Raw genomic sequence first — 113,901 nt, 5'->3', positions numbered from 1 at the left:
CATGGCCCGGCCGGCCCTCGCCCGCCGTTCCTGCCTGCGGATCAGCTTCTGGACCTCCTTCGACGAGACCTGACCCCGCAGCGCGGCCATAGCGGCCACACTCCGGGCAGCGGCCTCCGCCGTGACGGGCACGGCCGCGGCCACAGCCTGCTCAAGCCTGGGCCTGGAGTACTCCGCCGCCTGCCGGGCGGCCTTGCGCGTGCGGACGGCGGCCTCGTGGGCGGCCTGGTCGACCTTCGGCGGCACATGCGTCCGGGCCTGCTCCAGATACGGCTGCACATGGGCGCCGTACTGGACGCGTGCCTGCCCGGCGGCCTGCGTCACCTTGGGCGCTAGCCGTACGCGTGCCTCGTGTGCGTAGTGCGCGGCCCTGTCCTTGGCCGTGTCGGCGTAGGGCGCCACCACTTCCGCGGCGTGCAGCACGCTGTCCTTCGCCGAACCAGTCGCGGCGCGCACGCTGTCGATGCGGGTCACGGGTTCCTCCTCCTCGGTGGCGTACGGTATTTCGACTTTCCACCCTTTTACGGATCATGCCTCCCGGAGCACCGCCAGGCATGCGCGGGCAGGCATCCGGGTCACGGGAGCCGGCTCCGGGCCGTCTCCGGGCCGTCTCCGGTCGAAAACCGATCAAGAGTGGACCGAGCGCTGATCGAGAGCCGATCACATGCAATAGCGGATGAATACGGTTCAACAGGAGCTTGTCGTCGACAATGCCACGGATCGCCGCCGCACGCCCCCGCCCCGGGACTACTCGACAGGTTTTCTGCATGCGATCGGCCCGGTTTACCTCCGGTGAACCGAGGTCGGGCGACGCGGAGCCCCGTCCATGCGAGGATCAGGGAGTCACAGAAAGACAACGGAAGGCAGATCGTGGCTGAGCAGCTCTACGCCACCCTGAAGACCAACCACGGCGACATCGAAGTCCGGCTTCTGCCGAACCACGCCCCCAAGACGGTCAAGAACTTCGTCGAGCTCGCCCAGGGCGAGCGGGAGTGGACCCACCCGGAGACGGGACAGAAGTCCACGGACAGGCTCTACGACGGCACGGTCTTCCACCGGGTGATCAGTGGCTTCATGATCCAGGGCGGTGACCCGCTGGGCAACGGCACCGGCGGTCCCGGCTACCAGTTCGAGGACGAGTTCCACCCGGACCTGCGCTTCGACAAGCCCTACCTGCTGGCGATGGCCAACGCCGGCCCGGGCACCAACGGCTCGCAGTTCTTCATCACCGTCTCCCCGACGGCGTGGCTGAACCGCAAGCACACCATCTTCGGCGAGGTCACCGACGCGGCCAGCCAGAAGGTCGTGGACACCATCGCCTCGGCCCAGACGAACCCGCGCACCGACCGCCCGGTCAACGACGTGGTCATCGAGTCGGTCGTCATCGAGACCCGCTGAGACCGGCTGGGACCCGCCGAGTGCTGAAGCCCTCGCAGGGAACCATTCGCCCCGCTCGTCCGTAAAGATGAGCGGGGCGGGCTTTTCTCATCACGACCGAGGGGATCTCATGGACGACCAGGCTGCGGGCAGTCCGCAGGACGCCCACAGCGTCCCCATGTGCTACCGCCACCCGGACCGCGAGACCGGCATCCGCTGCACCCGCTGCGAACGCCCGATCTGCCCCGAGTGCATGGTCAACGCCTCCGTCGGCTTCCAGTGCCCCGAGTGCGTCCGCACCGGCGCCGGTACCGGTCACGCGCCCACGGCCGCCATGCCCCGGACGATCGCCGGCGGCGCCATCAGCGCCGATCCCCGCCTGCTGACCAAGATCCTCATCGGGATCAACCTGGCCGTGTTCATCGCCATCCGGGCCCATGAGTCGCTCGCGATCGACCTCGCCCTGGTCGGCGCCTGGCCGCCCGCGCCCTTCACGCCCACACAGGGCGTGGCGGGAGGCGAGTGGTACCGCATGGTGACGTCGATGTTCACGCACCAGGAGGTCTGGCACATCGCGTTCAACATGCTCAGCCTGTGGTGGCTCGGCGGCCCGCTCGAAGCGGCCCTCGGCCGTGTGCGCTATCTCGCGCTCTACTTCGTCTCCGGACTCGCGGGCAGCACCCTGGCCTATCTGCTGGCCTCCCCGAACACGGCGACGCTGGGCGCCTCCGGCGCGATCTTCGGCCTGTTCGGCGCCACGGCCGTGCTGATGCGCCGGCGCAATTACGACATGCGGCCCATCGTCGCGCTGCTGGTGATCAACCTGATCTTCACCTTCAGCCCGGGCTTCAACATCTCCTGGCAGGCCCACATCGGCGGCCTCGTCGCCGGTGTCGTCGTCGGGTACGCCATGGTCCACGCCCCGCGCGAGCGACGTGCCCTGATCCAGTACGGCACATGTGCGCTGGTCCTCGCCGTGATCGTCCTGTTGACCCTGTTGAGGACGGCCCAGCTCAGCTGAGCGCGAGCGTTGTCCACAGCGGGTGGCGGATCTTGTGCATAGTGTGCGGGAACACCTGTGCCCCCTGTCACTGACCGGCGTTTCCGCAGGTCAGGCAGGGGGCGAACAAGCTTTCGAGTTCCGGTACTTCCGTCATACCGGCGTCAACACTCAACGAGTTATCCACAGATCGTCGTTTCTTTTCCACCTGTGGAAAACCGCTGTGGATAACTCAGTGAACAAGCCTGGGCAAAGCTGCGTTCACCTTCCGGTGGCCGCTACTTCCACTGGGTCGACACACCGAATCCGGCGGCGATGAAGCCGAAGCCCACCACGATGTTCCAGTTGCCCAGCGAGTCGATGGGCAGCGACCCGTCGGTGACGTAGAAGACCACGATCCAGGCCAGGCCGATGAGGAACATGGCCAACATGACGGGCGCGACCCAGGCACGGCTGTTCAGCTTGATCGCGGTCGCCTTGTTCGCGGGCGGCGGCGTGTAGTCGGCCTTCTTGCGGATACGTGACTTCGGCACGAGGGTCTCTCCTGTCGATGCGCTGCGTGGCCGCGCAGGTAACTGGGTCGGTCTCGGGGCAGCGTAAGGGGACTCTGAGTGCTCCCCCGGGCGTCCGTTAGCGTAGTGCTTCCGTGGCGCCGAAGGAGATAAGGGTACGTTGAGCAATTCTGCCGACTCCCCCGGGACGGGATCCAGCCCTGAGCGCGCGCGTCGTTTCCGGCCCGTGCGGATCCTCACGGCGGCCGTCTTCGCGCTCGCGGGACTCATCTTCTTCACCAGCTTCAACACCGCCAAGGGCACCAATATCCGCACGGACACCTCGCTGCTGAAGCTGTCCGATCTCATCCAGGAGCGCAGCCGCGAGAACGGCGAGCTGGACGAGACCAACGGGACCCTCCGCAAGGAGATAGAGGCGCTCGCCGACCGGGACGACGGCAGCACCAAGGCGGAGGACGACAAGCTCGCCGACCTGGAGAAGCGCGCCGGCACGCAGAAGCTCAAGGGCGAGTCGCTCACGGTCACGCTCAACGACGCCCCGCCGGACGCCACCGCCAAGCTGCCCGGCTATCCCGAGCCGCAGCCCGACTACCTGGTCATCCACCAGCAGGACCTCCAGGCCGTGGTGAACGCGCTGTGGCAGGGCGGGGCCAAGGGCATCAAGGTCATGGACCAGCGGCTGATCTCCACCAGCGCGGTGCGCTGCGTGGGCAACACCCTGATCCTCCAGGGCCGCGTCTACTCGCCGCCGTACAAGATCACGGCGGTCGGTGACCCGGACAAGCTCCAGAAGGCGCTCGCGGCCTCCCCGGCGATCCAGAACTACATGGTCTACGTCAACGTCTACGGGCTCGGCTGGAAAGTCGAGGAGAACGGGCCGGTGACTCTTCCCGGCTACTCGGGCACAGTGGATCTGCACTACGCGAAGCCTGTGGAGTAGCAGCCTGGCCGGGGGAGCCGCCGGTGCGTGTGATCGTCAGGACCGTCAGCGAACTGTGCATCACCGTCGGCAGCGTGATCGTGCTGTTCGTCGTCTACGTGCTGTTCTGGACCGGCGTGCAGGCCGACGGCGTCATGGACGACCAGATCGAGCTGCTCCAGGAGCAGTGGGCGAAGTCGAGCGCGCCTCCCGCGGCGGCCGGCTCCTCCGCCGGGAGCACCGCGAGCCCTCCGAAACCCGCGCCTTACGCCAAGGGCAAGCCTTTCGCGATCATGTACATCCCGCGTCTTGGTTTCACGTGGAACAAGCCGGTGCTCGAAGGGACGGCCACCGGCACCCTGAAGAAGGGCCTGGGCCACTACGCGGAGACCGCCCGACTCGGTCAGAAGGGGAACTTCGCGGTCGCCGGCCACCGCCGCACCTACGGCGACCCCTTCAAGGACTTTCCCCAGCTGAGGCGAGGCGACGCCGTGGTGCTGACCGACGGCACGACCTGGTTCACGTATCGGATCGACAAAGGCCCGTACAAAACAGTGCCCTCCGACATCGAGGTGATCGACCCTGTCCCACGTACATCCGGGTACACGCGTTCGGGCCGCTATCTGACGCTGACCACGTGCGAACCGGAATGGGGACACAGTCATCGGCTGATCGTCTGGGCGCACCTGGACTCCACTCAGCCTGTGGAGGCCGGGAAACCTGAGGCGTTGCGCCGTTAGTCTGGTGGCTGTACGGCGTGGGTCTGGTGCCGTGGTACGACGGAAGGGACGGCATGTACGGCTGGATCTGGCGGCATCTGCCGGGGAACACGTGGGTGAGGGCGCTGATCTCACTCGCCCTGGTCGTGGCCGTGGTCTACGTCCTCTTCCAGTACGTCTTCCCGTGGGCGGAGCCGCTGCTGCCCTTCAACGATGTGACGGTGGACAACCAGTGAGCGCGCGCATTCTCGTCGTGGACAACTACGACAGCTTCGTCTTCAACCTGGTCCAGTACCTGTACCAGCTGGGCGCCGAGTGCGAGGTCCTGCGCAACGACGAGGTGTCGACGGCGCACGCCCAGGACGGCTTCGACGGTGTCCTGCTCTCCCCGGGTCCGGGCACCCCGGAGGAGGCGGGCGTCTGTGTCGACATGGTCCGGCACTGCGCCGCCACGGGCGTCCCGGTCTTCGGTGTCTGCCTCGGCATGCAGTCGATGCAGGTGGCGTACGGCGGGGTCGTGGACCGCGCGCCCGAGCTGCTGCACGGCAAGACCTCGCCGGTCGAGCACACCGGCCGGGGTGTCTTCGCCGGCCTGCCCTCGCCCTTCACGGCGACGCGCTACCACTCGCTGGCCGCCGAGCCCGCGACGGTCCCGGCCGAGCTTGAGGTGACGGCCCGGACGCACGACGGGATCGTCATGGGTCTGAGGCACCGCGAACTTCCGGTCGAGGGCGTGCAGTTCCACCCCGAGTCGGTGCTGACCGAGCACGGGCACCTGATGCTGGCCAACTGGCTGGTGGAGTGCGGGGACCAGGGCGCGGTGGCGAGGTCGGCCGGGCTCGCCCCGGTGGTGGGCAGGGCCACGGCGTGACGGCGCTGCGCCCCGAGCGCGAGTCCGACACCTCGTACGGGCAGCAGTCGTACGGGGTGCAGGGTGCGTTCGAGGACTGGTCGGGCGGAGGGGCGTACGGTGCCTCTCCGCGGCCGGAACCGCAGCCGCAGCCGCAGTCCCCGCTGTACATGTCAGAGCCGGAGCCACAGCCGTACCCGGCGTCGTACGAGCCCGTCCCGGACGAGCCGTATCTGCCTCCGGCCGACGAGGAGACGGTGGCGCTGCGGATACCGGATCCGCCGCCCGCGGCCGGTGACCCCGTGTCCGGCTCTCCGGGCTCTTCCGCGCCACGGCACGACGGACCCGCCCACGGCGGCCGCGCGGCCCGCAGAAAGGCCGCCAAGCGCCGTCACGGGCGCCATGGCGGTGCTTCGGAGGCCCGCTCGGCTCAGGAATCGGGCCAGGACTCGGCTGGGGGCTCGGCGCGGGACGAGCGGCGGGCGCCGTTGTCGCGGGTCGAGGCGCGACGGCAGGCGCGGGCGCGCAAGCCGGGTCCGGCGGTGATGGCCAGCCGGGCGATCGGCGAGGTGTTCATCACCACCGGTGTGCTGATGCTGCTGTTCGTCACGTACCAGCTGTGGTGGACGAACGTGCGGGCGCACGCGCAGGCCGGCAAGGAGGCCAGCAGCCTCCAGGACGACTGGGCGAACGGCAAGCGCAACCCGGGGGTCTTCGAGCCGGGTCAGGGCTTCGCCATCCTGCACATCCCGAAGCTGGACGTGGTGGTGCCGATCGCCGAGGGCACGAGCAGCAAGGGTGTTCTGGACCGGGGCATGGTCGGCCATTACGCCGAAGGCGCGCTCAAGACGGCGATGCCCGGTGACAAGACCGGGAACTTCGGGCTCGCGGGCCACCGCAACACCCACGGAGAACCGTTCCGGTACATCAACAGGCTCACTCCGGGCGATCCGATCGTCGTGGAGACGCAGGACAAGTACTACGTCTACAAGATGGCGTCGATCCTGCCGGTCACGTCGCCCAGCAACACGAGCGTTCTGAATCCCGTACCCCCGGGGTCGGGATTCACCGAGCCCGGCCGCTACATCACGCTGACCACGTGCACGCCGGAGTTCACCAGCAAGTACCGGATGATCGTCTGGGGCAAGATGGTCGAGGAACGGCCGCGCAGCAAGGGCAAGCCGGATGCGCTCGTCAGTTAAGGGCAGATGACCAGTGGCAGCGACCACCGACACCGAGCACGAACACACCGGCGCGGCGGCGTCCCGGCCCTCCGCGGCCCGGCGCCGTCCCGGCCCGATCGCCATGGCGGTGAGCGTCTTCGGGGAACTCCTCATCACCGCGGGCCTGGTCCTGGGCCTGTTCGTCGCCTACTCGCTCTGGTGGACGAACGTGGTCGCCGACCGTGCGGCCGGGAAGCAGGCGGACAAGGTTCGTGACGACTGGGCTCACGGCGGGGGCGGCCCGGGTGCGCTGGACACCAAGAACGGCATCGGGTTCCTGCACGTGCCGGCGATGAAGAACGGCGAGGTCCTGGTCGAGAAGGGCACGTCGAACAAGATCCTCAACGACGGTGTCGCCGGGTACTACACCGATCCCGTCAAGGCGGTCCTGCCGATGTCGGGCAAGACCGGCAACTTCTCCCTCGCCGCCCACCGGGACGGTCACGGCGCCAAGTTCCACAACATCGACAAGATCAAGAAGGGCGACCCGATCGTCTTCGAGACGAAGGACAAGTGGTACGTCTACAAGGTCTACGACATCCTTCCCGAGACCTCGAAGTTCAACGTCAAGGTCCTCTCACAGGTCCCGAAGGAGTCCGGCAAGAAGAAGCCGGGCCACTACATCACGCTGACGACCTGCACGCCGGTGTACACGAGCACGTACCGGTACATCGTGTGGGGTGAGCTGGAGCGGGTGGAGAAGGTGAACGCGGACCGGACGCCGCCGAAGGAGCTGCGCTCCTAGCGCAAGGCCTTCGGCCACAAGGCAAGGCCCCGGCGCCCTGTGGAGGGCGCCGGGGCCTTGCCGTCACTCGGGGACCCGGGGGTCAGTCCTCTTCGCGGCCGGTGACTCCGCCGAAGATGCCGCCGTTGCCGCCGCCGCCGTTGTTGTTGCCGCCGTTGTTGCCGAAGCCGACGGTCTGGAGAGTGATCGTCGTCCCCGCCGGGTCGTCGACCTCCTGGTTACCCTGCGGGTCCTGGCCGGAGACGATGGCGGTGTCGCTCTGGTCGCTGCCGCCCGCGAACTGGATGTTCGTGAAGCCGGCCGCCGCAAGGATCTGCTTGGCCTGGCCGACGTTCTGGCCGACGACCTGGGGCACGCGCGTCTTCTGCTGTTCCTTCTTCTTGCCGATCTGGATGTTGACCGACGAGTTCTTGTCGACCGACGTGCCGGCCTGCGGCGTGGTCTGGATGACCTTGCCGACCTGGTTGTCGTCGTCGGTCTCCACCTCGGTGCAGTTGCCGACCAGGTTGCTGGCCGTCATCTGCGCCTTGGCCTGGTCACAGCTCTGGCCGAGGACGTCCGGGACGGTGGACTTCTCCGCCTCCTTGGCGACGGTGAGGGTGATCGTGGAACCCTTCTCCTGGTCCGTGTCGCCCTTGGGGTCCTGCTCGATGACCACACCGGGGGTGCGGTCGGACTCCTCCGTCTTCTGGTCGACCTCGAAGCCCTTGTCCTCGAGCTCGGCCTTGGCCTTCTCGTAGGTCAGGCCGGTCACGTCCGGGACCGTCACCTTCGGCGCCCCGGTCGACACGACCAGGGAGATGGTGTCGCCCTTCTTGACGTCCGTTCCGGCCGTCGGGTCCTGCGAGCAGATGTTGCCCTTGGTCTGGTTCTCGCAGGGCTTCTTGGAGAAGGTCAGTTCCAGATCGGCGTTGTTGGCCAGCTTCCGGGCGTTCTGCTGGGTCTCACCGACGAAGTTGGGCGCGGGGAGCGTGTCGTCGCTCGCACCTCCGCTGCTGCTGAACGCCCATCGCCCGATCAGGATCGCTCCGACCAGCACCAGGACGCCCGCCACCACGAGCAGGATCGTCGAGGTGTTGGACTTGCGCTGCTGTTGGCGGCGCCGGTCGGGGCGGTCGTCGTAGCCGTAGCCGCCGTCGTCCGGGCTCATCGGGGGCAGCATCGACGTGGCGCCCGCGCCGGAGTCCGCGCGCAGGGCCGTCGTCGGCTGGTCGTCCGGGTAGCCGCCGTAGCCCACGGAGCCCATCGCGGCCGTGGCCCCGACCGGCTGGCCGTCGAGGCACGCCTCGATGTCGGCGCGCATCTCGTCGGCGGACTGGTAGCGGTAGTCCGGGTCCTTGACCAGGGCCTTCAGGACGATCGCGTCCATCTCGGGCGTGATCTCGGGGTCGAAGACCGACGGGGCCTGCGCCTCTTCACGTACGTGCTGGTACGCGACGGCGACCGGGGAGTCGCCGACGAAGGGGGGCCGCACGGTGAGGAGTTCGTAGAGCAGACAGCCGGTGGAGTAGAGGTCCGACCTCGCGTCGACCTGCTCGCCCTTCGCCTGCTCCGGCGAGAGGTACTGGGCCGTGCCGATGACCGCCGCGGTCTGCGTCATGGTCATGCCGGAGTCGCCCATGGCGCGGGCGATGCCGAAGTCCATCACCTTGACCTGGCCGTTGCGCGTCAGCATGACGTTCGCGGGCTTGATGTCGCGGTGGACGATCCCGTTGCGGTGGGCGTACTCCAGGCCCTGGAGGATGCCGATGGTCATCTCCATGGCACGCTCCGGCAGCAGCTTGCGGCCGGAGTGGAGCAGCTCGCGGAGCGTCGAGCCGTCTACGTACTCCATGACGATGTACGGGATCGAGACCCCGTCGATGTAGTCCTCGCCCGTGTCGTAGACCGCGACGATCGCGGGATGGTTGAGCGAGGCGGCCGACTGGGCCTCCCGGCGGAACCGGGCCTGGAAGGAAGGGTCACGCGCGAGATCCGCGCGCAGCGTCTTCACCGCCACGGTGCGGCCGAGGCGGGTGTCATGCGCGAGGTAGACCTCCGCCATGCCACCACGCCCGAGCACCTGGCCCAGTTCGTACCGGCCGCCGAGGCGACGCGGCTCTTCCATAGCTACCTACCAGCCCTCTCCGTCGGTCCCGACCGGAAGCTTGTACGGTCGAGGCTGCCGTCCGGGCCTACCGTACCCGGCTCGCTTTGTGTGACCTGGCCAAGCCCGTCAGCCGATACAGGACCGGTATCGCAACGTGCACCGATGTGAAGCAGACGTGAGCGGGGTCACTTCTCGCTGTCGATGACCGCCTCCATCACGTTCCTCGCGATCGGCGCCGCGAGGCCGCCACCGGAGATGTCGTCACGGACGGCCTTGTCGTCCTCGATCACGACCGCCACGGCGACCGGCGAGCTGCCGTCGTCGCCCTTGGCGTACGAGATGAACCAGGCGTAGGGGTTCTCGCTGTTGTCGACACCGTGCTGGGCGGTACCGGTCTTGCCGCCCACCTTGACGCCGGGGATCTTGGCGTTCGAGCCCGTGCCCTTCTCGACCACGGTCTCCATCATCGACTGGAGGATCTGGGCGTTCTCGGCCGACATCGGCTTGCTCATCTCCTCCGGCTCCGTCTTCTCGATGGTGTCGACGTTCGGGGCCTGGAGTTCGTCGACCATGTACGGCTTCATCAGGGTGCCGTTGTTGGCGACGGCCGAGGCGACCATGGCCATCTGCAGCGGGGTGGCCGCGGTGTTGAACTGGCCGATGGAGGACAGCGCGGTCTGCGAGGGATTCATGTCGTCGGAGAACACCGACGCGCTGGAGCGGACCGGCGTGAACTGCTCCTCAGTGAAGCCGAACTTCTTGGCCGCCTCCAGCATCTTCTCGTTGCCCAGGTCGGCGCCGATCTTGCCGAACACGGTGTTGCAGGAGTACTGGAGCGCCACCCGCAGCGTCGCGTTCTTGCAGGGGATGTTGCCCTCGTTCTTCAGCTGGGTCGTGGTGCCCGGCATGGTCCACGGCAGCGGCGTCTTGGTCTGCTGGTCCGCTTCCGTGTACAGCCCGTCCTCCAGGGCGGCGGCCGCGGTGAGGACCTTGAAGGTGGAACCGGGCGGATACGTCTCGCGCAGGGCCCGGTTGAGCATCGGGTCGTCCGGGTTGTTCTTCTTGTCCAGCTTCTTCCAGGCCTCGGCGTCCTTGGAACTGTTGCCGGCGATCGACGACGGGTCGTACGACGGGTAGGACGCCAGCGCCAGGATCTTGCCGGTGGACGGCTCCAGCGCCACCACCGCGCCCTTGCCGCCCTGCTTCTCCAGGCCGTTGTAGGCGGCCTTCTGCGCGGCGGCGTTGAGCGTCGTGACGACGTTGCCGCCCTCCTTCTTCTTGCCCGTCAGCATGTCGAGCGTGTTGCGGAAGAAGAGCCGGTCGTCATTGCCGGTGAGGATGCCGTCCTCGAGGTTCTCCAGCTGGTTGGCGCCGAAGGCCTGCGAGACGAAGCCGGTGACGGGCGCCCACATGGGCCCGTCCTTGTAGGTGCGCTTGTACTTGTAGTCGCCCGACGTGGTCGTCGCGTGCCCGGTGATGGGGTTGCCGCCGACGATGATGTCGCCGCGCGGCGAGGCGTACCGCTCGATCGAGACGCGGCGGTTCTTCGTATCGGTCCTGAGCTCGTCGGCCTTGACGTACTGGATCCAGTTGTCGCGGATCAGCAGGGCCAGAACGAGCAGGCCGCAGAAGATCGCGATCCGGCGGAGGGGCTTGTTCATGACGGGCGGACCACCTGAGTCATCTCGGCGTCGGGGTCGCCGGCGGGAGCGGGAGCCGGGCGGCGGGCGGTGTCGCTGATGCGCAGCAGGATGCCGATCAAAGCCCAGTTGGCGATCACGGAGGAACCGCCGTAGGCCACGAACGGCAGCGTCATACCGGTCAGCGGGATGAGGCCCATCACACCGCCGGCCACGACGAAGACCTGGAGGCCGAAGGCGCCGGACAGGCCGACGGCCAGCAGCTTGCCGAACGGGTCGCGAGCCGCGAGCGCCGTACGTACGCCCCGCTCGATGATCAGGCCGTAGAGCAGCAGGATCGCCATGACACCGGCGAGGCCCAGCTCCTCGCCGAAGGTGGCGAGGATGAAGTCGGAGTTGGCGGCGAAGCCGATCAGGTCGGAGTTGCCCTGCCCGAGGCCGGTGCCGAGGGTGCCGCCGGAGCCGAAGGCCCACAGGGCCTGCATGGCCTGCTCGGAGTGGACGACACCGTCCTGGACGCCGGCGCGGGAGAGTTCGAACTCGCGCATCGGGTCGAGCCAGGCCTGCACACGCGTCTGGATGTGCGGTTCGAAGCTCGCCACGCCGACGGCACCGACCGCGGACATCAGCAGACCGAAGACGATCCAGCTGGTCCGCTCGGTGGCGACGTACAGCATGATGACGAACATCCCGAAGAACAGCAGCGACGTTCCGAGGTCTGTCTCGAAGACCAGGACGAGGATCGAGATCACCCAGACGACGAGGATCGGACCAAGGTCGCGACCGCGCGGCAGGTACAGGCCCATGAAGCGGCGGCTGGCCAGGGCCAGGGCGTCTCTCTTGACCATGAGGTAGCCGGCGAAGAAGACCGCGAGGGCGATCTTCGCGAACTCGCCGGGCTGGAGCGTACCGAGCCCGGGGATCTTGATCCAGATCTTGGCGCCGTAGACGTCCGCCCCAAGTCCGGGCACGAGCGGCAGGACCAACAGGAACAATGCGCCGGCCATGGAGATGTAGGTGTAGCGCTGCAGGACGCGGTGGTCCTTGAGGAAGATCAGCACGGCCACCAGCAGGGCGACGCCCATCGCGGAGTACAGCAGCTGACGGGGAGCCGCCTCGACGAACGTTTTACTCGCCTGGAGCTTCTTCGACTGGTCCAGCCGCCAGATGACGACCAGCCCGATCCCGTTCAGCAGCGTCGCCAGCGGCAGCATCAGCGGGTCCGCGTACGGCGCGAACTTCCGCACGACGAGATGGCCGACGCCCGCGAGCAGGCCGAGTCCGAGGCCGTAGCTCAACAGGCCCGGCGGCACCGAGTCGTTGAGGGCCAGGCCGACGTTGGCATAGGCGAACACCGGGATGACGACGGCGAACACCAGCAGTGCCAGCTCGGTGTTGCGTCTGCTCGGTGCGCCGATCGCGCCGATGGTCGACGTGTGGTGCGTCGGCGAGTGCGATGTGTTCGTACCGCTCATCGTGTAACAGGGCCTCTCACGGCTTGCCTACTGCTTACCGCACAGCGAGACGACCTTCTGCTCTTCCTCCGAGAGGCTGGGGCCGGGGCTGGGAGTAGGTGCGGTCGTGGACGGGTTCGGGGACTTCTCAGGCGTCGACGGCGAGCCCGACGGGTTCGACGGGTTCGGCGTCGGTGTGGCCTTGGACGTGAAGGAGGCTGGAGTGGTTCCCGTGGTGCCCCCGGCCTCGCCCTCGCCGGTCTTGGCGTTGTTCTGGCTCTCGGCTTCGCGCCGCTGCGCCTCCTTCTTGCACGCGGAGGCCTGCACCGACAGTTCCTGGATCTTCGCCTGGGCGTTCTTCAGCCCGCCCTCGGCGATGGTCGCCTTGACCAGCTTCTGCTGGTAGGGCGGCAGGTACTTGAGTTCGATCTCGGGGTGGTCCTTCTCGACCTTCGAGAGCGACACCCACGCCAGGTCCTGGCTGATGCCCCGGTACAGCGCGACGTGCTCGTCCTCGGCGCCGACGTAGTACTGCGTCTGTGTCCAGCGCCAGCCGCCGTACAGACCGCCGCCGATGACGGCCAGCGCGAGGACGCCGTAGAGGGATCTCTTCAGCCAGCGGCCCTTCCTGCGGGGCTTGGTGAAGTCGCCGTCGTCGTAGTCGAAGCCGGCCGCCGGGATGTAGCCGGTGGTGTCGCCGGAGCCGGGCGGGCCGAACTCGCCGCCCCCGCCGCCCTGGCCGTGCCCGTGGCGGCCGAGCCCGGAGGCGCGGCCCGCGGGGGTCTGCATGATGCCGTTGTCGTGCAGCTGGTGCTGGTTCTCGGCGACGGCGCCGACCACGACCGGGGTGTCGGACAGCTGCCCGGCGAGGGTGTCGCCGGTGTCCAGGTCGAGGACGTCGGCGACGATGACGGTGATGTTGTCCGGGCCGCCGCCGCGCAGCGCCAGCTCGATCAGGTTCTGGACGGTCTCCTGGGGGCCCTGATAGCTGGCGAGGGTGTCCTCCAGGGTCTGGTGGGACACCACGCCGGACAGGCCGTCGGAGCAGATCAGGTAGCGGTCGCCGGCGCGGACCTCGCGGATGGACAGGTCCGGCTCGACGTGGTCGCCGCTGCCGAGCGCGCGCATGAGGAGCGAGCGCTGCGGGTGGGTGGTGGCCTCTTCCTCGGTGATGCGGCCCTCGTCGACCAGGCGCTGCACCCAGGTGTGGTCCTGCGTGATCTGCGTCAGTACGCCGTCGCGGAGGAGGTACGCGCGCGAGTCGCCGACGTGCACCAGGCCGAGGCGCTGGCCGGTCCAGAGCAGGGCGGTGAGGGTGGTCCCCATGCCCTCCAGCTGGGGGTCCTCCTCGACCATCGAGCGCAGCTGGTCGTTGGCGCGCTGCACCGCCGTGCCGAGCGAGGTGAGGATGTCGGAGCCGGGGACGTCGTCGTCGAGCGCGACGATCGTGGAGATGGCCTCGGAGGAGGCGACCTCGCCCGCCGCGGCGCCGCCCATGCCGTCGGCGATGGCGAGCAGGCGCGGGCCGGCGTATCCGGAGTCCTCGTTGCCCTCCCGGATCATCCCCTTGTGCGATCCGGCGGCGAAGCGCAGTGACAGACTCATGCGCACCTCGCCTGTCGGCTCCGGGTACAGCCGGTCGTGTCGAGCCACACTGCCCACCCTCCGGTCGGGAGCGCGCCGGGGCCCGGGGTGGGGCCCGCCACTGCGTGCTCGCTCCGCTCGCGCCTATCCATGATGTAGCACTACTTCCGCAGCTCGATGACGGTCTTGCCGATGCGGATCGGCGCGCCCAGCGCAATCGGTGTGGGAGTCGTCAGCCGGTTCCGGTCCAGGTACGTGCCGTTGGTGGAGCCGAGGTCCTCGACGATCCACTGGCCGTCGCGGTCCGGGTAGATCCTGGCATGGCGGCTGGAGGCGTAGTCGTCGTCCAGCACGATCGTCGAGTCGTGCGCCCGGCCCAGGGTGATGGTCTGGCCCTGGAGCGCGACCGTGGTACCGGTGAGGGTGCCCTCGGTCACGACCAGCTTGGTGGGGGCGTTACGGCCGCGGCGGCCGCCGCCGGACTGCTGGCGCTGCTGCGGCGGGGCCTGGCGGGCGGCCTGCTGCTGCCGGCCGGCCTCCCGTCGCGATCCGCGCTGGGTGACGCGCGTACCGAACAGGTCGCTCCGGATGACCTGCACGGCCACGATCACGAACAGCCACAGTACGGCCAGGAAACCCAGCCGCATGACCGTGAGGGTCAGCTCTGACATTGCCCCCGCTTCACCCTTCGGCTTGCCGGTAAATGATGGTGGTACTGCCCACGACGATCCGCGAGCCGTCGCGGAGCGTAGCGCGGGTGGTGTGCTGCCCGTCCACCACGATGCCGTTGGTGGATCCGAGATCCTGGATCGTCGAGGGCGTTCCGGTCCGGATCTCGCAGTGCCGGCGGGAGACGCCGGGGTCGTCGATCCGCACGTCGGCGTCGGTGCTGCGGCCCAGCACCAGCGTCGGGCGGGAGATCTGATGGCGCGTGCCGTTGATCTCGATCCAGTGGCGGGTGCGTCCGCCGGCCGCCGGGGCGGCCGGGGGCCGCTGGCCGCCCGCGGGCTGCGGGTAGCCGTACCCGCCGGGGCGGCCGCCGGGCGGCGGCGCGGCCGGCATGGGCGGGGCGCCCGCGGGCGCGGCGGCCGGCGGATAGCCGTAGCCGCCGGGACGTCCGGCGGGCGGGGCGGCGGGCGCGGCGCCCGACGGGGCCTGCTGGCTGCTGGAGGAGGCGAGCGTACGGCTGCGCACCCGGTACAGACCGGTGTCCAGGTCGTCGGCCTTCTCCAGGTGCACCTTGATCGGGCCCATGAAGGTGTAGCGCTGCTGCTTGGCGTAGTCACGCACCATGCCGGCGAGCTCGTCACCGAGCTGGCCGGAGTAGGGGCTGAGCCGCTCGAAGTCCGGCGTGCTCAGCTCCACGATGAAGTCGTTGGGCACGACCGTCCGGTCGCGGTTCCAGATGGTGGCGTTGTTGTCGCACTCGCGCTGGAGCGCGCCGGCGATCTCCACGGGCTGGACCTCGGACTTGAACACCTTGGCGAAGGTGCCGTTGACCAGACCTTCGAGACGCTGCTCGAACTTCTTCAGGACTCCCATGGGGCACCTCCTCCGTCGCTGCCGTCCTGTGTACTGCCCTGCGGGCCGCTTGCCTGGTACTGCTTACTGATCGTATCCACGCGCCGCTCGATCGGCTGGTTCCCCCTGTCAGCACGGCCGACGGGTGTCGACGCATGACGAAGTTCCCTGTGGAGCTCCCCTTCGAACTCCTCCGGTGCTACGGCTGCCGCACAACCGCTCTCTCGTACTCCTGACAAGGATCGTAGAGGCGGCTGAAGACCAGTGTCCCGCACCCGGCTGTGGACCCCTACCGCCTCCTGGGGAGACGGGGGGTACCGGTACGAGGTTGATACGTGAAGCGCCACGCGTTGATACGTGGCCGGGGCACCGAAGGTTCGGAGGCGGGTCTGCCTGCGGAAGAACGGATGTGAATCCACCCCGTCCCGCGTGCTAATGTTCTGGGTGTCGGAAGGCGCCAGGCCCCCCAGGGGCAGGAGCCCACGACACACCCAATGCGCGGGTGGCGGAATAGGCAGACGCGCTGGATTCAGGTTCCAGTGCCCGCAAGGGCGTGGGGGTTCAACTCCCCCCTCGCGCACCCCCTGAGAGGGCGGCATCGTTCAGATGCCGCCCTTTCTCGTGTCCGCGGATGTGACGGTTGTCTCGCGGCGCCCGTGGGTTGCACGCGTGTGAGGAAGCTCTCAGGCCTGGTTGGCCCGGGCGTCCCCCAGCGACCGGCCGGGGGCGAAGCGTTCGCGTACGGCGGGGGCGTCGAGGAGGCGGGCCGGGTAGCCGGGGCCGGTGCGGGCGGACATGTCCTGGTGGCGCAGCGGCTCGCCGCAGGAGGAGCAGACGACCCGGGCCTCGGTGTCGTGGTCGCACGGCGTGTGGTGCAGGACGACCGGGGCGCCCTCGTCGCCGGCCAGCCAGCGGTCGCCCCAGGCGTTGATCGCGGCGAGTACGCCGAAGAAGTCGCGGCCCTTGTCCGTCAGCAGGTACTCGTGGCGGACCGGGTCGCTCTGGTAGGCCTGCCGCCGCAGCAGGCCCTCGGACTCCAGGCGCCGCAGCCGGTCGGTGAGGGTGTTGCGGGCGATGCCGAGCGAGCCGATGAAGCCGTCGAAGCGGGATTCGCCGTAGAAGACCTCGCGCAGCACCAGCAGGCTCCAGGCGTCGCCCAGGATGTCGGCGGTGCGGGCGATGGAGCAGGGCCAGGTGTCGAACGAGGTCCGTTTCACGGCTGCCAGGTTATCGGTTTCATCATGAGATGGACCGGCCTCGGCGTCCCTGTGCCCGTCACTCCCGTACGCCCGCCAGTTCCGCCGGGCGGCGGCGCAGGGCCAGGGCGGCCGGGGCGAGTGCCGAGGCCGTGGCGAGGAGGGCGCAGACGGCTGTGGTCGTGCCGAGGGCCTGCCACGGGAGCTCGATCGCGGCCGGGGCCGACAGCAGGGCGAGGGCGCTCGCCATGCCGGCCAGGTTGACGGCGGCGACCAGGAGGCCGAGGAGGGCGCCGGCCGCCACGACCGTCAGGGCCTCGGCGCCGGTCAGCCGCAGGACCTGCCACCGGGTGGCTCCGGCCAGCCGCAGTACGGCCAGGTCGCGGGCCCGGTCGGACGTCGCCATGACCATGGTGTTGGCCACGGAGATGCCCGTGTAGAGGAGGGCGATGCCGAGGACCAGCAGGAGGCCGAGGCGGGTGGTGCGTTTGGTCTCGGGGTGGGTGGCCCGGATCCATTCCGCCCGGGTGAGGACCTGGCCGTTCCCGGCGCCGAGTGCCTGGTGGAGGGCTGTGGCGACGGTTTCCGGGTCCGCGTCGGCGGTCAGGGCCACGTCGATCCGGTCGACCGTGGCGCCGGGGGCGTTGCGCGGGGTGACGTAGACCCCGTTGTCGCCGGTGCCGGTGGTCATCACCGCGGCGATCCGCAGGGTGCGCGGTGTTCCGTCGCCGAGCCAGACCCGGACCCGGTCGCCCACCCGGTGCCGCTGCCACTCCTCGTTGACGATGATCGAGTCGTCGTCGAGGTCGCTCACCGCGCCGGCGGCCAGCGGGAGGCGGGTGGTGGCCGCGAGCGGGCCGGGGGTGGCGGCACGGGCCTCGGAGCGGATGAGGGCGACGTCGTCGTCCAGGACGTGGACGGCCGTCGACGACGTCGGCGACATCTCGGTGCCCCGGACGGCGCGCAGCCGGCGCAGGGCGGACTCGTCGAAGCCGGTGCCGGCGGGCGGGGTCACGACGAAGGCGGCGGTGGTGCGCTCGCTCGTCTCGGCGGTCTTCGCCCGGTTCAGGGTCGCGGTCGCGCCGAGCAGGGAACCCGCGAGGGCGACGGTGACCAGGACGGGCGCCGCGAGCGCGGCGGTGCGGCGCATCCCGGCGGCGGCGTTCTCGCGGACCAGCATGGCGCAGGCACCCGGCAGCCGCGTCAGCAGCCGGGTCAGGGGGCGCAGCACCAGCGGGGAGAGCAGGGCGGCCGCGGTGATCAGCAGCATCGGGCGGCTGATGTAGGACTTGCGGTGCAGCAGGTCGGCCGGGTCTCCGGCCAGGGACAGGCCCAGGGTCACCGCGGCCGTCAGCAGCAGGGCCGTGCCGTACAGCAGGCGGCCCCGGGTGATCGTCCTGCCCTCTGCCGCGGCCTCGCGCAGTGCCTCGGTCGGGCCGGTGCGGCCGGCCCGCCAGGACGCCGCGGTCGCTCCGCACAGTGCGACGAGCAGGCCGGTCCAGAAGGCCGCGTGGTACGGCCAGGTGTGGTCGCCGATGGTGAACCAGGCCGGGGCGAGGCCGTTGCCGACGACCCAGGCCGCGAGGCGGGGCGCTGCGTGGGAGCCGAGGGCGCAGCCGGTGGCCGAGGCGAGGGCGCCGACGGCGAGGGCCTCGGTGAGGACGCTCCGGCGGATCTGGCCCGGGGTGGCACCGGCGGTGCGCAGCAGGGCGAACTCCCGGCGCCGCTGGGCGACCGCGAAGGCGAACGTCGACGCCACGACGAAGACCGACACGAAGGCGGTGACGCCGCCGGCGGTGCCGAACAGGGAGTTCATCGCCGTGAGGGCCTCGCCGTCCCGGCCGGGGTCGGCGTCGGCGAGCCGACGGGCGTTCCCAGTGAGGACCTGGGCGCCGTCGCCCACGGCCTCGCGTACGACTGCGGGTTCGGCCTCGACTGCCAACTGTGTGACCGAGGGGCACAGTTGCGCCGCGCGGGCGTCGGTGAAGAACACGGCGTTCTCGAAGCCGCGCGAGGTGAGTGTGCCGACGACGCGTACCGGCCCCCGGTCGGTGTGGAGCTGCCGGCCCGGGCGCGTCCAGTCGCCGGTGACGGCGACCTCGTCGGCGGCACGTGGGGCCCTTCCGGCGGCGAGGTCGTAGGGGGCGAACGCGGCGGTGGACCAGGGGTGGCCGACGAGGTCCGTGGGGGCGTGAGCGGCTTTCGTGGCGCGGACGGCGAAGGACCTGTCCGCCACGACCGGGCCCAGCTTCCGCAACTGGGCGACGGTCGTCGCGGGGAGGGGGCGCGGGTGGGCGAGCCGGGACTCGCGGTTGCCGATCGGGGTCGGTACGCGCAGCGTGTCCTGGCCCTTGACGACCACGGGCGCCGCCGCGAAGCGTTCGGGGGCGCGCTCCGGAGCGGTGGCCGACGAGGCCAGGGCCAGGCCCGTCACGGTGAGCAGCGCCACGCCCAGCGACAGCGCGACGAAGCTGCCGGTGAAGGTGGCCCAGCGGGTGCGCAGGGTGCGCAGGGCGATGCTCAGCACGGCACGGCCTCCAGTCGGGTCATGCGCGCGGCGACGGTGTCGGCGCTCGGAGCGGTCAACTCCCCGTGGACGCGCCCGTCCACGAGGAACAGCACGCGGTCGGCGTGGGCGGCGGCCACCGGGTCGTGCGTGACCATGACGACCGTCTGGCCCTCGCGGTCGACCATGCCGCGCAGCAGCCCGAGCACCTCGCGGCCGGTCCGGGTGTCCAGGGCGCCGGTCGGTTCGTCGGCGAACAGTACGTCGGGGCGGGTGATCAACGCGCGGGCCAGGGCGACGCGTTGCTGCTGTCCGCCGGAGAGCCGGGACGGTCTGTGCCGGGCTCGTTCGGCGAGGCCGACCTGCTGGAGCGCCTGGCGCACCCGGGCCCTCGGGACGCGCCGGCCGGCCAGCCGCAGGGGCAGGGCGACGTTCTGCTCGGCGGTCAGCGAGGGCAGCAGGTTGAACGCCTGGAAGACGAATCCGACGCGCTCGCGGCGCAGCAGGGTCAGCCGACGCTCGCTCAGCCCGGCCAGTTCGGTGCCGGCGAGGATGACCGAGCCGGAGGTGGGCCGGTCCAGGCCGGCGGCACACTGGAGCAGGGTCGACTTGCCGGAGCCCGAGGGGCCCATGACGGCGGTGAAGGACCCGGCGGGGAACGCCAGGGTGACGTCGTCGAGTGCGGTCACGGGTCCGTATGCCCTGGTGACGGAGTCCAGCCGGATGGCGTCGTGTGTCATGGGTTCCCCCTGGTGTCGGTGTCGCTTCCACGAAACCGGGTGGGGGCGGGCCGGCGCAGTGCGGCGGGGCCTAGACCTGGGGTAGGGCCAGGCATACCCTCCGGCCTCCGCCTGAGCACATGGCCGCGGCCCCGGCCCGCTTCTACGGTGATCCCCATGCATCCTCGGAACGTGTGGCAGGCCATGTCGAGCCCCGGCTATCTGCTGCGGGCGTGGCCGTGGCGGTCGGCCGGATACCTGCTCACCGGCGCGGTGACCGGTGCCGTCGTGCTCGTGGGGATCGTGGTCTCGGTGGCGGCCGGCGGAGTGCTCGCCCTCGCGCTGGTGGGGCTGCCCCTGCTGCTGGGGACGGCCCTGGCGGGCATTCCGGTGGCGGCTCTCGAGCGGTTCCGGCTGCGGCTGGTCGACGCGGAGCGGGCGTCCGACCCGCACGAGACGCCCGGGGAGCCCGGGCTGCGGGCCTGGCTGTCGACCCGGTTGCGGGAGCGGGCCACCTGGCGGGAGCTGGGCCACGCCCTGCTGTTCGCGGGGCTGTTGTGGCCGGTCGACGCTCTCGCCTTCAGCGTCTTCCTGCTGGGGCCGCTCTCCGTGGTGGCGACTCCGCTGCTCATGGCCGTCCTCGGAGAGGCGAAGGTACTCAAGGTGTGGCTGGTCACCACCTGGCCGGCCGCCGTCGGGTTCGCCGTCCTCGGACTGCTCCTGCTCGCCGTGGGCGCCTACCTGCTGGGCGTCGCCGCCGGTGCGCGGGCCGGGCTGGCGCGGCTGCTGATCGCCCCGCGCGAGGCCGACCTGGGGGCCAGGGTGGTCGAACTGGCGCGTTCCCGGGTGCGGTTGGTGGACGCCTTCGAGGCGGAACGGCGGCGGATCGAGCGCGATCTGCACGACGGGGCGCAACAGCGGCTCGTCGCCCTGACGATGACGCTCGGCCTGGCCCGGCTGGACGCCCCGCCGGGCCCGCTGGCCGAGCAGCTCGCCAAGGCCCACGAGCAGGCGGGCACGGCCCTCGCGGAACTGCGCGAGCTCATCCACGGCATCCACCCCAAGGTCCTCGCCGACTACGGCCTCGAAGCGGCCGTCGCCGACGCCGCCGACCGCTCGGCCGTGCCTGTGGACATCGATCTGGAGCTGCCCGGGCGGTTCTCCCAGGCCGTCGAGGCCGCCGCGTACTTCGTGGTGTGCGAGGCGCTCGCCAACGTGGGCAGGCACAGCGGGGCGAGCCGGGCGGAGGTGAGCGGCGGGCACCGCGACGGTCGGCTGGTCCTGCAGATCCGCGACGACGGGCGCGGTGGTGCGCGGGCAGGGCAGGGCAGCGGGCTGACCGGACTCGCCGACCGGGTGTCGGTGCTCGATGGCAGACTCTCCCTGTCCAGTCCGCCCGGCGGACCGACCCTGCTGCGTGTGGAGATCCCTTGTGGCCCTGCGAGTTGAGCGACCGCTGCGGGTGGTACTGGCCGAGGACAGCGTGCTGCTGCGGGACGGGCTCGTCGGGCTGCTCGGCCGCTGCGGACACGAGGTCGTCGCGGCCGTGGGGGACGCCGAGGCACTGATCGCGGCCGTCGGGGAGCACGCCCCCGACGTGGTCGTGACGGACGTGCGGATGCCGCCCGGCTTCCAGGACGAGGGCCTGCACGCGGCGGTACGGCTGCGCGGGGAGCGGCCCACGTTGCCCGTTCTGGTCCTCAGCCAGTACGTGCAGCGCCGGTACGCCGCCGAGCTGCTGGACTCCGGTGACGGCACGGGCGTCGGCTATCTGCTCAAGGACCGGGTCGGCCAGGTCGAGGAGTTCGTCGAGGCGCTCGGAGAGGTGGCCGACGGCGGCACGGTCGTCGACCCCGAGGTCGTACGGCAGTTGCTGCGCCGCCGCCGCGATCCGCTGGAGCGGCTCACGCCGCGTGAGCGGGAGGTGCTGGCGCTGATCGCGGAGGGCAGGTCCAACAGCGCGATCGCCCGCGAACTGGTCGTCTCCGAGGCGGCCGTGGGCAAGCACGTCTCCGGCATCCTCACCAAGCTGGACCTGCCACCGGCGGTCGAGACCCATCGCCGGGTGCTGGCCGTGCTGGCGTATTTGCGGGCGTAGGCGGGTGGGCGACGGGCCACTCGCCTGGCGGGGGCGGCCGGGCGGGGACCTTCGGTTTGTCGGGTCCGGGGGTGGCGGGGAGGGCGGGGGGTGGGTCCTCGGCCGTCTCTTGTGCGGGGCTGTGGGGGTGACCGCGAGGGCCTCCTCGGCTCCCTCCCGCCTGGATCTGGCGGGGATGGCCGGGCGACGGCCCTGGCCGGTCTTGTGCGGGGCTGGCGGGGACGGCGGGGTGAAGGGCCCCCGGCCCGGCCCCTGTCCGGGCCTCGCGGGGATGGCCGGGCGGAGACCTTCGGCGGTGTCGTGCCGGCCTGGCGGGGATGGTTGGGCGACGGCCCTCGGTCGGTCCCGTGCTGGGCTGGCGGGGCGAAGCGGCCTCTCGGTCCGGCCCTTGCCCGGGCCTGGCGGCGATGGCCGGGCGACGGTCCTCGGTCGGTCCCGTGCCGGGCTGGCGGGGACGGTGGGGCGAAGCGCCCTCTGGGCCCGGTCCCTTGCCCGGGCCTGGCGGGGATGGCCGGGCGAAGTCTTTCGGCGGTGTCGTGCCGGCCTGGCGGCGATGGTCGGGCGACGGTCCTCGGTCGGTCCCGTGCTGGGCTGGCGGGATGGCGGGGCGAAGCGCCCTCTGGGCCCGGCCCCTTGCCGGGCCTGGCGGGGATGGCTGGGCGGAGGTCCTCGCTCGGTCTCGTTCCGGCCTGGCGAGCACGGCCAGGTGGAGGCCATCTCTGCCCGGCCCGCCCGGGCCTGGTGGGCACGGCTGGGCGAATGCCCCCGGCTCAACGGCGCGTTGTGCAAAAACCAGCGAGTTGGTTTCATTGCGTCGCCATCAGAGCCCTCCACGGGAGCCAGGGGTGACCAAACAGGACCGGGCCGTCCGGACCCGTCTCGCGCTGATCCGGTCGGCGGCCGAGCAGTTCGAGGCACGGGGATACGTCCGGGCCAGTCTTGCCGACATCAGCGCGGGCGCGGGCGTCAGTTCCGGCGCGCTGCACTTCCACTTCGAGAACAAGGCCGCCGTGGCCGAAGCAGTCGAGCACGCGGCCGCCCACGCCCTGCGCCAGGTCGCGGCCCGGGGCCGCGGCGGCGACGCGTGCGCCCTCCAGCGCCTCGTGGACGTCACGCACCACGTCGCCCGGCTGCTGTGCGCCGACGTCGTGGTGCGCGCGGGGCTGCGGCTCAACGCCGAGGCGGTCGCCGGGAGAGTGCGTGACCTGCGCCGGGAGTGGCGGGAGTGCGTGCACGAGCTGCTGGCCGAAGCGGAGCGCAGGGGCGAACTCGTCGCCGGGATGCCGCCCCACCGCTCCAGCGCCGTCGTCCTCGCCGCCACGACCGGCATCGAGGTGCTGGCCCGGGAGGACCCCGGCTGGCTCACCCGCCCCTCGCTGACCGACCTGTGGCACCTGCTCCTGCCGTGCGTGGCCGCACCGCAGCTGGCCGGCGCGCTAGACCCGGCCGGGACCGAGCCGGTCCATGCGGAGGCGGACGTCGGCAGCCAGGCGGACGGGGCGTTGAATGCGCCGGGCCGGGCGGGGCTCGCGCTGCGATAGCGGGCCGTTCCGGCTAGCGGGGCGTCCCAGCTAGCGGCGCATCCCGGCTGACGCCCGGTCGGCCTTCCCATGGCCGACAGTGCGTGAAGTGGTGGCCAAAACAAACCGGATGCCAAGTTTTTTCGCCACTCTGATCGCACGATGGTTTCCCAGCCTCTGGACCAAGGAGCGATGAGTCATGGCACAGCAGGCCTGCCCCTTCCTGTCGATCGACCCGTCCGGCCAGGACCTCTACGGCGAGATTGCCCGGATCCGGGCCCAGGGACCGGCCGTGGAGGTGGAGCTCCCGGGCGGCGTACGGGCATGGTGGATCAACGGCCTGGAGCTGAACAAACGGCTCCTGGCCGGCCCCGAGACGAGCAAGGACGCCTTCCAGCACTGGCCGGCCTGGATCAACGGGGACATCTCCCGTACCTGGCCGCTCGCGATCTGGGTGTCGGTGCGCAACATGGTCACGGCCTACGGCACCGACCACAGCCGGCTGCGCAAACCGATGGCCGCCGCCTTCACCAAACGCCGTGTCGACGCGCTGCTGCCGCGCGTCCAGGAGATCGTCCACCGGGCGCTGGACGACCTGGAGCGGATCCCGGAGGGCGAAGTCGTCGACCTGCGCGCGTCGTTCGCGGCGCCGATACCGCACGAGGTGGTGTGCGAACTCTTCGGCGTACCGCCGGGTGAGGACGGTCCGCGCGGGGCCCTCTACCGCATCATCAACCGCTTCTTCGACACGGCGATCACCCTGGAGGACGCCCAGGCCAACGGGGTCGAGCTGTACGGCACGCTGACCGCGTTCCTCCAGTACAAGCGCGAGCACCCGGCCGACGATCTGACGACGGCACTCATGGCGGCGCACGACGACGGCAGCCTCAGCGAACAGGAGCTGATGGACAACCTGATCCTGCTGCTCACCGCGGGCTTCGAGACGACCGTCAACCTCATCGACAACACCGTGCACAGCCTGCTCGCCCACCCCGACCAGCTCGAACTCGTCCGCACCGGGCAGGTGACCTGGGAGGACGCCATCGAGGAATCGCTGCGCTTCGAGGCGCCCGGTGCCATGTCGGGACTGCGCTACGCCGTCGAGGACATCGAGATCGAGCCAGGTCTGACGATCCCGAAGGGCGATCCGGTCGTGGTGTCGTTCGCCGGTGCCGGACGCGATCCCGAGCGGCACGGCCCGGACGCCGAACGGTTCGACGTCACCCGGTCCACCAGCCGCGACCACGTCTCCTTCGGCCACGGCGTGCACCACTGCCTGGGCCGCCCCCTGGCCATGGCCGAGGCGACGGTGGCCCTGACGTCCCTGTTCGACCGGTTCCCGCGGCTGGCCCTGGCCGATCCGTCCCGGCCGCCGCAGCGGCTGCGGTCCATCATCTCCACGGGGCACCAGGAGTTGCCCGTGCTGCTGCACGGCCGCGATCCCGGTCCGCAGCCGGGTCCGCGTCCGGAGGAGGCGGAGGCGATCAGGAAGCTGTCCGGCCTTGGAGGAACGAGCGGTACCAGGGTGCCGCGCGCCTGAAGCCGGCCGCGAACCCCTCGCCGGGCGAGCAGTCGAGGTCCTTCCAGAAGGCGTCGTCCACGAACCAGTGGTCGACCGTGAGCATGCCGAGATGGTGGAGGGCGAGCGGCTTCCCTGCGGCCCGGTCCAGGGCGGTGGCGACGTCCACCGCCGCACCGCCGCCGGGCTCCTCCCGCAGGGTGCGCACGGCCCCGAGCAGGTCCGGGACGCTCACCGGCTCGGGGTGGCCGACGTGGTGCACACCGCCGTCGTGCGCCGGGGACAGGGCCGCGGCCGCCACCGCACGGCCCAGGGTGTCGACGTCGATCATCGACTGGAGCGCGTCGCAGCCGGTGAGGGTCGTCGCCGACAACTCGTCCAGCAGCCACAGCAGTCCGGGGACGACCCACCGGTCGCCCTCGCCGTAGACGAGGTGCGGGCGCAGCACCAGGCCGCCGGCGTCGAGGACGTGCCGTTCGGCGGCGGCCCGGGTGCGGCTGGTGGCCGACGCGGGCGCGATCGGCACCTCCCCGGGGCGCACTCCGCGGAATGGGCCCCGGCCGTACACGGCGGCCGTGCTCACGTACACGATCCGGCGCACCCCGGCGCGCACGGCCTCCTCGACCAGGGCTCGCGTGCCCAGGTCGTTGACGGCCTCGACGGTGTCGGCGTCGCCGCCGATCCGCGTGGCGCAGTGCACCAGGACGTCGGTGCCCTCGCAGGTGCCGCGCAGGGAGGGCGGGTCGCAGAGGTCGCCGTGGACGAACGCGCCGGGGCCGGCTTCCGGGTGGCCGCGGCGTGTCAAGTGCCGTACTCGGACACCGGGTTGCCGGTGTGCTGCGGCTGCGACCCGGCTGCCGACGAAGCCGCTCGCGCCCGTGATCAGAAGGTCGACCGTCACGACGGTGACCGTACCCGGGCCGGTTGCGCACAGGTCAGCGTGGCGCTGAAGACGGACTCGCCGTCCTGCCGCCCCGAGACCCGTACGGTCGTCTCCCCCGGGTCCTGCGGGGCCTGCGGGTCCTCGTCGAGGATCTCCGTCTCGATCCAGCACGGGCTGTGCAGCTCGGCGTACCGGGAGAAGGCCGCCGTCATCGAGCGGGGCAGGAAGGGGTGCCGGCCGGACGCGGCGGTCGCTGCCTGGCGGGCCGCCTCGAACAGGACCATGCCGGGCACATGGTCGTTGGGCCGGGGGAAGAGCACCGGATGGCCGGTGTCCACGCGCAGCCGCCAGACGCCCGGGCGGTCGGCGGGGGCGAGGACGACGTCCTCGGCGCGGGAGCGGCCGGCGAGTGCCGGTGATATGCCCGGCAGCAGCGGCACCGGGGTGCCCACTTCGGCCAACTGCCTGGCCCGCAGACGGCGGTAGGCGAGCGGCGAGGTGCAGCCGGTGCTGCCGGTGCCGCGGGCGACGAAGCGTCCCGCGCGGCGGAACTCCATCGTGGTCCGCATGCTGTGCAGGCCGCGACCGCGACGGCGTATCTCTGAGCACACGACGTCGACGTCGACCGGTTCCGCCGCGTCCGACAGCAGGAGCGCGGACGGGTCGGTGTGGACCGTCAGGTCCCACATGACGAAGTGGGTGTCGGCGGGGGCGCCGAACTCGGCGTGAGCGAGCACCATCGAGGCCTGCCGCAACGTTTCGCCTACGACCATCGGGTCCTGGTGGCGGTCGTCCACGGGTCCGAAGAAGGCGTGGACGGCCGGCCAGTGAGCGGTGAAGCGGAAGCGGGTGTCGGAGATTCGGCGCCACCGGACGGGGAAGACGTCTGCTTCGGCGGTGCGGTGGGCGAGTTCCTTGGTGACCGGCACGGCCGAGGTGACCGGGGTGACCAAGGGGGCTTCGAGGGCTTCGGGGGGTTCTGTGGGGTCGGTGGCGGCGGCTTGTGGCGCGTTCTCGACGGCCACAGCGGTTCTGTTTGCCGGACGGCCCCGCTGTCCGGTCTGATCGTCCGTGGGTGCGCTTAAAGGTTCTGACTGCGGCATGAGAACCCCCAGGATCGGCTGCCTGGCTGAGAGTCGGCGTTTGACTAAGATACGGACGAGCCGGTTTTTTTCAAAGGGTTGGCCAAACCGCTGGGACAGGCTCCCGCGCCCCCGCTGCACAGCGATTTCACAGGGATCGACGGAGATCAGGAGGCACCCGATGGCGCGACAGGAGCGCGCGATCCGCACCCGGCGGACCATCCTTGAAGCGGCCGCGGCCGTCTTCGACGAACGCGGCTACACCTCGGCGACCATCGGGGAGATCCTGGACCGGGCGGGCGTCACCAAGGGCGCGCTGTACTTCCACTTCGGTTCCAAGGAGGAGCTGGCGGTGGGGGTGTTCGAGGAGCAGCTCGCGATCACGCTCCCGCCGCAGTCCAGCAAGCTCCAGGAACTCGTCGACTCCGGGCTGGTGCTGGCCCGCCGGCTGCGGTCCGAACCGCTGGTTCGCGCCAGTGTGGGGCTCGCCCTCGACCAGGGCGCCATGGACCTCGACCGCACCCCGGCGTTCCGGATGTGGATCGACCAGAACGTGGAGATGCTGGCCGAGGCGAAGACGCAGGGCGAACTGCTGCCGCATGTCGACGTGGCGGAGACGGCGGAGCTGCTGGTCGGCAGCTTCTCGGGGGTGCAGCTGCTGTCCCAGCTGCGCTGCCAGCGCCAGGATCTGGAGCGCCGCATCGTCGTGATGTTCGAACACTTCCTGCCGGGCATCGCCGTCCCCGCGGTGCTGGCCCAGCTCGACATCTCCGCGGAGCGGGCCGAGCGGGTGCTGGCCCAGGGACAGGTGGAGGTGCCCGTGCAGGGGCCGGTGAAGGTGCAGGTACAGGAGGGGGCTGTGCCGACGCAGGTCTCGACGGGGGCCTAGGAGACGGAGACCTGGGAGACGGGGGCCTGGGAGGCGGGGGCCTGGGTGTCGGGGTCCTGGGAGGCGGTCTGGTCCGCACGGGTTGTCCACAGCTGTGGAGTTGTCCACAGGGTCTGACGCGTTTCGGCCGTCGGCTGTACGGTCGGCACGAGTTGATGTTCGTGCGCGTACGGGGGAGGCGGTCGGTGTGACCAGGGACGGTGCTGGGGCCGAGGGCGGGGCGGCGCACGGGGTGGCCCGTCGGCTGCCCCGGGTGCGCGGTTTCGCCGAGTGGCCCGTCGAGGGCTCGCCCAAGGACGAGGGCAAGGCCCTGCGCGAGCGGGTCCCGCGCAGCGCGCATGCCACGCTCGATCCTGACGGGCCCCGGCCCGACGTGGTGAGCGCGGTCGAGGAGTCGGGCCGCGGCCGGCTCCCCGAGCTGACGCCGATCCGGGTGGGCCGCATGGCCGCCACCCCGTTCGCGTTCCTGCGCGGCGCCGCGGGCCTCATGGCCCACGACCTGGCGCGCACCCCCATGACCCGGATCCGGGCCCAGATCTGCGGCGACGCCCACGCGGCCAACTTCGGCCTGTACGGCGACGCGCGCGGCGGCCTGGTCATCGATCTGAACGACTTCGACGAGACGGTGCCCGGCCCCTGGGAGTGGGACGTGAAGCGCCTCGCGGCGTCCCTGGTGCTCGCGGGCCGGGAGGCCGGAGCGGACGAGGACCGGTGCCGCAAGGCGGCCCGTGACGCGGTGGGTGCCTACCGCCGCACCATGCGGCTGCTGGCGAGGCTCCCGGTGCTGGACGCGTGGAACGCCATCGCGGACGAGGAGCTCGTCTCCCACACGGACGCCCATGACCTGCTCGGCACCCTGGAGCGGGTCTCCGAGAAGGCCCGCCAGAACACCAGCGGCCGCTTCGCCGCCAAGTCGACGGAGGCCACGGAGGACGGCGGGCGCCGTTTCGTCGACGCCCCGCCGGTGCTGCGGCGCGTCCCGGACGAGGAGGCGGCGGCGGTGGCGGCGTCCCTGGAGGAGTACGTCGGCACGCTGCCGGAGGACCGTCTGCCGCTCCTGGCCCGGCACGCGGTGCACGACGTGGCGTTCCGTGTCGTCGGCACCGGCAGTGTCGGCACCCGGTCCTACGTGGTGCTGCTCCTGGACCACCGGGGCGAGCCGCTGGTGCTCCAGGTGAAGGAGGCCCGGGCGTCGGCGCTGGTGCCGCATCTGGTGACGGCAGGTTTCGACGTGCCGGCGGCCGGCCACGAGGGACGGCGGGTCGTGCTGGGGCAGAAGCGGATGCAGGTCGTGAGCGACATCCTGCTGGGCTGGACGACGGTCGACGGGCGCCCCTTCCAGGTCCGCCAGTTCCGCAACCGCAAGGGCAGTGTCGATCCGGCCGCCCTGGCCGCCGACCAGATAGACGACTACGGCCGGATGACCGGCGCCCTCCTGGCCCGCGCCCACGCCCACAGCGCCGACCCCCGCCTCATCGCCGGCTACTGCGGCAAGAGCGAGGAGCTGGACGAGGCGATGGCCGCGTTCGCCGTCGCCTGTGCGGACCGTACGGAGGCGGACCACGCGGACCTGGTGGCGGCGGTACGGGCGGGAAAGGTCGCAGCGGAGATGGGGGTGTGACCGCCGAGGACCCTCGGTCGGGTGACGGTCCGCGGCGCGGGAGCGGTCGGGCCGTGGCCTACGCTGGTCGGGTGACGACCCCGGAAGCTGAGCAGGGTGGTGGCGGCGCCGGTGAGGAACGGGTGACGCCCGAAGGTGACGCGGCGCGTGCCGAGGGCGGCGCGGCTCGCCCCGAGGACGGCGCGGCGCGGACCGCAGGAGAGGCGGCGCGGCCCGAGGCGCGGCTGGAGCGGGCCGTGCGGGCCGCCGAGCAGGCGCTGATCGAGTACGAGATCGCGGTGGAGACCTTCCGCGTCGAGGTCGAGAACTTCTCCCGGCTGCACGAACAGAAGCTCGGTCCGCTGTACGCCCGGCTGGAGGAGCTGGACGCCCGGATCCTCGAGGCCAGGGCCGCCCGCAGCGGCGACGCGGAGGACCGGCGCCGTGCGGAGGAGGCAAGGGCCCGGCTCGCGCCGATCCCCGGCGTCGAGGAGCTGCTGCACGGCTGGATGGACGACAGCGGCCTGTTCCCGGAGGCCGTGGCGATGCTCACGGACCAGGCGGTCCGGCCCCCGCAGCGGGTCCGCCCCAGCGAGGAGGCCCGCAAGCTCTACCGCGAGCTGGCCCGCAAGGCCCACCCGGACCTGGCGCAGGAGGAGAAGGAGCGCGAGCGGCGCGAGGAGTTCATCACCCGGGTGAACGCCGCCTACGCCCGGGGCGACGAGGCGGAGCTGCGCGAGCTCGCCCAGGAGTGGGCCAAGGGGCCCGAGCTGAAGCGGGTCCCGAGCCGCGCCGAGGAGCTCTACGCCCGCCTCGAATGGCTCGCCCAGCGCAAGGAGCTGCTCGCCCTGCTCGCCAAGGAGCTGGAGGAGAGCGCCATAGGCCACATGCTCCAGCTGGCCCCGGACGACCCGGACGGCCTCCTGGACGAGATCGGGCAGCAGCTGGTCACCCAGGTCACCGAGCGGGAGCGGGAGCTGGCCGCGCTGCTCGCCGACGGCTGAGCCGCGTTCCGGTCGGGCCGGGCGCCGGTTCGGGTAGCGTCGGAGGCATGAGTTTCGGAGCTGGTGTGCCCACGGTCGAGGTCGCGGACCTCAAGGACGGCGACTTCCTGCTGGACGTCCGGGAGGACGACGAGTGGAAGGCCGGTCACGCCGAAGGGGCGCTGCACATCCCCATCAGCGACTTCGTCGCCCGCTACGGCGAGCTGACCGAGGCCGCCCCGCAGGACGGCCGGGTCCATGTGATCTGCCGCTCCGGCGGGCGTTCCGCCCAGGTCACGATGTACCTGGCCCAGCAGGGCATCGACGCCGTGAACGTCGACGGCGGCATGCAGGTGTGGGAGGCGGCGGGCCGTCCCGTCGTGACGGACGACGGGCAGCCCGGGTTCGTCCTGTAGCACCCGCTTCGTCCTGGAGTGCCCGGTCGCCGGTGGGTTCAGGCCAGCGGGTGGGCCGCCAGCAGGTCGCCCAAGGCCTCCTCGTGTGCCGCCGCCGGGCCGAGCGACAGCTCCAGGTGCTTGGCCCAGGCGTGGTACCGGTGCAGGGGGTAGTCGACGTCGGCGCCGAACCCGCCGTGCAGATGCTGCGCGCTCTGCACGACCCGGCGTACGCCCTCCGCCGCCCAGATCTTGGCGACGGCGACGTCACCGGCGGCGGGCAGCGCGCCCGGGGCGCCAGAGGAGATCCGCCACGCGGCCTGCCACAGCGTGGCCTCCATCGCGCGCAGGTCGATGTAGCGGTCGGCGGCCTGCACGGCGACCGCTTGGAAGGTGGCGATCGGGAAGCCGAACTGCTCCCGCTCGCTCGTGTACTGCCCGGTCATCCGCAGCACGCGCTCCCCGAGCCCGAGCGCCAGCGCACACGTCCCGGTGGCCAGCAGGTCCCGCAGCCACTCCCACGCCCCGTCGGCGTCGATCACGTCCCGGGCGGCGAGCCGCGCAGACTCCAGCCGCAGCTCGCCGAGCCGCTCACCGCTCGTGGAGAACTGTTCGGCGAGGACGGCCCCGTCCTGGTCACGGGGCACCAGGGCGAGCACGGTCCGGCCCGTTTCCGTGTGGGCGGGGACGACCGTGACGTCCGCGTCGTACGCCCACGGCACCGCCGTCTGCACTCCGTCCAGCACCCACACCTCACCGTCCTGCCGTGCGGTGACGGCGAGCTCCGCCGGGTCGTGGCCGGTGCGGCCGTGCGCGGCGACGGTCAGCACGAGCTCGCCCCGGCCCGCCCGGGCCGGCAGGGCGGCCTTCGCCTCCTCGCTGCCGTAGGTCTGGACGGCGGCGGCTGCCGCGCTGTTCTCCAGCAGCGGCACCCTGGCCAGCACGCGCGCCGACTCCCGCAGCACCAGGCACAGCGCGATCGCGTCCAGGCCGGACCCGCCGTAGCGCGCGTCCAGCAGCAGGCTCAGCAGGTCGGCCTCGGCGAGGCGGGCCCACAGGCCGCGGTCGAAGGTGTCGGCGACGGCGCCCGGGGTGAGGGCCGGGCTGGGCACGGCGTCCGGCGCGACCCCGGCGAACACGCCCTTCGCCGCCTCGGCCGCCGCCTGCTGCTCCTCGGTGAAGGTGAAGTCCACGGTGCCTGTCCTTCCGGCCGGTCCCGTTGAGCTGACGTGAGCTGACGGGGCGCAAGGTAGAACAAGTTCTAGAAGAAGGGAATGGGTGTGCGGGCGGGCGTCGTAGGGTGTCACCCCTCTGGGCGACCTGGCCGGGCGCCCTGTGGATAACCTGCGTGGGTCACCTGTGGGCCAGGGGATCGCCGCTCCTCGGGCGGCACGAGCGCCGTACGGTCGGCTTCAGATCGACTTCCGGGTCGGCGTCGGACCGGCTTCCGTGGTGTGGTGACGGCCACGGCCGGAACCGGCCGAAGAGGCTGTGCCCGGGTGGGCGGCCTGAGTACGGTGCCCGTGCCGACGTCGCGCAGCGGTGCGCGGGCGGTGCGACGCCCTCGCGACCGGGCGGACGACAACGACGGACCGGGATCGTGGAACGGGGCTGAATGGACGCGTACGACGGAGGCTCGAACGCCCGGCACGGGCCGGACGGGCCGGAGGGGCCGGCCGCGCCGGGTGTCCCTGCCGAGTCGGGCGCGCCCACCCCGTCCGTCGGGCTTGCCGAACCGCACCCGCCCGCCCGGCCGGACCCGCCCGCCGGACCCCGCGCCGGTATCGCCGCGCTCTCCCTGCGCTACCAGATCGGTGTCGCGCTGGCGCTCGCGGTCGTCGCGGTCGGGGTCTGTGTGCACCTCGGGATGACGTTCCTGCACGTCGCGCCCCCGAACACCGTCACCAGGGAGCACGGCAGGGCCGTGGACGACTGGATCTATCCGGAGTTCGAGCAGAACTGGAAGCTCTTCGCGCCGAACCCGCTCCAGCAGAACATCTCGATACAGGTCCGTGCCGAGGTCCGGGACGGGGAAGGCGGGAAGCTGACCACCGGCTGGTACGACCTGTCCGCCGAGGACGGCCGGGCCATCGACGGCAACCTGCTGCCCAGCCACACCCAGCAGAACGAGCTGCGCCGCGCCTGGGACTTCTTCCTCGCGACGCACGACGGCGAGAACCGCCCGGTGGGCCTGCGCGGCTCGCTTTCCGAGTCGTATCTGCGCCGGATCGTGGTGCTGCGCCTCGACCGCGACGACGCCGTGCGGGCCACCACCGGGGGCGCCGGCGTGATCGAGCGGGTCCAGGTCCGCTCCCGCACCAGCAACGTGCCACCGCCGAAGTGGAGCCGGGAGAAGGTCTCCACGACGCCGGCCTACCGCGAACTGCCGTGGTGGCCGGTGCCGGCGGACGAGGCCGGGGGTGGCGTGCGGTGAACCGCTTCTCCCTGGCCGTCTCGCGCGGTATCGCCCGGGTCACCGAGGCCGCCCTCGGCCCGTACCAGACGGCCGTGATCCGCATCGGCTTCAGCGCGACCTGGCTGCTCTTCCTGCTGCGCGAGTTCCCCCACCGCCACGAGCTCTACGGCCCCGACGGGCCCTGGAGCTGGGGTCTCGCCGAGCAGCTGATCGGGACCAACAAGGCCTTCACCGCTCTCATGTGGTCGGACGGCGGGATCTGGTTCGAGAGCGTCTACCTGCTCGCGATCCTCGCCAGCGCCCTGCTGATGCTGGGCTGGCGCACCCGCACCATGTCGGTGCTGTTCATGGTCGGCGTGCTGTCGCTGCAGAACCGCAGCGTCTTCATGGGCGACGGCGGCGACAACGTGCTGCACCTGATGTCGATCTACCTGGTGTTCACGCGCTGTGCCCAGGTGTGGTCGCTGGACGCCCGGCGGGCCGTGCGCGCCGGGGCGGCACAAGCGCGGGGCGAGCGGGTCACGGACCGGACCGGCCCGGCCCTGTGGGGCGTGCTCGGGCTCGTGCTGATCGGGGCGACCCTGGCCGGCCGGCTGGAGGGCGACCGGCTGATACCGGCACTGCTGTGGACCGTGTGGACGGCGCAGGCCCTGTGGTGGCTGACGGGGCGTCGCGCGAAGCCCGGTGAGCCGCGAATCATGCTCGATGTCGTGGCCAACATCGTGCACAACGGCGCCCTGCTCGTGATCATGGCCGAGGCGTGCCTGATCTACGCGACGGCCGGCTGGTACAAGATCCAGGGCTCCCGCTGGCAGGACGGCACCGCCGTCTACTACCCGCTCCACCTGGAGTACTTCTCGCCCTGGCCCGGGCTCGCCGACCTGCTGTCCGCCAGCGGCACGATGGTGATGCTCGTGACCTACGGGACGGTCCTCGTGCAGGTCGCCTTCCCGTTCACGCTGTTCAACCGGCGGGTGAAGAACGTCCTGCTGGCGCTCATGATCACCGAGCACGCCGTGATCGCGGTCGTCCTCGGACTGCCGTTCTTCTCGCTGGCGATGATCGCTGCCGACGCGGTGTTCCTGCCGACGGCCTTCCTGCGCCGCCTGGGCGGCCGGGCGGCACGCGCCCGTGACCGGCTGCTGCGGCGCGGCGGGCCCTCGCAGGCCCCCGACCAGCACACCCACGAGCGCCCCGAGGCCACGCACGTAGGCTTCGGGACATGACCGACCCCGTCACCGTCTGGCGCCGGCTCGCCGGCAGCACCGTCCTGCTCGACGGCTTCCACGCCCTCAAGCACGCCGTGCGGTTCGGTGCCGAGGTGCCGGTCGCCGTCACCGCCGACCGGGCGGCCACGCTCGCCCTCGCCGACGAGCTGGCCCCGGACGTACGGGACGCGCTGGCCGGGCTGCTGACGGAGGTGCCGCACCAGACGTACGCGTCGTTCGTCCCGCGCCCGCACCCCACCGCCGTGGCTGCCCTCGCCGTACGGCCGTCCCGCGCCTCCCACCTCGAAAAGCTGGCGGCCACGCCCCGCACGGCCCCCGTCGTGGTCCTCGACAACCCGCGCAACCTGGGCAACGCGGGGGCGGTGATCCGCCTGGCCGCCGGCTTCGGGGCGACGGGCGTGGTGACGACGGGGACGGTCGATCCCTGGCATCCCACGGTCGTACGCGGCGGAGCCGGGCTGCACTTCGCGACGGCGGTGGAGCGGCTGGAGGTGTCCGACCTGCCGCCCGGCCCGCTGTTCGCACTCGACCCGGCGGGCGACGACATCCGGGGCGTCAAGCTCCCGGACGACGCCGTCCTCGCCTTCGGATCGGAACGCACCGGCCTGTCGCCGGAACTGCGCGGCCGTGCCGACCACCTGCTGTCCCTGCCTATGCGTCCCCAGGTCAGCAGCTACAACCTGGCGACCAGCGTGGCCATGACCCTGTACCACTGGAGCTGTGGAGCGGCTTAGGCCTCCCGCCGCACCTCGACCACCCTGAACCGGTTGGCGACGAACGCCCCGTCGCACAGCGCCGCACTCGCCGCCGGGTTGCCCCCCGACCCGTGGAAGTCGGAGAACGCGGCCGTCTGGTTGACGTACACGCCACCCGTGAGGTTCAGCGACAGCTGCGCCGCCTCCTCCAGGCACACCTCGCGCACGTCCTGCTCGACCTCCGGGTCGGTCGTGTACGCCCCGACGGTCATCGCACCCTTCTCACGCACGGTCCGCCGCAGCAGCTCCGCCGCGTCCGCCGCCGAGTCGACCGCCACGGCGAAGGAGACCGGTCCGAAGCACTCGCTCATGTACGCGGCCTCCGCGTCCGGCTTGGCCCCGTCCAGCTTCACGATCACCGGCGTACGGACGACCGCACCGGGGAAGTCCGGGTTGGTGATCTCCCGCGAGGCCAGGGCGACTTCGCCGAGCCCCGCCGCGGCCTCCAGCCGGGCCTTCACGTCCGGGTTGACGATCGCGCCCAGCAGCGCGTTGGCCCGGGCGTCGTCGCCCAGCAGGCCGTCCACCGCCCTGGCGAGATCCGCGACGACCTCGTCGTACGACTTGGGGCCCTGGTCCGTGGCGATGCCCTCCCGGGGGACGAGCAGGTTCTGCGGGGTGGTGCACATCTGGCCGCTGTAGAGGGACAGCGAGAACGCCAGGTTGGAGAGCATGCCCTTGTAGTCGGACGTGGAGTGGACGACGACCGTGTTGACGCCGGCCTTCTCCGTGTAGACCTGGGCCTGGCGGGCGTTGGCCTCCAGCCAGTCGCCGAACGTGGTCGAGCCCGTGTAGTCGATGATCCGGATCTCCGGACGCGTCGCCAGGGTCTTGGCGATGCCCTCGCCGGGGCGCTCCGCGGCCAGCGCCACCAGGTTCGGGTCGAAGCCGGTCTCCGCGAGCACCTCGCGCGCGACCTGCACCGTGAGCGCGAGGGGCAGCACCGCGCGCGGGTGGGGTTTGACCAGGACCGCGTTGCCGGTGGCGAGGGAGGCGAACAGGCCCGGGTAGCCGTTCCACGTCGGGAAGGTGTTGCAGCCGATCACCAGGCCGATGCCGCGCGGGACGGGCGTGAACTGCTTGGTCATGGCCAGCGGGTCGCGCTTGCCCTGGGGCTTGGTCCACTCGGCGTTGTCGGGCGTGCGCACCTGCTCCACGTAGGCGTAGGCCACCGCCTCCAGGCCGCGGTCCTGCGCGTGCGGCCCGCCGGCCTGGAACGCCATCATGAAGGCCTGGCCGGAGGTGTGCATGACCGCGTGCGCGAACTCGTGCGTCCGGTCGCTGATGCGCTTGAGGATCTCCAGGCAGACCACCGCACGCTGCTCGGCGCCCGCGTCCCGCCAGGCCCGCTGCCCGGCCTTCATGGCGGGCAGCAGCACGTCGAGGTCCGCGTGCGGGTACGTCACGCCCAGGTCGATGCCGTAGGGGGACGTCTCGCCGCCCACCCAGTCGTCCGTGCCCGGCTGGCCGAGGTCGAGGCGGCTGCCGAGCAGGGCGTCGAAGGCGGCCTTGCCCGCGGCCGCGTCCAGGCTGCCGTTCTCCCCGTAGGCCTTGGGGTGCTCGGGGTGGGGGGACCAGTACGCGCGCGTGCGGATCGCTTCCAGCGCCTGGTCGAGGGTGGACCGGTGCCGGGCGATCAGCTCGTGCGCCGAGAGTGCGGCGGTCATGGGTGACCAACTCCTCGTCTCAAGAACTCCTCGTCGAGTTCATGACCTGGGCAGAAACCTGGGCAGGAACACTCGGACAGAGCTAGAGTAACCGAACGATCGGTCGGTTCAAGGGGGTCCGCCGCATCTGTGGAAAACCCCGTGCGGGAGGATCGCGCACATGACAGCACTCGACCTCAGCAGCCCCGTGGCCGTCGTCGGCACTGGCACCATGGGCCAGGGAATCGCCCAGGTCGCGCTGGTCGCGGGCCATCCCGTACGGCTGTACGACACCATCCCCGGGCGCGCACGGGAAGCGGCCGACGCGATCGGTGCCCGACTGGACCGGCTCGTCGAGAAGGACCGGCTCACCGGCGCCGACCGGGACGCCGCCCGCACCCGGCTGCTGCCCGCCGAGGACCTCTCCGAGCTGGCGGACTGCGCCCTGGTCGTCGAGGCGGTCCTGGAGCGGCTGGACGTCAAACAGGACCTGTTCCGCGGGCTGGAGGGCATCGTCGCCGACGACTGCCTGCTCGCCACCAACACCTCGTCCCTGTCCGTCACCGCCATCGGCGGCGCCCTGCGCATCCCCGGCCGCTTCGTCGGCCTGCACTTCTTCAACCCCGCACCGCTGCTGCCGCTGGTCGAGGTCGTCTCCGGGTTCGCCACCGACGTCACGTACGCCACGCGCGCGTACGAGACCGCCCGCGCCTGGGGCAAGACGCCGGTCGCCTGCGCCGACACGCCCGGTTTCATCGTCAACCGCATCGCCCGGCCCTTCTACGCCGAGGCCTTCGCTGTCTACGAGGCGCAGGGCGCCGACCCGGCCACCATCGACGCCGTGCTGCGCGAGTCGGGCGGCTTCAGGATGGGCGCGTTCGAGCTGACCGACCTGATCGGCCAGGACGTCAACGAGTCCGTCACGCGGTCGGTCTGGGAGTCCTTCTTCCAGGACGTGCGCTTCACGCCGTCCCTCGCCCAGCGCCGCCTGGTCGAGTCCGGCCGGCTGGGCCGCAAGACCGGCCACGGCTGGTACGACCACCGCGACGGCGCCGAGCGCCCCGAGCCGGACACCGCGGAGCGGCGGCAGCCGCCCGCGTACGTCGTCGCCGAGGGCGACCTGGGCCCGGCCGGTGACCTGCTCGCGCTGATCCGCGAGGCGGGCATCCCGGTCCGCGACGAGGACGAGGACAACGGCACCCGCATGGTGCTGCCGAGCGGCGGCCAGCTCGCCCTCGCCGACGGCCAGACCTCCGTGGAGTTCCGGGACGTCGTCTACTTCGACCTCGCCCTGGACTACCGCAAGGCCACCCGGATCGCCCTGTCCGCCTCCCAGGACACCTCCCCGCAGACCCTCGCCGAGGCCATCGGCCTGTTCCAGGCGCTCGGCAAGAAGGTCAGCGTCATCGGCGACGTCCCCGGCATGATCGTCGCCCGTACGGTCGCGCGGATCATCGACCTGGCGCACGACGCGGTCGCCAAGGGCGTGGCCACCGAGGAGGACATCGACACCGCGATGCGTCTCGGTGTCAACTACCCCCTGGGTCCCTTCGAGTGGAGCCGCCGGCTCGGCCGCTACTGGGCCTACGCGCTCCTGGACGACCTGCACCTGCGCGACCCCTCGGGGCGCTACACGCCGTCCCTCGCGCTGTACCGCCACGCCCACGCCTCCGACAAGCGGGAGGGCAACGCCTCATGACCACCGCCAAGCGCGACACGTACACCCCGGACACTCTGCTGTCCGTCGCCGTCCGGGTGTTCAACGAGCGCGGCTACGACGGCACCTCCATGGAGCACCTCTCCAAGGCGGCCGGCATCTCCAAGTCGTCGATCTACCACCACGTCACCGGTAAGGAAGAGCTGCTGCGCCGTGCCGTGAGCCGGGCTCTGGACGGCCTCTTCGGGATCCTCGGCGAGGAGCACGCGCGCGTGGGGAACGCCGCCGAGCGTCTGGAGTACGTCGTCCGGCGCATGGTCGAGGTGCTCATAGCCGAACTGCCCTACGTGACTCTGCTGCTGCGCGTGCGCGGCAACACGGACACCGAGCGGTGGGCCCTGGAGCGCCGCCGCGACTTCGACCACCGGGTGGCCGACCTGCTCAAGGCCGCCGCCGCGGACGGGGACGTGCGCGGCGACATAGAGGTGCGGCTGGTGACCCGGCTGGTCTTCGGCATGATCAACTCGATCGTCGAGTGGTACAAGCCGGGCGGGCGGGGCATGAGCGAGCGCGAGGTGGCCGACGCGGTGGTGCAGCTGGCGTTCGGCGGACTGCGCAAGAGCGCCTGAGCTCAGCTCTGGGGCTCCAGGTCCTCCTCCTCGAACACCAGCAGCGTGCGCGTGCTGAGCACCTGCGGGATCGCCTGGAGCCGGGTCAGCACCAGCTCGCGCAGCGCCCGGTTGTCGGACACGTGCACCAGCAGCAGTACGTCGAAATCCCCGCCCACCAGGGCGATGTGCGAGGCGCCGGGCAGCTGTCTGAGCTCCTCGCGCACCGTGCGCCAGGAGTTCTGCACGATCTTCAGGGTGATGTAGGCGGATGTCCCCTGGCCTGCCCGTTCATGGTTGACGCGGGCGCCGAAGCCGCGGATGACACCGTCCTCGACGAGCCGGTTGATGCGGGCATAGGCGTTGGCGCGCGAGACGTGGACCCGCTCGGCGACCGACCGTATCGAGGCGCGGCCGTCCGCCTGGAGCATGCGCAGGATGTCCTGGTCGATGGCGTCCAGCGGACGCGCCGGCGGCAGCAGGCCGCTGTCCTCCTGGCTTTCGGCCATTTGTTCAGATGCCACCTGCGCCCGCCTCCCTGCAGTGGACGTACTGCGTCCATCACAGGCTGTGGAGAACCGTTTGTCCACAGCCTGAGGCCACCCGTAGCCAAATTGTGCCGACGACCGAACAATCGGTAGGTGAGGCGCATCACAGCCGACGCGCCTGCACGAAGCCGCTCCCACGAGGAGGTGCCGTCATGACGGTCATGGAGCAGCGGGGCGCGTACCGGCCGACCCCGCCGCCCGCCTGGCAGCCGCGCATGGACCCCGCGCCGCTGCTGCCCGACGCCGAGCCGTACCGCGTCCTCGGCACCGAGGCGGCCGCGAAGGCCGACCCGGAGCTGCTGCGGACGCTGTACGCGCAGCTCGTCAAGGGCCGCCGCTACAACGCGCAGGCCACCGCGCTCACCAAGCAGGGCCGCCTCGCCGTCTACCCCTCCACCACCGGCCAGGAGGCCTGCGAGATCGCCGCCGCGCTCGTGCTGGAGGAGCAGGACTGGCTCTTCCCCAGCTACCGCGACACGCTCGCCGTCGTGGCCCGCGGTGTGGACCCAGTCGAGGCGCTCACGCTGCTGCGCGGCGACTGGCACACCGGCTACGACCCCTACGAGCACCGGGTCGCCCCCCTGTGCACCCCGCTCGCCACCCAGCTGCCGCACGCCGTGGGCCTCGCGCACGCCGCCCGCCTCAAGGGCGACGACGTGGTCGCGCTGGCCATGGTCGGCGACGGCGGCACCAGCGAGGGCGACTTCCACGAGGCGCTGAACTTCGCCGCCGTCTGGCAGGCCCCGGTGGTCTTCCTGGTGCAGAACAACGGCTTCGCGATCTCCGTCCCGCTCGCCAAGCAGACCGCGGCCCCCTCGCTGGCCCACAAGGCCGTCGGCTACGGCATGCCCGGCCGCCTGGTCGACGGCAACGACGCCGCCGCCGTGCACGAGGTGCTGAGCGACGCCGTACGGCACGCGCGCGCGGGCGGCGGACCCACCCTCGTCGAGGCGATCACCTACCGCGTCGACGCCCACACCAACGCCGACGACGCGACCCGCTACCGCGGCGACGCCGAGGTCGAGACCTGGCGCGAGCACGACCCGATCCAGCTGCTGGAGCGGGAGCTGACCGGGCGCGGCCTGCTCGACGAGGCCGGAAAGCAGGCCGCACGGGACGCCGCCGAGGCGATGGCCGCCGACCTGCGCGCGCACATGAACCAGGACCCGGCGCTCGACCCCATGGACCTGTTCGCCCACGTCTACGCCGAGCCCACCCCCCAACTGCGCGAACAGCAGGACCAGCTGCGGGCCGAGCTGGAGGCCGAGAGCGAGTCGGAGGGGACGCACCGATGACCACCGTCGCCGTCAAGCCGTCCACCATGGCGCAGGCCCTCACGCGCGCGCTGCGCGACGCCATGGCCGCCGACCCCGCCGTGCACGTCATGGGCGAGGACGTCGGCACCCTCGGCGGCGTCTTCCGCGTCACCGACGGACTCGCCAAGGAGTTCGGCGAGGACCGCTGCACGGACACCCCGCTCGCGGAGGCGGGGATCCTGGGCACGGCGGTGGGCATGGCCATGTACGGCCTGCGCCCGGTCGTGGAGATGCAGTTCGACGCGTTCGCCTACCCGGCGTTCGAGCAGCTCATCTCGCACGTGTCCCGCATGCGCAACCGCACCCGCGGCAGGATGCCGCTCCCGATCACCATCCGCGTCCCCTACGGCGGCGGCATCGGCGGCGTCGAGCACCACAGCGACTCCTCCGAGGCGTACTACATGGCGACTCCGGGGCTCCATGTCGTCACGCCGGCCACCGTCGCCGACGCCTACGGTCTGCTGCGCGCCGCGATCGCCTCCGACGACCCGGTCGTCTTCCTGGAGCCCAAGCGGCTGTACTGGTCGAAGGACTCCTGGAACCCGGAGGAGCCCACGCCCGTTGAACCGATCGGCCGCGCGGTGGTGCGGCGCTCGGGCCGGAGCGCCACGCTCATCACGTACGGGCCGTCCCTGCCCGTCTGCATGGAGGCGGCGGAGGCGGCCCGGGCCGAGGGCTGGGACCTCGAAGTCGTCGACCTGCGCTCCCTGGTGCCGTTCGACGACGAGACGGTGTGCGCCTCGGTGCGGCGGACGGGACGCGCGGTCGTCGTCCACGAGTCGGGCTCCTTCGGCGGCCCGGGCGGGGAGATCGCGGCCAGGGTCACGGAGCGCTGCTTCCACCACCTGGAGGCGCCGGTGCTGCGCGTGGCCGGGTTCGACGTCCCGTATCCGCCGCCGATGCTGGAGCGTCACCACCTGCCCGGAGTGGACCGGATCCTGGACGCCGTGGGGCGTCTGCAGTGGGAGGCCGAGAGCTGATGGCACAGGTGCTCGAGTTCAAGCTGCCCGACCTGGGCGAAGGGCTCACCGAGGCGGAGATCGTGCGCTGGCTGGTCGAGGTCGGCGACGTCGTCGCGATCGACCAGCCGGTCGTCGAGGTCGAGACGGCCAAGGCGATGGTCGAGGTGCCCTGCCCCTACGGCGGTGTGGTCACGGCCCGCTTCGGCGAGGAGGGCACGGAACTGCCCGTCGGAGCGCCGCTGATCACGGTCGCGGTGGGGGAGCGGCCGGCATCCGGGGAAGGGGACGCCGCCGGTGCCGAGGGTTCCGGGAACGTCCTGGTCGGATACGGCACGTCCGAGGCGCCCGCGCGGCGGCGCAGGGTGCTGCGGGAGAGGCCGGTGTCCGGCGCGTCCGCGGCCGGCTCCCGGGCCGTGACCGGGCAGGGCCCCCCGGCGGCGGTGAACGGGCAGGCGGGTGCCCCCGAGACCGAGGACGGTCCCGTCCCCGTGATCTCGCCCCTGGTCCGCAGGCTGGCCCGGCAGAACGGCCTTGACCTGCGGGAGCTGACCGGGTCCGGCCCCGACGGGCTGATCCTGCGGGCGGACGTGGAGTACGCGCTGCGTGCCGCTGCCCGAGCGGGTGCGGCGGCGCAGCCGCACGCCCCCGTGCCGCAGGCGACGGGCACGGCGACCGCACCGCAGCCCTCCGCACCGCAGCCCACCGCACCGCAGCCCTTCGCACCGCAGCCCACCGTGACAGCGGCCCACGGCGAGATCCGCACCCCGCTCAAGGGCATCCGGGGCGCCGTCGCCGACAAGCTGGCCCGCAGCCGCCGCGAGATCCCGGACGCGACCTGCTGGGTGGACGCCGACGCCACGGAGCTCATGCGGGCGCGCACGGCCATGAACGCGGCCGGCGGTCCCAAGATCTCCCTCCTGGCCCTGCTGGCCCGGATCTGCACGGCGGCCCTCGCCCGCTTCCCCGAGCTCAACTCCACGGTGGACGCGGAGGCCAGGGAGGTCGTCCGGTTCGACCATGTGCACCTGGGCTTCGCCGCGCAGACCGACCGGGGCCTCGTCGTCCCGGTCGTCCGGGACGCGCACGCGCGCGACGCCGAGTCGCTGACCGCGGAGTTCGCCCGGCTGACCGAGGCGGGCCGGACCGGGACGCTGACGCCCGCGGAACTCACCGGCGGGACCTTCACGTTGAACAACTACGGGGTCTTCGGCGTCGACGGCTCCACACCGATCATCAACCACCCCGAGGCGGCCATGCTCGGTGTCGGCCGCATCATCCCCAAGCCGTGGGTGCACGAGGGCGAGCTGGCGGTGCGGCAGGTCGTACAGCTGTCGCTCACCTTCGACCACCGGGTGTGCGACGGCGGCACGGCGGGAGGCTTCCTGCGCTACGTGGCGGACTGCGTGGAACAGCCGGCGGTGCTGCTGCGGACGCTGTGATTCCTGTTCCGCCGGCGAGCTGGTGCCCCTGATCTTGTCGGTTCCCCCGCGTTCCTTGTGATCGCGGGGGCACGCATACTCGGGGTGTGACCGCCTCTCAGCCCCCCGGTGAATCCGGCGCCGGCACCGGCCCCGCGCGCGGGCCGGCCCCCGCCGCGTACGACGCCGTCGTGCTCGCCGGGGGTGCCGCCCGGCGCCTCGGCGGCGCGGACAAACCCGGTGTGCGCGTGGGCGGCCGGGCCCTGCTCGACCGTGTGCTCGCCGCGTGCGCGGGAGCCCACGGCACCGTCGTCGTCGCCGCGCCCCGGCCGACGGCCCGGCCCGTGACCTGGGCCCAGGAAGACCCGCCCGGCGGCGGACCGCTCGCCGCGCTCGCCGCCGGGCTCCGGCACACCACGGCGGAACACGTCGTGGCGCTCTCCGCCGATCTGCCGTTCCTTGAGGAGCACACGGTCGACCGGCTCCTCAGCACCCTCCGGGCGGGCACCGCCGACGGCGCCCTGCTGACCGACCCCGAGGGCCGTGACCAGCCACTCGTGGCCGCGTACGACGCGTCCCGGCTGCGCGAGGTGCTCGCGCTGCTCACCGACCGGCACGACGGTCTCGCCGGTCTGCCGCTGCGGCGGCTGATCGCCGAGCTGGACCTCACCCGCATCTCCGACCCCGTCGCGTCCTTCGACTGCGACACCTGGGACGACATCGCCACCGCAAGGGCTCGTATCAGGGAGCATGGGCACGTGTTGGATGAATGGATTTCCGCAGTCAAGGACGACCTGGGGATCGACCTCGACGTCGACACCCGCCTTCTGCTCGACCTCGCCCGCGACGCCGCCCACGGTGTGGACCGGCCGGCAGCGCCGCTGACCACCTTCCTCGTCGGCTACGCGGCCGCCTGGGCGGGCGGCGGCCCCGAGGCGGTCGCCGAGGCCGCCCGCAAGGCCGCGGCCCTCGCCGCCCGCTGGGCGGAGGAGAGCGCCTCCGAGGCCCAGCCCTCCGGCACCCGCCCCGGGGCCACTCCCCCGGGCGGTGACGTCGCCCCCGACGCGACGCCCGACACCCGCCCGGACGCGGGATGACCCCGCACGGCACACGCGCCGGTGAGGACGCCGAGGACCTCGACGTGGAGGAGGTGCTCGCCCTCGTGAACAACAGCAACGACCTGCCCGGCCCCGCCGAACGGGGTGAGACGGACAGCCGCCGCGCCTCCGGCCGGCCGGACACCTCTCCCCGGCCCGGCACCCGCCACCACGCCACCCCCTGGCCGGAGGCCCGGGCCATCGCCGAACGCGCCGCCCGGAACACCGCCCGGGCCGCCCGCCGCAGGCCCGTCTCCGTGCCTCTCGAAGCCGCCCTCGGCCTCACCCTGGCAACCCCCCTGGACGCCCTCACCGACCTCCCCTCCTTCGACACCTCCGCGATGGACGGCTGGGCGGTCGCCGGACCCGCCCCCTGGGACGTACGCGACGACGGCGTCCTGGCCGGGCACTCCGATCACGAGCCCCTGACCGACGGCGAGGCCGTCCGGATCGCCACCGGCGCCCGCATCCCCCCGGACACGACCGCCGTTCTGCGCAGCGAGCACGGCCGCACCGACGACAAGGGCCGCCTCCACGCGACCAGGGACGTCGTCCCCGGCCAGGACATCCGCCCGCGCGGCCAGGAATGCCGCAGCGGCGACCAGTTGCTCCCCGTCGGCACGCTCGTCACCCCGGCCGTACTCGGGCTCGCCGCAGCCGCCGGGTACGACACCGTCGCCGCCGTTCCCCGGCCTCGTGCCGAAGTCCTCGTCCTCGGCGACGAGTTGCTCACCGAGGGACGGCCGCACGACGGTCTGATCCGGGACGCGCTCGGCCCCATGCTGCCGCCGTGGCTGCGGGCGCTCGGCGCCGAGGTCACCGCCGTACGGCGTATCCGTGATGACGCCGACGCGCTGCACCGGGCGATCACCACGTCCGACGCCGATGTCGTCGTCACCACCGGTGGCACCGCCGCCGGCCCGGTCGACCACGTCCACCCCACGCTGGGCCGCATCGGTGCCGAACTCCTCGTGGACGGCGTCAAGGTGCGCCCCGGCCACCCCATGCTGCTGGCGCGCATCACGGAGACCCAGCACCTCGTCGGCCTGCCGGGCAACCCGCTCGCCGCCGTCTCCGGGCTGCTGACGCTCGCCGAGCCGTTGCTGCGGACCCTCGCGGCCCGCCCGGCCCCGGAGCCGTACACGCTGCCGCTCAGGGACGCCGTGCACGGGCACCCGCACGACACCCGGCTCGTCCCCGTCGTCCTGCGGGGCGACCAGGCCGTGCCGCTGCACTACAACGGACCGGCCATGCTGCGCGGCATCGCGGCGGCCGACGCGCTGGCCGTCGTCACCCCGGGCGGTGCCCGTGCGGAGCAGGAGGCGGAACTGCTCGACCTGCCCTGGGCGTCCGGAGGAATCGGGGTGTGTTTCACGTGAAACTTCCGGGCCAGGACGCGATTGCCCGCCAAGCGGACGAGCACCTGGTGACCCATCGGGTGAAACTCCCGAAGAAAGTGGTGGAGCACCCGATCGGCCAGGTCGCCAAGCGGCTCTCCATGGCACTGGTGGTCCTCGTCGTGACCGCGCTGATCGTCTACGCCGACCGCGACGGCTACAACGACAACGCGGGCGGGGGCATGACTCTCCTCGACGCGTTCTACTACGCGACCGTCACCCTCTCCACCACCGGCTACGGCGACATCACCCCCGCCAGTGACACCGCCAGGCTCACGAACATCCTCGTCGTCACGCCGCTGCGCGTGCTGTTCCTGATCATCCTGGTCGGCACCACCCTCGAAGCCCTCACCGAACGCACCCGGGAGGAGTGGCGACTGACCCGCTGGAGGTCCACCTTGCGCGATCACACCGTCGTCATCGGATTTGGCACGAAAGGCAGGTCGGCGATCCGGACCGTCTGTGCGACCGGCCTGAAGAAGGAGCAGGTCGTCGTGGTCGACCCCAGCTCCAAGGTGATCGACGCCGCGACCGCCGAGGGCTACGCGGGCATCGTCGGGGACGCGACGCGCAGCGAGGTGCTGAAGTGGGCCGAGGTGCACAAGGCGCGCCAGATCATCATCGCGACGCAGCGCGACGACACGGCGGTCCTGGTGGCGCTGACGGCCCGGCAGCTCAACCGCGGGGCGAACATCGTGGCCGCCGTGCGGGAGGAGGAGAACGCGCCGCTGCTCAAGCAGTCCGGCGCCGACGCGGTCATCACCAGTGCCAGCGCCGCCGGCCGGCTGCTGGGCCTCTCGGTGCTCAGCCCCTCCGCGGGCATGGTGATGGAGGACCTCATCCAGCAGGGCAGCGGCCTCGACATCGTCGAACGGCCGGTGGTCAAGGCTGAGGTGGGCAAGACCCCGCGGGAGATCACCGACCTGGTGGTGAGCGTCATACGCGGTCACCGGGTGCTCGGCTACGACGATCCGGCTGTCGGGACGCTCGAGCTGACCGACCGGCTCATCACGATCGTGCGGGCGACGCCCGGCTCACAGATAGCGCCCGACGTCCGGCCGCTGCCGCCGATGCCCCGCAACTGACCGGCAGGACGACAGACCGGCCGCCACGCACTCACCCCGTGCGCGACGGCCGGCCACGGCCCCACGGCCTACTTCCGGTTGTACAGCCGCATCGTGATCGGCCCGAAGACCAGCACGAACAGGCCTGCCCAGCCCAGCGACCAGGCGACCTCGGCGGTCGGCCAGTCACCGCCCATCAGGCCGCGCACCGCCGACGCCAGATGGGTGATGGGGCTGTTGTTGACGAAGGCCTGGAGCCAGCCCGGCATGGTCTTCGGGTCGACGAAGACGTTGGACAGGAAGGTGAGCGGGAAGATCACCATCATGCTGACGCCCATCACCGACTTCTCGGTGCGCAGCATCAGCCCGAACATGGTCCAGATCCACGAGAAGGCGAACGAGAAGACCACCAGCAGGGCGATCCCGGCGAGCACACCGCCGATCCCGCCGTCCGGCCGGTAGCCGAGGATGATGCCGACGGTGAGCATCACGGCGGACGCGATCGTGTACCGCAGGGCGTCGCCGAGCAGGTAGCCGACCATCGTCGAGGGCCGCCAGATCGGCAGACTGCGGAACCGGTCGAAGACGCCCTTCTCGATGTCGGTGTTGACCGAGACGCCCGTGTACATCGTGATCATCACGACCGACATCACGAGGATGCCCGGCAGCAGGAACTGGATGTACTCCTTCGGCGAGCCGGCCAGCGCCCCGCCGAACAGGTACGTGTACATCAGCACCATCATGATCGGGAACGCCGTGACGTCGAAGAGCTGCTCCGGCACGTGCTTGATCTTGAGGATCGCCCGCCAGCCGAAGGTCATCGAGGTCGACCAGGCGCTGGGCCGGGGCGGACGCTCCTTGGAGATGAGCAGCGCGGCGAGGGATTCGGCGCTGACCGGAGCGAGTTCCGCGCTCTCGGTGGTCGTCGCGGTGCTCATGCCGCCACCTCGTCCTTCGGGTCGTCGGAGTGGTCGGTGGAGTCGTGCGTGTCGTGCCCGGTGAGGGCGAGGAACACCTCGTCCAGGCTGGGCTGGCCCAGTGAGAAGTTGTCGACGGTGATCCCGGCGTGGGCCAGTTCGCTCAGCGCGCGGGATGCCTGCTGGGCGGCGTTGTCGTCGCTCACCGCCGCACCGAGACGGGCGGTCAGGGCCACCGGATCGTGCTCCGGCTGCACCTGCGCGTCGAGGGCCCGGCGCAGCAGGTCCGCCGCCAGGTCCCGTTGGTCCGGGTCTCTCAGCCGTAGATGGACGGATCCGGCACCGACGGACGACTTCAGCTCGCCCTTGGTGCCCTCGGCGATCACCCGGCCGCGGTCGATGACGGCGATCCGGGACGCCAGCTGGTCGGCCTCGTCCAGATACTGCGTGGTCAGCAGCACGGTGGTGCCCTGGGCGACGACGGCCCGCACGATGTCCCAGACCTGGTTGCGGCTGCGCGGGTCGAGGCCGGTCGTCGGCTCGTCGAGGAACAGCAGGTCGGGGGTGTTGAGGATGGACGCGGCGATGTCGATGCGGCGCCGCATGCCGCCCGAGTAGTGCTTGACCTGCTTCCCGGCCGCCTCCGTGAGCCCGAAGGCCTCCAGGAGCTGGGCGGCGCGGTCCCGGGCGGCCTTCTTGTGGTGGCCGAGCAGCCGGCCCAGCAGGACTAGGTTCTCGGTGCCGGTGAGGTCCTCGTCCACTGACGCGTACTGGCCGGTGAGGCTCACCCGGCCGCGTACCTCGTCGGCCTCGCGGACGATGTCGTGGCCGAAGACATGGGCCTCGCCGCCGTCCGGCCGGAGCAGCGTGGCGAGCATCTTCACGGTGGTGGTCTTGCCGGCGCCGTTCGGGCCGAGGACGCCGTAGACCGTGCCCGCGGGCACGGTCAGGTCCACTCCGTCGACCGCCCTCGTTTCGCCGAAGGTTTTCACCAGGCCCGCGGTCTCGATCGCCAGGCCGGACGTCTGCGTGCTCATGTGTCGGTTCCTTCCGAGTACGTGGGCCACGCATGGGGAGACCTTCACCGTCGCGAAAACTCATCGGTCCGGCAAAGGGATTTCGGTCGAGGAGTACCGTCCCCTTCATGCATGCGATCACGATTCCCGAACCTGGTGGGCCCGAGGCGCTGGTCTGGGACGAGGTCCCGGATCCCGTGCCCGGCGAGGGCGAGGTCCTGGTCGAGGTGGCGGCCGGCGCCGTCAACCGGGCCGACATCCTGCAACGGCAGGGCTTCTACGACCCGCCGCCCGGCGCGTCCCCCTACCCCGGCCTGGAGTGCTCCGGGCGGATCGCCGAGATCGGCCCCGGTGTCTCCGGCTGGAACGTCGGCGACGAGGTGTGCGCGCTGCTCTCCGGCGGCGGTTACGCCGAGAAGGTGGTGGTCCCGGCCGGACAGCTGCTGCCCGTGCCCGAGGGCATCGGCCTGACGCAGGCCGCGGCCCTGCCCGAGGTGACCTGCACGGTCTGGTCGAACGTCTTCATGATCGCCCATCTGCGCCCGGGCGAGACGCTGCTCGTGCACGGCGGCTCCAGCGGCATCGGCACGATGGCGATCCAGCTGGCCAAGGCCGTCGGCGCGCGGGTGGCGGTCACGGCCGGCACGAAGGAGAAGCTCGACCGGTGCGCCGAGCTGGGCGCCGACATCCTGGTCAACTACCGCGAGCAGGACTTCGTCGAGGAGGTCCGGAAGGCCACGGACGGCGCCGGTGCCGACGTCATCCTCGACAACATGGGCGCCAAGTACCTGGAGCGCAACGTCAAGGCCCTCGCCGTCAACGGCCGGCTCGCGATCATCGGCATGCAGGGCGGCATCAAGGGCGAGCTGAACATCGGCGCCCTGCTCGCCAAGCGCGCCGCCATCAGCGCCACGTCGCTGCGCGCCCGGCCGCTGGAGGAGAAGGCGGCCATCGTCGCGGCCGTGCGGGAACACGTCTGGCCCCTGTTCGCAGGCGGCCATCTGCGCCCGGTCGTCGACCGTGAGCTCCCGATGCCGGAGGCGGCCGCCGCCCACCGGGTCGTGGAGGACAGCGGCCACATCGGCAAGGTGCTGCTGATCACCCCGCAGGGCGCCTGAGTCCTAGACCCGCCGCAGCCGCAGGGCGAAGAAGGCGAGCCCGAGGCCGAGGCCGATCAGCATCAGGCCGCTGCCCAGCGGCAGGATGCGCAGGACCGGCCCGACGGGGCGGTCGGCGCGAGCGGCGGCGGCCTCCCGTACGGGCTGCTCCGTCGGTGCGGAGGGCTCGGGGACGGCTTCCCGGGGCTCCTCGGGGACTTCGGTGGCCTCACCGCCCCGCTCCCGCTCAGGGTCCTCCGGCCGTCCCGGCCGCTCCCGCCCCTCACCGGCCCGGCTCCCGGCCCGCGAGGGCTTGCCCGGGGCGGACGGGGCGGACGGGGCGGAGGGGGCGGCGAGCCCACCTCCACCGGGGTCGTACGGCCGGACGGACTGGACAGCTCCGTACGAGGCGCCGGCCCCGTACGGTGAGACGACCGCACCCGCCCCCAGGGCGACCACCAGTCCCGTCGCCCGCAGTGCGCGTTGCCATGGAGTCACGGTGGTGACCCCCTCCCGCCGTGCCCGGTAGGGCAAGATCGGCAAGTTCGGTCGGATCAAGGCAATCAGCCTCACACCGCCCCACTCGTCCGGCACTCCGGGTTCGGCCGACAGGCGGAATCGCGGCCGGCTGCCGCACCTGAGCCGCGAGCCGGATTCACCCGTTGGTGAGCAACCCGAGGCCCGGCCCACACGTCTCCTCCAACACGGTGGATCAGCCTCCTGCGGGGGCACCACGAAGGTGAGGTGCAGGCGTGCGAGAGAATGGCGGCATGGAGATGCCGAGGAACGAAAGGTCGCCGGAGAACCCGCAGATCCTGGTCGTGGGCCAGGACGGCATGGCGCTCAGCGGCGGCGGTGGGGACGAGGACTCCCGCGAGACTCCGGTCACGGAGCAGGTGGAACAGCCCGCGAAGGTCATGCGGATCGGCAGCATGATCAAGCAGCTTCTGGAGGAGGTGCGCGCGGCTCCCCTCGACGAGGCCAGCCGGGTCCGGCTCAAGGAGATCCACTCCAGCTCCGTGAAGGAGCTGGAGGACGGTCTGGCCCCCGAGCTGGTCGAGGAGCTGGAGCGGCTCTCCCTGCCCTTCACGGACGAGGCGACCCCGAGCGACGCGGAGCTGCGCATCGCGCAGGCCCAGCTGGTCGGCTGGCTGGAGGGGCTCTTCCACGGGATCCAGACCACGCTGTTCGCCCAGCAGATGGCGGCCCGCGCCCAGCTGGAGCAGATGCGCCGCGCCCTCCCGCCGGGCGTCGGCCATGACGGCCTCGACGAGCAGCCCCCGGGCGGCCGTTCGGCCGGCCGTACCGGCGGGCCGTACCTGTAACGCGTCCGCGTACCGGCCATGCGCAAGGGCCCGGCAGCCTCGGCTGCGGGTCAGGACACCTAGGGCCCGGCAGCCTCGGCTGCCGGGCCCTTGCGCAAAGCGCGTCAGGCCGGCGGGTTGCCCGTGGAGACGCCGAGCTCGATCTCGGGCATGTTCTCCGGGTCCACGTCGGTGCCGGCGGACGGGAACTGGTTCATGACCGTGCCGTCGCCGTAGGTGTTCTCGTCCAGGCTGTTGATCTTCTTCTCCCAGCCGGCCGCCTGGAGGCAGGCCTTGACCGAGGTGATGTCCTTGAACTTGAAGTCGGGCATCCGGATCTTGTCGGGGTCGTTGTACGACTCCTGCGGCTCCGTGCACTCCTCGGTGTCGATCGTCTTCGAGGTGTCCGGCCCGCGGTAGCCCGGCTTCTTGGAGGCCGAGGCCGACGCACTCGCGCCGCTGCCCCCGCCGCCCTGGTCGTCCTCGCCGCCGTTGTTCATCAGCAGGGCCGCGATCAGGCCGCCGACCGCGACGAGGGACACCACGATCGAGCCGATGATCACCGGCTTGTTGCTCTTGCCGCCGCCCCCGACCTGCGCGGTCTGCGGCGTGAGGTTGTACGGCGGCGGGGTCGACGGGCCCGGCTGCGGGGAGTAGGCGGCGGGCGACGGCGTCTGGTAGCCGCCCTGCTGCGGGTAGCCGTACGCCGGGGACGGCGCCGCCGGGGCGGGCGTGCCGTACGGGTTCGGGGGCGGGGTCGGCTGGTACGGCGTCTGCACCTGGCCCGACGGCGCGGGGGTCGCCTGGTCGACCGGCGGGAACACGGCCGAGCCGACGCCCGCGCCGCTCGGGGTCTGCGTGCCCGGGACGATGCTCGGCGGGGCGGCCTGGAAGGACGACCCCACGCGCAGGCACTCGTCGCGCATGGCCTCGGCACTCGGGAAGCGCTCGTTCGGGTTCTTCTTCAACGCGCGGGCGATCAGCGCGTCCACGGCCGGGGGCAGCGCTCGGTTGACCGAGGACGGAACCGGCGGTTCCTCCTGCACGTGCGCATACGCGATCGCCAGCGGCGAGTCCGCTTCGAACGGCAGCCGCCCGGTGACCAGTTGGAACAGCATGATGCCGACCGAGTACAGGTCGGAACGGGCGTCCACACCGCGGCCGAGGGCCTGTTCCGGCGAGAGGTACTGCGGGGTGCCGACGACCATGCCGGTCTGTGTCATCGACGTCACACCGGACTGCATGGCGCGGGCGATGCCGAAGTCCATGACCTTGACCACGCCGCGCTTGGTCATCATCACGTTGCCCGGCTTGATGTCCCGGTGGACCAGCCCCATCTCGTGGCTGATCTCCAGGGCCGCGAGCACGTCCGCGGTGATCTTCAGCGCCTTGTCGGCGGGCATCGCGCCCTGCTGCCGCACGTCCTCGTCGAGCACCGAGCCCAGCGGGCGGCCCTCGACGTACTCCATGACGATGTACGGCGTCGTCATGCCGTCGAGGGTGTCCTCGCCGGTGTCGAAGACCGAGACGATGTTGGTGTGCGTGAGCTTGGCCACGGACTGGGCCTCGCGGCGGAACCGCTCGCGGAAGGCCTGTTCCCGGCCGAGATCGGTGTGAAGTGTCTTGATCGCGACCTGCCGGTCGAGCACGCTGTCGTACGCGAGGTGCACCGAGGCCATGCCGCCCTGGCCGAGAAGATCACGCAGCTGATAGCGGCCATTGGCGAGCGCCCGCCCCGTGTACTGGCCCTGTGCGCCGTCCTGGCTCATGTCCCGTTTCCCCCGTAGCCCTTGAGGCGCCGCCGACTGTCGCTGATCCGATGCTGATCCGCGCGATCCGCGTTGATCCAAACCGCCATTCCCGGCCAAGTCTGCCCCAGGGCACTGACACGTCAAGCTCGGTGCCCGTTCCGTGACCGTACGCGAAAGAAGCGTCGCGGAAGCGTTACAGGGGACGTACCGCCGGTCCACGGAATTTGCACGACAGTACGGAGTGAAGGTTTCATGGCGCGTCCGTCCCGTGCCGGTCCTGGCCCCCCGTCTCGGACCGGAGGCTTGCGCGGAGGCTGTAGCGTGGCCGACGGAGACCGTAACAACACCGCGCGCACCGCGGGCAGAAACGACGGCGAGGACTGATGGCACAGCAGCAGCGCGCTCAGGGCCCGTCCGAACCCGAGGCGACTGGCGGCGGCATGTCGGACGCGCCGGAGTCCTGGGGTAACGGCGGGCTGGTCGGGGACGGCCGGTACCGGCTGACCCGCAGACTCGGCCGGGGCGGTATGGCCGAGGTGTTCGCCGCCGAGGACGTCCGCCTCGGGCGCACCGTCGCTGTCAAGCTGCTCCGTTCCGACCTCGCCGAGGACCCGGTGTCCAAGGCGCGCTTCACGCGCGAGGCCCAGTCGGTCGCCGGCCTCAACCACCACGCGATCGTCGCCGTGTACGACTCCGGCGAGGACGTCGTCGGCGGCCAGTCCGTGCCCTACATCGTCATGGAGCTGGTCGAGGGCCGCACGATCCGCGACCTGCTGCTGAACGCCGAGGCGCCGGGCCCCGAGCAGGCCCTGATCATCGTCTCGGGCGTCCTGGAGGCGCTCGCCTATTCGCACCAGCACGGCATCGTGCACCGCGACATCAAGCCCGCCAACGTCATCATCACGCACAACGGCGCCGTGAAGGTGATGGACTTCGGCATCGCCCGCGCCCTGCACGGCGCGCAGTCCACGATGACGCAGACCGGCATGGTCATGGGCACCCCCCAGTACCTGTCGCCCGAGCAGGCGCTCGGCAAGGCCGTCGACCACCGCTCCGACCTGTACGCCACGGGCTGCCTGCTCTACGAACTGCTCTCGCTGCGCCCGCCGTTCACCGGCGAGACCCCGCTGTCGGTGGTCTACCAGCACGTCCAGGACATCCCGACGCCGCCTTCCGAGGCCTCCGACGCCTGCCCGCCCGAGCTCGACGGCCTCGTCATGCGCTCCCTCGCCAAGGAGCCGGACGACCGCTTCCAGACGGCCGAGGAGATGCGCGGGCTGGTCCAGTACGCGCTCCAGATGCTCTACGACCAGGGCGGCCACACCGGCACCTGGAACACCGGCCCGGTCGACATGCACGAGGGCCGGCACACCCCCTCGGGCGGCTTCGCCAGTACGGCCGTGATGGGCCACCCCGGGGACGCCTCCGGCACCGCGCAGATCCCGTCGCCGATCCTGCCCGCCGGCTACGGCGGCGGGGACGACGGCGGCTTCGAGGGGCACGGCAACAAGGGCGGCGGCCGCGGCAAGCTGTGGGTCCTCGCCGTGCTCGCGGTGATCGCCGTCGCCGTGGGCGTCGCGCTGGCACTGAAGACGACGGGTGACGGCACGGACAGCCCCGGCGTCAAGGAGTCGCCGAGCACCTCGCAGACGACCGAGAAGAAGACGCCCAGCGAGACGCCGAGCGACGAGCCGACCGACGAGCCGACCGACACGTCCACGGACGACGGCTCCGGCACGGGCTCCGGCGGCGGCCAGTGGACGCCGTCGTACACCCCGTCCTACACGCCGTCGCCGAGCGCACCCGAGACGCCCACCGGCCAGCCGACGGGCCAGCCGACCACCGAGGCGCCGACCGACGAGCCCACGGACCCGGAGCCCTCGGACCCGGCGACGCCGCCGGACGACACGGGCGGCACCGACGCGGGCGGCGCGACCGGTGTCGTCGGAGGAGCGGGCGAGGGCGGCTGACCCGGGACCGGCTCCCTGACCGGACCGCCGGGACGAAAACGGATGATCCACGCGCGCGTGGGACCCGGAAACGGGCTCCACGCGCGCGTGCCGTTTCGGCGCGCCGGAAAGTGGACTCTTCCCGTGACGTGGGTCACCGGGTTAACGTGCGGTTGCTCCGGCCTCCTGCAAGGCTGTGACCAGGGCCCCTTCCACACCTTCCCGATTTACTTGGATATCCAAGCAAAATCGCAGGTCAGATGGGGTTTCACAGAGATGTGATGCACTGGGTAACGTGCCCTTTGCAGGGCGCTCGCCGGGGCACCTGTCACGCCTGTTCCCGGCCGAGTGGCACCCACCCCGTGCCTCGGTGGTCGGAACAGGTGAGCCGCTCCCCCGAGCTCAAAAGAGCAGGGGGGACCCCCAGGCCTACCGGCAACCCCGTGGCCCGGACCGACGGAGGAGCACACGTGACCGTGGAGAGCACTGCCGCGCGCACACCGCGACGCAGCGCCGGAAGCAAGGCCGGCACCACCGGCACCAAGCGCACCACCCGCACGACCGCCAAGAAGGACGCCGGCACCGAGCCCCAGCTCGTGCAGCTGCTGACGCCCGAGGGCAAGCGGGTCAAGAACGCCGAGTACGACAAGTACGTCGCCGGTGTCACCCCGGAAGAGCTCCGCGGCCTGTACCGCGACATGGTGCTCACCCGCCGCTTCGACGCCGAGGCGACCTCCCTGCAGCGCCAGGGCGAGCTGGGCCTGTGGGCCTCGCTGCTCGGCCAGGAGGCCGCCCAGATCGGCTCCGGCCGGGCCCTGCGCGACGACGACTACGTCTTCCCCACCTACCGCGAGCACGGCGTCGCCTGGTGCCGCGGCGTGGACCCGACCAACCTGCTCGGCATGTTCCGCGGCGTGAACAACGGCGGCTGGGACCCGAACGGCAACAACTTCCAGCTCTACACGATCGTCATCGGCTCCCAGACGCTGCACGCCACCGGCTACGCCATGGGCGTCGCCAAGGACGGCGCGGACAGCGCGGTGATCGCCTACTTCGGCGACGGCGCCTCCAGCCAGGGCGACGTGGCCGAATCGTTCACCTTCTCCGCGGTCTACAACGCCCCCGTCGTGTTCTTCTGCCAGAACAACCAGTGGGCCATCTCCGAGCCGACCGAGAAGCAGTCCCGCGTGCCGATCTACCAGCGCGCGCAGGGCTTCGGCTTCCCGGGCGTCCGCGTGGACGGCAACGACGTGCTCGGCTGCCTCGCGGTCACCCGGTGGGCCCTGGAGCGGGCCCGCGCCGGCGAGGGCCCGACCCTCGTCGAGGCGTTCACCTACCGCATGGGCGCCCACACCACCTCCGACGACCCGACCCGGTACCGGGGCGACGAGGAGCGCCAGGCCTGGGAGGCCAAGGACCCGATCCTGCGCCTGCGCCGCTATCTGGAGGCGTCAAACCACGCGGACGAGGGATTCTTCGCGGAACTGGAGGCCGAGTCCGAGGCGTTGGGCAAACGAGTGCGCGAGGCGGTCCGCGCCATGCCGGACCCGGACCACTTCGCCATCTTCGAGAACGTCTACGCGGACGGACACGCGCTCGTCGACGAGGAGCGCGCCCAGTTCGCCGCGTACCAGGCGTCGTTCGCCGACGAGGGGGGTAACTGAGATGGCCGACAAGATGGCTCTGGCCAAGGCGATCAACGAGTCGCTGCGCCGCGCCCTGGACTCCGACCCCAAGGTCCTGATCATGGGCGAGGACGTCGGCAAGCTCGGCGGCGTGTTCCGTGTGACGGACGGCCTCCAGAAGGACTTCGGCGAGAGCCGCGTCATCGACACCCCGCTGGCCGAGTCGGGCATCGTCGGCACGGCGATCGGCCTGGCCCTGCGCGGCTACCGCCCGGTCGTGGAGATCCAGTTCGACGGCTTCGTCTTCCCGGCCTACGACCAGATCGTCACGCAGCTCGCCAAGATGCACGCCCGCTCGCTGGGCAAGGTCAAGCTCCCCGTCGTCGTGCGCATCCCCTACGGCGGCGGCATCGGCGCGGTGGAGCACCACTCGGAGTCCCCCGAGTCGCTGTTCGCGCACGTGGCGGGCCTGAAGGTGGTCAGCCCCTCGAACGCGTCGGACGCGTACTGGATGATGCAGCAGGCCATCCAGAGCGACGACCCGGTGATCTTCTTCGAGCCCAAGCGCCGCTACTGGGACAAGGGCGAGGTCAACCCGGAGGCGATTCCCGGCCCGCTGCACAAGGCCCAGGTGGTCCGCGCGGGCACCGACCTCACCCTCGCCGCCTACGGCCCGATGGTGAAGCTCTGCCAGGAGGTCGCCGACGCGGCCGCCGAGGAGGGCAGGAACCTGGAGGTGCTCGACCTGCGCTCGGTCTCCCCGATCGACTTCGACTCGATCCAGGCGTCGGTGGAGAAGACACGCCGCCTCGTCGTCGTCCACGAGGCACCGGTGTTCTTCGGCTCCGGCGCGGAGATCGCCGCGCGGATCACGGAGCGCTGCTTCTACCACCTGGAGGCCCCGGTGCTCCGGGTCGGCGGCTACCACGCGCCGTACCCGCCGGCCCGCCTGGAGGAGGAGTACCTGCCGAACCTGGACCGGGTGCTGGATGCCGTCGACCGCTCGCTGGCGTACTGAGGAGAGGGTCGTGACGACGATGACGGAAGCGTCCGTACGCGAGTTCAAGATGCCCGACGTGGGCGAGGGACTCACCGAGGCGGAGATCCTCAAGTGGTTCGTCCAGCCCGGCGACACGGTCACGGACGGCCAGGTGGTGTGCGAGGTCGAGACGGCGAAGGCGGCCGTCGAGCTGCCCATCCCGTACGACGGCGTGGTGCGGGAGCTGCACTTCCCGGAGGGCACCACGGTCGACGTGGGCACGGCGATCATCGCGGTGGACGTGAGCGGCGGGGCCGCCCCCGCCGCCGAGGAGCCCGCGCCCGTCGCCGAGCAGCCCGCGGCGCCCCGGCCCGCCGAGGAGCCGAAGGCGCAGGGCTCCGGCCGCCAGCCGGTCCTGGTGGGCTACGGGGTGGCGGCATCGTCCACCCGCCGTCGCCCGCGCAAGGGCCCGGAGGTCCCCGTCCAGCAGGCCTCGACAGCGATCCAGACGGAGCTGAACGGCCACGGGGCGGCGCCCCCGGCCGCCCCCGCCGGCCGGGAGCGCCCCCTCGCCAAGCCCCCGGTCCGCAAGCTGGCCAAGGACCTCGGCGTCGATCTGACGACCGTCGTCCCGACCGGCCCGGACGGCATCATCACCCGCGAGGACGTGCACGCGGCGGTGACGGGGCCGCAGACAGCGCAGCCGGAGGCCGCCCCCGTGGCCGCCGCCCCGGTGCCCGCGCCGGCAGCGGTGTCGTACGACACCGCCCGTGAGACCCGTATCCCGGTCAAGGGCGTCCGCAAGGCGACGGCGGCGGCGATGGTCGGCTCGGCGTTCACCGCGCCGCATGTCACGGAGTTCGTGACCGTCGACGTGACGCGCACGATGAAGCTGGTCGAGGAGCTGAAGCAGGACAAGGAGTTCGCGGGCCTGCGCGTGAACCCCCTCCTGCTGATCGCCAAGGCGCTGCTCGTCGCGATCAAGCGCAACCCTGACATCAACGCGTCGTGGGACGAGGCCGCCCAGGAGATCGTGGTCAAGCACTATGTGAACCTGGGCATCGCGGCGGCGACCCCGCGCGGCCTGATCGTGCCGAACATCAAGGACGCCCACGCCAAGACGCTGCCGCAGCTGGCCGAGTCGCTGGGCGAGCTGGTGTCGACGGCCAGGGACGGCAAGACGTCCCCGGCGGCCATGCAGGGCGGCACGGTGACGATCACCAACGTCGGCGTCTTCGGCGTCGACACGGGCACGCCGATCCTCAACCCCGGCGAGTCCGCGATCCTCGCGGTCGGTGCGATCAAGCTCCAGCCGTGGGTCCACAAGGGCAAGGTGAAGCCCCGTCAGGTCACCACCCTGGCCCTGTCGTTCGACCACCGCCTGGTCGACGGGGAGCTGGGCTCGAAGGTCCTGGCGGACGTGGCGGCGATCCTGGAACAGCCGAAGCGCCTGATCACCTGGGCGTGAGCCGGCCGCGGCGGCCCTCTGCCCTCGGGCGGGGGGCCGCCGGCGTCCGCCCGCCGGGTGAACCAGCGGTACGCCGAAGAGCACAAGAAGCTCCGCAGACCCGCCCAAGTACCCCACAGTAAGCGGTTTAGCCGGACATACGATCACTCTTCATGCGCGACCCCATGGTGCTCAGGGCCCAGCGATTCGTGAACTCCGTCTACGGCAGCCGTATCGGCACGACCGTGGAGGAAACCGGCGAGACCGACTGGGCGACCCTGTACGCACTGACCCGTGCCCTCCAGTACGAGCTGGGCATCACGGCACTGTCCGACAACTTCGGCCCCACCACCCTTTCGACGCTGACCGCCAAGTACCCCGAGCTGAACGCGGACACCGTCCCGTCCCCCGACTTCTGCCGCATCATCCAGTCGGGCCTGTACTGCAAGGGCTACGACGGCGGCGACCTGGACGGCACGTACGGCGAGCGGGTCCAGGCCGCGGTCACGAAGCTCAAGACCGACATGGGCCTCGAACAGGCCTTCCCCGGCGCTGATCTGACGCCCAAGGTGTTCAAGGCGCTGCTGACGATGGACTCGTACGTCCTCGGCACCTCCGGCGCCCGGCAGGTCCGCGAGGTGCAGCAGTGGCTCAACGGGCGCTACCTGAACCGGCAGGACTTCTTCGTCGTCGCCTGCGACGGGCGTGTGTCCCGGGACCTGGCCCGGGCGCTGGTCCTCGGCACGCAGTACGAGCTCGGCATGGCCGACGGCACCGCCAACGGGAACTTCGGCCCCGGCACCCAGTCGGCCCTGAAGGCGCACCCCGTGCGGCAGGGCGACAAGGGCGTCTACGTCCAGTTGTTCTCCGCCGGGATGGTCGTGAACCGGCGGCCCGTCGCCCTCACCGACACCTTCGACTCCTACCTCGCCGCGGCCGTGCGGTCCTTCCAGAGCTTCGTCGCTCTCCCGGCCACGGGCGAGGGCGACTTCGCGACCTTCGCCTCCCTCCTGGCGTCCTACGGCGACCAGTCGCGCCAGGGCAAGGCCTGCGACACCATCGCCAAGGTCACCCCGGCGCGCGCGGCGACGCTCAAGGCCGCCGGGATCACGTACGTCGGCCGCTATCTCACCAACCCGAGCGCCACGTCCCTGCCGGAGAAGGCCATCCAGCCGGGCGAGCTGCAGGTCTTCGCCCAGCAGGGCCTGCGCTGCTTCCCGATCTACCAGACCGTCAACAACGACGCCTCGGACTTCGACTACGTCGCCGGGCGGACGGCTGGGTACGCGGCGGTCAACGCCGCCCTGGACCACGGCTTCAAGAAGGGGACCCGGATCTTCTTCGCCGTCGACTTCGACGCGATCGACGCCGAGATCACCGCGAGCGTCCTGCCCCACTTCAAGGGCATCAAGGAGGCGATGGCGGACTCCGGCCACCCGTACGAGATCGGGGTCTACGGCTCCCGCAACGTTTGCGCGCAGGTCGGCGCGGCCGGTTACTCGACGGCCAGCTTCGTGGCCGACATGTCACCGGGCTTCGACGGCAACGCCGGGCGCCCGCTGCCGGAGGACTGGGCCTACGACCAGTTCGTCATCCGCACCCTCGGCTCGGGCGACGCGCAGCTGGAGGTCGACGTCGACGTCGCCTCGGGGCGTGACACCGGGCAGGGCTCGTTCAACCGGCCGCGGCCCGCCGTCCCGGACGTCGCCCTCGACGAAGGCCAGGTGCCGGCGCTGCGGGCCGACCTCGCGCGCTACATGCGGTCGATCGGACGCCCGGACCTGGGCGGTGTCGGCAGCGACGCGAGGCTCTACACCAACGCCCAGGCGGTCGAGGCGATCCAGGACCAGGACGGGCTGATCACCGAGCTGTCGCACACGTACACGATGCGCAAGGCGCTGATCCAGACGGCCGTCTACTGGGCCATGCGCGACTACAGCCTCGCCGACCAGGCCACGGACCAGCAGGTGGCCGACCACCACCTGACGGGCTCCGGGCAGGTCAGGGACTCGCACACCGGCATCGGGCAGATCAGCGGCTTTGACGCCATCCAGGCCTGGAACCACTGCATCGGCTGGGGCTACACCACGGGCGACCGCCGCGACCCGGCCAAGGACGCCGACCTCTGGTCCGTGTGGCAGCAGCTGAGCAAGGACAACACGTTCAGCGTGCGCACGGCGGCCCTGGTCCACCTGTGGGGCGTCCGCGGCAGGCCGGGCGGTCAGCTGCCGCCCGGCGACCGGGTCACCACGCCGCGGTCCATGCGCCTGGACCTCGCCGAGTTCGAGATCACCGAGCTGCTGCGCCGCTACCGGGCCTGGGACCCCGACGTGGAGGCGCAGACGCACCAGAGCCTGGCCGTCTACCAGATCTTCGAGAAGTACAACAGCATCGCCCGCAACGCGTGAAGCGTCGCCGCGACGCGTGAATCGCTGGAATGAGAGCCCGTTGAACCTCAACCTCCCCCACATCCCCCGTCTCACCCGCAGACGGTCCGGACCGGCCGCCGCACATCGCCGCGGTCTGTCCCGCCGCGCCCTGCTCGGCCGCATCGCCGCCGTCGGCGGTGCCGTGGGCGTCGCCGCCCTGCCCGTCTCGCACTTCCTCTCCCAGGCGTACGCCGACGCGAACAACCCCATCCCGGGCCGCGTACGGGACGCCCTGCGCAGCGCGCAGGACCGGACCCGGCGCGTGCTGGCCGGTTCGCGCTCCCACAACGGCTGGGAGATGGAGAACGTCGCGGACGACGGCGGCACCGTCTACACCCGCCCCGTTCCCGGCACCCCGCTCAAGGGAATCGCCGTCCGCATGGGCGACGTGGAGACCGTCCTCGTCCATCTGGTGCGCCGGTTCCACTACGAGGTCGACGGCCTGCGCCGGGGCGACGTCGCCGGCTGGCACGACCCGTCCGGCGTCGGCAAGGGGCGGCCGGAGTCCAACCTGGCGTCCGGTACGGCGGTGCGGATCCGGCCGGGCTTCTACCCGCGCGGTGCCCGGGGCGGCTTCTTCCCGCAGCAGGAGGTCGTGATCCGCGACATCCTCGCCGAGCTCGACGGCGTCGTCCGCTGGGGCGGCGACGACCCCACGCCTGACGAGTCCCTGTTCTCCATCGACGTACGGCCCGGTGACAAGCGGCTGGCCGAGGTCGCGGCACGGATCCGCGGCTGGCAGCTGGAGCCGGGGGCCGGTGCGGGTGCCCCGGTGAACGTGCTGGTCGGCGGCCGGCGCAAGGCGGCCCGGGCGCTGGAGCGCCGGCAGCGCACGGCTGTGTGACGAACGAAAGGGGGGCTCACCGCCGTCGGCGGTGAGCCCCCCTTCGTGGTGCCCGTCCTGCTTGCGTTACTTCGCGAAGCCGTAGTTCATCAGCTTCGTGGCGTCCGACTTCCGCGCGTCCTTGTCGGTCGAGGCGAGGACCGTGCCGATGACCGTCTTGCCGTTGCGGGTGGCGGCGAAGACCAGGCAGAACCCGGCCTCCGGGCCGGAGCCGGTCTTCACACCGATCGCGCCGCTGTAGCTGCTCAGCAGCGGGTTGGTGTTCTCCCACGGGGCCATCGTCCGTGTGCCGCCGGACTTCGTGGTCGTCTTCGCCGTGTACTTCTTCGTCTTGACGACCGTGCGGAACATGGAGTTCTTCATCGCGCTGCTGGCGAGCTTCGTCAGGTCGCGCGGTGTCGAGTAGTTGGCGCCGTTGCCGATGCCGTCGAACGAGTCGAAGTGGGTGTTCTTCAGACCCAGGTCCTTGGCGGTGGTGTTCATCTTGCCGATGAACGACTTCACGCGTGCCGCCCGCGTCGAGCCCGAGCCGAACTTGTCGGCGAGCGCGTACGCGGCGTCGCAGCCGGACGGCAGCATCAGCCCGTACAGCAGCTGGCGGACGGTGACCTTGTCGCCGACGATCAGCTTGGCGTTCGACGCCCAGTTGTTGTCGACGATGTAGTCGCTGTACGCCTTCTGGACCGTGACCTTGCTGTCCAGGTTGAGCTTCGGCTGCTTCAGCACCACCAGGGCGGTCATGATCTTGGTGGTCGAGCCGGTGGAGCGGCGGGTGTCGGCCGCCTTGGTGTAGAGCGACTTGCCGGTCGCGTTGTTCATCACGTAGCCGCCCTTGGCGGCGATCGAGGGCGCCGTGGCGGCCTGCGCCGGCGCAACGGTGAGGGCTCCGGTCGCGAGCATGGCGCCGGTGGTCACGGCGACGGCCGCAGCTCTGCGGAGACGGGTGCCCTTAATGCCGGTTATCAAGTGAAGTACCCCGATTACGTTGAATGCCCCAGGTGTGCGGCCGACTTGAGGACGAGGGGAAAGGGGCCGCACGTGTCTCACTCGTAACTAGCACATCTGGTTGTGCCGTTGCCGACCGGGACCCGCCCTTTGCCACAGACGTGTGACATTCGGGTCCGCATACTGGACGGATGCATCCATGTGTACCTGTTGTATCTATGCTGTCGGCATGACCCTGGCCGTGAAGCAACCTCCCGCCGCCGACCGCGTCTACACCCACGTCAAACAGGGCGTCCTGGAGCGCCGTTACGAGGGCGGGACCCTGCTCACCGAGGGCGAGCTCGCCGAGGCCGTGGGCGTCTCGCGCACGCCGGTGCGCGAGGCGCTGCTCCGGCTGGAGGCCGAGGGGCTGATCCGGCTCTACCCGAAGAAGGGCGCCCTCGTCCTGCCGGTCTCCGCGCAGGAGATCGCCGACGTCGTCGAGACGCGGCTGCTCGTCGAGGAGCACGCGGCGCGCAAGGCCGTGCCCGCGCCCGCCGGGCTCATCGAGCGCCTGGAGGAGCTGCTGGCCCGGCAGAAGAAGCAGGCCGCCGCCGGAGACCTCGCCGGTGCCGCCGTCACCGACCGCTGCTTCCACGCCGAGATCGTCCGCAGCGGCGGCAACGAGATCCTCTCCCGGCTCTACGACCAGCTGCGCGACCGCCAGCTGCGGATGGGCGTCGCCGTCATGCACTCCCACCCCGACCGGATCGCCAAGACCCTCGCCGAGCACGAGGAGATCCTCGACGCGCTGCGCGCCGGGGACGCCGAGGCGGCCGTCGGGCTGGTCCACCGGCACGTCAGCTGGTTCTCGCACCTGGCCCGGGGGGAGGTCCGATGAGCTCCACCACGCTGCCGGACGATCCGCCGGGCGGCCGGCGGGCCCTGGCCGTCTGGGGCATCGGCGTCTCGGTCTACTTCGTCGCGGTCATCTTCCGCACGTCCCTGGGCGTCGCCGGCCTCGACGCGGCCGACCGCTTCCACGTCAACGCCTCCGCGCTCTCCACGTTCTCGATCCTCCAGCTGCTGGTCTACGCGGGCATGCAGATACCCGTCGGCCTGCTCGTCGACCGGCTCGGCACCAAGAAGGTGCTCGCGCTCGGGGCGGTGCTGTTCACGGCCGGGCAGCTGGGCTTCGCGTTCTCCCCCACGTACGGCATGGCGCTCGCCTCCCGGGCGCTGCTCGGCTGCGGTGACGCGCTGACGTTCATCAGCGTGCTGCGGCTGGGCACCCGGTGGTTCCCGGCCCGGCGCGGGCCGCTCGTCGCCCAGTTCGCGGGCCTGGTGGGCATGGCGGGCAACCTCGTCTCCACGCTCGTCCTGGCCCGGCTGCTGCACGGCATCGGCTGGACGCCGGCCTTCGCGGGCAGCGCGGTCGCCGGGGCCGTGGTGTTCGTCCTGGTGCTGCTGTTCCTGAAGGACCACCCGGAGGGCCACGAGCCGGAGCCGCTCCCGCACCAGGGCGCGGCCTACGTACGGCGGCAGATCGCCGCCGCCTGGCGGGAGCCGGGGACGCGGCTCGGACTGTGGGTGCACTTCACGACCCAGTTCCCGGCGATGGTGTTCCTGCTGCTGTGGGGCCTGCCGTTCCTCGTCGAGGCACAGGGACTGAGCCGGGCCACGGCCGGCGAGCTCCTCACCCTGGTCGTGCTGTCGAACATGGTCGTCGGCCTGGTCTACGGACAGATCGTCGCCCGGCACCACGGGGCGCGGCTGCCCCTCGCGCTCGGCACGGTCGGGACGACGGCGGCCCTGTGGGCGGCGACGCTGGCCTACCCCGGCCCGCACGCCCCGATGTGGCTGCTGATCGTGCTGTGCTCGGTGCTCGGGGCGTGCGGGCCCGCGTCGATGATCGGCTTCGACTTCGCCCGCCCGGCGAACCCGCCCGAGCGGCAGGGCACCGCCTCGGGCATCACCAACATGGGCGGCTTCGTGGCCTCCATGACCACGCTGTTCGCGGTCGGGGTGCTGCTGGACGCCACCGGCGACGACTACTCCGTAGCCTTCTCGGCGGTGTTCGTCCTCCAGGCGCTCGGGGTCACACAGATCCTGCGGCTGCGCGGGCAGGCGGCCCGGCGCGAGCGGGAACGGCTGGTGGCGAGCCGGGTGGAGACGGTGCACGTGCCGGTGTAGGTCAACGGGCCGCCACCGGTACCAGGGTGAGGTACGCGAGCCCGAGGACGCCGCGGTAGGTGAGCCAGGCGGCTCGGTGGCGGTCGGCGCGCTCCCGGGTCTCGGCGGCCAGGGGGTGTCCGGGGTGCCGGGCGAGCCACACCTCGGTGTCCGCGAGGTACGCCGACTCGAACTCCTCCCATTCGTCGAGGCTCGCGGTCTCCGTCCACTCCGGCCGGAACCCCGCGTCGATGGCCAGGCCGACGAGGGTCGCGAGGTCGGGGTGGTCGGTGGCTTTCGCGTCCGGCCACATGCGGGGCAGTTCGGCCGGGGTCGGGGGGCGTTGCCAGAAGCCCTCGCCCAGGAGGACGCGGCCTTCGTCGGACACGAGCCTGCGCAGTTCGCCGAGGGCTTGCGGCAGTTGGCTGCCGAGGGCCTGGCTCGCGCCTACGCACAGGACGAGGTCGGCAGGGCCGTGGGTGGTGCCGGTGGCGGATTCCTCGATGAAGCGGACCCGGGGCGCGATTCCGCGTTCCGCGGCGGCCTTCCGGCCACGAGCCAGGTCGTCGGCGTTGATGTCGATGCCGGTGCCGGTTGCCTCCGGCAGGGCCGTGAGGATGCGCAGCATGAGCTCGCCCCAGCCGCAGCCGATGTCCAGCACCGTGGCGGGGGTGTGGCGGGTGAGGCGTTGTACGAGGGCGTCCGCCCGGGTCTCGGACAGCGGGCCGTGGAAGGTCAGTCGGGTGTGGCGGGGTGGGGTCATGCCGGGGACGCTACGGCGGGGGGTGGGGCGGCGGCACGGGGTTTTCCGGTGCTGCGTGCTGATGCCGGGGCCGGGTGGGTGCGCAGCCCGGCGGAGCGGGGTGCCGCTGCGCCCACCCGTGCCGCCCTAGCGGCACGATTGCCCGCAGCTAAGGGCTGCCTACTTCGTCACCGTGAAGTTCCTCAGGATCGCCGCCGTCAGGTCCGGGTCGCCTTCCAGCTTCAGCCTGTCGGTCACCGACTCGGGTGTCACGCGGCCGCAGGCGAGGCGGACGTACGTCTCCCAGTCGAGGGTGAGGGTGGCGGCGGGGCCGAGGGCGGGGGCCGTTTCGAGGGTGCCGCGGCCCTGGATGTCGACGCGGATCGTGCGCAGGAACTCGACGGGGCCGTGGACGTCGAAGACGACGGCCGAGCTGCGCGGTGCCTGCGCGTCCTCGGCGACCACCCGCGGGAGTTCGCCGAGCAGCACGTCACGGGCGACCTGCGCGCCGGGGGAGTCGAGGTTGCCGGGCCGGCCGAGGGCCGTGCGCAGGTCCTGCTCGTGCACCCACACGTCGAAGGCGTGCCGGCGCATGGACTCCTCGAGGGTCAGCTCCGTGCCGAGCGGGCCGCGCACCTTCGTGCCCGGGTCGCGCGACTCGTTGCGCAGCTGGCGGTTGCGGCGGATGATCACGTACTCCAGCTCGGAGGTCATCTCCGGCGCCGTGTGGTGACGGCGGACGTCGACCTGCATCTCCATGTAGCGCTGGTGGTCGTTCGTCACGTGGAAGAGGTCGCGCGGCAGCGTGTGGATGGGGCGCGGGTCGCCGAGCATCTCGCAGTCCAGGCCGATGACATGGGAGACCACGTCCCGCACCGACCACCCGGGGCACGGCGTCCGCCGGTTCCACTCGGCCTCCGCGAGCGGCTGGAGCAGCTCGGATATCGCTTCGATGGAGTGGGTCCAGGCGTCGGCGTAGGGCTGGAGGGTGGGATGCAGACTCACGGAACGGGACCCCTCGGCGGTCGGTGCACGGGCAGGTGGTGGCGGTTGCCAGTGGGAGGTGGCGGCTGTCGGCGGGTGTCTTGGCAGCTAAGTTACGCTGCTGTGAGGCACCCCGGCAGTGCTTTCGTGTGACGATCGTAGGCCCGTGGGGAACCCCATGTGGACGGGTCGAATGCCAGGACGGTGGTAGTGTGCGCGCCTCTGTGATCCAGATCGCCGTAGATGAGGGCGAATCGGTCGAATCGCGCCGTCGGCGGGTGGCCTCGATGGTCCGGGACCAGGCCGGGGCCGATCTCGTCGTCCTGCCGGAGCTGTGGACCACGGGTGCTTTCGCCTACGAGGAGTTCGGGCGGGAGGCCGAGCCGCTCGAAGGGCCGACCTACGAGGCGATGGCGAAGGCCGCGAGCGACGCCGGTGTGTGGCTGCACGCGGGCTCGATCCCGGAGCGGGATCCCGACGGGCCGCTCTACAACACCTCCCTCGTCTTCTCCCCCTCCGGCGACCTCGCCGCCGCCTACCGCAAGATCCACCGCTTCGGCTTCGACAAGGGTGAGGCCGTGCTGATGGGCGCGGGGGCCGAGCTGGTGACGGTCCGTCTGCCCTCGACCGTCCTGGGTCTCGGCACCTGTTACGACCTCCGTTTCCCCGAACTCTTCCGCGGTCTCGTCGACGCCGGTGCCGAGACGCTCGTGGTCCCGGCGGGCTGGCCGGAGCGCCGCCGCTCCCACTGGACGCTGCTCGCTCAGGCGCGGGCGGTCGAGAACCAGTCGTTCGTCGTCGCGTGTGGAACGGCCGGGACGCACGCCGGAGTTCCCCAGGCCGGTCACTCGATCGTGGTCGACCCGTGGGGCGAGGTGCTGGCCCAGGCGGGCGCCGAGGAGGAGGTCCTGGCGGTGGAGTTCGACCCGGGCAAGGTCGCGACGACGCGGGAGCAGTTCCCGGCGCTGAAGGACCGGGTGCTGGGGCTCCAGCCTCCCCGCAGGCCCTGAGGACGAGGCCTCCCCGCGGGTCCTGAGGACGAGCCTCCTCGCGGCCCCTGAGGACTGCCCCCTCAGCCCTCCCGCTCCTTCTCCGCCAGGTGGATCACACACACCGCCACCGCGATCAGCAGCGCCGGATCCGCGTCCTCGCGGACGACGTCCACGCCGTAGGTGTCCCGTACGGTCAGCCACCGCCGGGAGATCACCGCCAGCAGCTCCCCGTCGTACTCGACGGCGAACTCGCGGTCGAGGATCTTGCCGCTGACGTCCAGCTCGCTGCCGTCGGCCAGGGACACCCGGTAGTGGTTGCGCAGCAGGGACAGCCGTTTCCGGCGGATCGTCGCCAGCGGCTCGCCGCCCCGCTGGAGCACCATCGTGTCGCGCAGGGCGAGCATCTTCTGGTGGATGTCGACGAGGACGCGCCCCTGGGTGTCCTTCAGCTCCCAGGTGTCCCGCAGCCGCAGTGCCTTGCCGTCGACGAGGAACACCTTGGTGCCGCGGTCGTCCTCGATCCAGTAGTCGTCGCCGAAGCCGAGGAGCCGGTCGTACACGAGGAATCTCATGACACCAGGGCTTCCCCGGCGCCCGCTCCGAAACGCCGTCGATAGGCCGACGGGCTGAGCCCGGTCACCCGCCGCAGCCGGTTGCGCAGGTTGGCGGCCGTGCCGAGCCCGCTGCGGGCCGCCACGACGTCCAGGCGTTCCTCGCCCCGTTCGATCAGCCGGCAGGCCAGCGCCACGCGCTCCCCGGTCAGCCACGCGAGCGGTGTCGTCCCGAGCTGGGCGCGGAAGCGCCGGTGGAGGGTGGCCGGGCTGACACGCGCGCGTGCGGCCAGGTGCGCCACGGTCAGTGGCTCGCCGAGCCGTTCCTGCGCCCATTCCAGCAGAGGCGCCAGGGACTCGTCCCGTACGTCCGGGACCGGCCGCTCGACGAACTGCCGCTGCCCGCCGTCCCGGTGCGCGGCGAACACCAGCCGCCGGGAGACGTGGTTGGCGATCTCGGCGCCGTGGTCCCGGCGCCAGACGTACAGCCCGAGATCGAGCGCGGCCGCGCTGCCGGCGGCGGTGAGGAGGTCGCCCTCGTCCACGAACAGCACGTCCGGCTCCAACAGCACCTTCGGGTGCAGCCGGCGCAAGGAGTCCGCCCAGCGCCAGTGCGTCGCCGCCCGCCGCCCGTCCAGCAGTCCGGCCTCGGCGAGCGCGAAGGTGCCGGTGCAGAAGCTCATGATCCGGGCGCCACGCGCGTGTGCGCGCCGGATGGCGTCGAGGACGGCAGGGGCGCGCGGTACGACGTTGTCCGGCCGGCCGGGCACGACCAGCGTGTCCGCCCGGTCCACGGCGTCCAGGCCCCGGACGCCGGTGAGCGTGAAGAAGCCGTGGTTCATCCGGATCTCCGGCGCGGGCGCGCACAGCGTCACCTCGTACAACGGCCCCGGCAGCCCCAGCTCGGGCCGTGGCAGTCCGAACAGTTCGGTGGCGACTCCGACCTCGAAGGGGTTGGTGCCCTCGTCGACGATCACGGTGACCCGGTGCGGGAGGTGCGAGGATCCTTGCGGCATGTGCGATTCCTAGCACTCGTGCGCGACCCACGGCACCCCGCAGGATCGCCTCATGACCCAGGAACCCGTCTCCCTCGCCCACGCCCTGGCCTCCTTCTCCGAGCAGTGGAGCCCGCGCATCGTCACCGCCGTCAACGACTACGACGTCCGCGTCGCGAAGGTCGAGGGCGAGCACGTCTGGCACGTCCACGACCACACCGACGAGTTCTTCCTCGTCGTCGACGGCGAACTGCACATCGGCCTGCGGGAGCCGGCCGGGGAGCGCACGGTCGTGCTCCCCAGGGGCAGCGTCTTCACCGTCCCGCGCGGCACCGAGCACAAGCCGTACGCCCCCGTTCCGACGGCGATCCTCATGTTCGAACCGACCGGCACCCTCACGGTCGGCGACCGCCACGACGACGTGCCCGGGCACGTGGACGCCACGACCGGCCATGCGCTGGACCGGCTGTCTGTGCCGGATGACACCCTGGACGCATGAACCACTCCGCACCCCGACGGGCCCGCGTCCGCGCCCCCGAGCTGACCGGCAAGGGCGGCTGGCTGAACACGGGCGGGCAGCAGTACACCCTCGCCGACCTGCGAGGACGCATCGTCATCCTCGACTTCTGGACGTTCTGCTGCATCAACTGCCTGCACGTCCTGGACGAGCTGCGCGAGCTGGAGGAGAAGCACCGGGACACGGTCGTGGTCATCGGGGTGCACTCGCCGAAGTTCGTGCACGAGGCGGAGCACCGGGCGGTGGTGGACGCCGTCGAGCGGTACGGGGTGGAGCACCCGGTGCTCGACGACCCGGAGCTGGCCACGTGGAAGCAGTACGCCGTGCGGGCCTGGCCGACGCTCGTCGTGATCGACCCCGAGGGGTACGTCGTCGCCCAGCACGCCGGTGAGGGGCATGTGCACGCCATCGAGCGTCTGGTGGCGGAGCTGGAGGCCGAGCACGAGGCCAAGGGGACGCTGCGGCGAGGGGACGGGCCGTACGTGCCGCCGGAGCCGGAGCCGACGGTGCTGCGGTTCCCGGGCAAGGCGCTGCTGCTGCCGTCCGGGAACTTCCTGGTGAGCGATACGACCCGGCATCAGCTGGTGGAACTCGCCGAGGACGGCGAGAGCGTGGTGCGGAGGATCGGCCAGGGAAGTCGCGGGCTGACCGATGGCGATCCGGACCGGGCGCGTTTCCAGGAACCGCAGGGCCTGGCCCTGCTGTCCGACGGTTCGGTCGTGGTCGCGGACACGGTCAACCACGCCCTCAGGCGCTTCGATCCGGAGACGGGCAGGACCACCACCCTGGCCGGCACAGGATGGCAGTGGATGCAAGGGGAGGCCACCTCAGGGCCGGGACGCGAGGTGAAGCTCTCCTCTCCCTGGGACGTCGCCCTCTGGCAGGGCAAGGTCTGGATCGCCATGGCCGGCGTCCACCAGCTGTGGGCGTACGACCCGGCCGACGGCACGGTCGCGGTCGCGGCCGGGACCACCAACGAGGGACTCGTCGACGGCCCGGGGGCCGAGGCCTGGTTCGCGCAGCCCTCCGGACTCGCCGCCACCGCCGACCGCCTCTGGCTCGCCGACTCCGAGACGTCCGCCCTGCGCTGGGTGGAGCCCGACGGCTCCGTCCACACCGCCGTCGGCACCGGCCTGTTCGACTTCGGCCACCGCGACGGCTCCGCCGAACAGGCCCTGCTCCAGCACCCGCTGGGCGTCACCGCGCTGCCGGACGGGTCGGTCGCCGTCGCCGACACCTACAACCACGCCCTGCGGCGCTACGATCCGGCGACCGGTGAGGTCACCACCCTGGCCACGGACCTGCGCGAGCCCAGCGACGCGGTGCTCGTCGGCGACGACATCGTGGTCGTGGAGTCGGCCCGCCACCGGCTGACCAGGCTGCGGCTGCCGGAAGAGGCGGTGAAGGTGCCCGAGGTCGCCCACCGCACCCAGCGGGAGGCCACCGAAGTCGCCCCGGGGCGGCTCCGGCTGGACGTGATCTTCCAGGCCCCGGCGGGCCAGAAGCTCGACACGCGGTACGGCCCCTCCACGCGCCTGCTGGTCTCCTCCACCCCGCCGGAGCTGCTGCGCAGCGGCGAGGGCGCGGGGAGTGACCTCTCCCGCGCCCTCGAACTCGACCCCTCCGTGCCGGAGGGTGTGCTGCATGTCTCCGCAATGGCAGCCTCCTGCGACGACGACCCCGGCAACGAGTACCCGGCCTGTCACGTCCACCAGCAGGACTGGGGCGTGCCGGTCCGTCTCACCGAGTCGGGGACGGACCGGCTGCCCCTGGTCCTTGCCGGGATGGACACCTGATCCGGGCGGGGCTCACACCCCGTACCCGTCGCTGTAGCCGTCGCGCGTGTGGTGTCGTCCGTCGTCCACGACCGGCGTCGTGGGGGGCACCACCACACGCCGCCGCCTGGCGATGCTGCTGAACGTCGTGACGCCGATCAGTCCGACGATCATCAGGATGATGCCGACCAGGTCGAGGTTGACCCCCTGCATGTCCCAGTCGGTCGCGAACGTGAGGATGGCTCCCACGGCGATGAGGATGATGCATCCGCCGAGGCCCATGTGTGTCGCCTCCCTGTACGGTCCGGTCGTTCCGGTCCGCACACCGGGTACCCCCGAGGGGAACACCCATGCGGTGACGGCCCGTTCTACCTCTCGAGGAACGCCGTCAGCGCGTTGGCGAGGAGGAACGGGTCGTCGGCGCCGCACAGTTCGCGTGCGCTGTGCATCGACAGGATGGCCACGCCGATGTCGACGGTCCGGATGCCGTGCCGCGCGGCGGTGATCGGGCCGATCGTGGTGCCGCAGGGCATGGAGTTGTTGGAGACGAACGACTGGAAGGGCACGTCCGCCGCCTCGCAGGCCGCCGTGAACTCCGCGCGGCCCGAACCGTCCGTGGCGTAGCGGTTGTTGACGTTGACCTTGAGGATCGGGCCGCCGTTGACGCGCGGGTGGTGCGTCGGGTCGTGCCGTTCCGCGTAGTTGGGGTGGACGGCGTGGCCCGTGTCGGAGGAGAGGCACACCGTACCGGCGAAGGCGCGGGCCCGGTCCTCGTAGGAGCCGCCGCGCGCGAACACCGAGCGTTCCAGCACGTTGCCGAGCAGCGGTCCGTCCGCGCCGGTGTCCGACTGGGAGCCGTTCTCCTCGTGGTCGAAGGCGGCCAGCACCGGGATGGAGGCCGGCTTGGACGCGCCGGAGGTCACGGCCGCGAGGGCCGCCGTGCCGGCGTGCACCGACAGCAGGTTGTCCATGCGCGGGCCGGCCAGCAGTTCGCGGTCGCGGCCCAGGTAGGCGGGCGGTTCCACGGAGTGCGTCATCAGGTCCCAGCCGGTGACCTCGCCCGCCGGGATGCCGGCCGTCTCCTCCAGGAAGGCGATCAGGTCGCCGTCCCGGACGTCGTTGCCCAGGCCCCAGACCGGCTGCATGTGCCGCTGCTTGTCGAGCTTGAGGCCGTCAGCCGTCACCGAGCGGTCCAGGTGGATGGCGAGCTGCGGGACGCGCAGCAGCGGCCGGTCGACGTTGACGAGGCGGGTCGAGCCGTCGCGCAGGGTGAGCCGGCCCGCGAGGCCCAGGTCGCGGTCCAGCCAGGAGTTGAGCAGCGGTCCGCCGTAGATCTCCACGGCCACCTGGCGCCAGCCGTGCGCCCCGCTGTCGGGGAGCGGCTTGACGCGCAGGTTGGGGGAGTCGGTGTGGGCGCCGACGATCCGGAACGGCGTGTGGGGTGCGGCGCCCTCGGGCACGTACCAGGCGACGATCGCGCCGCCGCGCAGCACGTACTTGCCGCCGCTCGTCCCGTCCCAGGCGTCCGTCTCGGCGACCTGCCTGAAGCCCGCCTTCTCCAGCCGTTCGGCAGCTGTGGCCACGGCGTGGTACGGCGAGGGGCTCGCCGCCAGGAAGGTCATGAGATCGTCGGTGTGGCCGCGGTCGAAGCGGGCTGGTTCGCTCATGGGTTCACCTTAACGACGGACGAGGGCCCGTTCCCCTGGAAGGGAACAGGCCCTCGGACGAAGGACGTGAGGATCAGAACGCGGCCTCGTCCAGTTCCATCAGGTCCAGCTCGACGCCCTCGGCGACCTTGCGGGCCAGGGTGACGCCCGGCAGGACGTTGGCGGCGAAGAACTTGGCCGCGGCGATCCTGCCGGTGTAGAAGGCCTTGTCCTTGGCGGAGGCGGTCTCCAGCTTCTCGGCGGCGATCGCGGCGCCCTTGAGCAGCAGGTAGCCGACGACGACGTCACCGGAGGCCATCAGCAGGCGGGTGGTGTTGAGCCCGACCTTGTAGATGTTCTTGACGTCCTGCTCGGTGGCCGCGAGGTCGGTGAGCATCAGGCCGACGATGGCCTCCAGCTCGACCGCGGCCTTGGCGAGGTGCTCGCGGGCACCGGCCAGCTCCTCGCCGCCCGTGCCGAGGGCCAGGAACTTCTTGATGTCCTCGGCGAGGGAGTTCAGCGCGGCGCCCTGGTTGCGGACGATCTTCCGGAAGAAGAAGTCCTGGCCCTGGATCGCCGTGGTGCCCTCGTAGAGGGTGTCGATCTTGGAGTCCCGGATGTACTGCTCGATCGGGTACTCCTGCAGGAAGCCGGAGCCGCCGAAGGTCTGCAGCGACTGGGCGAGCTGCTCGTAGCCCTTCTCCGAGCCGTAGCCCTTGACGATCGGCAGGAGCAGGTCGTTCAGCGCGTGCTCGGTGGCGGCGTCCTCGCCGGCGGCCTCCTTGATCTGGATGGCGTCCTGGATCGAGGCGGTGTACATCACCAGGGCGCGCATGCCCTCCGCGTACGCCTTCTGCGTCATCAGCGAGCGGCGCACGTCCGGGTGGTGGGTGATGGTGACCTTGGGCGCGGTCTTGTCCATGAAGTTCGCGAGGTCCGGGCCCTGCACGCGCTCCTTGGCGTACTCCAGCGCGTTCAGGTAGCCCGTGGACAGCGTGGAGATCGCCTTCGTGCCGACCATCATGCGGGCGAACTCGATGATGCGGAACATCTGGCGGATGCCGTCGTGCTTGTCGCCGATCAGCCAGCCCTTGGCGGGGTGCTTGTCGCCGAAGGTCATCTCGCAGGTGTTGGAGGCCTTCAGGCCCATCTTGTGCTCGACGTTGGTGGCGTAGACGCCGTTGCGCTCGCCCAGCTCGCCGGTCTCGAAGTCGAAGAGGTACTTCGGGACGAGGAAGAGGGACAGGCCCTTGGTGCCGGGGCCGGCGCCCTCGGGGCGGGCCAGCACGTAGTGGAGGATGTTCTCCGACATGTCGTGCTCACCGGACGTGATGAACCGCTTCACGCCCTCGATGTGCCAGGAGCCGTCCTCCTGCTGCACGGCCTTGGTGCGGCCGGCGCCCACGTCGGAGCCCGCGTCGGGCTCGGTGAGCACCATCGTGGAGCCCCACTGCTTCTCCGTGGCGACCTTGGCTATGTGCTTCTGGACCTCGTTGCCCTCCTCGAAGAGGATGCCGGCGAAGGCCGGGCCCGAGGAGTACATCCACACGGCCGGGTTGGCGCCCAGGATGAGCTCGGCGTACGCCCAGATCAGGGAGCGGGGCGAGGTGGTGCCGCCGATCTCCTCGGGCAGGCCGAGGCGCCAGTACTCGGAGTCCATGAAGGCCTGGTAGCTCTTCTTGAAGGAGGCCGGGACCGGCGCGGTGTTGGTCTCCGGGTCGAAGACCGGCGGGTTGCGGTCGGCGTCGATGAAGGACTCGGCCAGCTCGTTCTCCGAGAGGCGCGTCAGCTCCTCCAGGATGCTCTTCGCGGTCTCGACGTCCATCTCCTCGAACGGGCCGGTGCCGTACACCTTGTCGCGCCCGAGTACTTCGAAGAGGTTGAACTCGATGTCGCGGAGATTCGACTTGTAGTGCCCCATGGCGACGGCTCCCGGCTCCCTAGAGAGATCGGCGAGGCACTGGATCCTCGCGCTAGTTCACGTACCAACAAGTAGCTACGATGATGCTACCCGCCAGTAATAAGACGCAACCCCTTCCGGTCATCTGTGACAGGTCACACCGGAACGGTCAAGGTCGCGGTGTAGCCGTCCCTCGTGCCGCCCGCCATCGCCGCCAGCTGCCGGTCGTGGCCGTCGCTGAAGATGCCGTCGTCCTCCAGGGAGAGGCCGCTCAGGTTCCGCACGCTGTCGCCGTAGCCGGGCGTGGCGTACACCGCGTCGCAGACGTCCTTCGGGAAGGCGAGCTGCGAGGTGTTCGTGATCGACGTGGCCGCGGTGGCGTCGGCGAGGCTGCCGTAGACCTCGAAGTGGACGTGCGGCCAGCGGCCCTGGTAGCAGCCGGGGAAGATGCTGGTGAACGTGACCTGGCCCTTCTCGTCCGTCTCCTGGACGCCGCGCAGGTAGTTCTCCTCGGTCACGCCCTCGGAGTAGAGGGAGTAGGCGCCCTCCCGGTCGCAGTGCCACACGTACACCGCGGCGCCCTGCTTCGGTGTGCCGCACCCGGAGGCCGCGTCCACCACCGTCAGGGTGATCTTCAGGGGGACGCCCTCGGCGGTGCCGCCCGCGGAGTCGCCGAAGCTGCGCGTGATGTCGCTGCGGACGACGCCGCTCTCCTTCAGGACGTTCACGCCGTTCGAGCCGTCGCCGGGGAAGGGCCCGGCCGTCTCCTCGGGGATCTCCGCGCATTCGGCGGCCGAAGGGGAGGAGGCTGACGGGGAGGAGGGGGACGCCGTGGTCGTGTCCTGTGCCGTGCAGCCCACCAGCGGGACCAGGCTCGCGCCCGCCATCAGCCGGATCATCCGTCGGCGGGCGAGGACGGGGAGATCGTGGGAGAGGCCCCTGTCGTGCTCGTGCGGGCCTTCGTCATGGGGTCCGTTCATGGTCCGACGCTACGAGCGGTGGGCGCGGCGATCCACAGAGCAGGCGCTGTCAAGTCGCTGTCGGTTTGGCGGGCCTGCCGTACCGGCCCGATCGCCCGGCCGCGCTCGGTACTCTTGCGCTCATGTACGGCTACGACCAGACAGCGGGCCCGCAAGGGCAGTACGCCCCTCCGCAGCAGCCGATGTCCGGCGGGTACGGACAGCAGCCGCCGCTGTACCCCGAGCCGTCCCCGCCCTCCCTGACGGACGCGGTGCGCGCGTTCACGACCGGGCAGATGACCGCCGAGGACTTCCAGCAGGTCTTCGCGACGTCCAAGGTCTACTGCCCGCGCGGCGACAACCCCGGCTTCCTCGCCCTGCACAACACCCAGCAGCCGGTGATCCCGATGTTCAGCACCCTCAAGGAGCTGCGCCGGTACGCGGGCAAGGAGTCCAAGTACTTCGTGATCACCGGTGCCGAGGTCCTGGACCTGCTGCCGACCGGCTACGGCTTCGTGCTGGACATGGAGGGCGAGCACCGCATGGTGTTCGACGCGAAGGCCGTCGAGCAGATGGTCGAGTTCGCGATGCGCCGGATGTATGGCTAGACGCCATTGCCTCGCAGACGGCCAGAACCTGTGCCCTCACTTCGGCAGGCGTAGTGCCAGGCCGTCCAGGACGACCTCCAGGCCGTAGGCGAATTTCGTGTCGCGCAGGGCGACGGGGTCGGTGGTGGCTTCCTCGACCTCCGCGTGCGGAATGGCCAGGTGCGTGTGGTCGGCCGCGGCCCGCTGGGCCGCGGGCATGAGGCGGGCGATGAAGTCGGCCTCGGTCTCGCCGGACCGGGCGACCGTGGTGAGCCAGGCGGCCTCCGCGTTGCTCATGCCCATGACGTACGAGAAGACGGTCTCGATCGCACGGCTCGGCTCGGGGAACCCGGCGGCCGTGAACAGGGCCGCGAGGCGTTCCGAGAAGCTCATGTAGTTGGGCCCGAGGTAGGCGAGGCCGGCCTGGCCCAGGACCAGGGTCAGCCAGGGGTGCCGTAGCGCCGTCGTACGGAAGGACCCCGCCGCCTCGGTCACCGCCGCGCGCCAGTCGGGGCTGTCGGCCGGCGGGACGTGGATCTCGGCGGCGACCTCGTCCACCGCGAGTTCCATCAGTTCGTCCTTCGTGGCGACGTGCCGGTACAGCGAGGTCGCGCCGGCGTTCAGACGGGCGCCGAGCTTGCGCATGCTGAGCGCCTCGATGCCGTCCGCGTCGAGCATCGCGACCGCCTCGCGCACGATCGCCGCGCGGCTGAGCGCGGGCTGGTCGGCGCGGCGCTGCTCACGGGCCCAGACGGACGGGATCGGGGCCGCCTTCTTCGTGCTCCTGGTCATCGGTGTCCTCCCTGGTGGCCGTACAGCCGCCATCATGCGAACAGCGTGCGCAATCAGCGTACAGAACTTGGTGGTTGCGCACACCGTTCCGCTGTGCGTACAGTGTGCGCATCGAAGGAACGGTGTACGCGGGAGGGGAACTGAAATGGACGCTCGTCATCCACGCCGCTGGTGGATCCTGATCGTGCTGTGCCTCAGCACGCTGGTGCTGGTCGTCGACAACATGGCGCTCACGGTCGCGGTGCCCTCGCTGACCGAGGACATCGGGGCGAGCGCCCAGGACATGCAGTGGATCCTCGACTCCTACACGCTGGTCTTCGCCGGGCTGCTGCTCACCTCGGGGAGCCTGGGGGACCGGTTCGGACGCCGGAAGGTGATGCTGATCGGCCTGCTGCTGTTCGGGGCGGCCTCGCTGGGGGCGGTGTTCTGCTCCAGCCCGGGTGAGCTGATCGCGATACGGATCGCGATGGGCGTGGGCGGGGCGCTGATCATGCCGTCGACCCTGTCGATCCTGATCACCGTCTTCGACGAGGACGAGCGGCCCAAGGCGATGGCCGCGTGGGGTTCGGTGTCGATGCTGGGGCTGGTCGGCAGCCCGGTCCTCGGCGGTGTGCTGATCGACCACTTCGCCTGGCAGGCGATCTTCCTGATCAACGTGCCGATCGTCGCCCTGGCGCTGCTGGCGGGTGTGCTGCTGATGCCGGAGTCGAAGGCGCCCTGGCAGAAGCCGGACCCGCTGGGCGCGGTGCTGTCGGCGGTGGGGATGACGGCCCTGGTGTGGTGGATCATCGAGATTCCGCAGCACGGCGCGTTCGGCGGCCGTTCCCTCCTGGTCCTGGCCGTCGCGGTGGTCGCCCTGGCCGGCTTCGTGGTCTGGGAGAACGTCACCCGCTCGCCGATGGTGCCGCTGGTCCTCTTCAAGCACCGCAACTTCAGCGGGGGTTCGCTCTCCCTGGCGCTCGTCCAGATCGGCAACGCCGGTCTGCTGCTGGTCCTGACCCAGTACCTGCAGTTCGTGCTCGGCTGGTCGGCGGTCAAGGCGGGCCTGGCCTTCCTGCCGCTGGCCGTGGCCGCTCTGGCGGGCAACGCGGCCGGGGCGCAGCTCGCCGTGAAGGCGGGCAACCGGTTCGTCATCCTCGGCGGCATGCTGCTGATGGCCGCCTCCTTCGGGCTGCTGACCACGCTCAGCGCGGACAGCGGCTTCACGGTCCCGGCGGTGGCGCTGGGAATCCTGGGCCTCGGTGCCGGTCTGGCGATGCCGGCCGCGGTCGCCGCCCTGATGAGCACCATCCCGGAGGAGAAGGCCGGCGTCGGCTCGGCCCTCAACGACACCATCCAGCAGTCCGGCACCGCCCTCGGCATCGCCATCCTCGGCTCGCTGCTCTCCGGCGGCTACGCCGACGAGATGCCGGCCGGCGCTCCCGAGCAGGCCAGGGAGTCCATCGGCGGGGCCCTGGCGGTCGCGGGGGGTGACACGGGCCTGGTGCGGGCGGCCCGGGAGGCCTTCACGGCCTCGATGTCGACGACCTTCACGATCAGCGCCATCGGTGTCCTGGCCGCGGCGGTCGTGGCCACGGTGGTGATGCGGGACCGCAAGGCCGAGCCCGCCGGAGCCGGGAGCGAGGAGCCCGAGCTGGTCGCCTGACGCGGACCGGGAGAAGGCCGGCACCCCCTCGGGGGGAGCCGGCCTTTCGTCATGTCCCTGTCCCGTGGTTCGCTGCGCCGTCGCCCGGGAATGCCCACCTGGTTTTCTCCGTTGGGGGTGGCAGAAAGTTCAACGCTCAACTAAACTGGGCGTACACGAGGAGGAACCGACATGCCTGCTGTGACCGTCGAGAACCCGTTGACGCTGCCCCGCGTGACCGCGCCGACCGATGCCGTGGCACGTCCCGTGCTCGCTGTCACGACCGCCCCGAGCGGTTTCGAGGGTGAGGGCTTCCCGGTGCGCCGGGCGTTCGCGGGGATCAACTACCGCCATCTCGACCCGTTCATCATGATGGACCAGATGGGCGAGGTGGAGTACGCGCCGGGCGAGCCCAAGGGCACGCCGTGGCACCCGCACCGCGGCTTCGAGACCGTCACGTACATCATCGACGGGATCTTCGACCACCAGGACTCCAACGGCGGTGGCGGCACCATCACCAACGGGGACACCCAGTGGATGACCGCGGGCTCGGGCCTGCTGCACATCGAGGCGCCACCGGAGCACCTGGTCATGTCCGGCGGGCTCTTCCACGGCCTCCAGCTGTGGGTGAACCTCCCGGCCAGGGACAAGATGATGGCCCCGCGCTACCAGGACATCCGCGGCGGCTCGGTCCAGCTGCTCAGCACCCCCGACGGCGGCGCGCTGCTGCGGGTCATCGCCGGTGAGCTGGACGGGCACCAGGGCCCCGGCATCACCCACACGCCGATCACGATGATCCACGCGACGCTGGCGCCGGGCGCGGAGCTCAACCTGCCGTGGCGCGAGGACTTCAACGGCCTGGCGTACGTCCTGGCCGGGCGCGGCAGCGTCGGCACCGAGCGGCGCCCGGTCCACACGGGCCAGACCGCCGTCTTCGGCGCGGGTTCCTCGCTGACCGTCCGCGCGGACGAGAAGCAGGACTCCCACACGCCGGACCTGGAGGTCGTCCTGCTCGGCGGACAGCCGATCCGCGAGCCGATGGCCCACTACGGCCCGTTCGTGATGAACACCAAGGAAGAACTCATGCAGGCCTTCGAGGACTTCCAGAAGGGCCGGCTGGGGACGGTCCCGGCGGTGCACGGCATGACCGCGAGCGGACCGCAGGACTGACGCCGGCGTCGGCACCGGCAACGAGATAGCCCCGTCCACGGCGTGGACGGGGCTGTCCGTGTCAGCCACCGGGGCGGATGTTGGCGTTGAGCCGGAAGAAGTTGTCGGGGTCGTACTCGTTCTTGAGGGCGACCAGCCGGCCGTGGTTGTCGCCGTAGGCGGCCCGGACCCGGTCCTCGCCCTCCTCGCCCAGGTTGTTCACATACTCGGCCCCGATGGAGAAGCGGCGCATCGTGTCCCACCACTGCCGTGCCCATTCCCTGTGCACTTCGCGTTCCTGCGGATCCGTCCACACCGACGCGGCGAAGTTGTCGTACTGCGCGTTCCGGTGGTGGAAGGCCGTTTCCGCGGGCGGGATGCGGCTTGCGGCGCCGCCGTACTGCTGGAAGACGATGAGGGACCTGGGCGAGGGAGCACGGGCGAAGTGGTCCACGGTGGCCTCGATCGCGTCCTGTGGGATCTCCTCGAGGAAGTGAGACTTCCAGTAGTAGTTCAGGCCGATCGGGAAGAAAGGGTCACCGGCGGCCTGCAGCCGCGTGTACGCGACCGGCCCCACCTGGTCGGCGAGGGGCGGGCCGAAACGCCGGAGCGGCTCCAGCACACGCTCGCCCTGCTCCATCGGCCCGGCGTAGCAGACGGAGATGGCGAATACCGGGTCACCGTCGGGGGAGGTCAGGAAAAAGGCGTCAGCGGTCAGCTCGTCCGGTGCCGAACGTGAGTACTCGTAGTAGAAACCGAGGGCTTCCCGGGCCCGCGCCAGGGGATGGACGACGACGCCTCCGAGTACCTCCGGACCCACCGGGTGGAGTCTGAACTCGAGGGAGGTCGCGACCCCGAAGTTCGCGCCGGCCCCCCGCATGCCCCAGAAGAGATCGGGGTTCTCCGTGGCGCCGGCGGTCCGCAGGCGGCCATCGGCGGTGACGACGTCGACGGACAGCAGGTTGTCGCAGGCGAGGCCGTGGGTCCGGGCGAGCCGGCCCACGCCGCCGCCGAGCGTGAGGCCGGCGACGCCGGTGTGGGTGACGACGCCCGTGGTCGTGGCCAGGCCCGACACCTGGGTGGCCCCGTCCAGTTCGCCGAGCGTGGCGCCGCCTTCCACTCGGGCTGTTCGGCTGCCGGCGTCGACCGCGACGCGGCGCATCCGTGAGAGATCGATCATCAGGCCGCCCACGCACACCGCCTTGCCCGCGATGTTGTGGCCGCCGCCCCGCACGGAGACAAGCAGGTCGTGGTCACGTGCGAAGGCCACGGCTGTTGCGACGTCGCTGCTCCCGGCGCAGCGGGCGATCAGCGCAGGCCGGTGGTCGATCATGCCGTTCCAGACTCTTCGGGCCTGGTCGTAGGTGTCATCGCCGGGGCGGAGCAGCTCTCCGCGCAGCCGCTCCGCCAGCTGTAGAGCGACTGATTCCCTGAGCACGGCTCGTTCGCCCGTTCTCGTCGTTACCTCCAGCGGAAGCATGGCGCTCCTTCTCGGGTCTGCAGCGAACGGCACCCGTACCAGCCGACCAGGCTGCGAGCCTCGACGCAGTTCGGACTCGTCCGGGCGGGTGACGGGCGATACGGGACCTGAACCGGCGGCCGGGACGGCAGCGCTGACGCTCCGTCACCCGGGCGGGCCTTGCCGACGGGACGACCCGACCCGGGAGTGGTCGGGTGGAGGTGTGCAGGACTCCGACCCGGCCGCTTCCGGCCCCGACCCGGCCGCCTCCGGGCCCAGGCCGCTCCTCCCCGAACCCCTCCGGCGGCTCGCCGCCTGGTGCGCGCTCCTCCTGCTCGTGTCCGGAGTCGTCTACGTCGGGATCCGGCTGTGCGACGAGTTCCGGACCGCCGTCGTGCCCGTGCTGCTCGCGCTGCTCGGGACGGCCCTGCTCGGGCCGCTGCACCGGCGTCTGGTGAAGGCCGGGGTGCAGCGGTCGGTCGCGGCCGGACTCACCTGCGTCGCCGTCGTGGCCGTGGTCGGCGGGGCCGTGTACATCGTCGTCGCCGCGCTCATCGACACGGGCGACGAGATCGTCGCCTCGCTCAAACAGGCCGCGCGGGGCATCTCCGACCACTTCGGGGCGGCCGGGACCTCGCTGGACGACCTGGCCTCCAACGCCCGGGAACTCCTGGGCAAGTTCGGCGGCTCCGCCGCGTCCGGCGTGATCAGCGGGGTCAGCGTGGTCGGCGAGACCATCGCCATGGCCGTGCTCGCGCTGCTGCTCGTCTTCTTCTTCCTGCGCGACTCCGACAAGGCCGCCGGGACGCTGCGGGCCCTGGCCCCGCGCGGCTCCGCCGACACCCTGGAGGCCATGGCGCGGCGGGCCTTCCGCGCCGTTGAGGGCTTCATGCGCGGCACCACCTTCATCGCGGCCATCGACGCGCTCTGCATCACCGTCGGACTGCTCGTCCTCGACGTGCCCGGGGCGGCGGGGCTGGGGGCGCTGGTCTTCGTCGGCGCCTACATTCCCTACCTCGGCGCCTTCATCTCGGGAGCCGTGGCCGTGCTGGTCGCGCTCGCCGACCGGGGGTTCGTCATCGCGCTGTGGGTGCTCGGGGTGGTGCTCGCGGTGCAGGTGCTGGAAGGGCACGTGCTCCAGCCGGTGATCCAGAGCCGGACCGTGCAGATGCACCCGGCGGTGGTGATGGTGGCGATCACGGCCGGGGCGTCGGTGGCCGGAGTGCTCGGGATGCTCCTCGCCGTGCCGCTCACCGCGGCCGCGTTCGGCGTCCTCCAGGAACTCCGTACCCGCTACGGTGACCAGGAGCCGTCGCCCGAGCCGTCCACGGACTCGTAGAGCTCGAACCAGATGCTCTTGCCCTCGCCGCGCGGATCCACCCCCCAGGCGTGCGCGAGCAGTTCCATCAGCACCAGGCCGCGGCCGGAGGACGCCAGCTCCCCCGGTCTGCGCTTGTGCGGCAGATCGTCGCCGGCGTCGGTCACCTCGATCCGCAGCCGCCGCTCGCCCACCTGGCCGGTGATCTCGGCGACGAGCAGCGCGTCGGAGTCGGTGTGCACGAGGACGTTCGTCAGCAGCTCGGACAGCAGCAGTACCGCCGAGTCGAGCTGGTCGGGGGAGGTCCAGTCGTGCAGCAGCTCGCGCATTTGCTGCCGGGCCACCGCGATCCGCTCGGGCTCGGCCTGGGCGACCGTCAGCATCGTGCGCCGCACGGGGGCCGGCACGAGCACGGTGTCGCCGCAGCCGCAGCCCTCGTCCTCCCGGCACAGCAGCAGCAGCGCGATGTCGTCCTCACGGCGGTCGATCAGCGGGCCGGTGGTGTGGTGCGACGACGGCCCGTGCACCGCCTGCACCAGGGTGTCGGCGAGTTCCTCCAGATCACCCTTGTGGTCCTCCAGGATCTCGCGCAGCCGCCGCCAGCCGGAGTCCAGGTCGTGGCCGCCGGTCTCGATCAGGCCGTCCGTGCAGATCAGCATGGTCTCGCCGGCTTCCAGGGCGAGCCGGGTCGTGGGGTAGTCGGCGTCCGGGTCGATGCCCAGCGGCAGGCCGCCCGACGTCGGCCGCGTCAGCACCGTGCCGTCGGACATCCGGATCGCCGGGTCGGGATGCCCGGCCCGGGCGATGTCCAGCACGCCGTTCGCCGGATCGACCTCGACATACACACAGGTCGCGAACCGCGGGTCGGCGGGGTCCTCGTCGCTGATGCCGTGCAGGAAACGGGAGGCACGGGAGAGGACGGCGTCGGGGCGATGCCCCTCCGAGGCGTAGGCGCGCAGGGCGATGCGGAGCTGCCCCATCAGGCCCGCCGCCCGCACGTCATGCCCCTGCACGTCCCCGATGACCAGCGCGAACCGGCCGCTGGGCAGCGGGATCACGTCGTACCAGTCGCCGCCGACCTGGAGGCCGCCGCCGGTGGGGACGTAGCGGGCGGCGACGCTCATGCCCGGGATGCGCTGCGGGCCGAGCCTCGGCAGCATCGTGCGCTGGAGCCCGTCGGTCAGGGCCCGCTCGCTCTCGGCCACGCCCGCCCGGGTCAGCGCCTGTGCCAGCATCCGCGCCACGGTGGCCAGCACGGACCGCTCGTCCGGAGTGAAAGCGACCGGGTAGGTGAAGGCCGCCATCCACGCGCCCATCGTGCGGCCGGCCACGGTCAGCGGCAGGAACGCCCAGGACTGGCGGCCGAAGCGCTGGGCGAGCGGCCAGGTCAGCGGGTAACGGGCCTTGTACTGCTCGGGAGAGGACAGGTACACCGCCCGGCCGGTCCGCACGACCTCGGCGGCCGGGTAGTCCGTGTCCAGAGCCATGTCGGAGAACGGGCTGTCGTCGCCCTGCTGCTGCCCGTGGTGCCCGATGATCGTCAGCCGGTCGCCCTCGACACCGAACACCGCCAGCCCGTCCGGGGAGAACCCCGGCATCGACAGATTGGCCGTGACCCGCAGGACCTCCTGCGTGGAGCGCGCCTCGGCCAGCGCCCGGCCCGCGTCCAGCAGGAACGCCTCCCGGGAGCGCCGCCAGTCGCCCGTGACCGCACTGCGCCCGGCCGGGGTGCCCGGCGTCGGCTCGGTGACCTCCTGGAGGGTGCCGATCAGCCGGTACGCCTTGCGGGCCCGGTCGAAGGACGGCTTGGAACGGCTGCGGACGACCCGGACGATACGACCCTGCTCGTCCATGATCCGGACCCGTACCTCGGCGAGGGTGCCCTCGGCGACGGCGAGCTGGACCACGCCGGTGATCTCGTTCCAGTCGACCGGGTGCAGCCGGGCCCGGGCCTGGGCCTCCGTAAGGCTGACCTGCTCGGCGGGCAGCCCGAGCAACCGTGCCGCCTCGGCGTCGACCGTGACCAGCCCGGTGGCGGTGTCCCAGTGCCAGAGGCCGGTCGCGAGGGCTGCGAGAGCCTCCCCCACGGCGGGCAGAGGCTCGCCAGTGCGCATTGCCCTACTTTAAGAAGGAGCCGTCGAACGCTGCCACCGAAGGCGCAAGAGTGCTCGATCGTTATCTGAGGAGAGTCGATCTTCGCCTGGCCGGTACGCTGGGGACCAGTTTCACGTGAAACACAGACCCCGATCAGCGAAGACTGGATGAACGACGATGCATCGGTACAGGTCCCACACCTGCGGCGAGCTCCGCTCCTCTGACGTCGGCAGCGACGTCCGGCTGAGTGGCTGGCTGCACAATCGGCGCGACCTGGGCGGCATCCTCTTCATCGATCTGCGCGATCACTACGGCATCACGCAGCTCGTGGCCCGTCCCGGCACCCCCGCCTACGAGGCCCTCGACAAGCTGTCCAAGGAGTCGACCGTCCGTGTCGACGGCAAGGTCGTCTCCCGGGGCGCCGAGAACATCAACCCCGACCTGCCGACCGGCGAGGTCGAGGTCGAGGTCGGCGAGGTCGAACTGCTCGGTGCCGCGGCCCCGCTGCCGTTCACGATCAACACCGAGGACGGGGTCAACGAGGAGCGGCGCCTGGAGTACCGCTTCCTCGACCTGCGCCGCGAGCGCATGCACCGCAACATCATGCTGCGCACGGCGGTCATCTCGGCGATCCGCCACAAGATGACGGCCCTCGGCTTCAACGAGATGGCGACGCCGATCCTGTCCGCGACCTCCCCCGAGGGCGCCCGCGACTTCGTCGTCCCGTCCCGCCTGCACCCGGGCAAGTTCTACGCCCTCCCCCAGGCGCCGCAGCAGTTCAAGCAGCTGCTGATGATCTCCGGGTTCGACCGCTACTTCCAGATCGCGCCCTGCTTCCGTGACGAGGACGCGCGCGCCGACCGCTCGCCGGGCGAGTTCTACCAGCTCGACATCGAGATGAGCTTCGTCGAGCAGGAGGACGTCTTCCAGCCCGTCGAGAAGCTGATGACGGAGCTGTTCGAGGAGTTCGGCGGCGGCCGTCACGTCACCTCGCCCTTCCCGCGGATCCCGTTCCGCGAGGCGATGCTGAAGTACGGCTCCGACAAGCCCGACCTGCGCGCCAAGCTCGAACTCGTCGACATCACCGACATCTTCGAGGGTTCGGAGTTCAAGGCGTTCGCCGGCAAGCACGTCCGCGCCCTGCCGGTGCCGGACGTCTCCGCGCAGCCCCGCAAGTTCTTCGACCAGCTCGGCGACTACGCCGTCTCGCAGGGCGCCAAGGGCCTGGCCTGGGTCCGCGTCGCCGAGGACGGCTCCCTCTCCGGCCCGATCGCCAAGTTCCTCACCGAGGAGAACGTCGCCGAGCTGACCAAGCGCCTGTCGCTGGCGGCCGGTCACGCGGTGTTCTTCGGCGCGGGCGAGTTCGACGAGGTCTCCAAGATCATGGGCGCGGTGCGGGTGGAAGCCGCCAAGCGTGCCGGGCACTTCGAGGAGAACGTCTTCCGGTTCTGCTGGATCGTCGACTTCCCGATGTACGAGAAGGACGAGGAGACCGGCGCGATCGACTTCTCGCACAACCCCTTCTCCATGCCGCAGGGCGGTCTGGAGGCCCTGGAGACCCAGGACCCGCTGGACATCCTCGGCTGGCAGTACGACATCGTCTGCAACGGCGTCGAGCTGTCCTCCGGCGCGATCCGGAACCACGAGCCCGAGATCATGCTCAAGGCCTTCGAGATCGCCGGGTACGACCGCGAGACCGTCGAGGAGAAGTTCGCCGGCATGCTGCGCGCCTTCCGCTTCGGCGCCCCGCCGCACGGCGGCATCGCCCCGGGCGTCGACCGCATCGTGATGCTGCTCGCCGACGAGCCCAACATCCGCGAGACGATCGCCTTCCCGCTCAACGGCAACGCCCAGGACCTGATGATGGGCGCGCCGACGGAGCTGGAGGAGGCCCGGCTGAAGGAGCTGCACCTGTCGGTGCGCAAGCCGCAGCCGAAGTAGGCGACACGCAGGGAGTGGCTCGGAACCGGCGTCGGTTCCGAGCCACTTTCGTATCCAGGGCTCTCGCCCAGCTCTTACTCAGGTTCCTGACAGACGGGCTCCCTAGCTTCCCTTCCATGACGGGACAGGAGACGGCCCGAGGGCCGCAACACAAACGGGATCTGACACGCCGCAAGGTCCTCGCCGCGGGCGCCGGAGCGGTGGTGGCGGCGGGCGTCGGCGGGACGTTCGCGGCGGGCGCGTTCGCCGGGGAGGGGACAAGCGCGGCCCAGGGGAAGGCCACCGGGAGTGCGGGCGAGGTCTGCTACCAGCTGACCTCCGAAACCACCGAGGGCCCCTACTACATCGACGCGGACAAGCTCCGCCGGGACATCACCGAGGACCAGGAGGGCATCCCGCTCACCCTGCGCCTCAAGGTGATCGACTCCGACACCTGCAAGCCCCTCGCGAACGCCGCCGTCGACATCTGGCACTGCAACGCGCTGGGCGTGTACTCCGGCTACGAGGCGATGGGCAGCGGTGGAGGCGGGGGCGGGGGCGGAGGCGGCGGGGGTGGCACGCCGCCCTCGGGCACGCCCACCGGAACACCCACCGGAACGCCCACGGGTGCGCCCCCGGACGGTGGCGGCGGTGGCGGACACGAGGAACCCACCGACGACGAGCGCTATCTGCGCGGCACCTGGCGGACGGACAAGCGGGGGCTCGTCGAGTTCCGCACGGTCTTCCCCGGGTGGTACCAGGGCCGCTGCGTGCACATCCACACCAAGGTGCATGTGAACGGCACCTGGACCGACGCCGGTTACGAGGGCGGCACGACCTGCCACACCGGTCAGCTCTTCTTCGACGAGGAGTCCGTGCTGGCCTCCGCCGAGGTCGAGCCGTACTCCACCAACACCACGACCCGCACGACCCTCGACGAGGACACCATCTACCCGGGCAACGGCACCGAGGGCGGGCTGTTGAAGCTGAAGTACAAGAAGGGCGCCATCGCCCGGGGCGTGGTCGCCACCCTCACCATGGGTGTCGACCCCGAGGCGACGCACGACGGCACGGACGGCTCGGTCCAGCCGGGCGCGTCGGCGTCGGCCTCGGCGGCGTAGCCGCTACGCGGTGAGGTGGCGGTCCAGGTCGGCGACGACCTTCTCGGCCGCCATCACACCGAGACCGAGGTACCAGGTCTCGTCCGGGACGTCGTGGGCGTGCCCGGACTTGACCGCCTTCAGGTTCTTCCACAGCGGATTGCCCTGGGCCTTGGACTTGTCGGTGGCCTTGGGGTCGCCGTAGACGCCGGTGAAGATGTAGTCGGCGTCGGCCTGGTCGATGTTCTCGGCGCTGACCTCGGCGGCGAGGTCGTTGATGTCCTGGTTCTTCGGCCGCGGAATACCGGCGTCCTTCAGGATCGTGCCGATGAACGAGGCGTTGGCGTACAGGCGGATCACGCCGTCCGGCATGAAGCGGACCATGGAGACGGTCGGCTTCTTCGCGCCGAGCTTCTTGTCCAGGGCGTCGATCTTCTCGTCGTAGGCGGCGAGCTTGGCCTTGGCCTCGGCTGTCTTGTCCAGCGCGGCGGCGTTGAGGAGGTAGTTCTCCTTCCAAGTGAAGCCGGGGCGCAGGGAGAACACGGTCGGGGCGATCTGGCTGAGCTCGTCGTACTTGTCGGCGGCGCGCAGCTGGCTGCCGAGGATCAGGTCGGGCTTGAGCGCGGCGATCGCCTCGAGGTTGAGGTTGTTGATGGTGCCGACGTTCTCGGGCTTGCCCGCCTTGCTCTTCAGGTACGACGGCAGTTCGGGGGAGCCCTCGGTGGGGGCGAGGCCGACCGGCTGGATGCCGAGGGAGACGACGTTGTCGAGCTCGCCGACGTCGAGGACGACGACCCGCTTGGGCTGGGCCTTGATCTCCGTCTCGCCCATGGCGTGCTCGACGGTGCGGGGCCACTGCCCGGGCCCCGCGTCCGTACCCATGGCCGCGGTCTTCTTCGCGGCGTCCGTGAACTCCTCGCCGCCCTGGGCGACGGCCTTCTTGTCGCCGGCCCCGGCGGAGGCCTTCCCGGAGGGTTCCTCACCGGAGGAGCCGCCGCAGGCCGTCAGGGAGAGCGCGGCGGCGAGGGCGAGAGCGACAGCGGTGGCGCCGCGGCTTCTGACGGGCATGGCGGACTCCTGTACCTCTATGGAACTTAGGCGAGCCTTACTTTAAGCGACTCCTGTGGGCCGGGTGTATCCGGACTGTGTGGATCCGGTCACCTTCGGGTCCGGCTCCTGACGATCAGCCACATCAGATACGGGGCTCCGACGGCGGCCGTGAACACGCCGGCCGGCAGCTCCAGCGGGGCGAACAGCCTGCGGGCCAGCAGGTCGGCGACCACGACGATCAGCGCGCCCGTGAGGGCCGAGGACACCGGCGGGATGTGCGGGGTGCGGGTGACCCGGCGCGCGATCTGCGGAGCGAGCAGCGCCACGAAGTCCACCGGCCCGGCCGCGGCGGTGGCCGCGGACGCGAGCACGACGCCGAGGAGGCTGAGCCCGAGCCGCACCCGGCCGAGCCGGATCCCGAGGGCGACGGCCGTGTCGTCGCCGAAGTCCGCGCCGCGCTGGGCCCGGGCCGCCCACACCAGGAAGGGCACGAGCAGCAGCAGGATCGTGGCGAGCGGCGCTGCCTGGTCGTAGCCGCGGCCGTTGAGGGAACCGGTCAGCCACACCTTCGCCTGCTGGGCGACCAGATAGTCCCCCTTGGTCACGAACAGCCGGGTGAGCGAGGCCAGCGCCACGGAGATGCCGATGCCGATGAGCACGAAACGGTTGGCGTGCAGGCCGCCGCGCCAGGCCAGCAGATAGACCAGCAGGGCCGCGCCGAGCCCGCCGGCCACCGAGACGTACGGCAGCACCGCGTACGAGGTGACGCCGAAGGTCATCGCGGCGACCGTGGCCGCGCCGGCCCCGTGCGTCACGCCGATGACGTCGGGGCTGGCGAGGGGATTGCGGGCGACGGTCTGGATCAGCCCGCCGGCCAGGCCGAACGCGGCGCCCACCAGCAGCCCGGTCACCAGCCGGGGCAGCCGCAGAGTGCCCACCACCAGCTCGTCCGGGCTGGGCAGCCCCAGCAGCACCCGGACGACCTCGCCCGGGGAGACGTACGACTGGCCCAGGCACAGCGAGGCGACCACGGCCACCGCCAGCAGTACGGCCAGCGCGACGGCCACCACGGCGGCCCTGCGGTGCAGCAGCACACTGAACCGCCCGGCGCGCAGCGCGGTGTACCCCGCGGGGCGGGCGGTCACGGGGACTGGTGACTCCACGGTCGGGCTCATACGGCGGGCACCGCCTTCCGCCGCACCAGGACGACCAGGAACGGCACGCCGGCCAGCGCGGTCATCACGGCCACCGGCACCTCCGAGGGGCGTACGACGATCCGGCCGAGGACGTCCGCGAGCAGCAGCATCACCGGCCCGAGCAGGGCGGCGAGCGGCAGCAGCCAGCGGTGCGCGGGGCCGGTCAGGGCCCGGGCGATGTGCGGGACGGCGAGGCCGGTGAAGGCGATGGGGCCCGCGGCGGCGACCCCCGCACCGGTCAGCAGGGTCGCGGACAGGGCGCCGGTCGCGCGCAGCAGCGGCACGTTCCGGCCGAGGCCGCGCGCGACGTCGTCGCCGAGGGCGAGCGCGTCGAGGCCCCGGGCCAGGGCGAACGCCAGCAGCAGCCCGACGGCCAGGAAGGGCCAGACCTGCCCCGCGATCGACAGGTCCCGCCCGCTGACCGAGCCGACGTCCCAGAACCGGAACTCGTCCAGGGCGCGGGCGTCGGTCGTGACGATGCCCGAGACGACGGAGGCGAGGAAGGCGTTCATCGCCGCGCCCGCCAGCGCCAGCTTCACCGGCGAGGCGCCGCCGCGACCGCTGCCCGCGACGGCGTAGATGGCGACGGCCGCGAGTCCCGCGCCGGCGAAGGCGTACCAGACGTAGCCGGTGAGCGTGTGCACACCGAAGAAGGTGATGGCGCAGACGACGCCGACCGAGGCGCCCTGGCTGATGCCGAGGATGCCGGGTTCGGCGATGGGGTTGCGGGTGATGCCCTGGAGAACCGTTCCGGCGACGGCGAGCGCGGCGCCCACCAGCACGCCGATGACCGTCCGCGGCACGCGCAGGGACCGTACGACCTGCGCGTTCTCGCTCTGCCCGCCGTGTACCAGGGCGTCCCAGACGGCGCCCGGGGGGACCGGGCGGCTGCCGACGGCGAGGCTCAGCAGGACGGCGAAAAGCAACAGGAGCAGGGCGGCGGCCGTCCAGCCGATGCGCCGGCGAGTGACTGCTGACATGCACCTTCTCCGGGGAAACCACCTGGCGCGGGGTTCGGCCGAGGCGGCACCAGCGTAAGCGGTGCGGCGCCCTTGATCGACGATCGTTCACATATAGGAATTTGCGTCAACCCATTGACCCGGAAGTAAGCCCTCCGTAATGTTCCCGCCTACGTGATTGCTGTTCGCATACGCGTATGTCGGCAGGGGAGACAACGATGTCAGAAGCTGTGGCAGCCATACCCGAGGCCGAGCAGCGTGCGGTGGGCAAGTTCCTGCGCCGCATGCTGCCGATCCTGGTCCTGATGCTGCTGGTCAACCAGATGGACCGGACGAACGTGGGTTTCGTCCAGAACGAACTGCGGGCCGATGTCGGGGTGAGCGCCACGGCCTACGGGCTCGGCGCGGGGCTGTTCTTCATCGGGTACGCCCTGTTCGAGGTGCCGAGCAACATGCTCCTGGAGCGCTTCGGGGCCCGGGTCTGGCTGACCAGGATCATGATCACCTGGGGTGCGGTGATCGTGGCGATGTGCTTCATCCACAACGTGTGGATGTTCTACGGCCTGCGCTTCCTGCTCGGTGTCGCGGAGGCCGGCTTCTTCCCCGGCGTGCTCCTCTACTTCACCCAGTGGCTGCCGGACTCCAGCCGGGGCCGGGCCAGTGCGATCTTCCTGGGCGGCTCGGCCACGGCGTACATCGTCACCGGCCCGATCACCGGCGCGCTGCTGGAGCTGCACGGCGCGGGCGGTGTCGCGGGCTGGCGGTGGATGTTCGCCCTGGAGGGTGCCTTCTCGATCCTGGTCGGCTTCATCGCCGGGTTCTTCCTCGTCTCCCGGATCCAGGACGCGAAGTGGCTGACGCAGGAGGAGAAGACCGCGCTGAGCGAGGCGGTGGCGCGGGACAAGGAAGCGCGTGACCGGGCACCGTCGGTGTCGCGGATGAAGCTGATCTTCCATCCCCAGGTCGCCGTCCTGACCGCGGTCTTCTTCGCGATGGCGCTCACCGGCTACGCGATCACGTTCTGGCTGCCGAGCCTGGTGGAGGAGATCGGCGGACTGTCCTCCTTCCAGATCGGCCTGCTGTCGGCGATCCCCTGGATCTGCGCGGTGATCGCGATGTACACGATGGCCCACTTCACCGACCGGGCCCCGGACCGTCGCCCCTACCTGGCGATCGCCCTGGTCCTGTCGGCCACCGGCACCTTCCTCGCCACGCTCGGCTCGCCCTGGTTCGGCCTGGCCGCCCTCACCCTCGCCGCGGTCGGCGGCAAGTGCGCGGCCACGCTGTTCTGGCCGATGGCCCAGTCGGGCCTCGACCTGAAGATCGCGGCGCCGGGGCTGGCACTGGTCAACTCCATCGGAAACCTGGGCGGGTTCGTCTCACCGACCCTCTTCGGGTACCTGAAGGACACGACGGGGAGCACTAACGGGGGGCTGTACACGCTGTCGGCGGCTTCTGTGCTGGCGGTGGTGGGTGTGGCGTTCGTACGGCACACCAACAGGGGGCCGCGGGCGGGAGCCGGTGATCGCGCGGGGGCGACGGGTAAGGCGGCTGTGAGGTAGGCACGACCGAGCCGATCCGGGGCGGGCCCGCTCCTCGCTGTGGGGCGGGCCCGGCTTTCAGGCGTTGATCAACCCTCGGCGAACAGGTCCTCCACCGTGGTGGCAGTCAGCGAGCGGTCGAACCAGAGGGTGAGGGTATCGAGGTCGGTGCAGGAGGTGATGCGGTCGCGGGTTTCCTCGGGGAGCGGGATGCCGCGCTTGTCCAGGACGCGCAGGATCAGCGCTGTGCGATCTTCTGCTGCGCCTTCGGCCTTGCCTTCAGCCTTGCCTTCCAGATACGCCGTTTCCCGGACCGTGCCCCGACCGGGGAAGTACGTGACGAAACCCATGATTTCCTTCCACTTTTCTCCAGCTGGGGTGTTCCCCAGATTCACTTCCAGGAATTCGTAGACGTAGTCCGCAGTTTCGCCGTCCGCTTCGTTCAGGGCCCGGTTCAGCGCTTCCAGTATGGCGCTGCTGTGAGGGCTGCGTGCGTGGGCGAGAGCGGAGAAGGCTGCCATCGCCAGATTCTTCCCCGCGGTCCTGGAGTCCGTGATCACCGGTAGGTTGTTCGGTCCGGCGACCAGGGGGCGGGTGCGTTGCGTGATCCATCCGCGGGTCCCGCAGTCGAAGGGGCCGGTCGCCCACTTGGCCGTCGGTGCGTCGCGGCAGACCACGAGGAGCAGCACCGGCAGGCCGTACTTCGCCTGGAGGTGTGCCACGTAGTAGGCCCAGCTCGACGCCTTCTTGGCGTCTCGGCGCTCCTGTGCCTCGACGGCGAGCAGGAACTCGTCTCCGTCGGACGTGCTGATGCGCAGGAGAGTGTCGATACGGCGTTCCAGCGGCCGGGTCTCCGTCACGTCGGGGGTGATCGCGTCCACGGTCGCCTTCTCGGGTAACGCGACGCCCAGCACATCGAAGACGGGTTTCAGGACCTCGGGCCGTTGCTGGAAGATGCGGTGCATTCCCTCGTGGGCTGATGTGACCATACGGGGGAACGTAAAGGGATCAAGCGGCAACCGTCGGGGCGTTCGGGCGCGTTCACCCTTTCGGGAGCAGAGGAAACGTTCAGTGCGGTGGAGGCCGGGCGCGGTGACTTCGCCCGGCCTGGTGGGCGGGGGCTACCTCGCCACGAACTGGGTCAGGATCGCCTGGACCTCGTAGATGTCGACGCCCTTGGTGAAGGTCTTCTCGATGGGGGTCGGGGTGCCGGAGATCCAGATCTTCAGTTCGGCGTCCAGGTCGAAGGTGCCGGCCGTTTCCACCGCGAAGTGGGTGATGCTGCGGTAGGGGACCGAGTGGTATTCCACCTTCTTGCCGGTGATGCCCTGCTTGTCGATCAGGATCAGGCGGCGGTCGGTGAAGAGGATGGTGTCGCGGATGAGGAGGAACGCGGCGTGGACCTGTTCGCCGTGGCCGAGGAGGCGGGCGTAGTCGTGCTGGGCCGAGGCCGGGTCGATGGTGTGTGCGTTGCCGAACAGTGCCATGGGAGTCCCCCGGGTGTGTGATGGCGGCCGGGTGGGCCGGTCTCCCGCGATCTTCGCAAAGCACGGGGCCCGGGAGAAGGTTCTCGTTCTCCCGGGCCCCGTGCTGTAGCGAGCGTGTTACGCCGGTTACGCCGCCGGCTTCTCCTCCAGGCGCGGGAAGAGGACCGCACCCTTGGTGACCGTCGTGCCGGCGGGGAGCCTGCCCCACGTGCCGGCCTCGCCGATCTTCTGGTCCGCGAGGGCACCGAGGGAGTCCGCCGCGCCGAGCGAGTCCCACAGCTTCTGAGAGGTCTCCGGCATGACCGGGTTGAGGAGGACCGCCACCGCGCGGAGGGACTCCGCGGCCGTGTAGAGGATCGTGGCCAGGCGGGCCTTGCCCTCGTCGGACGTGTCCTTCGCGACCTTCCAGGGCTCCTGCTCGGTGATGTAGCCGTTGACCTGCTTGACGAAGTCGAAGACCGCCAGGATGCCGCCCTGGAAGTCCAGGTCCTCGCCGATCCGGCGGTCCGCTTCCGTGACCGCCTTCGCAAGGCCGTCGTGAATCGCCTGCTCCGCCTCGCCGTCGGCCGTCGACGCCGGCAGCTCGCCGCCGAAGTACTTGCCGACCATCGCCGCGACGCGGGACGCCAGGTTGCCGTAGTCGTTCGCCAGCTCGCTGGTGTAGCGGGCGGAGAAGTCCTCCCAGGAGAAGGAGCCGTCCTGGCCGAAGGCGATCGCGCGCAGGAAGTACCAGCGGTACGCGTCCACGCCGAAGTGCGAGGTCAGGTCCTGCGGCTTGATGCCGGTCAGGTTCGACTTCGACATCTTCTCGCCGCCGACCATCAGCCAGCCGTTGGCCGCGATCTTGCCGGGGAGGGGAAGCCCCTGCGCCATCAGCATCGCCGGCCAGATCACCGCGTGGAAGCGGAGGATGTCCTTGCCGACCAGGTGGACGTCGGCCGGGAAGGTCTCCTCGAACTTGGCCTGGTTCTCGTTGTAGCCGACCGCCGTGGCGTAGTTCAGCAGGGCGTCGACCCACACGTAGATCACGTGCTTGTCGTCCCAGGGGATCGGGATGCCCCAGTCGAACGTCGAGCGCGAGATGGACAGGTCCTGCAGGCCCTGCCGTACGAAGTTCACGACCTCGTTGCGCGCGGACTCGGGCTGGATGAAGCCGGGGTTGGCCTCGTAGTGGGCGAGGAGCTTCTCGCCGTACTCGCTCAGCTTGAAGAAGTAGTTCTCCTCGCTGAGGATCTCGACCGGCTTCTTGTGGATCGGGCAGAGCTTCTGGCCCGCGTACTCGCCCTCGCCGTCGAGGAGCTCGCCGGGGAGCTTGTACTCCTCGCAGCCGACGCAGTACGGGCCCTCGTAGCCGCCCTTGTAGATCTCGCCCTTGTCGTACAGGTCCTGGACGAACTCCTGGACGCGGTCTGTGTGCCGCTTCTGCGTGGTGCGGATGAAGTCGTCGTTCGCGATCTCCAGGTGCTCCCAGAGAGGCTTCCACGCTTCGGTGACGAGCTTGTCGGCCCATGCCTGGGGGGTGACCCCGTTGGCTTCGGCCGTGCGCATGATTTTTTGACCGTGCTCGTCCGTGCCGGTGAGGTACCACACCTTCTCGCCGCGCTGGCGGTGCCAGCGGGTGAGCACGTCGCCTGCGACGGTCGTGTAGGCGTGGCCCAGGTGAGGAGCGTCGTTTACGTAGTAGATGGGGGTCGAGACGTAGTACGCCTTCGCCCCCTGCTTCTCGGATCCAGTGGCCGCCATGGTCGAAATCCTACTGGTCCGCTGAAGATCGACTCACACGCGTTTCGGGGGGTGGACGGCAGCATCGCTCCTGTCCACCCCCCGGGGGGTTCTGCGGGGTTCTAAGGGTTTCTACGGGCGCCAGTTCGCCAGTACGCCCTCGTAGAGCTCCTTGTCCGTGAGCTCGCGGGGGGTTTCGCCGGCGAGGAAGTGGGACGTGTTGGGGGTCTTGAGCTTGCGGAGGTAGTCGAAGGCCTTGTTCTCCGGGTCGCCGAAGGCGACGAAGGAGAAGAAGACGGTGGGGTGGGTCTTGGCGGCCTCGGTGAGGGACTGGGTGGCGGGGGTCTTGGCGTCGGGGGCGCCGTCGGTCTGGAAGATCACCAGGGCGGGGGTGTTGGGGGTGCCGGGGGTGCCAGGGGTGCCGGGGGCGCCGGGACCGGCTTCCTTGTCGTGGTGGGCGAGGACGGCTTCGACGGCTGCGTGGTAGCTGGTGCGGCCCATGCGGCCGAGGGCGGCGTGCAGGTCGTCGATCTTGTTCTCGTGGTCGGGGAGGGTGATCTCGCCGGTGCCGTCGAGTTCGGTGGAGAAGAAGAAGACCGGGACGGTGGCCTCGGGGTCGAGGTGGGCGGCGAGGGCGAGGGTCTGCTCGGCCAGGGCTTGGGCTGAGCCGTCCTTGTAGTACGGGCGCATGGAGGCGGAGCGGTCGAGGACGAGGTAGACCTTGGCTCGGGTGCCGGTGAGGTCGTGCTGCTTGAGGGTGGTGGTGGCGGCCTTGTAGGCGGTGGTGAGGCCTGGGGCGCGGGTCTTGAGGCGGGTGAGGGGGACGGCGGGGGTGGGGGTGACGTCCGGCTCGGCCTCGCCTTCGGCTTCGGCCGTGTCGTTCCCACCCGCACCACCCGTGCTGCTTTCGTCGTCGGGTGCGGGTGGCCCCTGTGGGGCGGACTCGCCGTCGGCGGCTGCGGGAGCGTCCACGGCCTGGGCCTCCGGCTTCGCCTTGGCCGACGATTTTGCCTTGGCGGGCGCGTCTGCCTTGGCCTCCGGCTTTGTCTCAGCCGTCGGCTTTGTCTCGGCCGCCGGCTTTGCCTTGGCGGGCGCGTCTGCCTTGGTGGGCGCGTCTGCCTTGGCCGCTGGCGTTGCCTTGGCCGTCGGCTTTGCCTTGGTCGGTGGTGCCACCTCGGTCGGCGTGGCTGCTTCAGGCGTCGGCTTGACGTCGGAGGTCGCCTTGGGCTCGGCGTCGGGCGTCGTCTCGGGGCCTGCCGTCGGCTCGGAATCCGCCGGCGGCTCGGAATCCGTCGTGGGCTCGGCTTCTGCCGTCGGCTTGGTCTCGGGCGTCGGCTCCGCGTCGGCCTTCGGAACCGCGGGCGTCTCGGGCTCCGCCTCGGGCTCGCGGTCCGGCTTCGGGTCGGCCTCGGACGTGGGCTCGGGCTCCGTCGCTGCCGGGGACTCGGTCTGTACCTCGGTCTCCGGGCCGTCCTCGGGCTTTTCCGGTGCTGTGGGCTCGGGGGTCGACGACGACTCGGCCTTCTCGGGCGCCGGGGGCTCGGTGACGGTCGGCTGCTCCGTCTGGGTCGCCTTCTCCGCCGGTTCCGGCACCGTCGCCTGCTCCGCCGTGGTCGGGTCGGAGGGCTCCGCAGTCTCCTTCGGCTGATCGGCGTCCGTCGGCTCGTCGGCGTCCGCCGGCTTGGCCTCAGCCTCCGCCTCCCGCACCACCGCCGTCGGCTCCTCAACGACCTGCGGCTTCTCCGCCACCGGCTCCTCGGCGACCGCCGGTTCCTCAACGGCCGCCGGCTTCTCCGCGACCGTCGGCTCCTCGACACCCTGCGGCTCCTCGGCCGCCACCGGTTCCTCAACCCCCGGCTCCCCCTCGCCGGACCGCGTAGGCCTGGGGACCGTCACACGGTCGAAGGCCAATGACACGAGGTCGTGTTCGTCTCGGGGGCCCGGGACGTTGGGTGTCGGGTCGGGGGTGGGTTCCGGGGAAGGGGACGGGACCTTCTGGTCCGTCGCGGGGGGCGTCGGGGTGTCGGTCGTCGTCGTGGTCTGCGCCGCACCCTCCGCCTCGGCGGTCCGTGACTTGCGTGACCGTCCGAACGCGTTCCGCAAGAGAGTGAGAATGCCCATGTGCGCGCAACCCTTCGCGTGAGTTGAAGCCCGTCAATCCCTGGCCAGGACGGACACGTAAGGTTAGCGGCCCTCCTGGGCGATCTTGGGCAGGGTCGGGGGTGGGCGGTCCGCGCTGTCAAGAGGGACATCCGGCCTGCGAAGGTGTCGCCGTGCTGAATCGCCGTAACTGCCGTAAGGCTGCCGCAGGTTCACCCCCTGTTCATCCTGGCGCCCGGCTGCCGCACATATGTGCCCCTACGGTCACGCTGACACCAAGGGCATCCAAGGAGAGAGCAAAGTGCGCAAGCTGCTGCCGTTGATCGGAACGCCGTCCGGATCACACCCTGGCGGCCGGTCCGCCCTGACCTGTCGTTTCCGGTGTGGTGACGCCTGCTTCCACGAGGTGCCCAACACCAGCTCCAACGAGTACGTCGGTGACGTGATCGCCGGTGCGCTCAGCCGTCGGTCGATGATGCGGGCCGCGGCCGTGGTGACCGTGGCCGCGGCGGGCGCGGGGGCGGTGGGTGTCGGGCAGGCTCCGCAGGCCGGTGCCGCGCCGGCCGGAGCGGCGCCGGCCGAGGCCGCCCGGCGTACCCAGAAGGGCGCGCGCGGGCTGCGCTTCGCGCCGGTCGCGCCCAACACCGCCGACGCCGTGACCGTGCCGGAGGGGTACCGGCAGAACGTCGTCATCCGCTGGGGCGAGCCGATCCTGCGCGGTGCGCCGGCCTTCGACCCGGAGAAGCAGACCGCCAAGGCCCAGGCCGGGCAGTTCGGGTACAACTGTGACTTTCTCGCGCTGCTTCCGCTGCCGGGTGAGCGTGGGCGTCAGTTGCTCGTCGCCAATCACGAGTACACCGATGAGGTGCTCATGTTCCGGGGGTACGACGCCGCCAACCCGACCCGCGAGCAGGTGGAGATCGCCTGGGCCGCGCACGGGCTGTCCGCCGTCGTCGTGGAGGGGGACCGGAAGACCGGGAAGCTGACCGCCGTCACGCGTCATCAGCTCAACCGGCGCGTCACCGCCACCACCGAGTTCCGGCTCACCGGGCCCGTCGCCGGGTCCGAGCTCGTGAAGACCTCCGCCGACCCGACCGGCACCAAGGTGCTCGGCACCCTCAACAATTGCTCGGGCGGTGTGACGCCGTGGGGCACGACCCTGCACGGCGAGGAGAACTTCAACCAGTACTTCGCCAACAGCAGCCGGGCGACCGACAAGCGGTACGGCATCGGGACCGGGGCCAGCGAGCGGAAGTGGGAGCGGTTCGACAAGCGGTTCGACGTCGCTCAGGAGCCGAACGAGGTGCACCGGTTCGGGTACGTCGTGGAGTTCGATCCGTACGACCCGAGCTCCACGCCGCGCAAGCACACCGCCCTGGGGCGGTTCAAGCACGAGGCCGCGACCGTCAGGATGACGGCGGACGGGCGGCCCGTCGTGTACACCGGTGACGACGAGCGGTTCGACTACTTCTACAAGTTCGTCGGCAGCAAGCGGATGCGGCACGGCAGCAGCAGGGCCGTGCGTGAGCACAACCTCTCCCTGCTCGACGAGGGGACGCTGTACGTCGCCAAGCTCACCGGTGACTCCCCCGCCATCGAGATCGACGGCACGGGCAAGCTGCCGGGCGACGGTGAGTTCGACGGGAGCGGCGAGTGGATTCCGCTGGCCACCGCCACCGCCGACGGTGCCGTCTCGCACGTGGACGGGATGAGCGCCGAGGAGGTGTTCGTCTTCACCCGTCTCGCCGGTGACAAGGTGGGCGCGACGAAGATGGACCGGCCCGAGGACATCGAGCCCAACCCGGTGACCGGCAAGGTGTACGTGGCCCTGACGAACAACTCCAACCGCGGTGTCGGCTCCAACGCCAAGGCGGACGAGGCCAATCCGCGCAACGCCAACAAGCACGGGCACGTCCTGGAGCTCACCGAGCGGTGGAACCGGCCCGAGAGCACGAAGTTCGCCTGGTCGCTGTTCCTCGTCGCCGGTGACCCGGACGACCCGGCGACCTACTTCGCCGGGTTCCCGAAGGACGGCGTCAGCCCGATCTCCTGCCCGGACAACGTCGCCTTCGACCCCTACGGCAACCTGTGGATCTCCACCGACGGCGCCCAGCTCGGCTCGCACGACGGCCTGTTCGGCGTGGCGACCCGGGGCGAGCGGCGCGGTGAGCTGAAGCAGTTCCTGACGGTGCCGAAGGGCGCCGAGACCTGCGGTCCGATCATCCAGGACCGGCGGGTCCTCGTCGCCGTGCAGCACCCGGGCGAGATCGACGGCGCGTCCGTGGAGAAGCCGGCCAGCACCTGGCCCGACGGTCCGGGGAAGTACGTCCGGCCGGCGGTCGTGGCCGTGTGGCGTGCCGACGGCTGCGACATCGGCGTCTGAGCGGAGAGCCACCGCAGAGGTGCTCATGGGGGGCGCCCGTCGGGCGTCCCCCACACTCGTCCGCGTGCAGTGTCAGGACTTGTCCGCGTACAGCGTCAGGTCCGTCACCACCGCCCGGTGGTCCGTGTCGGCCAGGTCCAGGAAGCGCGTGCGGTCGGACGCGAAGTCCTTCGACACCAGGACGTGGTCGATCTGTGTGCCGAACGTCGGCGCGGTCCGGGCCGGCCAGGTGGCCGTGCGGTCGGCGTCGTCCAGGCGGGCGGCGTCGCTCAGGCCGGTGTCGAGGATGCGGCGGAAGGCGGCGTGGTCCTGGGAGGAGTTGAAGTCGCCGGCCAGGACGAGGGGGGTGCCGGGGTCGGTCGTGGCCGCGTCGCGCAGGGCGTCCAGCTCCGTGCGCCAGAGGTCGAGCTGGCCGGGCAGCGGGGGCATGGGGTGGGCGAGCTGGAGCCGTACGGGATGCCCGTCGACGTCGGCGACCGCCCCGGGCATGCCCATGGTGCCGGGGACGCCGTCGGTGGGCCGCAGCGGGAAGCGGCTGAGGATGACGGAGCCCTCGGAGCCGCCGCCCTCGACGGCCCGGCGGTGGGGATAGTCCTGCGCCAGGTCCTTCTTCAGGCGCGCGTCACAGGTGTACTCGCATTCCTGTACGAAGACGATGTCCGGTTTCTCGCGGCGGACGGCGGCGAGCAGGGGCCCGGTGCCCTGCCCGAACTCGACGTTCGAGGTGAGCACGCGCAGGTCGGCGACCGGGCGGCCGACGGGGTCGCCGACCTTGCCGTACGGCTCGGTGAACCAGGCCAGCAGGCCGAGCAGGAGCACGCCCCAGACCGTCCCGAGCCACCACCGGGACAGCAGGGCGAGCAGCAGCGCCAGGCCGGTGGGGGCGAGCAGCCAGGGGAGGAAGGCGAGGATCTGCGGGACGGGCGTGATGCCGTCGCTGTCGGCGGTGCGGAAGCCGACGGCCACGCTGACCGCGGCGAGCAGCAGGGCGGCGCACCAGGCGCCGGGCCGCCGTCGGGGCGGACGGTGGTCCGGCCCGTCGGTGGTGGTCCACTCGGCAGCGGCGGTGTCCAAGGCCCGGCCTTCCGTTCGCGGGGTGGGTGCCCGAATTCTCCCTCAAAGACGGGATGGGGCGGTGGAAGGTTGCTGCCGCCCGGTGCCCCCGGGCCGTGCGTCGACGCGGGCCAGGAATTCCCCCAGTGCCTTGTCGAACTCCTCGGGGCGTTCGAGGTTCGGCATGTGGGCCGCGCCCTCGATCACGTGCAGGGCCGCGTCCGGGAGGGCGGCGTGCATGGCGCGGGCGTCGGAGACGGGAGTGTAGGTGTCGTCTGCTCCCACGACGACCAGGGCCGGGACGCGGACCTGGGTCAGCAGGGTGGTGTAGTCGGGGCGCCGGGCGCGGGCGCGCAGGGCCGCGGCGGCGCCCTCGGGGGAGGTGGCCGTCATCATGCGGTGGACGTGGGCCTTGACCTCGGCGGGGGCGTAGGGGGCGACCATCCGCTCCAGGACCTCGTCGGCGTAGCCGCGCATGCCCTCCCGTAGCAGGCGGTCCGCCATGGCGTCGCGGGTGCGGACGCCGTCCGGGGTCTCCGCCGCGGGGAAGGTGTCCGCCAGGACCAGGCCGCGGACGCGGCCGGGGAACCGCCGGTAGCAGTCCATCGCGATCTGGCCGCCCATGGACAGCCCGGCGAGGACGAAGGACTCCACGCCCAGTTCGTCGAGCAGGGCCTCGATGTCCCGGGCGAACCGCGAGAAGTCCGTGAGGGCCGGGGCGGTCGGGGAGGCGCCGTAGCCGCGCAGGTCGGGGGCGATGACGCGGCGGGCCGCGGAGAACGTGCGCAGCTGCGGGGCCCACATCGTGCGGTCGAAGGGGTGGCCGTGGACGAGAACCAGGGGGACAAGGGGCTGCCGAGGGGATACGGGTCCTTTGTCCTCGTATGCGAGGAAGGGTGCCATGGGACGACCCTAGGCAGCTCCAACTACTCGGTGCAATAAGATCTTTGCTCTCGGTGCAATCCAGGGGGAGGACGACCGATGGGTGACTACCGCCGTATCGCGGACAGGATCGCCGACGACATCGCCAGCGGGCGGCTGAAGCCCGGCCAACGGCTGCCGCCGCAGCGGGCGTTCGCCCGGCGCCGGGGCATCGCCTCGTCGACGGCCGGGCGGGTGTACGGCGAACTCGTACGGCGCGGGCTGGTCGTCGGCGAGGTCGGGCGCGGCACCTTCGTACGGGCCGCCCCGGAGCGGCCGGCGGGGCGGGCGCTCGCCGAGCCCGGCCCGGGCGACGCCCTCGTCAACCTGGAGCTCAACTACCCCAGCGCGCCCGGCCAGCCCGAGCTCCTCGCCCCCGTCCTCGCGCCGCTGCTGCGTCCCGACGTGCTGGCCGAGGCGCTGCTCCCGGCCGCCGCCACGGGTACCGAGCCCGCCCGGGAGGCCGTGGCCGCGCTGCTCGCCACTCCCGGCTGGCGCCCGGCCCCGGACCGGCTGCTGTTCACCGGCAACGCACGGCAGGCCATCGCCGCCGTGCTGGCCTCCCTGGTCCGGCCGGGCGGCCGGGTCGGGGTGGAGCAGCTGACGTATCCCCTGGTCAAGGAGATCGCGGCACGGCTGGGCATCACCCTGGTGCCGCTGGCCGGTGACGCGGCCGGGCTGCTGCCGGAGGCCGTTGCCGCCGCACACCGCTCGGCGCCGCTGTCCGCCCTGTACGTGCAGCCGACGCTGCACAACCCGACGTCCCTGACGACCGGCCGCCCGCGTCTGCTGCAGCTCGCCCAGCTGGTCCACGACCTGAACCTGCCGGTGGTGGAGGACCGCATCTGGTCCTTCCTGCACGAGCCGGGTGATCCGCTGGCCGCTCACGCGCCCGCCCTCACCCACGTCGTCGACGGTCTGTCCAAGCGGGTCGCACCGGGGCTCACCGCCGGTTTCCTCGTCGTGCCGCCGCACCGGGTCGGGGCCGTGGCCGAGGCCGTGCGGTCGGGCGGGTGGAGTGCGGGGCGGTTCGCGCTGGAGGCGGCCGTGCGGTGGGCCGGGGAGGGGGTCGTGGCGCGGCTGGTGGCGGCCAAGCGGGCGGACGCGGCGCGCAGGCAGCGGATCCTCGCCGAGGAGCTCGCGGGCTTCGCCGTGCGGTCCGAGCCGGGCGCCTGCTTCGCCTGGTGGGAGCTGCCGGCCCCGTGGCGCGCGGACACCTTCACGGCGGCAGCCGCCGCGCACGGCATCGCCGTCACGCCCGGCCCCGCCTTCGCCGTCGCCCCCGGCCACACGCCCGACGCCGTCAGGCTCGGCCTCGGGTCGGTTCCGGAGGCGGATCTGCGGCGGGCGCTGCGGACGCTCGCGCACGTCGCCGCGAGGCGAGCCGGGGACCGTACCGGCCCGTGAGCCACGAGCCGAGCGCCACGGTCAGGCCGAAGGCGAGCAGCAGCCAGGACACCGTCGACAGGGTGGCCGTCAGAGCGTCGTAGACCGCGCCGGCGGCCGCGCGGTGGAGCGCGTCGGGCAGGTCGGCGAGGGTGAGGCGGCGGCCGATCGCGACGGCCAGGACGAGCAGTCCGCCGCCCAGGGCGGTGCCGAGGCCGAGCGCGGTGACCGCGCGGCGGCGGCAGGCGGCGAGGGCGGTCCCGGTCACGGCGCACACGGCGGCGGCGAGCGGCAGCCAGAAGGCGGCGGTGTCCAGCACGTGGTATCCCCTGCGGAGTCGGTCCACGTCGTCGGCCGGGAGCACCGGGACCCGGGCGTGCGGGACCGGGATGCGGTGGGCGAACGGCACGTGGTCGGCGGCGAGCCGGTGTTTGACCCGGGTGACGACCGGGGCGAGGTCGACGGTGACCGCGTCGGCGCGTGGGCCGTCGTCGCGCAGGGCGCGCAGCACGGCGTCGTGGACGGCCCGGTTCGCCGCGTCCCACCCGGCGCGGAACGCCTCGGTCCGGGTGAACGAGCGCACCGCGTCGTGCACGAAGGGCCCGACTGTGCCGCGCAGCGGACCGGTGTCGAGCTCGTGCCCGGCCTCCCGCATGATGCCGTCCCCGAGGGTGTCCGCGACCGCGCGCCGTACGTCCGGGTCGGCGGCGAGGGGCGCCATCGTACGGACGTAGCGGCCGGTGTCGGTCAGCCCGTGCGCCGCCCAGGAGGCGAGCGTCGCGAACGGCACGAGCAGGCACGCGAGGGCCAGCAGAACGGCCGACAGGGCGTTCCGCGGTCGGAGGGGCGCCTGCTCGGGTCCGGGCGCCCGGTCGTGCTCGGACACCCTTCCAGGCAAGGCGCCACCGGCCCGGTCCGCGACCGGCGTGACTGCATTCGGCCCCGCATGCCGAGCCGAACGGGTCGTGCCGGTACCGAGTCAGTCGAGGCGCCGGCCGGTGGCGTCCTCGTGCGTGTAGTAGCGGTAGAACACCGTCACGAAGACGCCGGCCCCGACCACCACCCCCATGCCGGTGGACTTCAGTACGGACCCGCCGGTCTGGCTGTAGAGGAAGCCGATCGCGCAGCCGGTGAAGGCGAACCAGAGCAGCGCGTGCTGTTCGCGCCGCAGCCGCGGGGCGACCTCCCGCACGGCGGCGAACAGCACGGCGAACACGAGCGCGGTGAGGAAGCCGAACAGCAGGTTCCAGCCGGTGATGGGCCCGGCGTCGCGCCGGTTGGCCGCGGCCCAGTAGCCGTAGACGAGCCCGAGGACGACGGGTACCGCGACCTTCGCCATGGCGTGGGTGCGCGGGCTGAAGACATCGGGTGTACGGCGTCGCGTGGTCACCTCGGCCCGGGTGGGTGCCGCATGAGCCATGAGAGCTCTCCTCTCTCCCCGCCCTGCCTACCAGGGCACACCGGCGGGAACCCGCTGGCAAGTCGGCGGACGGGGCGAATCCCTCGAAGGCGGACGTTTGCGGTCCTGAGGCCCTCCTTTGCAGCCGCAGCGGTTACGGTGCTGCGGTACGTGATCGACAGGGGGAGGGACGAGATGCCCGGAACCGTGCTGCTGCTGGCGGCCTCGCCGGTGGGCAAGGGGCGCCTGGTCGATGCCGCGTCCGTGCTCCCCGTCCTGGCCGCCGTCCCGCCCGGTGTGCTGGCCGGCACGGACACCGCGAACGTCGTCGAACTCGCCGACCCCCTGGAGCCGCAGGCCGTCCTCACCCGGCTCCGTGCCGCCGCGGCGGCGCCCGGCCCGCTCACCGTGTACGTCACCGGCCAGCTCCAGCTCGACCGCCGCCAGCGCCTGCCCCACCTGGCGCTGGCCCGCACCACCGCGTCCACCGCCCGCTACACGGCCTTCCCCTGGCACTGGTTCCGGGACGAACTGCGCCTGCGGCCGGCCGGCGCCACGACCCTCCTGCTCGACCTGCACGCGGATGCCGAGACCTGGGAACTGCTGCGCGGCACGCCGCTGGACTCGGGCCGCGGCAACGCCGTCTACGGCCGCATCGCGCCCTCGCCGTCCAGACGCACGGTCGCGGCGCCGGCGTACATGAAGGCCGTCGCGACGATCCTGCGCAGCGGGTTCCGGCCCCCGGTGGAACAGTTGCACCAGCAGGCGCTGGCCCGGATCGCGCCGGAGAGCGCGGGCACGGACCTCGTGCTGAGCACGCCGGGCCCCTCGGCCGGTGACCCGCACGCCGCCATCACCGCCGCCGTCCAGTCCGGCCGCCACTCCGACGCCGACGCGCTCGCCGCCCGGCACGAGCAGGCGGCCGTCGCCGCGCACGGGCCCGCCTCCGAGGAGGCCCTGCACTGGGCCGAGGTCCGGGCCGACCTGGCGATGTTCGCCGGGGACGCGGGCCGCAGCTGCCACACCTGGCTCACCGTGGCCACCGTCCGCCTGAACGCCGGGCAGGCGCCGGACGCGCCCGCCGTCGAGGCCGCAGTGGACCGTGCCCACCACCAGTGGGGCCAGATCCACGACCCCGCCCGCGCCCGCGAACTGGGCACGGCGCTCGCCGAGTTGCGCGGCCGGGTCCCCGGGCGCCGTGAGGGGGCGCTCGACCATGTGCAGCGGCAGCTGAGGCAGTTGCAGACCCACGTGTAGGGGGACACCCCCTGCCGCGTGCGCCGTGTGCGCCTGGCGTGAAGGGGGCGTGCAATCGCTTGCCCAGGTCGCGTCACAGGTCTGCCGCCGAAGCCTGACCCGGTGTCATGATGTCGGGATGACAGAGGGGGACGAAGTGGCTGTCTTAGGCGTACGCGTCCGGCTGGGCGCCGGCGGGACCGTGGACGATGTCAGAGCCCTGAAGACGTGGCTGGAACGGGAAGAGCCACTCGCGGAACTGCTCTCCGAGAAGAAGCTGAGCATCGAGGCGCAGACGAGCACGGACGGGACCAAGGGGCGGCTGGGGCCCGACCTCGAACTCGTCCTCAAACTGCTCGGTGACGTCGTCACGATCGCGGCACTGACCGAGTACACCGCACGCGCGGTGAAGACCTGGACGAACAACCGCCGCAGGCTCCAGGGCGGCGATCCCCAGCCACAGATCCGCCCGCTGGACACCGACGGGGAGTAGGCCGGTGACTCGCTTCGACCCGCGCGGCGAAGTGAACCGGGCGCTGCTGGTCGGTGTGTCCGAGTACGACCACACGGCACCGGACCCACAGGGCGTCACCGGCCAGCTCCCCGCCGTGCGGCACAACCGCAGGACACTCGAGGACGCGCTGCACCGGGGCAACGTGTTCGGTGCGCACGAGGTGCGGGCCCTGGCCTCGCCGACGCCGGACGAGTTCACGGGGGCACTGCGCCGCGCCTGCCAGGACGCCAAGGGTCTGCTGCTGCTCTACTTCGCCGGGCACGCCGTCACCTCCACCTCCGGCAACGAGCTGCACCTGCAGATGCGTACCGCCCGGGTGCTCACGGGCGACGGGCTGCCCGGCTCGGTGAGTTTCACCGAGGTGCTGGGCGAACTCGTCGAGAGCCGCGCCGAGCAGGTGGTGGTGATCCTCGACTGCTGCTACGCGGGCAACGCCGCGGGAATCTGGCACCGCTTCGACGATCAGAAGCGGAAGAAGCACAAGGTCCTGCTGCTGATGAGCGTGCAGCCCAACCGCTGCATCCTGGGCGGGGACGCCGACGCCCCGACGCCGTTCACCCGGGAACTCGTGCACGTCCTCGACGAGGGCGGGCAGACCTGGCTCTCCAAGCTGTACGCCCGAGTGAAGCAGCGGATGGAGGAGGCGAAGTACAAGGCGGAGGACGACGACCCGCAGCGGCCGCAGGCGCTGGCTCCCCCCTGGGACCCGGACACGGACGTACTGCTGGCGGCGGGCCCGGTGGGCAGGCGCAAGCCGGACCCCCCGATCAGCCCATGGGTCCTGTGGCTCCGGCGCACGCTCGCCCGTGCCCGCAACGCCCTCGAACGACTCGGCCGTACCGGCCTGGCGATTGTGCTGGCGCTGCTCGCCACCGGCGCCGGCGGCTACGGCGTCCTGGTCCTGGCCGGCGATTCCGGCCCGTGCGGCCCGGCACTGGAGCTGCGCCTGCTCACCGACCCCGACCTGGAGCAGGCGATGAAGGCGGCAGCGGACGGCTACGTCGCCTCGGACGCCAACACCACGGACGACGGCTGCCGGCGCAGCGGCGTCACCGTCTACAGCGCCGGCGCCGCCGGTGTGGTGACCGCGCTGGGCAAGCGGACCGACGCCTGGCAGCAGCCGCGCGACGACGACAACCCGCAGCGGGACATCGGCCCGCAGCCCGACGTGTGGATACCCGGCACCCGCGCGGACGTCCGCCGGGTCACCGCGGCCCAGCAGGACCGCGTCTTCGCCCGGCTGGAGCCGGACGCGCGGCCGTTCGTGTACTCGCCGGTCGTCCTGGCCGTCCCGGAGGGCTTGGACGATGCCGTCGAGCCCACCGGGCAGTCGCTGTCGCAACTGGTCGCCGACCTCGAAAAGGCGCCCGGCGAAGCAGAAGTACACCGCCCCGACCCGGAGTTCGCCGACGCGGCGCTGCTGGCGACGGCCGGCCTGTACGGCGGCCAGGCCGACGCGCGCGGCGCGGAGCGGCTCCTCACGCGCTCCGGCCGGCCCGAGCCCTCCGCCGCCAGGCTGCTGTGCACGCTGCCCGACGTCGACGCCGTGGACGACCGCAGCGCGGCCCTGGTACCGGAGTTCCTGCTGCGCAGCGGCGTCGGCTGCCACCCGGCCACGCGCGCCCCGCGCACCGCGGCCTACCCCGACGACGTCCCCGGTCTGGAGCCGACGTTCGTGCGGGTGCGCTGGGAGGACGGCGAGCGGGACGCCGAGGCGCGCGACGCCGAGGTGGCCCGCTTCCGCTCCTGGCTGACCGGCGACGAGGGCCGGCGGGTGCTCGGCGGGCAGGGCTTCAGGTCCGCGCACGGCGAGCGGCGCCTGCTCGACGCCAAGTCGGCCCCCGACGGGCTCATCGACGAGGCCCGGCCGGCGGACTCCGCCGAACCGCAGGACATGGACACGGCGCTGGAGAACTACGGCGACGCCCACGGCCCCGGCCGGGTCCTGTTCCTCCTCGACAGCTCCGGCTCGATGGCCGGCCTGTGGGACGGACCCAGCGGCGGCCCCGGCATCCTCAGGCAGACCCTGACCGGGCTCGGCGGGGAGGACGAGTACGGGGTGTGGGCCGTGCACGGTCTCAAGGAGCGTACGCACACCGACCTCCTGAGGTTCGGCACGCACGCCCGCCGGGACGCCGAGCGCGCCCTGGACGCCGCCCGGGTGCGGGACGCGGAAGCCGATCCGTCCGCCGCCCTGCTGGACGCCCTGGCGTTCATGCGGGAGCGCGGCGCCGACGACGAGCGGCCGCAGCTGATCGTGTACCTCACCGACGGCGAGGACGACAACCGGCTGACCGGCGGCGGACTGGAGAAGGCGGTCGACCGGGCCCGGAGTGCCGGCGTGCCCGTGGCCATGGTGACCCTGAACAGCGGGGCCTGCGACCGGGACCGCCCCGGCACCCGGATCGCGGAGGCCGGCCGGGGCCGCTGCCTGGACGCCGGGGACGATCTCGTGCCCGCCCTGCGCGACGAGGTCGCCCGCACCGGAACGGGGGAGGAATGATGGCCCGACGCCTGACGGCCGCCGCGCTGTCCCTGCTGTCGCTGCTGACGCTCGCGGCCTGCACCGCCGGGGGCGTGCAGCAGCAGCCGGGCGCCGACCCCTCCCCCCGGATCGTGGTGGCCAGCGGCCAGGACGTCACCGGCAAGAACGGCATCCGCCAGCAGCTCATCGACGCCTGGAACGCCAAGGAGGGCGAACACGGCTACCAGGCCCGCCTCGTGGAGCTGCCCGGCTCCGCCGACCAGCAGCGCAGCCAGCTGCTGGGCGCCCTGCAGTCCGGCAGCGCCGAGTACGACGTGGTGAACCTGGACGTGACCTGGATCCCGGAGTTCGCCGACGCGGGCCTGATCCGCCCGCTGAGCGACTCGGCCGTCAAGGACCCCGAGGACCTCATCGCGTCCGTGGACAGCACCTCGTACTGGGACGGCAAGCGGTACGCGGTGCCCTTCAACAGCGACGCGGGCCTGCTGTACTACCGCAAGGACCACCTGGTGAAGGCGAGTGCCTCCCGGACCGACCTCGGCGAAGACGTCACCTGGGACGAACTCCGGGAACTGCTCGTCCCCCTCGACCGAGCCGAGATCAAGGACCACGAGGCGATCTGGACCACCCAGCTCGCCGCCTACGAGGGCCGTACCGTCAACGCGATCGAGGCGTTCGCCTCGGCCGGAGCGGGCTTTCGGCTCACCGACGACGACGGCGACTACGTCGCCACCGAGGAGCAGTTGACGGCGGGAGTGACCGAACTCCGGGAGCGCACGGAGCCGCCGTACCTCCTGCAGGGGGCCGCCGGGTCCCGCGAGGCCGAATCGCTCAGCGCCTTCGCCGAGGGCCGCACCACCTTCCTGCGGCACTGGCCGTACGTCTACCCCACCCTGCACGAGACCTTCGGGGCCGATCTCGGGGTGGCCCGGCTGCCCGGCAAGTCCGTCCTCGGCGGCCAGAACCTCGCCGTCACCTCCGCCACGTCCGAGCAGCGCGCGGCGAAGGCCGCCGAACTGATCGCGTTCCTCACCGACCGTGACAGCGAACGCTGCCTGCTGCGCGCCGGGTTCGCCGCGACCCGTACCTCGGCCTACCAGGAGCCCGGCACCGCCCCGGAGTGCGGGCACGCCCCCGCGTACGCCGAGGGCCCCTCGGCGACGCCCAGCGGCGAGAGCACCGCCCGCATGGCCCCCGACCGGATGGCCGACGGCACCAGCTACTCCCGCGACATCCTGCTCCCGGCCCTGCGCGAGGCGGTGCACCGCCCCCGCACTCCGCTCTACGGAGCGGTGACCCACACCATCACCACCGAACTCGACGCCCTGTACGGCCCGCCGAAAGGACCGGGCGGAAGCCGGCCGGGTGACGCGGAGGTCGCGAAAAGCCTTGACGAGGCGTTGAGAAAGATTTTGCCCGGTTGAATCTCCTCCCGGTGATGTTCACATTTCCTCCATTGCTTACGTCTGTCCCCGTGGGTAGCGTCGTTTTCGCACTGACCATGCAATCCGGCCATGCAATCCGGTCGGACAATTCAAAAAACGGGGATGGACTTCGTGACCATACGAAGCAAGGGAATTTCCGCTGTCATCGCCTTCGCCATGACCGGCGCGCTGTGCGGCGTCGGGGCGCAGGCGGCGCAGGCCGCTCCGGCACAGCCGGAACTGCGCGCCGGAGCGGACGAGATCTGCGCGGTCCTCGGGATCGGCAGCGGCGCGGCGGGCCTCACCAAGGCGCTCGCCAAGGGAGCCTCCTGGGTGGGCATCGGCGCCAGCATCGGGTGCTACGCCTACACGAAGGCCAAGGAGGCCACGCCGGCGCAGAAGCGGGCCGCGATGATCGCGTCCTACAAGAAGTACCAGGCGATGAGCGACATCAAGAAGCTCGATGCGCTGGGCTACTACTGCCGCAAGAAGAGCGGCGGTGGTGGCGGCGGCACCGATGTCGCGCCCGCCGACCCGACCGTGAAGGTGGGGTACCGCGACATCAGGATGAAGGGCGTGACGTACAAGTGCACGGCGACCGGGGACTGACCGGCCGGCGCGGCCCGGGCCATGGAGAACGCCTGCTGTTCTCCATAGCGCTGGTCGTGGTGAGCCTGCTGTGGATCACCCGCGACATGGCGACGTGGGCGACGGCGACCTGTGCGGTCGGCGCCGCCGGTGGAGCCGTCGGGGTGTGTTATTTCGGCTGGCGTTATCTGCGCTCCCGCGAGAATTCACGGTAGCTGAATTCGGTGGGTGAATTCGCTTGGCTCGCTGAATTCACCCACCGAATTCGTGGCCCGCGTCAGCGTGTGAAGACGAAGTACTTCCACGCGCCGTACGTCGTCGTGTTGACGTTGTCGCCCGACTTCGTGTCGATGTAGGACGAGCGGATGCGGAAACGCGGGCCGACGGGCGGCGTGCCGTCGAGCGTCACCGCGTCCTTGCCGTAGCGGTCCAGGGCGAAGTAGTCCGTGGACATGGTGCGCCACGCGCCGTCCGAGTACTGCTGGACCCGGAGCTGGTGCTTGCGGCCCGGGTACATCGACATCGTCGTGTTGTGGACCGGGTCCTTCGACTTCCGGAAGTAGAAGTACTTCTGCTTCCAGGCGGTCGCCGACTTGTAGTAGCCGCTCAGGGACGTCGAGATCTTGACCTTGGTGTAGACCGAGTTGGTGACGGTCTTCGGCGCGTACCGCGTGTCCCCCGTGAACTTCGCGCTGACCTTCGTGTCACGGGTCAGGTCGAGCGTCGCCGTCAGGTCGCCGGCCGAGTCGACCTTGCCCTTCTTCACCAGCGTGCTCGGCTTGTCGGAGCCGTAGGGGTCGGCCCAGATCTCGACCGTGCGGTTCTTGTAGGTGGTGCCGAGGTGCGCCGTGAAGGTGACGTCACGGCCGTAGCCGTACACCTTGCCGTCGTTGTCCAGCGTCAGCGTGGTCGCCGTCTTCGCCACGGTCGTCGACGCCGAGGCCGTGGCGCCCGCGCGGTCGGCGTCGCCCGTGTACGTGACCGTGTACGTCACCTTGCCACCGGCCGGCGGCGTGTCCGTGAAGGAGTACGAGCCGTCGGCGGCGACCGTCGCCGTGCCGAGCGGCTTGCCGGACGGGGACTCGTCGTCGGTGCGGGTGACGGAGACCTTCGTGCCCGCCGGGAACGCCGCCGGCGAGGACAGCGTGCCGGTGAGGGTGAGGGGCTTGGCACGGGTGGCCGTGGCGGGGGCGGTCGCCGTGAGGGTGGTGGACGCCTTGGCGGGGGCGTCGAGGACCCGCAGCGAGTAGACGTTGTCGTCGTTCTGCGAGATCGCGAACAGCCTGCTCGCGTCGGGCGCCCAGGCCAGGCCCGCCGACGCCAGGGTGTCGGCGCCGCTGCTGGTGCCGGTGTTGGGGAAGTCGTACTGCTTCAGCGGCAGCGAGGTGCCCGGCTTGAAGACGTGGACGTCCGGGTCGTACCAGGAGAACGTGCCCGCCGCGACGTCGCCGTTCGGGGCGATGTCGACCGCGTTCGGGTACGTGTTGGTGACGTACTTGCCGTCCGCGGACAGGTCGGTGAGCTTGTAGACCGGCTGGTAGTACGGGGCGCCGCTGGCCGTGACGACGTCCTTGCCGTCCGGCGTGACCGCGAGGTCCTGGAGGTTGCCGCCGCCCGTGTCGCCCGGGTCGCGTGCGTACGCGGTACGGCTCGCCTTCCCGGAGGAGACGTCGTACACGGCGAGTTCGACCGGGCTCTGGCCCGGCGAGCCCGCGACGAGTGTGCCCGGGGCGCCCGCGGAGGCGTCCAGGATCGGAGCCTCG

100 protein-coding genes and 1 tRNA gene (2 of these 101 cut by a window edge) are annotated in these 113,901 nt (G+C 71.4%); 56 read left to right on the top strand and 45 right to left on the bottom strand.

Going from position 1 to position 113,901, the window contains the following annotated elements:
* Positions 1–474: the 5' portion of a DUF5324 family protein gene (locus tag ACH4G3_RS13305; RefSeq protein WP_397624562.1), read on the bottom strand. It extends 228 nt beyond the left edge of the window; only the first 474 of its 702 coding nucleotides appear in the window; its start codon is at positions 472–474; its stop codon lies beyond the left edge, outside the window.
* Positions 475–870: 396 nt separating this feature from the next.
* On the opposite strand from ACH4G3_RS13305, the gene ACH4G3_RS13300 reads away from it, so the two are divergent.
* Both ACH4G3_RS13300 and ACH4G3_RS13295 read left to right on the top strand, forming a co-directional pair.
* Positions 871–1,398 carry a peptidylprolyl isomerase gene (locus ACH4G3_RS13300; RefSeq protein ID WP_397624561.1) on the top strand — a complete coding sequence of 176 codons (528 nt, stop codon included), beginning with the start codon at positions 871–873 and terminating at the stop codon, positions 1,396–1,398.
* A 109-nt stretch (positions 1,399–1,507) separates the two neighbouring features.
* Positions 1,508–2,398 (top strand): rhomboid family intramembrane serine protease, encoded by an 891-nt coding sequence (locus ACH4G3_RS13295; protein ID WP_397624560.1) that lies wholly within the window; start codon positions 1,508–1,510, stop codon positions 2,396–2,398.
* A 257-nt stretch (positions 2,399–2,655) separates the two neighbouring features.
* Here ACH4G3_RS13295 and crgA read toward each other — a convergent pair whose 3' ends face one another.
* Positions 2,656–2,910: a cell division protein CrgA gene (crgA, locus tag ACH4G3_RS13290; protein ID WP_397624559.1), complete on the bottom strand. Its 255-nt coding sequence runs from the start codon at positions 2,908–2,910 to the stop codon at positions 2,656–2,658.
* 139 nt (positions 2,911–3,049) lie between these two features.
* Between crgA and ACH4G3_RS13285 the strand changes: the two genes are divergently transcribed.
* The 6 genes from ACH4G3_RS13285 to ACH4G3_RS13260 are packed head-to-tail and all read left to right on the top strand — an operon-like array spanning position 3,050 to position 7,345.
* Positions 3,050–3,829: a DUF881 domain-containing protein gene (locus tag ACH4G3_RS13285; RefSeq protein WP_397624558.1), complete on the top strand. Its 780-nt coding sequence runs from the start codon at positions 3,050–3,052 to the stop codon at positions 3,827–3,829.
* Between the two features lie 23 nt (positions 3,830–3,852).
* Positions 3,853–4,548, top strand: a complete 696-nt coding sequence (locus ACH4G3_RS13280) for a class E sortase (RefSeq protein WP_397624557.1) — start codon at positions 3,853–3,855, stop codon at positions 4,546–4,548.
* Between the two features lie 17 nt (positions 4,549–4,565).
* Positions 4,566–4,763, top strand: coding sequence for a hypothetical protein (locus ACH4G3_RS13275; protein WP_059417127.1), 198 nt, complete (start codon positions 4,566–4,568; stop codon positions 4,761–4,763).
* The gene (locus tag ACH4G3_RS13270; protein WP_020273111.1) at positions 4,760–5,398 is read left to right on the top strand and encodes an aminodeoxychorismate/anthranilate synthase component II; all 639 of its coding nucleotides are present in this window, start codon (positions 4,760–4,762) and stop codon (positions 5,396–5,398) included. Before ACH4G3_RS13275 ends, ACH4G3_RS13270 begins: the two co-directional genes overlap by 4 nt.
* Positions 5,395–6,579 (top strand): class E sortase, encoded by a 1,185-nt coding sequence (locus ACH4G3_RS13265; protein ID WP_397624556.1) that lies wholly within the window; start codon positions 5,395–5,397, stop codon positions 6,577–6,579. The genes ACH4G3_RS13270 and ACH4G3_RS13265 overlap by 4 nt, the downstream gene beginning before the upstream one ends.
* Before the next feature lie 13 nt (positions 6,580–6,592).
* Entirely contained in the window at positions 6,593–7,345 is a 753-nt protein-coding gene (locus ACH4G3_RS13260) for a class E sortase (protein WP_397624555.1), read from the top strand.
* A gap of 82 nt (positions 7,346–7,427) precedes the next feature.
* Here the strand turns inward: ACH4G3_RS13260 and pknB are convergent, their stop codons facing one another.
* The 6 genes from pknB to ACH4G3_RS13230 all read right to left on the bottom strand — a co-directional run bounded on the left by pknB (position 7,428) and on the right by ACH4G3_RS13230 (position 15,654).
* Positions 7,428–9,452, bottom strand: a complete 2,025-nt coding sequence (gene pknB / locus ACH4G3_RS13255; protein ID WP_397624554.1) for a Stk1 family PASTA domain-containing Ser/Thr kinase — start codon at positions 9,450–9,452, stop codon at positions 7,428–7,430.
* A gap of 167 nt (positions 9,453–9,619) precedes the next feature.
* Positions 9,620–11,095, bottom strand: coding sequence for a peptidoglycan D,D-transpeptidase FtsI family protein (locus ACH4G3_RS13250; RefSeq protein ID WP_397624553.1), 1,476 nt, complete (start codon positions 11,093–11,095; stop codon positions 9,620–9,622).
* Positions 11,092–12,549 carry an FtsW/RodA/SpoVE family cell cycle protein gene (locus ACH4G3_RS13245; RefSeq protein ID WP_397624552.1) on the bottom strand — a complete coding sequence of 486 codons (1,458 nt, stop codon included), beginning with the start codon at positions 12,547–12,549 and terminating at the stop codon, positions 11,092–11,094. The genes ACH4G3_RS13250 and ACH4G3_RS13245 overlap by 4 nt, the downstream gene beginning before the upstream one ends.
* A 27-nt stretch (positions 12,550–12,576) precedes the next feature.
* Positions 12,577–14,133 carry a Stp1/IreP family PP2C-type Ser/Thr phosphatase gene (locus tag ACH4G3_RS13240; protein ID WP_397624551.1) on the bottom strand — a complete coding sequence of 519 codons (1,557 nt, stop codon included), beginning with the start codon at positions 14,131–14,133 and terminating at the stop codon, positions 12,577–12,579.
* 140 nt (positions 14,134–14,273) lie between these two features.
* Positions 14,274–14,783, bottom strand: coding sequence for an FHA domain-containing protein FhaB/FipA (locus ACH4G3_RS13235; protein ID WP_020273104.1), 510 nt, complete (start codon positions 14,781–14,783; stop codon positions 14,274–14,276).
* A gap of 10 nt (positions 14,784–14,793) precedes the next feature.
* Positions 14,794–15,654 (bottom strand): FhaA domain-containing protein, encoded by an 861-nt coding sequence (locus ACH4G3_RS13230; RefSeq protein ID WP_397624550.1) that lies wholly within the window; start codon positions 15,652–15,654, stop codon positions 14,794–14,796.
* A gap of 475 nt (positions 15,655–16,129) precedes the next feature.
* On the opposite strand from ACH4G3_RS13230, the gene ACH4G3_RS13225 reads away from it, so the two are divergent.
* Positions 16,130–16,213: transfer RNA gene (locus tag ACH4G3_RS13225), tRNA-Leu, on the top strand.
* A gap of 103 nt (positions 16,214–16,316) precedes the next feature.
* Here ACH4G3_RS13225 and ACH4G3_RS13220 read toward each other — a convergent pair.
* From ACH4G3_RS13220 to ACH4G3_RS13210, 3 genes are read right to left on the bottom strand one after another with little or no spacing between them, the layout of a single operon-like run.
* Positions 16,317–16,850, bottom strand: a complete 534-nt coding sequence (locus tag ACH4G3_RS13220; protein ID WP_397624549.1) for a winged helix-turn-helix transcriptional regulator — start codon at positions 16,848–16,850, stop codon at positions 16,317–16,319.
* Between the two features lie 58 nt (positions 16,851–16,908).
* Positions 16,909–19,356, bottom strand: coding sequence for an FtsX-like permease family protein (locus ACH4G3_RS13215; RefSeq protein WP_397624548.1), 2,448 nt, complete (start codon positions 19,354–19,356; stop codon positions 16,909–16,911).
* Entirely contained in the window at positions 19,350–20,075 is a 726-nt protein-coding gene (locus ACH4G3_RS13210; protein ID WP_397624547.1) for an ABC transporter ATP-binding protein, read from the bottom strand. Before ACH4G3_RS13210 ends, ACH4G3_RS13215 begins: the two co-directional genes overlap by 7 nt.
* A 183-nt stretch (positions 20,076–20,258) precedes the next feature.
* On the opposite strand from ACH4G3_RS13210, the gene ACH4G3_RS13205 reads away from it, so the two are divergent.
* The 4 genes from ACH4G3_RS13205 (at position 20,259) to ACH4G3_RS13190 (ending at position 25,212) form a co-directional block, all read left to right on the top strand.
* On the top strand, positions 20,259–21,503 hold the full coding sequence (locus ACH4G3_RS13205; RefSeq protein WP_397624761.1) for a sensor histidine kinase: 1,245 nt from the start codon (positions 20,259–20,261) through the stop codon (positions 21,501–21,503).
* A complete protein-coding gene (locus ACH4G3_RS13200) occupies positions 21,493–22,152 on the top strand; it encodes a response regulator transcription factor (RefSeq protein WP_243382708.1) in 660 nt (219 codons plus the stop codon). The genes ACH4G3_RS13205 and ACH4G3_RS13200 overlap by 11 nt, the downstream gene beginning before the upstream one ends.
* 845 nt (positions 22,153–22,997) lie before the next feature.
* A complete protein-coding gene (locus ACH4G3_RS13195; RefSeq protein ID WP_397624546.1) occupies positions 22,998–23,693 on the top strand; it encodes a ScbR family autoregulator-binding transcription factor in 696 nt (231 codons plus the stop codon).
* A gap of 178 nt (positions 23,694–23,871) precedes the next feature.
* Entirely contained in the window at positions 23,872–25,212 is a 1,341-nt protein-coding gene (locus tag ACH4G3_RS13190) for a cytochrome P450 family protein (protein ID WP_397624545.1), read from the top strand.
* On the opposite strand, the gene ACH4G3_RS13185 is transcribed toward ACH4G3_RS13190, so the two are convergent.
* Both ACH4G3_RS13185 and ACH4G3_RS13180 read right to left on the bottom strand, forming a co-directional pair.
* Positions 25,157–26,092, bottom strand: a complete 936-nt coding sequence (locus ACH4G3_RS13185; RefSeq protein ID WP_397624544.1) for an NAD-dependent epimerase/dehydratase family protein — start codon at positions 26,090–26,092, stop codon at positions 25,157–25,159. The two genes, ACH4G3_RS13190 and ACH4G3_RS13185, sit on opposite strands and share 56 nt — an antisense overlap.
* Positions 26,089–27,099 carry a ScbA/BarX family gamma-butyrolactone biosynthesis protein gene (locus ACH4G3_RS13180; protein ID WP_397624543.1) on the bottom strand — a complete coding sequence of 337 codons (1,011 nt, stop codon included), beginning with the start codon at positions 27,097–27,099 and terminating at the stop codon, positions 26,089–26,091. The genes ACH4G3_RS13185 and ACH4G3_RS13180 overlap by 4 nt, the downstream gene beginning before the upstream one ends.
* A 238-nt stretch (positions 27,100–27,337) precedes the next feature.
* Between ACH4G3_RS13180 and ACH4G3_RS13175 the strand changes: the two genes are divergently transcribed.
* Positions 27,338–28,045 carry a ScbR family autoregulator-binding transcription factor gene (locus tag ACH4G3_RS13175; protein ID WP_397624542.1) on the top strand — a complete coding sequence of 236 codons (708 nt, stop codon included), beginning with the start codon at positions 27,338–27,340 and terminating at the stop codon, positions 28,043–28,045.
* Here ACH4G3_RS13175 and ACH4G3_RS13170 read toward each other — a convergent pair.
* Complete coding sequence (locus ACH4G3_RS13170) at positions 28,042–28,194, bottom strand: hypothetical protein (RefSeq protein WP_397624541.1); 153 nt, start codon at positions 28,192–28,194, stop codon at positions 28,042–28,044. The two genes, ACH4G3_RS13175 and ACH4G3_RS13170, sit on opposite strands and share 4 nt — an antisense overlap.
* A gap of 38 nt (positions 28,195–28,232) precedes the next feature.
* Between ACH4G3_RS13170 and ACH4G3_RS13165 the strand changes: the two genes are divergently transcribed.
* The 3 genes from ACH4G3_RS13165 to ACH4G3_RS13155 all read left to right on the top strand — a co-directional run bounded on the left by ACH4G3_RS13165 (position 28,233) and on the right by ACH4G3_RS13155 (position 31,044).
* Positions 28,233–29,666, top strand: coding sequence for a DUF2252 domain-containing protein (locus ACH4G3_RS13165; protein ID WP_397624540.1), 1,434 nt, complete (start codon positions 28,233–28,235; stop codon positions 29,664–29,666).
* Between the two features lie 71 nt (positions 29,667–29,737).
* Complete coding sequence (locus ACH4G3_RS13160; protein WP_397624539.1) at positions 29,738–30,649, top strand: hypothetical protein; 912 nt, start codon at positions 29,738–29,740, stop codon at positions 30,647–30,649.
* 65 nt (positions 30,650–30,714) lie between these two features.
* The gene (locus ACH4G3_RS13155) at positions 30,715–31,044 is read left to right on the top strand and encodes a rhodanese-like domain-containing protein (RefSeq protein WP_020273126.1); all 330 of its coding nucleotides are present in this window, start codon (positions 30,715–30,717) and stop codon (positions 31,042–31,044) included.
* Positions 31,045–31,082: 38 nt separating this feature from the next.
* Here the strand turns inward: ACH4G3_RS13155 and ACH4G3_RS13150 are convergent, their stop codons facing one another.
* On the bottom strand, positions 31,083–32,216 hold the full coding sequence (locus ACH4G3_RS13150) for an acyl-CoA dehydrogenase family protein (RefSeq protein WP_397624538.1): 1,134 nt from the start codon (positions 32,214–32,216) through the stop codon (positions 31,083–31,085).
* A 422-nt stretch (positions 32,217–32,638) separates the two neighbouring features.
* Here ACH4G3_RS13150 and ACH4G3_RS13145 point away from each other — a divergent pair, with 422 nt between their 5' ends.
* The 3 genes from ACH4G3_RS13145 to ACH4G3_RS13135 are packed head-to-tail and all read left to right on the top strand — an operon-like array spanning position 32,639 to position 35,402.
* Positions 32,639–33,457, top strand: a complete 819-nt coding sequence (locus ACH4G3_RS13145) for a DUF5819 family protein (RefSeq protein ID WP_397624537.1) — start codon at positions 32,639–32,641, stop codon at positions 33,455–33,457.
* A complete protein-coding gene (locus ACH4G3_RS13140; protein ID WP_397624536.1) occupies positions 33,454–34,665 on the top strand; it encodes an HTTM domain-containing protein in 1,212 nt (403 codons plus the stop codon). The genes ACH4G3_RS13145 and ACH4G3_RS13140 overlap by 4 nt, the downstream gene beginning before the upstream one ends.
* Positions 34,662–35,402: a TrmH family RNA methyltransferase gene (locus tag ACH4G3_RS13135; RefSeq protein WP_397624535.1), complete on the top strand. Its 741-nt coding sequence runs from the start codon at positions 34,662–34,664 to the stop codon at positions 35,400–35,402. The genes ACH4G3_RS13140 and ACH4G3_RS13135 overlap by 4 nt, the downstream gene beginning before the upstream one ends.
* Here the strand turns inward: ACH4G3_RS13135 and paaN are convergent.
* Positions 35,399–37,090: a phenylacetic acid degradation protein PaaN gene (gene paaN / locus ACH4G3_RS13130; protein WP_397624534.1), complete on the bottom strand. Its 1,692-nt coding sequence runs from the start codon at positions 37,088–37,090 to the stop codon at positions 35,399–35,401. The genes ACH4G3_RS13135 and paaN overlap by 4 nt on opposite strands.
* Before the next feature lie 160 nt (positions 37,091–37,250).
* On the opposite strand from paaN, the gene ACH4G3_RS13125 reads away from it, so the two are divergent.
* Both ACH4G3_RS13125 and ACH4G3_RS13120 read left to right on the top strand, forming a co-directional pair.
* On the top strand, positions 37,251–38,768 hold the full coding sequence (locus ACH4G3_RS13125) for a 3-hydroxyacyl-CoA dehydrogenase (RefSeq protein WP_397624533.1): 1,518 nt from the start codon (positions 37,251–37,253) through the stop codon (positions 38,766–38,768).
* Positions 38,765–39,355 carry a TetR/AcrR family transcriptional regulator gene (locus ACH4G3_RS13120; RefSeq protein ID WP_397624532.1) on the top strand — a complete coding sequence of 197 codons (591 nt, stop codon included), beginning with the start codon at positions 38,765–38,767 and terminating at the stop codon, positions 39,353–39,355. The genes ACH4G3_RS13125 and ACH4G3_RS13120 overlap by 4 nt, the downstream gene beginning before the upstream one ends.
* A 2-nt stretch (positions 39,356–39,357) precedes the next feature.
* Here ACH4G3_RS13120 and ACH4G3_RS13115 read toward each other — a convergent pair whose 3' ends face one another.
* Positions 39,358–39,843 (bottom strand): Lrp/AsnC family transcriptional regulator, encoded by a 486-nt coding sequence (locus ACH4G3_RS13115; RefSeq protein ID WP_397624531.1) that lies wholly within the window; start codon positions 39,841–39,843, stop codon positions 39,358–39,360.
* 191 nt (positions 39,844–40,034) lie between these two features.
* Between ACH4G3_RS13115 and pdhA (ACH4G3_RS13110) the strand changes: the two genes are divergently transcribed.
* The 6 genes from pdhA (ACH4G3_RS13110) to ACH4G3_RS13085 all read left to right on the top strand — a co-directional run bounded on the left by pdhA (ACH4G3_RS13110) (position 40,035) and on the right by ACH4G3_RS13085 (position 47,157).
* Complete coding sequence (gene pdhA, locus ACH4G3_RS13110) at positions 40,035–41,177, top strand: pyruvate dehydrogenase (acetyl-transferring) E1 component subunit alpha (RefSeq protein WP_397624530.1); 1,143 nt, start codon at positions 40,035–40,037, stop codon at positions 41,175–41,177.
* Positions 41,174–42,178, top strand: a complete 1,005-nt coding sequence (locus tag ACH4G3_RS13105; protein ID WP_397624529.1) for an alpha-ketoacid dehydrogenase subunit beta — start codon at positions 41,174–41,176, stop codon at positions 42,176–42,178. Before pdhA (ACH4G3_RS13110) ends, ACH4G3_RS13105 begins: the two co-directional genes overlap by 4 nt.
* Positions 42,178–43,599 (top strand): dihydrolipoamide acetyltransferase family protein, encoded by a 1,422-nt coding sequence (locus tag ACH4G3_RS13100; protein WP_397624528.1) that lies wholly within the window; start codon positions 42,178–42,180, stop codon positions 43,597–43,599. Before ACH4G3_RS13105 ends, ACH4G3_RS13100 begins: the two co-directional genes overlap by 1 nt.
* A gap of 86 nt (positions 43,600–43,685) precedes the next feature.
* Positions 43,686–44,675, top strand: coding sequence for an NTP transferase domain-containing protein (locus ACH4G3_RS13095; RefSeq protein ID WP_397624527.1), 990 nt, complete (start codon positions 43,686–43,688; stop codon positions 44,673–44,675).
* Entirely contained in the window at positions 44,672–46,054 is a 1,383-nt protein-coding gene (locus tag ACH4G3_RS13090) for a molybdopterin molybdotransferase MoeA (protein WP_397624526.1), read from the top strand. The genes ACH4G3_RS13095 and ACH4G3_RS13090 overlap by 4 nt, the downstream gene beginning before the upstream one ends.
* Positions 46,051–47,157, top strand: coding sequence for a potassium channel family protein (locus tag ACH4G3_RS13085; protein ID WP_397624525.1), 1,107 nt, complete (start codon positions 46,051–46,053; stop codon positions 47,155–47,157). The genes ACH4G3_RS13090 and ACH4G3_RS13085 overlap by 4 nt, the downstream gene beginning before the upstream one ends.
* Positions 47,158–47,225: 68 nt before the next feature.
* Here ACH4G3_RS13085 and ACH4G3_RS13080 read toward each other — a convergent pair whose 3' ends face one another.
* Both ACH4G3_RS13080 and ACH4G3_RS13075 read right to left on the bottom strand, forming a co-directional pair.
* Positions 47,226–48,074, bottom strand: a complete 849-nt coding sequence (locus ACH4G3_RS13080) for an ABC transporter permease (RefSeq protein WP_397624524.1) — start codon at positions 48,072–48,074, stop codon at positions 47,226–47,228.
* Positions 48,071–49,090 carry an ATP-binding cassette domain-containing protein gene (locus ACH4G3_RS13075; RefSeq protein ID WP_397624523.1) on the bottom strand — a complete coding sequence of 340 codons (1,020 nt, stop codon included), beginning with the start codon at positions 49,088–49,090 and terminating at the stop codon, positions 48,071–48,073. Before ACH4G3_RS13075 ends, ACH4G3_RS13080 begins: the two co-directional genes overlap by 4 nt.
* A 107-nt stretch (positions 49,091–49,197) precedes the next feature.
* Here ACH4G3_RS13075 and ACH4G3_RS13070 point away from each other — a divergent pair, with 107 nt between their 5' ends.
* Positions 49,198–50,187, top strand: coding sequence for an NAD(P)H-quinone oxidoreductase (locus tag ACH4G3_RS13070; protein ID WP_397624522.1), 990 nt, complete (start codon positions 49,198–49,200; stop codon positions 50,185–50,187).
* 3 nt (positions 50,188–50,190) lie between these two features.
* Here the strand turns inward: ACH4G3_RS13070 and ACH4G3_RS13065 are convergent, their stop codons facing one another.
* Complete coding sequence (locus ACH4G3_RS13065) at positions 50,191–50,664, bottom strand: hypothetical protein (RefSeq protein WP_397624521.1); 474 nt, start codon at positions 50,662–50,664, stop codon at positions 50,191–50,193.
* Between the two features lie 272 nt (positions 50,665–50,936).
* On the opposite strand from ACH4G3_RS13065, the gene ACH4G3_RS13060 reads away from it, so the two are divergent.
* Complete coding sequence (locus ACH4G3_RS13060; protein ID WP_397624520.1) at positions 50,937–51,491, top strand: bacterial proteasome activator family protein; 555 nt, start codon at positions 50,937–50,939, stop codon at positions 51,489–51,491.
* Positions 51,492–51,595: 104 nt separating this feature from the next.
* On the opposite strand, the gene ACH4G3_RS13055 is transcribed toward ACH4G3_RS13060, so the two are convergent.
* The gene (locus ACH4G3_RS13055) at positions 51,596–53,239 is read right to left on the bottom strand and encodes a protein kinase domain-containing protein (RefSeq protein ID WP_397624519.1); all 1,644 of its coding nucleotides are present in this window, start codon (positions 53,237–53,239) and stop codon (positions 51,596–51,598) included.
* 365 nt (positions 53,240–53,604) lie between these two features.
* Here ACH4G3_RS13055 and ACH4G3_RS13050 point away from each other — a divergent pair, with 365 nt between their 5' ends.
* The 6 genes from ACH4G3_RS13050 (at position 53,605) to ACH4G3_RS13025 (ending at position 62,494) form a co-directional block, all read left to right on the top strand.
* On the top strand, positions 53,605–55,191 hold the full coding sequence (locus ACH4G3_RS13050) for a protein kinase domain-containing protein (RefSeq protein ID WP_397624518.1): 1,587 nt from the start codon (positions 53,605–53,607) through the stop codon (positions 55,189–55,191).
* A gap of 449 nt (positions 55,192–55,640) precedes the next feature.
* Entirely contained in the window at positions 55,641–56,834 is a 1,194-nt protein-coding gene (gene pdhA, locus ACH4G3_RS13045; RefSeq protein WP_354737619.1) for a pyruvate dehydrogenase (acetyl-transferring) E1 component subunit alpha, read from the top strand.
* Position 56,835: 1 nt separating this feature from the next.
* Positions 56,836–57,813 carry an alpha-ketoacid dehydrogenase subunit beta gene (locus ACH4G3_RS13040; RefSeq protein WP_354737617.1) on the top strand — a complete coding sequence of 326 codons (978 nt, stop codon included), beginning with the start codon at positions 56,836–56,838 and terminating at the stop codon, positions 57,811–57,813.
* Between the two features lie 10 nt (positions 57,814–57,823).
* Positions 57,824–59,242 carry a dihydrolipoamide acetyltransferase family protein gene (locus tag ACH4G3_RS13035; RefSeq protein ID WP_397624517.1) on the top strand — a complete coding sequence of 473 codons (1,419 nt, stop codon included), beginning with the start codon at positions 57,824–57,826 and terminating at the stop codon, positions 59,240–59,242.
* Between the two features lie 152 nt (positions 59,243–59,394).
* Positions 59,395–61,629, top strand: coding sequence for a glycoside hydrolase domain-containing protein (locus tag ACH4G3_RS13030; protein WP_397624516.1), 2,235 nt, complete (start codon positions 59,395–59,397; stop codon positions 61,627–61,629).
* A gap of 40 nt (positions 61,630–61,669) precedes the next feature.
* On the top strand, positions 61,670–62,494 hold the full coding sequence (locus ACH4G3_RS13025) for a twin-arginine translocation signal domain-containing protein (protein ID WP_397624515.1): 825 nt from the start codon (positions 61,670–61,672) through the stop codon (positions 62,492–62,494).
* Between the two features lie 66 nt (positions 62,495–62,560).
* Here the strand turns inward: ACH4G3_RS13025 and ACH4G3_RS13020 are convergent, their stop codons facing one another.
* Complete coding sequence (locus ACH4G3_RS13020) at positions 62,561–63,460, bottom strand: D-alanyl-D-alanine carboxypeptidase family protein (RefSeq protein ID WP_397624514.1); 900 nt, start codon at positions 63,458–63,460, stop codon at positions 62,561–62,563.
* A gap of 208 nt (positions 63,461–63,668) precedes the next feature.
* On the opposite strand from ACH4G3_RS13020, the gene ACH4G3_RS13015 reads away from it, so the two are divergent.
* The gene (locus tag ACH4G3_RS13015; RefSeq protein WP_010032507.1) at positions 63,669–64,319 is read left to right on the top strand and encodes a GntR family transcriptional regulator; all 651 of its coding nucleotides are present in this window, start codon (positions 63,669–63,671) and stop codon (positions 64,317–64,319) included.
* A complete protein-coding gene (locus ACH4G3_RS13010) occupies positions 64,316–65,611 on the top strand; it encodes an MFS transporter (protein WP_397624513.1) in 1,296 nt (431 codons plus the stop codon). Before ACH4G3_RS13015 ends, ACH4G3_RS13010 begins: the two co-directional genes overlap by 4 nt.
* Before the next feature lies 1 nt (position 65,612).
* On the opposite strand, the gene ACH4G3_RS13005 is transcribed toward ACH4G3_RS13010, so the two are convergent.
* Positions 65,613–66,353, bottom strand: a complete 741-nt coding sequence (locus ACH4G3_RS13005) for an SAM-dependent methyltransferase (protein WP_397624512.1) — start codon at positions 66,351–66,353, stop codon at positions 65,613–65,615.
* A gap of 159 nt (positions 66,354–66,512) precedes the next feature.
* Positions 66,513–67,337 carry a maleylpyruvate isomerase family mycothiol-dependent enzyme gene (locus ACH4G3_RS13000; protein WP_397624511.1) on the bottom strand — a complete coding sequence of 275 codons (825 nt, stop codon included), beginning with the start codon at positions 67,335–67,337 and terminating at the stop codon, positions 66,513–66,515.
* A 191-nt stretch (positions 67,338–67,528) separates the two neighbouring features.
* Here ACH4G3_RS13000 and ACH4G3_RS12995 point away from each other — a divergent pair, with 191 nt between their 5' ends.
* Positions 67,529–68,326 carry a carbon-nitrogen family hydrolase gene (locus ACH4G3_RS12995; RefSeq protein ID WP_397624510.1) on the top strand — a complete coding sequence of 266 codons (798 nt, stop codon included), beginning with the start codon at positions 67,529–67,531 and terminating at the stop codon, positions 68,324–68,326.
* 62 nt (positions 68,327–68,388) lie between these two features.
* On the opposite strand, the gene ACH4G3_RS12990 is transcribed toward ACH4G3_RS12995, so the two are convergent.
* A complete protein-coding gene (locus ACH4G3_RS12990) occupies positions 68,389–68,880 on the bottom strand; it encodes an LURP-one-related/scramblase family protein (RefSeq protein ID WP_397624509.1) in 492 nt (163 codons plus the stop codon).
* Positions 68,877–69,875: a helix-turn-helix domain-containing protein gene (locus ACH4G3_RS12985; RefSeq protein ID WP_397624508.1), complete on the bottom strand. Its 999-nt coding sequence runs from the start codon at positions 69,873–69,875 to the stop codon at positions 68,877–68,879. Before ACH4G3_RS12985 ends, ACH4G3_RS12990 begins: the two co-directional genes overlap by 4 nt.
* Positions 69,876–69,927: 52 nt before the next feature.
* Between ACH4G3_RS12985 and ACH4G3_RS12980 the strand changes: the two genes are divergently transcribed.
* Both ACH4G3_RS12980 and ACH4G3_RS12975 read left to right on the top strand, forming a co-directional pair.
* Positions 69,928–70,353, top strand: coding sequence for a cupin domain-containing protein (locus ACH4G3_RS12980; protein ID WP_397624507.1), 426 nt, complete (start codon positions 69,928–69,930; stop codon positions 70,351–70,353).
* Positions 70,350–72,167, top strand: coding sequence for an NHL domain-containing thioredoxin family protein (locus ACH4G3_RS12975; RefSeq protein ID WP_397624506.1), 1,818 nt, complete (start codon positions 70,350–70,352; stop codon positions 72,165–72,167). The genes ACH4G3_RS12980 and ACH4G3_RS12975 overlap by 4 nt, the downstream gene beginning before the upstream one ends.
* A 12-nt stretch (positions 72,168–72,179) precedes the next feature.
* On the opposite strand, the gene ACH4G3_RS12970 is transcribed toward ACH4G3_RS12975, so the two are convergent.
* From ACH4G3_RS12970 to ACH4G3_RS12955, 4 genes are all read right to left on the bottom strand, one after another.
* A complete protein-coding gene (locus tag ACH4G3_RS12970; RefSeq protein ID WP_010032488.1) occupies positions 72,180–72,428 on the bottom strand; it encodes a DUF6458 family protein in 249 nt (82 codons plus the stop codon).
* Between the two features lie 86 nt (positions 72,429–72,514).
* On the bottom strand, positions 72,515–73,813 hold the full coding sequence (locus ACH4G3_RS12965) for a M18 family aminopeptidase (RefSeq protein ID WP_397624505.1): 1,299 nt from the start codon (positions 73,811–73,813) through the stop codon (positions 72,515–72,517).
* A 73-nt stretch (positions 73,814–73,886) separates the two neighbouring features.
* Positions 73,887–75,713: an acyl-CoA dehydrogenase gene (locus ACH4G3_RS12960; protein ID WP_397624504.1), complete on the bottom strand. Its 1,827-nt coding sequence runs from the start codon at positions 75,711–75,713 to the stop codon at positions 73,887–73,889.
* A 134-nt stretch (positions 75,714–75,847) separates the two neighbouring features.
* A complete protein-coding gene (locus tag ACH4G3_RS12955; protein WP_397624503.1) occupies positions 75,848–76,672 on the bottom strand; it encodes an intradiol ring-cleavage dioxygenase in 825 nt (274 codons plus the stop codon).
* Between the two features lie 122 nt (positions 76,673–76,794).
* Here ACH4G3_RS12955 and ACH4G3_RS12950 point away from each other — a divergent pair, with 122 nt between their 5' ends.
* Entirely contained in the window at positions 76,795–77,259 is a 465-nt protein-coding gene (locus ACH4G3_RS12950; protein ID WP_020270440.1) for an SseB family protein, read from the top strand.
* 36 nt (positions 77,260–77,295) lie between these two features.
* Here ACH4G3_RS12950 and ACH4G3_RS12945 read toward each other — a convergent pair whose 3' ends face one another.
* Positions 77,296–78,030 carry a TetR/AcrR family transcriptional regulator C-terminal domain-containing protein gene (locus ACH4G3_RS12945; RefSeq protein WP_397624502.1) on the bottom strand — a complete coding sequence of 245 codons (735 nt, stop codon included), beginning with the start codon at positions 78,028–78,030 and terminating at the stop codon, positions 77,296–77,298.
* A 145-nt stretch (positions 78,031–78,175) separates the two neighbouring features.
* Between ACH4G3_RS12945 and ACH4G3_RS12940 the strand changes: the two genes are divergently transcribed.
* Both ACH4G3_RS12940 and ACH4G3_RS12935 read left to right on the top strand, forming a co-directional pair.
* The gene (locus tag ACH4G3_RS12940; protein ID WP_397624501.1) at positions 78,176–79,675 is read left to right on the top strand and encodes an MFS transporter; all 1,500 of its coding nucleotides are present in this window, start codon (positions 78,176–78,178) and stop codon (positions 79,673–79,675) included.
* Between the two features lie 171 nt (positions 79,676–79,846).
* Complete coding sequence (locus ACH4G3_RS12935; protein WP_397618554.1) at positions 79,847–80,824, top strand: pirin family protein; 978 nt, start codon at positions 79,847–79,849, stop codon at positions 80,822–80,824.
* 61 nt (positions 80,825–80,885) lie between these two features.
* Here ACH4G3_RS12935 and ACH4G3_RS12930 read toward each other — a convergent pair whose 3' ends face one another.
* The gene (locus tag ACH4G3_RS12930; RefSeq protein WP_397624500.1) at positions 80,886–82,241 is read right to left on the bottom strand and encodes an FAD-binding oxidoreductase; all 1,356 of its coding nucleotides are present in this window, start codon (positions 82,239–82,241) and stop codon (positions 80,886–80,888) included.
* A 244-nt stretch (positions 82,242–82,485) separates the two neighbouring features.
* On the opposite strand from ACH4G3_RS12930, the gene ACH4G3_RS12925 reads away from it, so the two are divergent.
* Positions 82,486–83,601: an AI-2E family transporter gene (locus tag ACH4G3_RS12925; RefSeq protein WP_397624499.1), complete on the top strand. Its 1,116-nt coding sequence runs from the start codon at positions 82,486–82,488 to the stop codon at positions 83,599–83,601.
* Here ACH4G3_RS12925 and ACH4G3_RS12920 read toward each other — a convergent pair.
* A complete protein-coding gene (locus tag ACH4G3_RS12920; RefSeq protein WP_397624498.1) occupies positions 83,556–85,694 on the bottom strand; it encodes a SpoIIE family protein phosphatase in 2,139 nt (712 codons plus the stop codon). The genes ACH4G3_RS12925 and ACH4G3_RS12920 overlap by 46 nt on opposite strands.
* 157 nt (positions 85,695–85,851) lie before the next feature.
* On the opposite strand from ACH4G3_RS12920, the gene aspS reads away from it, so the two are divergent.
* On the top strand, positions 85,852–87,615 hold the full coding sequence (aspS, locus tag ACH4G3_RS12915) for an aspartate--tRNA ligase (protein WP_397624497.1): 1,764 nt from the start codon (positions 85,852–85,854) through the stop codon (positions 87,613–87,615).
* Positions 87,616–87,731: 116 nt separating this feature from the next.
* Positions 87,732–88,715 carry an intradiol ring-cleavage dioxygenase gene (locus ACH4G3_RS12910; RefSeq protein ID WP_397624496.1) on the top strand — a complete coding sequence of 328 codons (984 nt, stop codon included), beginning with the start codon at positions 87,732–87,734 and terminating at the stop codon, positions 88,713–88,715.
* A gap of 3 nt (positions 88,716–88,718) precedes the next feature.
* Here ACH4G3_RS12910 and ACH4G3_RS12905 read toward each other — a convergent pair whose 3' ends face one another.
* From ACH4G3_RS12905 to ACH4G3_RS12895, 3 genes are all read right to left on the bottom strand, one after another.
* Positions 88,719–89,762, bottom strand: a complete 1,044-nt coding sequence (locus ACH4G3_RS12905) for an ABC transporter substrate-binding protein (protein WP_397624495.1) — start codon at positions 89,760–89,762, stop codon at positions 88,719–88,721.
* An 89-nt stretch (positions 89,763–89,851) separates the two neighbouring features.
* Positions 89,852–90,919 (bottom strand): FecCD family ABC transporter permease, encoded by a 1,068-nt coding sequence (locus ACH4G3_RS12900; protein WP_397624494.1) that lies wholly within the window; start codon positions 90,917–90,919, stop codon positions 89,852–89,854.
* On the bottom strand, positions 90,916–91,920 hold the full coding sequence (locus ACH4G3_RS12895; RefSeq protein WP_397624493.1) for a FecCD family ABC transporter permease: 1,005 nt from the start codon (positions 91,918–91,920) through the stop codon (positions 90,916–90,918). Before ACH4G3_RS12895 ends, ACH4G3_RS12900 begins: the two co-directional genes overlap by 4 nt.
* A gap of 197 nt (positions 91,921–92,117) precedes the next feature.
* On the opposite strand from ACH4G3_RS12895, the gene ACH4G3_RS12890 reads away from it, so the two are divergent.
* Complete coding sequence (locus ACH4G3_RS12890) at positions 92,118–93,461, top strand: MFS transporter (protein WP_397624492.1); 1,344 nt, start codon at positions 92,118–92,120, stop codon at positions 93,459–93,461.
* A gap of 68 nt (positions 93,462–93,529) precedes the next feature.
* Here the strand turns inward: ACH4G3_RS12890 and ACH4G3_RS12885 are convergent, their stop codons facing one another.
* From ACH4G3_RS12885 to ACH4G3_RS12870, 4 genes are all read right to left on the bottom strand, one after another.
* Positions 93,530–94,429, bottom strand: coding sequence for a hypothetical protein (locus tag ACH4G3_RS12885; RefSeq protein WP_397624491.1), 900 nt, complete (start codon positions 94,427–94,429; stop codon positions 93,530–93,532).
* Positions 94,430–94,561: 132 nt separating this feature from the next.
* Positions 94,562–94,927 carry a PH domain-containing protein gene (locus ACH4G3_RS12880; protein WP_020270419.1) on the bottom strand — a complete coding sequence of 122 codons (366 nt, stop codon included), beginning with the start codon at positions 94,925–94,927 and terminating at the stop codon, positions 94,562–94,564.
* Between the two features lie 126 nt (positions 94,928–95,053).
* Positions 95,054–96,670 (bottom strand): methionine--tRNA ligase, encoded by a 1,617-nt coding sequence (gene metG, locus ACH4G3_RS12875; RefSeq protein WP_397624490.1) that lies wholly within the window; start codon positions 96,668–96,670, stop codon positions 95,054–95,056.
* A gap of 111 nt (positions 96,671–96,781) precedes the next feature.
* Positions 96,782–98,488 carry a VWA domain-containing protein gene (locus tag ACH4G3_RS12870; RefSeq protein WP_449657600.1) on the bottom strand — a complete coding sequence of 569 codons (1,707 nt, stop codon included), beginning with the start codon at positions 98,486–98,488 and terminating at the stop codon, positions 96,782–96,784.
* Positions 98,489–99,050: 562 nt separating this feature from the next.
* Between ACH4G3_RS12870 and ACH4G3_RS12865 the strand changes: the two genes are divergently transcribed.
* Positions 99,051–101,132 carry a PhoX family protein gene (locus ACH4G3_RS12865; RefSeq protein WP_397624488.1) on the top strand — a complete coding sequence of 694 codons (2,082 nt, stop codon included), beginning with the start codon at positions 99,051–99,053 and terminating at the stop codon, positions 101,130–101,132.
* 72 nt (positions 101,133–101,204) lie between these two features.
* On the opposite strand, the gene ACH4G3_RS12860 is transcribed toward ACH4G3_RS12865, so the two are convergent.
* A complete protein-coding gene (locus ACH4G3_RS12860) occupies positions 101,205–102,206 on the bottom strand; it encodes an endonuclease/exonuclease/phosphatase family protein (protein WP_397624487.1) in 1,002 nt (333 codons plus the stop codon).
* Between the two features lie 42 nt (positions 102,207–102,248).
* A complete protein-coding gene (locus ACH4G3_RS12855) occupies positions 102,249–103,088 on the bottom strand; it encodes an alpha/beta fold hydrolase (protein ID WP_397624486.1) in 840 nt (279 codons plus the stop codon).
* 78 nt (positions 103,089–103,166) lie between these two features.
* Between ACH4G3_RS12855 and ACH4G3_RS12850 the strand changes: the two genes are divergently transcribed.
* Positions 103,167–104,513 (top strand): aminotransferase-like domain-containing protein, encoded by a 1,347-nt coding sequence (locus tag ACH4G3_RS12850; protein ID WP_397624485.1) that lies wholly within the window; start codon positions 103,167–103,169, stop codon positions 104,511–104,513.
* Here ACH4G3_RS12850 and ACH4G3_RS12845 read toward each other — a convergent pair.
* The gene (locus ACH4G3_RS12845) at positions 104,410–105,378 is read right to left on the bottom strand and encodes a hypothetical protein (protein WP_397624484.1); all 969 of its coding nucleotides are present in this window, start codon (positions 105,376–105,378) and stop codon (positions 104,410–104,412) included. The genes ACH4G3_RS12850 and ACH4G3_RS12845 overlap by 104 nt on opposite strands.
* Before the next feature lie 93 nt (positions 105,379–105,471).
* Positions 105,472–105,912, bottom strand: coding sequence for a hypothetical protein (locus ACH4G3_RS12840; protein WP_397624483.1), 441 nt, complete (start codon positions 105,910–105,912; stop codon positions 105,472–105,474).
* A 174-nt stretch (positions 105,913–106,086) separates the two neighbouring features.
* Between ACH4G3_RS12840 and ACH4G3_RS12835 the strand changes: the two genes are divergently transcribed.
* The 6 genes from ACH4G3_RS12835 (at position 106,087) to ACH4G3_RS12810 (ending at position 112,353) form a co-directional block, all read left to right on the top strand.
* Positions 106,087–107,148 carry a serine/threonine-protein kinase gene (locus tag ACH4G3_RS12835; protein ID WP_397624482.1) on the top strand — a complete coding sequence of 354 codons (1,062 nt, stop codon included), beginning with the start codon at positions 106,087–106,089 and terminating at the stop codon, positions 107,146–107,148.
* 136 nt (positions 107,149–107,284) lie between these two features.
* On the top strand, positions 107,285–107,620 hold the full coding sequence (locus tag ACH4G3_RS12830) for a hypothetical protein (RefSeq protein ID WP_397624481.1): 336 nt from the start codon (positions 107,285–107,287) through the stop codon (positions 107,618–107,620).
* A 4-nt stretch (positions 107,621–107,624) separates the two neighbouring features.
* Complete coding sequence (locus ACH4G3_RS12825) at positions 107,625–110,144, top strand: caspase family protein (protein WP_397624480.1); 2,520 nt, start codon at positions 107,625–107,627, stop codon at positions 110,142–110,144.
* A complete protein-coding gene (locus ACH4G3_RS12820) occupies positions 110,144–111,550 on the top strand; it encodes an extracellular solute-binding protein (protein WP_397624479.1) in 1,407 nt (468 codons plus the stop codon). Before ACH4G3_RS12825 ends, ACH4G3_RS12820 begins: the two co-directional genes overlap by 1 nt.
* A 123-nt stretch (positions 111,551–111,673) precedes the next feature.
* On the top strand, positions 111,674–112,159 hold the full coding sequence (locus ACH4G3_RS12815) for a hypothetical protein (RefSeq protein ID WP_397624478.1): 486 nt from the start codon (positions 111,674–111,676) through the stop codon (positions 112,157–112,159).
* Positions 112,138–112,353, top strand: a complete 216-nt coding sequence (locus ACH4G3_RS12810) for a hypothetical protein (protein ID WP_397624477.1) — start codon at positions 112,138–112,140, stop codon at positions 112,351–112,353. Before ACH4G3_RS12815 ends, ACH4G3_RS12810 begins: the two co-directional genes overlap by 22 nt.
* Positions 112,354–112,415: 62 nt before the next feature.
* Here the strand turns inward: ACH4G3_RS12810 and ACH4G3_RS12805 are convergent, their stop codons facing one another.
* Positions 112,416–113,901, bottom strand: partial view of an Ig-like domain repeat protein gene (locus ACH4G3_RS12805; protein ID WP_397624476.1) — the 3' portion only. It continues 515 nt past the right edge of the window; 1,486 of the gene's 2,001 nt are visible here — the last part of the coding sequence; its start codon lies beyond the right edge, outside the window; its stop codon occupies positions 112,416–112,418.

The sequence above is a fragment of the Streptomyces afghaniensis genome, from assembly GCF_044327915.1.
GTDB lineage: Bacteria > Actinomycetota > Actinomycetes > Streptomycetales > Streptomycetaceae > Streptomyces > Streptomyces afghaniensis.
This window is presented reverse-complemented; position numbering and strand designations above follow the sequence as displayed.

Coding starts and splice junctions, on each gene's coding strand:
- ACH4G3_RS12990 (WP_397624509.1), bottom strand. CDS start 68,880: ATGAGATTCCTCGTGTACGACCGGCTCCTCGGCTTCGGCGACGACTAC.
- ACH4G3_RS12935 (WP_397618554.1), top strand. CDS start 79,847: ATGCCTGCTGTGACCGTCGAGAACCCGTTGACGCTGCCCCGCGTGACC.
- ACH4G3_RS12950 (WP_020270440.1), top strand. CDS start 76,795: ATGTACGGCTACGACCAGACAGCGGGCCCGCAAGGGCAGTACGCCCCT.
- ACH4G3_RS13295 (WP_397624560.1), top strand. CDS start 1,508: ATGGACGACCAGGCTGCGGGCAGTCCGCAGGACGCCCACAGCGTCCCC.
- ACH4G3_RS13075 (WP_397624523.1), bottom strand. CDS start 49,090: ATGAGCACGCAGACGTCCGGCCTGGCGATCGAGACCGCGGGCCTGGTG.
- ACH4G3_RS12890 (WP_397624492.1), top strand. CDS start 92,118: ATGTCAGAAGCTGTGGCAGCCATACCCGAGGCCGAGCAGCGTGCGGTG.
- ACH4G3_RS13245 (WP_397624552.1), bottom strand. CDS start 12,549: ATGAGCGGTACGAACACATCGCACTCGCCGACGCACCACACGTCGACC.
- ACH4G3_RS12815 (WP_397624478.1), top strand. CDS start 111,674: ATGGACTTCGTGACCATACGAAGCAAGGGAATTTCCGCTGTCATCGCC.
- ACH4G3_RS13205 (WP_397624761.1), top strand. CDS start 20,259: ATGTCGAGCCCCGGCTATCTGCTGCGGGCGTGGCCGTGGCGGTCGGCC.
- ACH4G3_RS13240 (WP_397624551.1), bottom strand. CDS start 14,133: ATGAGTCTGTCACTGCGCTTCGCCGCCGGATCGCACAAGGGGATGATC.
- ACH4G3_RS12970 (WP_010032488.1), bottom strand. CDS start 72,428: ATGGGCCTCGGCGGATGCATCATCCTCATCGCCGTGGGAGCCATCCTC.
- ACH4G3_RS12985 (WP_397624508.1), bottom strand. CDS start 69,875: ATGCCGCAAGGATCCTCGCACCTCCCGCACCGGGTCACCGTGATCGTC.
- ACH4G3_RS13235 (WP_020273104.1), bottom strand. CDS start 14,783: ATGTCAGAGCTGACCCTCACGGTCATGCGGCTGGGTTTCCTGGCCGTA.
- ACH4G3_RS13230 (WP_397624550.1), bottom strand. CDS start 15,654: ATGGGAGTCCTGAAGAAGTTCGAGCAGCGTCTCGAAGGTCTGGTCAAC.
- ACH4G3_RS13250 (WP_397624553.1), bottom strand. CDS start 11,095: ATGAACAAGCCCCTCCGCCGGATCGCGATCTTCTGCGGCCTGCTCGTT.
- pknB (WP_397624554.1), bottom strand. CDS start 9,452: ATGGAAGAGCCGCGTCGCCTCGGCGGCCGGTACGAACTGGGCCAGGTG.
- ACH4G3_RS13190 (WP_397624545.1), top strand. CDS start 23,872: ATGGCACAGCAGGCCTGCCCCTTCCTGTCGATCGACCCGTCCGGCCAG.
- ACH4G3_RS12980 (WP_397624507.1), top strand. CDS start 69,928: ATGACCCAGGAACCCGTCTCCCTCGCCCACGCCCTGGCCTCCTTCTCC.
- ACH4G3_RS12880 (WP_020270419.1), bottom strand. CDS start 94,927: ATGGCACTGTTCGGCAACGCACACACCATCGACCCGGCCTCGGCCCAG.
- ACH4G3_RS12850 (WP_397624485.1), top strand. CDS start 103,167: ATGGGTGACTACCGCCGTATCGCGGACAGGATCGCCGACGACATCGCC.
- ACH4G3_RS13040 (WP_354737617.1), top strand. CDS start 56,836: ATGGCCGACAAGATGGCTCTGGCCAAGGCGATCAACGAGTCGCTGCGC.
- ACH4G3_RS12900 (WP_397624494.1), bottom strand. CDS start 90,919: ATGAGCCCGACCGTGGAGTCACCAGTCCCCGTGACCGCCCGCCCCGCG.
- ACH4G3_RS13015 (WP_010032507.1), top strand. CDS start 63,669: ATGACCCTGGCCGTGAAGCAACCTCCCGCCGCCGACCGCGTCTACACC.
- ACH4G3_RS12895 (WP_397624493.1), bottom strand. CDS start 91,920: ATGTCAGCAGTCACTCGCCGGCGCATCGGCTGGACGGCCGCCGCCCTG.
- ACH4G3_RS12965 (WP_397624505.1), bottom strand. CDS start 73,813: ATGAGCGAACCAGCCCGCTTCGACCGCGGCCACACCGACGATCTCATG.
- aspS (WP_397624497.1), top strand. CDS start 85,852: ATGCATCGGTACAGGTCCCACACCTGCGGCGAGCTCCGCTCCTCTGAC.
- ACH4G3_RS13105 (WP_397624529.1), top strand. CDS start 41,174: ATGACCACCGTCGCCGTCAAGCCGTCCACCATGGCGCAGGCCCTCACG.
- pdhA (WP_397624530.1), top strand. CDS start 40,035: ATGACGGTCATGGAGCAGCGGGGCGCGTACCGGCCGACCCCGCCGCCC.
- ACH4G3_RS13055 (WP_397624519.1), bottom strand. CDS start 53,239: ATGAGCCAGGACGGCGCACAGGGCCAGTACACGGGGCGGGCGCTCGCC.
- ACH4G3_RS13005 (WP_397624512.1), bottom strand. CDS start 66,353: ATGACCCCACCCCGCCACACCCGACTGACCTTCCACGGCCCGCTGTCC.
- ACH4G3_RS13070 (WP_397624522.1), top strand. CDS start 49,198: ATGCATGCGATCACGATTCCCGAACCTGGTGGGCCCGAGGCGCTGGTC.
- ACH4G3_RS12840 (WP_397624483.1), bottom strand. CDS start 105,912: ATGGCTCATGCGGCACCCACCCGGGCCGAGGTGACCACGCGACGCCGT.
- ACH4G3_RS13145 (WP_397624537.1), top strand. CDS start 32,639: ATGGACGCGTACGACGGAGGCTCGAACGCCCGGCACGGGCCGGACGGG.
- ACH4G3_RS12910 (WP_397624496.1), top strand. CDS start 87,732: ATGACGGGACAGGAGACGGCCCGAGGGCCGCAACACAAACGGGATCTG.
- ACH4G3_RS13120 (WP_397624532.1), top strand. CDS start 38,765: ATGACCACCGCCAAGCGCGACACGTACACCCCGGACACTCTGCTGTCC.
- ACH4G3_RS12945 (WP_397624502.1), bottom strand. CDS start 78,030: ATGACCAGGAGCACGAAGAAGGCGGCCCCGATCCCGTCCGTCTGGGCC.
- ACH4G3_RS13175 (WP_397624542.1), top strand. CDS start 27,338: ATGGCGCGACAGGAGCGCGCGATCCGCACCCGGCGGACCATCCTTGAA.
- ACH4G3_RS13135 (WP_397624535.1), top strand. CDS start 34,662: ATGACCGACCCCGTCACCGTCTGGCGCCGGCTCGCCGGCAGCACCGTC.
- ACH4G3_RS12975 (WP_397624506.1), top strand. CDS start 70,350: ATGAACCACTCCGCACCCCGACGGGCCCGCGTCCGCGCCCCCGAGCTG.
- ACH4G3_RS12940 (WP_397624501.1), top strand. CDS start 78,176: ATGGACGCTCGTCATCCACGCCGCTGGTGGATCCTGATCGTGCTGTGC.
- ACH4G3_RS12920 (WP_397624498.1), bottom strand. CDS start 85,694: ATGCGCACTGGCGAGCCTCTGCCCGCCGTGGGGGAGGCTCTCGCAGCC.
- ACH4G3_RS13210 (WP_397624547.1), bottom strand. CDS start 20,075: ATGACACACGACGCCATCCGGCTGGACTCCGTCACCAGGGCATACGGA.
- ACH4G3_RS13115 (WP_397624531.1), bottom strand. CDS start 39,843: ATGGCCGAAAGCCAGGAGGACAGCGGCCTGCTGCCGCCGGCGCGTCCG.
- ACH4G3_RS13125 (WP_397624533.1), top strand. CDS start 37,251: ATGACAGCACTCGACCTCAGCAGCCCCGTGGCCGTCGTCGGCACTGGC.
- ACH4G3_RS12960 (WP_397624504.1), bottom strand. CDS start 75,713: ATGGGGCACTACAAGTCGAATCTCCGCGACATCGAGTTCAACCTCTTC.
- metG (WP_397624490.1), bottom strand. CDS start 96,670: ATGGCGGCCACTGGATCCGAGAAGCAGGGGGCGAAGGCGTACTACGTC.
- ACH4G3_RS12905 (WP_397624495.1), bottom strand. CDS start 89,762: ATGCCCGTCAGAAGCCGCGGCGCCACCGCTGTCGCTCTCGCCCTCGCC.
- ACH4G3_RS13080 (WP_397624524.1), bottom strand. CDS start 48,074: ATGAGCACCGCGACGACCACCGAGAGCGCGGAACTCGCTCCGGTCAGC.
- ACH4G3_RS12885 (WP_397624491.1), bottom strand. CDS start 94,429: ATGGTCACATCAGCCCACGAGGGAATGCACCGCATCTTCCAGCAACGG.
- ACH4G3_RS13010 (WP_397624513.1), top strand. CDS start 64,316: ATGAGCTCCACCACGCTGCCGGACGATCCGCCGGGCGGCCGGCGGGCC.
- ACH4G3_RS12855 (WP_397624486.1), bottom strand. CDS start 103,088: ATGGCACCCTTCCTCGCATACGAGGACAAAGGACCCGTATCCCCTCGG.
- paaN (WP_397624534.1), bottom strand. CDS start 37,090: ATGACCGCCGCACTCTCGGCGCACGAGCTGATCGCCCGGCACCGGTCC.
- ACH4G3_RS13090 (WP_397624526.1), top strand. CDS start 44,672: ATGACCCCGCACGGCACACGCGCCGGTGAGGACGCCGAGGACCTCGAC.
- ACH4G3_RS12835 (WP_397624482.1), top strand. CDS start 106,087: ATGCCCGGAACCGTGCTGCTGCTGGCGGCCTCGCCGGTGGGCAAGGGG.
- ACH4G3_RS12955 (WP_397624503.1), bottom strand. CDS start 76,672: ATGAACGGACCCCATGACGAAGGCCCGCACGAGCACGACAGGGGCCTC.
- ACH4G3_RS13050 (WP_397624518.1), top strand. CDS start 53,605: ATGGCACAGCAGCAGCGCGCTCAGGGCCCGTCCGAACCCGAGGCGACT.
- ACH4G3_RS13060 (WP_397624520.1), top strand. CDS start 50,937: ATGGAGATGCCGAGGAACGAAAGGTCGCCGGAGAACCCGCAGATCCTG.
- ACH4G3_RS13030 (WP_397624516.1), top strand. CDS start 59,395: ATGCGCGACCCCATGGTGCTCAGGGCCCAGCGATTCGTGAACTCCGTC.
- ACH4G3_RS12820 (WP_397624479.1), top strand. CDS start 110,144: ATGGCCCGACGCCTGACGGCCGCCGCGCTGTCCCTGCTGTCGCTGCTG.
- ACH4G3_RS13100 (WP_397624528.1), top strand. CDS start 42,178: ATGGCACAGGTGCTCGAGTTCAAGCTGCCCGACCTGGGCGAAGGGCTC.